Genomic DNA, 112,983 nt, shown 5'->3' on the forward strand with positions numbered 1-112,983 from the left:
GGCCGCGGCGCCGCTCGCATCGGCACCGGCGGCCGAAGCGCCGGCGGCCGAAGCGCCGGCTGCCGACGCGCCGGGCGCCGCAGCGCCGGCTGCCGCAGCGCCGGCTGCCGGCACACCCTCCGCTGAAGCTCCCGCTCCCGCAGCGCCGGCTGCCGCAGCCCCCCCTGCCCCTGCCCCGGCTGGCGGAACGGCCGCGGGCGAAACGTCGGCGAGCGCGCAGGCGCCGTCGTCCTCCGACGCCAACGTCGCGCCGGCCCCCACCGAACGCGGCGCGCCGCGGATGGCGGAAGTCGGCGAGGCCGCGCGCCGGTCGGAACAGTCCTTCAGCGGCGAGCCGCTGCCCGCCAGCGCCTTGCCGGCGGAGCGCGCCGCCGAAGGCGCGAAAGCGCAACTCGCTGCCAATCCCAGTCACACCGTAAAGCCGCCCGCCGGCCCGGACGCCACCTCGCGCATCGAGTACATCCGTGCGCTGTTGCGCAACAACCAGCGCAACAACGCGCTCGCGCAACTGCACTCGCTGCACGACGACGAGCCCGAGATCGAGTTGCCGCCGGATCTGGTCGCGCTGTTGCCCGCCGCCGAAACCGTGCCGGCGGCGCCGTCGCCCCTGCCGCCCCCACCCGCGCCGCAGCCCGCCGCGCAGCCTGACAGCGCCGCGCCAGGCACGACCTCTCCCGCCGCGACGCCGTCGCCGGACGGCACGACGCCGGCCGATCCGGGCACCGCCCCCCGACCCTCTCCCTGATCGCTCATGGACCTGCTGACCAACCATTTCAAACGCGCGCTGGCCGCCCGCCAGCCCCAGATCGGTTTGTGGGCCGGTCTCGCTCATCCGTACACCGCTGAAATCTGCGCCGGCGCGGGCTTCGACTGGCTCGTCATCGACGGCGAGCATTCGCCCAACACGCTGCAGACCATGTTGTCGCAGTTGCAGGCCGTGGCGCCCTACCCGGTCATGCCGGTCGTGCGTCCGGGCAGCAATGATCCCGTCGAACTCAAGCGCATCCTCGACATCGGCGCGCAGACCGTGCTGATTCCGATGGTGCAGTCCGCCGAAGAAGCGGCGCGCGCGGTGGCGGCGGTGCGCTATCCGCCTCAGGGTATCCGTGGCGTCGGCAGCGCGCTCGCACGCGCGGCCCGCTGGAATCGGGTGCCCGATTACCTGGCCCGCGCCAACGAGGAGATCTGCGTGCTGGTCCAGATCGAGACGCCGCAAGGACTGGAAGCGCTCGAGTCCATCGCGGCCGTCGAGGGCGTGGACGGTCTGTTCATCGGGCCGGCCGATCTGTCGGCCAGCATGGGTTATCTGAGCGAACCCGATCACCCCGAGATGCTTGCCACCCTGGACCGCACGATCGAACGCATCGTGGCCACGGGCCGGGCGGCCGGCATCCTGCACGGCGATCCGGCCCGCGCGCAGCATTTCCTGGATCTGGGCGCCACGTTCGTGGCCGTGGGCGCCGATGCTTCGCTGCTGGCGCGAGCCAGCGAGCAACTGGTGCAACGGTTCAAGCCGGGCGCCGCGGCAACCGCCCGCACGCAGGGACCCTACTGAGCCACACGGGCCGAGGCCGTCGCCTGACGCCCGCGCCCGCCAAGCACAAAAAACAAGGCCGCCGGATCGCTCCAGCGGCCTTGTTGCATCGGAAAGAAATGCGACTCAGCGTCCGCCCAGCGCGCCGCCGCCGTCCACGCCGATGACCTGGCCGGTGATGTAGCCCGCGTCGTCGGACAGGAGGAATGCGATGGCGGCCGCGACATCCGCGGGCGAACCCAGACGCTTCATCGGGATCGAGGCCAGCGCGCGCTTTTCGGCATCGCTGCCGGCCGGGTGGTTGGCGCGGAACAGCTCGGTCTCGATCGGGCCCGGCGCCACGGCGTTGGCCGTGATGCCGTATTCGGCGAGCTCGAGCGCCCAGGTGCGGGTGCAGCCCACCAGCGCGCTCTTGGCCGCGGAGTAGGCGGTCCGGTGCAGCGAGCCCTGGACGGCACGGCTGCAGACGTTGACGATCCGGCCCGCGCGGCGCGCCTTCATGGATTCGATGAAGGCCTGCGTGACCTGCACCGCGACGCGCACGTTCAGGTCGAGCACGGTGTAAAGCGTGGCGAGGTCGATCTCGCCCAAGGCCTGCGGCGACACCACGCCGACGTTGTTGACGACGGCGTCGACCGGGAATTTTTCACGGATCTCGCGCAGCACCTCTTCGGTGCGGCCGGCGTCGGAAAGATCACAGGCGTAGAGATAACCGGGGAAGTCCACATCGGTGGTATTGCGCGCGATTCCGACCACGTGACAGCCCAGGTCCGTCAACCGCTGCGACAGCGCCCAGCCGATGCCCTTGGTTGCGCCCGTCACGAGCACACATTTGTCCTTCATGGATCGAAACCTCGCTAAATTATTGCCGTGGCTGCCCACGCTGCCACGGTTCGTTCGGCCGCCCCGTGAGGGCGGATTCGCCTAGTAGACACCAAGCCGGGGCGCGCTGTCTTGTAACTTGCGTTGCCGTCCGCCGCTATCCGGGTGTCCACGTACGGGACACGGCCGCGTCAGCCCCGACGGCCGGCAAAAGCCAGGACTGAAACCGCAGGCTCGCAATGGCGGACTCGAAACGCGCCGGTCAGACCACGAAACGCGGCACCCGCGGCGCGACGGCGCACAGCAGCTCGTAGCCGATGGTGCCGGCATGCGTGGCGACCTCGTCGACGCTCGGGCCGCCCTCGCCCCACAGCACGACAGGCGTGCCGAAGGCGGCGCCCGGCACCGGATCGAGATCGACCATCAGCATGTCCATCGACACGCGGCCGACCAGACGCGTGGTCACGCCGCCGACCGTGACCGGCGTGCCGGTGCCGGCATGGCGGGGATAGCCGTCGGCATAGCCGCACGCCACCACCCCGATGCGCATCGGCGCGGGCGCGGTGAACGTGGCGCCATAGCCCACGGCGGCGCCGGCGGGAATCTCCTGCACGGACAGCAGCTCGGAACGCAGCGTCATGGCCGGGCGCAGGCCGAAGCTCGCGGCGTCGGCATCCGCGAACGGCGAGGCGCCGTACAGGCAGATGCCCGGGCGCACCCAGTGGGTGGTCTGCGCGTCGCCCACCGCGATCTCCGCGTAGCGCAGCGTGGCGGCCGAGTTGCAGACGCTGACCGGCCCCGCCGCCAGGCCCTGCGTGTTGGCGTTGAAGACGTTCATCTGCGCGGCGACGCCCTGCTCGCCGTCGGCGCAGGCAAAGTGCGTCATTTTGCCGACGGTGCCGAGCTGGCCGCGCTCTTGAAGCTGCAGCGCGCGGGCGTGCGCGGGGCCGTACGAATGGGCGCTGAAGCCCAGCCGGTTCATGCCGGTGTTGAGCTTGAGCATGATGTCGACCCGCCGCGACAGCTTCGCATGCGCGAGCATGTCGAGCTGCTCGCGATTGTGCACGGAAGTGGTGAGGTGGTAGCGGTCGACGATATCGAGGTCGTCGGGCTCGAAAAAGCCCTCGAGCAGCAGGATCGGACCGCCCCAGCCGGCCTCGCGGCAGCGCACGGCCTCCTGCAGATCGAGCATGGCCAGACCCTGCGCATCGGAAAAGCCGGACACTGCCTGCTCGATGCCGTGGCCGTAGGCGTTGGCCTTGATCACGGCCCAGATCGAGGCGGGCGTGCCGCCCGCGCGCTCCGCCGTGCGATCGAGGTGCTCGCGCACCACGGACAGGTTATGCCGCAGGGCGGCAGGAGCTATCGAGACGGAGATCGGACGCGGCATGAGGATTTTCCTTCAAGCCGCCTAGTCTAACTGATCGCTGACATCCGGACACCCGCCGCGCCCCGGGCAGCCACTAAAATACGGGGCCTGCGCGGGATGGGCCCGCGCACCGCCGCTACACAAGGTATATGGCCGTCGACCACTACGAGAACTTTCCCGTGGCCTCGCTGCTGCTGCCGCGCCGCTTGCGGCCGGCCGTGCGCGACATCTACCGCTACGCCCGCCATGCCGACGACCTGGCCGACGAGGGCGACGCCGCGCCCGACGAGCGTCTGCGCGCCCTGCAGGCCTATCGGGCCGAACTGCATCGCATCGGCGCCGAACCGGCCACCCGGGTGCCCGGGGACCCCGCGCTGGCGCCCATCTTCGATCCACTGGCGGCCACCATCGCGCGCCATCAGTTGCCGATCACGCCGTTCTTCGACCTGCTGTCGGCCTTCGAGCAGGACGTGACCACCACGCGCTACGCCGATTACGCCACCCTCCTCGACTACTGCAGCCGGTCGGCCAACCCGGTGGGCAGACTGATGCTGCATCTCTATGGCGCGGCCGACCAGGCCAACCTGCGCGACGCCGACGCCATCTGCACCGGGCTGCAACTGGTCAACTTCTGGCAGGATGTACGGGTCGACTGGCGCAAGGCGCGCGTCTACCTGCCCCAGGAAGACCTGGACCGTTTCGGCGTGAGCGACGAAGACATCGCGGTCTGCCGTCTCACGCCCGCGTGGCGCCAGCTGATGGCCTTCCAGGTCGAGCGCACGCGCGCACTGCTACACTCTGGCGCTGCGCTGCCGCGCCGGCTGCCCGGGCGCATCGGCCTCGAACTGAGGCTGGTGGTTCAGGGCGGATTGCGCATCCTGCAACGCATCGAACACGCCAACTACGACGTATTCATGAATCGCCCCGTACTGGGCGCCAAAGATTGGGCCCTCATGCTGTGGCGCTCCCTGACTTGATATGACCCCTGACGAATACTGCCAGGACAAGGCCGCCAAAAGCGGCTCGAGTTTCTACTACGCCTTCCTGTTCCTGCCCGTGCCCCGGCGCCGCGCGATCACGGCGCTGTACGCGTTCTGCCGCGAGGTCGACGACGTGGTCGACGAATGCACCGACCCGTCGCTGGCCCGCGTCAAGCTGGCGTGGTGGCGCACGCAGATCGACGCGATGTTCGACGGCAAGCCCGAACATCCGGTCACGCGCGCGCTGGCACCGCATCTGCCCGACTACGGCATCACGCGCGAGCGCCTGCTGGCCGTGATCGACGGCATGGAAATGGACCTGGACCAGACGCGCTATCTCGACTGGCCCGGCCTGCGCAAATACTGTTGGCACGTGGCCGGGGTCGTCGGCGAGATGTCGGCCGGCATCTTCGGCTACACCGATCCGCGCACGCTCGAATACGCCTCCAAGCTGGGGCTCGCATTCCAGATGACCAACATCGTGCGCGATGTCGGTGACGACGCGCGCCGTGGCCGCATCTATCTGCCGGTCAACGAGCTGCAGCAGTTCGAGGTCAAGGCGAGCGACATTCTGAACGGCGTGTATTCCGAACGCTTTTCCGCGCTGATGGCCTTCCAGGCCCAGCGCACCCGCGAGCTCTACCGCGAAGCCATGCAGGCGCTGCCGGATGCCGACATCCGCGCGCAGCGCCCCGGACTGATGATGGCGGCGATCTACCATGCCCTGCTCGAAGAGATCGAGCGCGACGACTGGCAGGTGCTGCATCAGCGCATTTCGCTCACGCCGCTGCGCAAGCTCTGGCTCGCCTGGAAGACCTGGGTGAGTGGCGGGCGCGGTCTCGTGCGCCGTCTCGGCCGTCCCGGCGCGGGCCAATGAAGGCAGCGGTCATCGGCGCCGGCTGGGCCGGGCTGGCGGCCTGCGCCACGCTGCGCGCCGCCGATGCACAGGTCACGGTGTTCGAAGCGGGCCGCACGCCCGGTGGCCGCGCGCGCCGCGTCGTACATCCCGGCTTCGCCGCCGACCTCGACAATGGCCAGCACATCCTGCTGGGCGCCTACCGCGAAACCCTCGCGCTGATGCGCCGCCTCGGGCGCAATCCCGACGCGCTGCTGATGCGCCGGCCGTTGCGCCTCGCGAGCCTGGATGGCCGTTTCCGGCTGTCGGCCCCGCCGCTGCCCGCGCCCTGGCATGCGGCCGCCGCGCTCATCACCGCGCGTGGCCTGTCGTGGCGCGAGCGCTTCGCCGCCATCCGGCTGATGCGGGGCCTGGAACAACGCGCCTGGCAACCGCCACGCGACTGGACCGTGACGACGCTGCTGGCGCAGTACGAGCAGCCCGACGGACTGGTGCGCAACCTCTGGGAACCGCTCTGTCTGGCCGCGCTCAACACGCCGCTGGCCACCGCGAGCGCCAGCCTGTTCGCGCATGTGCTGCGCGACTCGCTCACGGGCGACCGGCGCAACAGCGACATGCTGCTGCCCTGCGTGGACCTGTCGGCGCTCTGGCCCGACCTCGTCGCGCTGCGCGCCACGATGCGCTACGGCAGCACCGTGCGCCAGATGACGCCGACCGATCAAGGCGTGGAGATCCACGGCGAGCAATTCGATTGCGCCGTGCTGGCCGTGCCGCCCTCGGCGGCCGCCCGCCTGCTGGGGCCGGCGCTGCGCGGTGCCGGCTCGCAAGGCCTGCTGCGCGCGCTGCAGGCCTTTCAGTACGAACCCATCGCCACGCTCAACCTGCGCCTCGCCGCGCCGTGGTCGCTGCCCGAGCCCATGATGCTGCTGCGCGAAGACGCGGCCCGCGGCCATCACGGCCAATGGCTGTTCGACCGCGCCCGCCTCACCGGCCACAGCCAGCGCGGCGAACTCGCCATCGTGGCCAGCGCCGCGCGCGCGCTGGTCGACGCCGACCGCGACACCGCCATCGCCGCGCTGATCGAACAGGTCACGCAGCAGGCCGCGCACCACCCTGCCCGCCTGCAGCCGCTGCCCGCGATCGAGCGCGCCGAGTTGTTTGTCGAAAAGCGCGCCACCTTCGCGGCGGTGCCCGGCCTGGCACGCCCGCTCAACACCACGCCCTGGCGCTCGCTGGCGCTGGCGGGTGACTGGACCGACACGGGCTATCCCGGCGTGCTCGAAGGCGCCGTGCGCAGCGGCCTAGCCGCGGCCCGCGTGCTGCTCGGCCGCTGAAGCGCGTCAGCGTAAGGCGTGCGCGGTCGCGAGACCGGCGGCGGTGAGCAGCAGCGAGCCGCACAGGCTCAGGGCGATGGCGCCGCGCCATTGGCCGCGGCCTCGATGAGCGCGCATGTCGACAACACTTGATCGAAAGCGGGCGCCCCCTCGGGCAGCAGGCCTGCATCGAGCATACGAAGGTAGTCGTCGTGTAGCGCGCCAAGCGCAGCGCCCTGGGGCACAAGCACGAGCGCTCCCCGCACGGCCTGCCAGTAATCGATTCGATTGCCGCCGGCATCGTTATGCTTGAAGAACCACGACTTATGCGCGGCGACCATGTCGGCAACATTCCGATCCCTGATCATCGACGTACCATTGACGCTTCCGAACATGGCGGCCAGGTCATACCAGTGTCGCGCGAAGCGCTCCGCACGCAATCGTTGCTGCATGCAGTACACATGGGCCGCCGTTGCCTTTTCCCAGAAAGTTCGGCTCAGACCCATGACGACTGGCGTTGCATGCGGCAGCGCGAACGCGTCGGAGAGTGCAGAGACACTGGCGATGTCGCTGCTTACCGGCATGGGCCCATGAGGTTCGCCCGTTGCACGGGCACCAAACTCGAACAAGACCGTGGGCCGAACATAGGACCTCTCGGCGGTGTCCAGCGCGCTCGAGTAGTGCAGTTCCACCTGATCCGGAGCCGCATGGTTCAGGCGAGCGGCCAATCCCTGCGCGACCAGTGCTGCGGATACTCCCGGAACGAAGGTGTTTGCGATCCAGTCAGGCAGCCGAACGTCGATCAGCCCGCGCCATCTTTTCTCCTGGGCGGCCGATGAAGGAAGGCCGGACTCTGCCGCGTGCTCCGGAAGCATCCTGCGTATGTCGCAAGTGAGGTCCAGATCCTCGGAGAATCGGTCGATGATTTGGTAGGCCTTGGACAGCGAAGTTCCCCCCTTGAAGGTCAGGCCGCCGGCCAATGGCCCGGAGTAAATGACCTCGAGCGCCCACACCACCCAGAGGTCTTTTTCGAGCAGATCCGGGAGGCGGCCAAGCTGTTCGCTGGCATATAGCAGGGCTTCTCGCCTGGTGTGGACAGGCTGCCCGAGAAAGGAATCAGCCAACGTGCATTTCCTGCCCGATGGCTTCAGCCATCCAGGCAGGCAACCGTCGGCGTGCTCGAGTCAATGCCTGCCACGCCTGCGGGGCCAACTGTCGATGCAGCTTGCGCAGGGCCTGCGCCGCGACCGCCGGGCCCAACCATGCGAGCGCGCGTGCCGCCGCGGCTTCTTCCGTGCGGCCCAGCAGAAAGCTGGCGGGTGCGATGTGCTCGATTTGCACCGGATTTTTGCCGAACAGCAGCCGACGAGGGGGCCCGGAGGACAAGAACACCCTGCGTACGGGCATCTGCGAGGTGAGCCCCAGACGATTGGCCTCGGCCGCACCGTGAGCAACGATGGCTTCGCCCGTGGTTTCCTCGAGGGCGCGAATGACCTTTTCGGCTGCGGGAGCCCGCTTGCCAAAGGGCGAGGCCACCGGCGCCGCATACACCCCGCGCCCCAGACGCAACAGCACGCCAGAACGCGTGAGGCGGGAGAAAGCCTGGTCCACGGCGGCACGAGAGCCCAGATGTAGAAAATCGCGGGGCGTGACAGTTCCGCCCTCAGGGAGAGACTGTGCGGATTGCAGAATCGCTTGGGGTAAAGATGTCATGAGGGCCACCGCAAACCAGATTGATGTCAGCTTATACATCTTAAATCTGACATCATGGCCGTGGGCGCGGCGACCCGCGAGCGTGCCGGACTTCACAACGATGGATAAACCCTAGCGTAAGGCGTGCGCGGTCGCGAGACCGGCGGCGGTGAGCAGCAGCGAGCCGCACAGGCTCAGGGCGGCGTAGCCCAGCGCGGTGGCGTAGGCGCCGCGTTCGATCATGTCGACCGTTTCGGCCGAGAAGGTCGAGAAGGTGGTGAGGCCGCCCAGAAAACCCGTGACGGCCGCGAGGCGCACCCAGGCAGGCCATTCGGGATGCGCGGCGATCAGGCCCAGCACGAGGCCGATCAGATAGCCGCCGCCGAGATTGGCGGCCAGCGTGCCCCAAGGCCAGCCCGCGGCATTCAGGCGCAGGCCCAGCATCCAGCGCAGCCAGGCACCCAGCGTGGCGCCGCAGCCCACGGCAAGAAAATTGACCGCTGTCAGCATGGCGCGCGTCATCCTCGAGAACGGCCGGGCCGACTGCCGGCCCGGCTTGCAGCGTGCATCTTATGCCGCCCGCCCTCACAGCGCCATGAACGGCCTTATTGCAGCTTGATCCCCGCCTTGTCGATCACCCCCTTCCAGCGGTCTCGTTCGGTTTCGATCTGACGGGCGAACTCCTGCGGCGTATTGCCGAGCGGGAAGGCGCCCGTCTCTTCCATCTTGGCCGCGGTGGCGGGGTCGCGCACCGCCTGCGCGAAGGCGGCCGCCAGCTTGTCGCGCACCGCGTCGGGCACGCCGGCCGGCGCCACCACGCCGTACCAGGCGGTCACGTCGTAGTCTTTGTAGCCCTGCTCCGCGAAGGTCGGCAGCTCCGGCAGGCGGGCGTTGCGCGCCGTGCCGGTGATCGCCAGGGCACGCAGGTGGCCGCTCTTCACGTACGGCAGCGTCGACGGAAAGTTGTCGAAGATGACCGGCACCACGCCGGCCACCGTGTCGGTGAGCGCCGGCGCCGAACCGCGATACGAGATGCTGTTCATCTTGCCGTCGATCAGCTGCAGGAACCAGATCATGCCCAGGTCGTTGACACCGCCGGCGCCGGCATTTGCGTAACCCTCCTTGCCCGGATTGGCGCGCACGTGGGCGACGAACCCGGCGAGGTCGCGCGCGGGATGCGAGGGGTTCACGGCGAGGATGTTGGGGCTGGTGACCAGATTGCTGATGGGCGTGAAGTCGCGCACCGGGTCGTAAGCCAGCTTGGGAAACAGGTGCGGCGCGGTGCCGTGGGTGCTCACGGTGGCCAGGCCGATGGTGTAGCCATCGGGCTTGGCGCGCGCCGTGGCGGCCATGCCGATCGTGCCGGAAGCCCCGGTGCGGTTTTCCACCACCACCTGCTGGCCCAGGATCTCGCCGGCCTTGGCGGCGGCGACGCGGCCCACGATGTCGGTCGGGCCACCCGCCGGGAACGGCACGATCAGCGTGATCGGGCGGTCCGGAAAATCGGCTTGGGCCGCGGCCCAGGGGCCACAGAGGGCCAGGCCCAGGGCAATCGCGTTGAACGCTTTCATGTCGGTCTCTCTCCTGTTGAATGCCGGTCAGTGAGCGCCGGCTTGGGGGTCGCGCCGCAACACGCGGCCGGGCCGGTCGCCGCTCGCGCCGGCCGGAAATACCTGGGCGCCGTTGACGAGCACGGCGTCGATGCCGATCGAGGCCAACGTGGGCTGATCCCAGGTGGCCTCGTCGATCACGGTGGCGGGATCGAACACCACCACGTCGGCCAGCGCGCCCACGCGCAACTCGCCCCGGTCACGCAGGCCGAAGACGCGGGCCGGCAACGACGTCATCTTGGCGATGGTCGCTTCCAGCGACATCAGCTCGGCCTCGCGCACGAACCGGCCCAGCACCCGCGTGAACGATCCCCACAGACGCGGATGGGGCCGCGCGTCGTTGGGCAGCCCATCGGAGCCGACCATGCAGCAGGGGTGCTGGAAGATGCGCCGCACCTCGCTCTCGTCCATCGCAAAATAGATCGCGCCCGCCGGCAGCAGGCGCCGCGCGGCGCTGACCTTGTCGCAGCCCCACTCGCGCGCGATGTCGGCCAGGTCGCGGCCATTGCATTCGGGGTGCGGGGTGGACCACGTGATGCGGATCTCGTCGATCGTGTCCGCGCGCTCGGGGATGAGGATGGTGGAGCTGCCGGGGTAGGGATACATGTCGAGCGCGACGTCCACGCCCGCCGCGCGGGCGCGGTCGATGTTGGCGAGCGTCGCGGCGCTCTTGCCCCAGTTGGCCGGCATCATGCATTTGTGATGCGAGAGCACGGTGGCGCAGCCGGTGTCGCGCCCGATCGCCAGCACCTCTTCGACCGCCTCTTCGACGCGATCCGCCTCATTGCGGATGTGACTGGTGTGCAGGCGGTTCAGTTCGGCGGCGACGCGCGCCAGCCCCCGCAGCTCCTGCTCGCCGGCCTGCCCACCCGGATCGTAGGCCAGGCCGGTGCTGAAGCCCACGGCGCCCGCCTCGAGCGACTCGCGCAGCAGGGCCTCCATGCGCGCCTGCTCGGCCGCCGTCGGCTGGGCCCGCGCATCGTCCATGACGGCCAGACGCAGGTTGGCATGGCCCACGAGCGCGGCCACATTGATCATCGGGCGCTGGCGCGCCAGCTCGGCCAGGTAAGCGGCCATGTCGTCGAAGAGCGGCGTCTCGCCCAGCAGCGCGAGCGCGGCGGCGGTGTTGCCCGGCCGGGGCGCGGGCGCGCCGCTCACCCCGCAGTTGCCGACCACCACCGTGGTGATGCCCTGGCTGGTTTTCCATTCGAGACCCGGCTTCTCGACGAACATCAGGTCGTCGTGGCCATGCGTGTCGATGAAGCCCGGCGCCACCACCCGGCCGGCGGCGTCCAGCGTCCGGCGCGCGGCGCGTTGCGACAGATCGCCCACCGCCACGATGCGGTCGGCCACGATGCCGACATCGGCCCGCACGCGCGGCGCGCCCGAGCCATCGATCACCCAGCCACCCTCGATCTTGAGGTCGAGCACTTCGGAGTCGGCAAACGTATCGGTCATGGCGCAAAGCACGGCGAGTCAGTGATCCGCCTAGTATCCACGCCAGGATCCATCTGCAAAAATTGTTTTACTTAATCCATCGATCGCATTTTGAAATGGCTCGCCTTCCCAAGCACGTCACGCTCAAACACCTGAACGCCTTCGTGGCGGTGGCCCAGGAGAGCAGCTTCACGCACGCGGCAAGCCGCCTGTTCCAGACGCAATCGTCGGTCACCACCCTGATCCGTCAGCTGGAGACGGCGCTCGGCGCCAATCTGTTCTCGCGCACCAGCCGCCGTGTGCTGCTCACTCCGCTCGGGCAGGAATTTCTGCCGCGCGTGATGCGGCTGCTGGCCGACGTGGACGGCGCGATCGACGACGCGGTGCGTTATGGCGCCCTGCAGCGCGGCCGCGTCGGCGTGGCGGCCGCGCCGTCCGCCATCACCGAGCTCATCGCGCCGGCGGCGGCGGGCTTCTGCGCCAGTCACCCCGGTATCCGGCTGTACCTGCGCGACGACAACTCCGCGCGCATCCAGCGCCAGGTGGCCGCCGGCGAGGTGGACTTCGGCCTGACCAGCCGCTGGGCCGACGCGCCGGGGCTCGTGTTCGAACCGCTGCTAGAAGACCGTTTCGGCGTGCTCTACCGTAGCGACGACACGCAATTGGCGCCGGGCCAGGACGGCACGGTGCGCTGGTCGGCGCTGGCCGACCGCAAGCTGGTGGGGGTGGTCGACGAGACCGGCATCATGGCGCTGCTGCGCGCGCGTGCCGATCTGCCGATCGAGGCGGCCTCGCCCTTCTACGAAGCGTCCAGTACCACCTCGCAGGCGGCGCTGGTGCTGGCCGGACTCGGGGTCGCCCTGCTGCCCGCGCTGGCCGTGCAGCGCGTTCTGCAGCCGGGGCTGTCGTATGCCCTGCTGGCGCGGCCGACCCTGGTGCGCACGCTCTGCCTGATCCATCCCGAAGAGCGCGAGCTCAGCCCAGCGGCGCAGGCATTCATGACGACGCTGCGCGGCCACGTGCGACAGCGTACGTGGCCCGCGGGCTGCAAGGTCGTGGGACGAACGGCTTAGCGCAGGCGCTCGGCCATCGCGCGGATGCCGGTGGCGAACACGTTCTCGCCCACGGCCTGCGCCACGCCGGCCAGGTCAGCGCCCTCGGCCACGTTGAAATCGGCCCACCACGTGAACAGCGTGGCCTGATCGAGCGTGATCGGGGCAAGGCGCACGCCCGCCACGTAGTTGCGCATCGGCAGGCTGGTTTCGATGATGCTGTAGCGCAGCGTGAACCCCGGGTCGTCGAGCGCCAGCAGGCGTTCGCGCACGAAGCCGCCGCCGTTCAGGTCGAGATACCGCACGCTGCCCAGCGCGTCGCCCCGGCCCTCGTCTTCGAGGCGCGAGGCCGCGATGCCCGGATGCCACTGCGAGAGCGCATTGAAATCGCGCAACAGCGACCAGACCTGGTCGATCGGGGCGGGCACCACGCCGCTGACGAACACGGTGTGCTTCTGATGATCCTGCATGCTGAACTCCTGGCGGACGGGCTTGGGCCACGCGCGGCAGCAACGTGGCGGATCAGAACGAGAGTGACTTGAATGCCTGGGTGGCGGCCGTGAGCGCGGTCTCGGTCGGCAGCCGCTCCATCGAGCTGGCGCCATAGAAACCATGGCAGTGACGGCACTCGCGCAGCACGCGCGTCGCGTCGGCCGGCGTGGCGATCGGCCCCCCGTGGCACAGCACGATAACATCGTCGCGCACCGCCAGCGCGGCCTCGGCGATCGCGTCGATGCGGGCGATGCAATCGTCGAGCGTGAGCGCGGTCGACGCCCCGATATTGCCGCCGGTGGTCAGCCCCATGTGCGCGACGATGATGTCGGCCCCGGCCTCGGTCATGGCGCGCGCCTCGTCTTCGTTGAACACATACGGGGTGGTGAGCAGGCCCTTGTCGTGCGCCAGCCGGATCAACTCGACCTCCAGCGCATAACCCATGCCGGTTTCTTCGAGATTGGCGCGGAAGTTGCCATCGATCAGCCCCACCGTGGGGAAGTTCTGCACGCCCGAAAAGCCGGCGCGAATCAGCTCATCGAGAAACACGTCGAAGTTGCAGAACGGATCGGTGCCATTGACGCCGGCCAGCACCGGCGTGTGGCGCACCACGGGCAGCACCTCGCGCGCCATGTCCATCACGATCTCGTTCGCGTTGCCGTAGGCCAGCAGGCCCGCGAGCGAGCCGCGTCCGGCCATGCGGTAGCGGCCCGAGTTGTAGATCACGATCAGATCGATGCCGCCGGCTTCTTCGCACTTCGCCGACAGTCCGGTGCCGGCGCCACCGCCGACGATGGGACGGCGCTCGCGCACCATGGACTGGAACTTCTGCAGCAAGGCAGTGCGTTCGAAACGGGGCATGACGGAAACTCCTCAGTCGGGCGCGATCGCCCGGAAATGCTCGACCGCGATGCTGGCGAAGCGCGGATCGTTGATGTGGTGCGGCACCCGGATCAGGCGCCGCCGTTCTGTCTGGATGAAGTCGCGCTCGATGGCCTCGAACAGCGCGGCATCGGCGGCCGGGTCCCAGAAGGCCTGGCCCGGCGCGTCCAGCGCCGACACGCCGCCCTCGGGCAACAGAAAGCGCACCTCGCCGTCGCACTGGTTCAGCCGCTCGGCGATCCAGGCGCCCTGGCGCGCGTTCTCTTCGGCCGTGGTGCGCATCAGCGTGACCTGCGCGTTATGCGGATAGAACAGGCGGCCGCGGTAGCGTTCGGGCACGGTCGCGGGTTCGCCGAAATTCACCATATCCAGTGCGCCGCACGATCCCACGTAAGGCGCGCGCGTCCGCGCCACCGCGCCGAAGCGATCGGGCGTGCAGGCGAGTACGCCGCCGAACAGCATGTCGCAGACCTCGGTGGTCGTCAGGTCGAGCACGCCGGTCAGCAGATGGCTGTCGAGCAGCTTTTCCATCGAGCGCCCGCCCGTGCCCGTGGCATGGAACACCAGCGTGTCGTAGTGCGATTGCAGCAACGCGCTGACCTCCCGCACACACGGCGTGGTCACGCCGAACATCGTGATGCCGACCGCGGCCCTGCCGCCTGCATCCTGCGGCTCCAGGGCCGCGCGATAGGCGCCCGCGATGGCGCCCGCCGCGTTGGCAAGCACGCGCCGCGAGATGCGGTTCAGCCCGGCCACGTCGGTCACGGAATACATCATGGCGATGTCGACGGGGCCGACGTAAGGGGCGACGTTGCCCGATGCCATGGTCGAGACCATCAGCTTGGGCAGGCCCACCGGCATGGCCCGCATGGCGGGCGCGATCAGCGCCGTGCCACCGGAGCCGCCGACGCCCAGCACCGCGCCCACGTCGCGGCGGGCGACCAGAAAGCGCTCGAACGCGAGCGTCATGGCCGCGATCGCACTGGCGCGATCGCCGGTGAAGACCGCGGCACGGCCCTCGGGATGGTGATCGGCGACCTCGGCGGCCGATACGATCGCGCCGGACGCTGCCTCGGCGCCGGTCGACAAGTCCACCGTGATCACCGGGACATCCGCGGCCGCGAGCCGCGCCGCCAGGAAGGCGGCCTCGTCGGCCTTGGTGTCGAATGTGGCGGCGACATAGACGCGCCGTAGATCAGTTGCCATGACTCCTCCGCGAGCGCGTTACACTGACAGGTGCGCGCGCCTCTGTATATCCTGGGTCGCGAGCGCCCGCAACACTACTGCCGCTGCCGGCGATGCGACTGCAATGAGACGAACGAATCATAATGAGACACCTGTCTCAGGTCAACCGGAAGGCGTCCGCCCTGCCGCCGCCTCTCCCATGAAAAACCCCCAGATCGGCCCCGCCAGCCGCCAGGCCGCTCAGAGCGGCGAACCGCCGCACGGCCCGCGCGCGCGCATGCGCCGCACGCTGCTCGACACCGCGCAGCGGATGATGGCCGCGGGCATCACTCCGTCGGTCGCCGAGCTTGCCGAAGCCGCCGAGGTATCGCGTGCCACGGCGTACCGCTATTTTCCGAGCCAGAGCGCGTTGATCGCCGCCGTGGTCGACCAGAGCCTGGGCCCCCTGCTCGACTGGCAGGCCCGCGCGGGCGACGCCGGCGCGCGCGTCGACGAGTTGCTCACCTACGCCTATCCCCGCCTCGAAGAGCACGAAGCGCCGCTGCGCGCGGCGCTGATGGTGTCGCTGCAGCAGCAGGCGGCCGCGCGGGCGGGCGATCAGGCCACGCCACTGCTGGTGCGCGGACACCGTGTCGATACGCTGCGTCATGTGCTGGCGCCGCTCGCCGACCGGCTCGAGCCGGCCGCGCTGCAACGCGTGGCGCAGGCACTCTCGCTGCTGTATGGCACCGAGGTGTTCCTGGTGCTCAAAGACATCTGGAAGCTCGATCTCGAGGGCATTACCGATGTGGTGCGCTGGACCGCCCAGGCCATCATCGCCCAGGCCGAGCGCGATGCCTCCGGCGCGGCCGGAGGCCAGACATGAGCGATGGTCAGGCAAAAAAATACGGCGCCCGAGGGCGCCGTATTTCATTTCAGGCCGGCATTCACTGCAGCGTGCGCGTGAACACGAACTTGCCGTCCTGCCAATCCACCGGCACGACGTCGCGCGGTCCGAACTTGCCTTCGAGAATGAGCCGCGCGACCGGGTTCTCGACCTGCTGCTGGATCGCGCGCTTGAGCGGCCGCGCGCCGAACACCGGGTCGAAGCCCGCACGCGCGATCTCCGCGAGCGCCGCATCGGTCACCTCCAGCCGCATCTCCTGCTTCTCGAGCCGGTCGGCCAGCCGCTTGAGCTGGATGCGCGCGATCGATTCGATGTGCTGCGCGTCGAGCCCGTGGAACACCACGACTTCGTCGATCCGGTTGAGGAACTCGGGGCGGAACGACTGCTTGAGCTCGTCCCACACGACCTCCTTGATGACTTCGTAGGGCTTGCCCGCCATGGTCTGGATATGCTGCGAGCCCAGGTTGGACGTCATCACGATCACGGTGTTGCGGAAGTCGACGGTGCGACCCTGGCCATCGGTGAGGCGGCCGTCGTCGAGCACCTGCAGCAGCACGTTGAACACGTCCGGGTGCGCCTTCTCGACCTCGTCGAGCAGGACCACGCTGTAGGGCTTGCGCCGCACGGCTTCGGTCAGGTAGCCCCCTTCTTCGTAACCCACATAGCCCGGGGGCGCGCCGATCAGGCGGGCCACCGAATGCTTCTCCATGAACTCGCTCATGTCGATGCGGATCAGGTGCTCTTCGGAGTCGAACAGGAACTCGGCCAGCGCGCGCGTGAGCTCGGTCTTGCCCACGCCGGTGGGGCCCAGGAACAGGAACGAGCCATACGGACGCGACGGATCGGCGAGGCCGGCGCGCGAGCGGCGGATCGCGTCGGCGACCAGGCGCACGGCTTCGTCCTGCCCCACCACGCGGCGATGCAGGAACTCCTCCATCTTGAGCAGCTTGTCGCGCTCGCCCTGCATCATCTTGGATACTGGAATGCCGGTGGCGCGTGACACCACCTCGGCGATTTCTTCGGCGCCGACCTCGGTGCGCAGCAGGCGCGGCTTGCCGCTGTCGGTGTCCTGCTTCTCGGCGGCCTGCTCGGCGCTATCGGCGGCCGACAGGCGCGCCTCGAGCTCGGGCAGCTTGCCGTATTGCAGCTCGGCGAGCTTGTCGAACTGACCCTTGCGCTGCAGCTCGGCCATCTCGGCACGAACCTTGTCGATCTCTTCCTTGATGGCCTGCGCGCCCTGCACCGCGGCCTTCTCGGCTTTCCAGATCTCTTCGTAGTCGTTGTACTCGCGCTGCAGCTTCTCGAGCTCTTCCTCGATCACGGCCAGACGCCGGCGCGATGCATCGTCGGTTTCTTTCTTGACGGCTTCGCGCTCGATCTTGAGCTGGATGATGCGGCGGTCGAGCCGGTCCATCACCTCGGGCTTGGAATCGATTTCCATGCGGATGCGCGCGGCCGCCTCGTCGATCAGGTCGATGGCCTTGTCGGGCAGGAAGCGGTCGGTGATGTAGCGATTGGACAGCTCGGCCGCGGCCACGATGGCCGGGTCGGTGATGTCCACGCCGTGGTGAAGCTCGTAGCGCTCCTGGAGGCCGCGCAGAATCGCGATCGTCGACTCGACGTCGGGCTCGCCCACCAGCACCTTCTGGAAGCGGCGTTCGAGCGCGGCGTCTTTTTCGATGTACTTGCGGTATTCGTCGAGCGTGGTCGCGCCGATGCAATGCAGCTCGCCGCGCGCCAGCGCGGGCTTGAGCATGTTGCCGGCGTCCATGGCGCCCTCGGCCTTGCCGGCGCCGACCATGGTGTGCAACTCATCGATGAACACGATGTTCTGGCCGTCGTCCTGTGCGAGCTCCTTGAGCACGGCCTTCAGGCGCTCTTCGAACTCGCCGCGGAACTTGGCACCGGCCAGCAGTGCGGCCAGGTCGAGCGACAGCACGCGCTTGCCCCGCAGGGACTCGGGCACCTCGTCGTTGACGATACGCTGCGCCAGCCCTTCGACGATGGCGGTCTTGCCCACGCCGGGTTCGCCGATCAGCACCGGGTTGTTTTTGGTGCGGCGCTGCAGAATCTGAATGGTGCGGCGGATCTCGTCGTCGCGGCCGATCACCGGATCGAGCTTGCCTTCGCGGGCACGCTCGGTGAGATCGAGCGTGTATTTGGACAGCGCTTCGCGGTTGGACTCGCCTTCGGCGGCGTTGACGTTCTGACCGCCACGCACCGCGTCGATGGCCGCTTCGAGGGCCTTCTTCTGCAGGCCGGCTTCGCGCAGGATGCGGCCGGCGTCGCTCTTGTCGTCGGCGAGCGCCAGCAGGAACAGCTCGCTGGCGATGTAGGTATCGCCGCGGCGGGCCGCCTCTTTATCGGTACGCGTGAACACGCCCTGCAGGTCGCGGCCGACCTGGACGTTATCGCTGCCCTGCACCTGCGGCAGGTTCTTGAGGGCCTGGTCGAGCGCGGGCTGCAGCCGGTTGACGGCCACGCCGGCACGCGCCAGCAGACTGGTCGCGCCGCTGTCGGCGTCGCCCAGCAGGGCCGCCAGCACGTGCAGCGGCTCGATATAGGGATGGTCGTTACGGGCGGCCAGGCTTTGCGCGTCGGCCAGGGCTTGCTGGAACTTGGTCGTAAGTTTGTCGAATCGCATGATGGTCGTTGGCTATGAAGAGAGCCACGCCGAAGATGGATCAGCCGGCTCGATGACCTGAATATGCGGACGCGAGTGGGCTTTTCAAGACCCACTGCCCTATTTGCGCGGGGGCGTCCAGCGCCGAACTACGACTTGCACCCGGCATACACTACACGCGAGACGCGTCTCGGCACAACCCACGGCCTCGCGCGTGCGACGTCGCGCGCGGACCACCCCGCGTCGCGCCGCGCCCGGCCTTGCGACCAAAGGGTCGCTACACATAATCCGGGCGCGTCATCACACCGCTGACACCCGGAGTCGCTACGATGGCGCCAGCGGGACTACAATGTAACGACGCTATACACATTTGGTACGCACACTCGCGTGCGCGCCAGACGTAACACCAACCGGCGGGCCTAGCTCAAAGCCGGTGTTCAAGCCTCGAGGTCACTATGCAAAAACGGGTTGCCATTTCGCCGGATGCCGCACATTGTTCGAGCTGCATGCTCGGTCACGTCTGCATTCCCGTCGGCATGGCCGCGAGCGAAGTCGAAAAGCTCGACGACCTGGTCAAGGAACGCGTGCGTGTCGAAAAGGGCAAGCCGCTGTACGAGCTCGACGCCCCGCTCGACGCGGTCTATGGCGTGCGCTTCGGCTCGCTCAAGACCCAGCTCGAAGACGCGTCGGGACAACTGCAGATCACCGGCTTTCACCTGCCGGGCGAGATCGTGGGTTTCGACGGCATGATCGAAGGCCGCCATGTCTCCAACGCCGTCGCGCTCGAAGACTCCGAGGTCTGCGTCATCCGCCTGCCCGAGATCGATCGCGTGGCCACCCATCTGCCGAGCCTGCAGCAGCAGTTCCGGCGCCTGATGAGCCGCGAGATCTCGCGCTCGCATCAGATGCTCGCCACGCTGGGCTCGATGCGCTCCGAGCAGCGCGTGGCCGCCTTCCTGCTCAACCTGTCGCAACGCTACGCCGCCCTGGGCTACTCCTCGAGCGAATTCGTGCTGCGCATGAGCCGCGAAGAGATCGGCAACTACCTGGGCCTCACGCTCGAGACCGTCTCGCGCCTGCTGTCGCGCTTTGCGCGCGAGGGCCTGATCCGCATCAACCAGCGCGAAGTGCGCATCCTCGATCACGCGGCCCTGCTCGAGCTGCTGGGCCAGGAACATTGCTGAACGCGCCGCGCACGTGCTGGCCCGCCACGGCCGCGCTGGCCGCGCTCTGCTGCGCGTGGCCTGCGCACGCCCAGCTCGCCGGCCAGCCCGCCGAAGGCCATGATCCCTACGCCGCCCCGGTCGTGCCCGCGCCGGTCACCACGCCGCCCTGGCGCCCGATTGAGCTGGGCAAACCCGGCCGACGCTATGCGTTTCCGGTCTACACCAGCAAGAATCTCCAGGAAGACGATCTGCGCGGCATCCGCCGTGTCGTGATCGTGGTCCATGGCGTCACGCGCGACGCCAATCGCGCCTTCGAATCGGTCGCGCAGCTCTATCACGCCAACCCGGAACGCGCCGATGACACTCTCATCGTGGCGCCCAAGTTCGCCAGCGCGATCGATGCCGGCTTCGGCCGCATGCCGGCATGGCGTCGCGCCAGCTGGGAAGACGGCGCGGCCAGCATGACCCTGAAGGACCGGCCACCCGCCGTGACTTCGATCCAGGTGCTCGACGATCTGGCGCGCGAGCTCACGGCGCAGGGCCGGCTGCCCGCCCTGCGCGAGCTGGTCATCGCCGGCCACTCCGCCGGCGCTCAGCTGGTGCATCGCTACGCCGTGCTCAACGATGCCGACGAATCCTTGCGCAAGACGGGCCTGATCCTGCGCTACGTCGTGGCCAACCCGTCGTCGTATCTGTACCTCACGCCGGAGCGGCCGCGCGCCGATGGCCGCGGTTTCGCCCCCTATGAGCGCGGTATTTGTCCCACTTACACCCAGTACAAGTATGGGCCGGACCAGATGCCGCCGTACTCGTCGGTCACCGATCCGCTCAAACTCGCCGCGCGATATCTGCAGCGCAACGTGACCTATCTGCTGGGCAGCGCCGACAACAATCCCGAACACCAGTATCTCGACAAGACCTGCGGCGCCGAGGCCCAGGGTGCCACGCGCTGGGCGCGCGGCACCGGCTATTGGCGCTACGAGGCCTGGCTGGCGCAGCGGCACACCGACTGGCCCGCCACGCGGCATCAGGCGCAGCAGGTCGTGGGCGTGGGACACAGTTCGACGGCCATGTTCGGCTCGACGTGCGGCGCGCGGGCCTTGCTCGGCGACACCACGTCACCGTTGCCCAAAGGCGCGCCGTGCCTGCCGATCGAGCCCTGAAACCGCGGATCTTCAGCGCTGCGCGCCGGTGAGGCGCTGGCGCGGCGCGGGCGAAGCAGGCTCGATACGCACCGCGTCGGGCACCTCGAGCACCACATCGCTTTGCGCGTGCGCCACACAGGGCAGCATCCAGCCCTCTTCGCGCTCCTCGCGCGTCACGCCGGGCCATTCGATCTCATAACGCACCTCGCCGCTGACCAGCATGCAAATGCAGGCGCGGCAGGTGCCGTTGCGGCAGGAGCTCGGCAGCCTGATGCCGACCGCGCGCGCGGCCCGCATCAGGGACTGGCCCTGCGGTGCGTCGTACTGCCAGCCCGACGGCTGCAGCGTGACGCGATGGCTCGGAGCCGCCGGATCGGCGCCCCCTTGCGCCGGCGGCGTCAGGCCGCTTGCCACGGCAGGGACCACGCGCCGCTCAGCGCGTTCTGCAGCCAGAGGGTGCATGTGAGCGTCTTGGCGTCGGTCACTTCACCGCGCTGACAGGCGGCGAGAAACTCGTCGACCGAGGCGCTGCGCACGTCGAGGAATTCGTCGTCGTCGAGCTGGCGTTCGCCGGCACGCAGGCCGCGGGCGAAATAGATGTGGATGATCTCGGTGGAGTAGGCGATGGCCAGGTGCAGGATGCCCGCCTTGGCCCATTCGCCCGCGGTGTAGCCGGTCTCTTCGAAGAGCTCGCGCTTGGCGCAGGCCAGCGGGTCTTCGCCCGGATCGAGCTTGCCGGCCGGAAACTCCGTCATCACCTGGCCCACCGGGTAGCGGAACTGGCGCTCCAGCAGAATGCGGCCGTCGTCGAGCAGGGGAATGATCACGACCGCGCCCGGATGCACCACGTATTCGCGCGAGGCGACGTTGCCGTTGGGCAGCCGCACCATGTCGTTCTTGATGTGCAGGAAACGGCCGCGATAGACGGACTCGCTGGATTCCAGGGTTTCGGTGAGGTGGCCCTCGGGGGCCTGACTGAGGTCGGGATGCGAATCGGACATGGAAAGCCTGACAGGGAGATGCGAGCCGTCATCTTATTGCACGGCCCGACCGCGCGACAAAAAAAGCGGGGTATCGAGGTCCGCAAGCGGAACGCGATACCCCATGCCGATGCACCTCGCTGCGTGTTCGCCGTCGGCCAGCAGCCTTCAGCCTGCGAACAGGAGGTGTCCCCCCAGCAAAAACAAAGCGACGAAGAAGCCGCGCTTGAACGCCTTTTCGCTGACGCGCTGGCGCAGCCAGCCACCGAGCGCCATGCCGGCGAGCGCCGGCAGCACGGCGAGCACCGAGGCGCTGGCCTCGCCCGTGCCCAGCGCGCCGCTGTAGATCAGGCCGCCCGCCATCGCGAGCGTGGACACCATGAAGGAAATGCCCATCGCCTGCACGAGCGCGTTGCGGTCGAGGCCGAGCGCCTGCAGGTAAGGCACCACCGGCACCACGAAGACGCCGGTGGCCGCCGTGACGAGGCCGGTGGCGCCGCCCACGAGTGGGCCCAGCCAGGGCTCGGCCCGAGGCGGCACCTGCATCCGCACAGCCGCCAGCCCCAGCGCCGCGTACAGCAGCAGCGCACAGCCCAGCAGGCTGGACGCCCCCTCGACCGCGGTGCCGGCGAGCCAATAGGCGCCCAGGGCGTTGCCCACGCAGATCGCGATCAGCATGGGCCCGAGCCGGCGCAGCAGCATCCAGAACTGGCCGCCCACCAGGCATTGCCAGACGTTGGTGACCAGCGAGGGCACGATCAGCAGCGCGGCAGCCTGCGGCGCGGGCATAGCCAGACTCAACAGTCCGATCGCGACGGTGGGCAGACCCAGGCCGATGCAACCCTTGACGGTGCCGGCCAGCAGGAACGCGCCCAGCACCATCGCGGAGAGGGCCGGGCCGGCGTTTTCATAGAATTCGGTGAGTGCATGCATGGCCGCATCTTGCGCCCCGCGCCACGGTTTGAAAATGCGCAATAAACTGAGTCTGCCTTCGGCTTTTCCGTAGGCAGCACCTTCAGAGACCGCCATGCATTTCGACCTGACCGATCTGCGCCTGTTCCTGCACATCGTCGATGCCGGCAGCATCACCGCCGGCGCGGCGCTGTCCCACCTGGCGCTGCCGTCGGCCAGCGCGCGGCTGCGTGCCCTCGAGACCTCGGTCGGCACCGCGCTGGTCACGCGCGAGCGCCGCGGCGTCACGCCCACGCCGGCCGGCGTCGCGCTCGCCCACCATGCGCGCGGCCTGCTGCAACAGGTCAACCGGATGGAAGAGGATCTGGGCGAGTACGCGCTCGGCTTCAAGGGTCAGGTGCGGTTGTGGTGCAACACCGCCGTCATGTCGGAATTCCTGCCGGATCCGCTGGCCGACTTCCTGCGCGCCTATCCGAACGTGGACGTGGAGCTGCAGGAGCAGCCCAGCTATCGCATCGTGCCCGCGGTCTCGCAGGGCGTGGCCGATGTGGGCATCCTGTCGAACGCCGTCGACCTGAGCGGCCTGGACGTGCTGCCGTTTCGCGATGACCGCCTGGTGCTGCTGGTGCCGCCCGACCATGAACTGGCCCGGCGCGACGCCCCCGTGCGCTTCGTGGAAACGCTGCGCCACGACTACGTGGGCCTGGAGACCGCCAGCGCGCTGTCGGCCCACCTCGACGACCAGGCCGCGCGCGCCGGCCAGCGCCTGCGAGCGCGGGTGCGGCTGCGCACGTTCTCGGCGGTGCTGCGCATGGTGGAGCGCGGCGTGGGGGTGGCGGTCTTGCCGAACTCGTCGGCCCAGCGGCTGCGCCGCACGGCGCGGGTCAGGCGGCTCGAACTGGCCGATCCCTGGGCCAACCGGCAACTGGTGCTGTGCGTGCGGGGGCTGGCGCAGTCGCCGGGGTATGTGCAGGCGCTGGTCGACACCTTGCGCCGGCCGGCGTAAGCGGCTGGTCGAACCCGGACCGTGCCCGGGCGCGGTGGCGCGGCCTCAGGCGGGTGGCCCCGCCGGCTTACCGCCCTCGCGCAGGGGGTCGAGCAGAGGCCGCAGATTGTTGTGGTCGAGCTCGTACATGAGCGCGAGCAGGCGGCCGATCTCACCCTTGGGAAATCCATTGCGCGCGAACCAGCCGAGATAGTGGCCGGGCAGATCGGCGATCAGGCGGCCTTCGTACTTGCCATAAGGCATCTGGCGGCGCACCAGCAGGTTGAGCAGTTCGGGATCCATGGACACGGCCACTGAAGAAAGCGCGATTATGCCGCGAGGGCCGAAGCGCTCGATGCCGCCCTGCTGCCGATCGTGCCGGCGGCCGCCCGCCCGCGCGCTGCCGGCTTACTGCCCCGCCTGGCGGCGCAATTGCAGCTCTTTCAGGCACTGCGCCACGCCGTCCTGACGCTGCTGATTGGTGACCGCGGCGCGGTCGGACACGGTCCGGCAACGCTCGTACTCGCGCACGCTTTGCGGGGTATCGCGGATCGGGGGCGGCGGCGCGGCGACGGTGCCGCCGCTTTCCGTGATCCGCAGCGTCGACGGCGGCGAGAGGTTGCCTTGCTGCGTGTTCGGAAAGCTGTATTCCTGCACGGCCTGGGCGTGTGCAACGGAACCGGCCGCGAGCGCGGCGATCGCGCAAAGGGTGAGCAGTCTTTGTTTCATCGGTTTCTCCTGACTGAACGGACGGACAGGGCGCCATGCGCCTGCCGCCGGGCGTTTCGATCGTATTCCCTGCCAGGGACGATCGGGCGTTACGCCGCCGAGACATTGGTGCCAAAGCGAAACAACGCCGCCCGCCGGGAAACCCCGCATGGGGACGTGCCGGCCCGGCAGCCGATAATGCCCGGCGCACGCAACCACGGAGCACGGAATGATCCTGCTGGACAAGACGTTTCCTCGCACCCTCGACAACTGGGTCCGGACCTATGCCACGCCGGCCTGGCGTGGCGCCATGCTCGAAGGGTGGCTGTTCGAGGATGCGCCGGCCCGGCGGGCCGCCGAAGCGCGGCTTGCCCAGGCCGGCGTGCAGGCGCGGCTGCGCAGCGCCTACAAGCCGCTGCTGCATTATTTTCTGGAAGAGGTCGAGCGCGAGGATCTGGTCGACGCTCACATCACGTATCCGATCCATCCCGACGCCGCGCCGAACCGCTACACGCTCGAGGCCTACCCGCTGGTGGCGTTGCTCGCGCCGGCCACGGTGCGCTTCGCGCCCGCCGGCCAGGTGTCCGGCGACGTGCCGGGGTACGAGGTGGTCCTCACGTACCGCGACGGCAGCCAGCGCACGGCGCGGGTGAGCGCGCCGCAAACGCGTTCGCCCGCCGCGGACGGGCTGACACAGCTCTCGCCCACGGGCTGGCTGTGCGTGACGCACGCTCACGGAGAGAACGCGCACGATGGCCCCGTCCGCACCGAGTACCAGGCCGTGTACGACGCGATGATGCAGGCGATCACGCAGCATGCCTGGGGGACATCGGAACCGTACTTCGAACGCCTGTCGATTCGTGCCGACATCCCGGGCATCGAGTACGCGCTGCCGGTGGACGAAGACCTCGTCAGCACCTGCGAAGGCCTGCACGAAGACGCTTACTTCTCATTGCTGGAGTTTTTCCAGCGCCACGCCGACCGGCCGATGGGCGATCGCGGCCTGCAACCCGGCCAGATCGCGCCGGACATCCGCTTGACCGACGGGCCGGCGCGCCTGCGCATCGCGCTCGAGGCCTTCGAGGCGCCCGAGCCGTATACGATGCAGCCGCCCGACGGCGCGCTGTCGGCGCGCACCACGCCACTGTCCGCGGGCGAGATCGCCGCGCTGGTACAGGACTGCGGCGGCACGCCCATCGTGGCCCCCACCCGGCAGCGGCGCGAGGTGAGCGGCACCTACGTGCACGGCCCCGGACCGGCCGTGCTGATCTCCGGCGCGCAGCACGCCAACGAAACCTCCGGCGTCGTGGGCGCCCTGCGGGCCGCCAGGCGTCTCATCGACAGCGGCGACGCCCACTTCGCGCTCATCGCCTGCGAAAACCCCGATGGCTATGCGATGTTCGAGCAGTTGCGCGGCGTGCATCCGCGCCACATGCACCATGCGGCGCGCTACAGCGCGCTGGGCGACGACATCGCCTATCGCGAACGCGAGCCGCTGTTCGAACTGGCCGCCCGCCGCGAAGCGCTCGCGCGCAGCGGCGCCCGTCTTCATATCAATCTGCACGGCTATCCGGCGCACGAATGGACCCGGCCCTTGTCGGGCTACCTCCCGCGCAATTTCGAACGCTGGACCTTGCCCAAGGGCTTCTTTCTGCTGTTGCGCCATCATCCCGGCCTGGAAGCGGAGGCCGAGGCACTCGTCGACGCGGTGGCGATTCGGGTGGCGCGCGCCGTGCCGGATCTGGCGGCCTTCAACGCGCGGCAGCTCGCCCTGGCCGAGGCGCACGCGCTGGAGCCCGGGTTCGACCTGAGGCACGGCATTCCGGTGCAGGTATCGGCCAGCGATCGCGAAACCGCGCCACTTACGCTGATCTCCGAGTTTCCCGACGAAACCGTCTACGGCGAGCGCTATCGCTTCGCGCACACGGTACAGATGGAGACCGTGCTGGCGGCCGTGGCGGCCTATCGCGCCGCGCAGGGCGGCGAACGCTTTCCGTAAAATGCAGGCTTCGCATCCATCGATATCCTGAGCTTATCAATCGAGGCGCCTCATGACTTCCTCTCTCGACGCATCGCCGCTGCTGGACCGCTTGCGCATGCGGCAGGTGGCCCTGCTGCTCGCGATCGAGGAGCACACCACGCTGCGCAGCGCCGCCGAGGCGCTGGGCATGACCCAGCCGGCAGCGAGCAAGATGCTGCAGGAACTCGAGAACGCGCTCGGCCAGCGCCTGTTCGACCGGGTCGGACGTGGCCTTGCCCTGACGCCCTCGGGTGCCTGTGTGCTCAGTTATTTTCGCGGCATGCGCGGCACCCTGGCTGCGCTGGCGCGCGAGCTGGACGATATCCCGCTGGGTGGCGGCGGCAAGCTGTCGATCGGCAGCATCATGGCCGCCTCGCCCGGCCCGCTCACGGATGCCCTGGTGCAACTCAAGCGCGAGTACCCGCTGCTCGCCGTCGAGATCCTCACCGGCACGAGCGACATGCTGATCGGCCGCCTGCACGAGGGCGAGCTCGATGTGGTGCTGGGCCGCATGCTCAGCCTGCCGGCGCACGATTACGCCTTCCGGCCCATCGAAGACGAGGCACTTTCGGTGATCGCCGCGGTCGACCATCCGCTCGCGGCCCTGTCGGACGTGAGCTTCGAGGCCTTGCGGGCCTTTTGCTGGATTCTGCAACCGCACGGCAGCCCGGTGCGCGAAGTGGTCGAACAGGAGTTTCGGGCCAATGACTGTGCCGTGCCGCGCGGGGCCATCGAAACGATGTCCATCCTGACCACCACCAATCTGGTGGCGAAGACCGACATGATCGGCGTGATTCCCGAATCGGTGGCCGGCCGCTACGAACGCCATGGCCTCGTGCGCATTCTGCCGTACCGGATCCGCCACTCGCTGTCCGCCTACGGCACGATCGTGCGACGTGACCGTCCGCGCAGCGCCTGCGCCGCGCGCTTTCTGGCGCTGCTGCACGGCGCGGCGCAGGCGCCTCTGCCCATCACCGGTGGCGATCCCACGCTCGCGCCGCTGACCACCTCCGACGCGGGCTTCATGCCGCCGCCCCCACCGGGCGCGGCACACAATCCGTAACCGCGCCGACGTGCAGGACGCCGGGATTCAGGTACGTTGAACGTCTCCCTCATGCCATTAAGGAGATCGACATGAAACCCGTGCTCCCTGCACTTGCGTTCGCGGTGATCCTGGCGGGCTGCGGCGGCCCCGAGGAAATTCGCACCAATCCGCCGCCCCCGCCGCCGCCGCCCGCGGCGCCGATGAACGGGGCGCCCGTCACGCCCCTGGGCGACACCTCCCGCACCTCGCTCGACTGGCCGGGGCTGTACGAAGGCATGCTCCCCTGCGCCGACTGCCCGGGCATCCGCACCCGGCTGACCCTGCAGCAGGACAATACCTATCAGTTGCAGAGCCAGTATCAGGATCGTCAGGCCGCGCCCCAGACCGCGCAGGGGCGTTTCACGTGGCTGCCGGACGGCGTGACCATCCAGCTCGACGCCGCGGGCGCCAACCAACGCTATCTGGTGGGCGAGAACCGGTTGACCATGCTGTACCAGGACGGCTCGCGCCCCACGGGCCCGATGGCGCAGAAGTACGTGCTGGTCCGCACGTCCGCGCGCCGCTAGCCGCGCGCCACTGGCCGTGCGCCGCTAGCCGCACCCCGCTAGCCGCACGCCGCTAGCCATGCGCGCCTAACCGCCCGATCGTGCACCACTAGCCGTGCGCCACTAGCCGTGCGCCAGTGGCCACGCGCCGCCGAGCCGCTCACTCGCCGTGTTGGCGCGCCTCCCAGGCCTGCAGCGCGACGAGGTAGCGCTCGCGCGCCTCCTCGTACAGATCGTAGACGCAGGGGATGCACCCGCTCTGACAGCAATCACCCGGCAACGGGGGCTCGGGCGGGAGCGGACGCGGGTCGGTAACGCGCCCTGGCGTGCCCGCGGGGAACGCCTCTGCCGCGGAGGGCTCTGACTCAGAGCCACTGACCGCCGGCGAATTAACTGGGGACGCATCCACGGCCGACGCGTCGCGGCTCGTCGGTCCGCTCGGGACCGGCGGGCGCGCAGCGGCCGGGCGGTGGACAGTGGGGGAGGCTCGCTTCATGCCGCCCAGTATGCCAAACGCCCCCCTCGCTGTAACCGGAACGCGTCATTGGCATGTAACAGCCTCGTCCGGTCGACGCCGGTCAAACGGCGTTGGCCGCCGGAAGTCGAAACATTGCGATACTCAACGCTCGTAGGGTGCAAATTTCTTTGACATAATGCTCCCAGCGTCGAGACCCGCATTAGCAACTGGTCTTTCCTCCGCCGAGGCTAACCTTGGCAAAAAAGCACCAGATGACCCCATACCCGCCCAGTGCGCCCGCTGTAACGCTGGCCAATTGCGATAAAGAGCCCATCCATATCCCCGGGGCCATCCAGCCCCAGGGCGCGCTCATCGCCATCGACCGGAAAGGGGTTCTGCGTTACGTCAGCACCAATGCCTCGGCCACGCTAGGCACGACCATGGTGCTGGGTCAGCCGGTCACGCCACAAGGGCTGCCCCGGCCGCTCGACCGCCATCTCGCCGAATGGCTGCGCACCCCCGCGGATGAAGAACCGGTCTTCGACCCGTTCGACATGGTCGCGGGCGCGGAGCGTTATGACGTCGTCGCCCATCTCAACATCGACGGCCTGATCATTATCGAGTTCGAGCGCAGTCCGCCCGAACTCGGCTTTCAGGCCGGATCGCTCCACCGCTCGTATCGCAGCATCGAGCAACTGCGCCGCCAGCGCTCGATCGAAAGCCTGCTCGAACAAGCGGTGCGCGAGGTGCGCCGCCTGACCGGCTTCGACCGCGTGATGGCCTATCGATTTCATCCCGACGACAGCGGCGAAATCGTGCGCGAAGACCGCCGCGCCGATCTGGACGACTGGCAAGGGCGGCGCTATCCGGCCGAGGACATCCCGGCCCAGGCACGCCGCCTGTATCTCACCAATACCCTGCGGCTGATCGCCGACGCGCAGTACTACCCGGTGCGCATCCTGCCCGATCGGCACGATTCGCCGCCGCTGGACCTGAGCCTGAGCGTACTGCGCAGCGTCTCGCCGATTCACATCGAGTACATGACGAACATGGGCGTGCGCGCGTCCATGAGCATCTCGCTGGTGGTCGCCGGACGGCTCTGGGGCATGATCGCCTGCCATCACTTCAACCCGCGCCACGTGCCGTACAGCGTGCGCATGGCGTGCGAAGTCCTGGCCCAGGTCCTGTCGGCCGCCGTCGCCACCTTCGAGGGCGCCGCGCAACTCGAGCGGGCGCGCCGGACGAGCGCGCTGGTGAGCAACCTGACCGAACGCGCCTCGAGCCAGGAAGACGTGCACAATGCGCTCGCGAGCGGCGAACAGACGCCGGGCGATCTCGTGCCGTGCGACGCGTCCCTGTGCCTGTGGGGCAACAGCGTTACCGTCTTCAACGGCATCGCCCCGCGCGGCGAGCTCACCGGCATCCTCAACGCGCTGGACCAGACCGGCCAGCGCGTGGTCAAGTCGACCAACATCGGCCGCGACTTCCCCGACCTGCAGACCGATCTGGTGCCCTACGCCGGCCTGCTGGCCGTCAAGTTCGACCCGATGGCCAACGGCTGGCTGGTGTGGTTGCGGCGCGAGCAGATCGAAACACTGGTGTGGGGCGGCAAGCCCGAGAAGCAATACGCCGTCGGCAATCAGGGCCCGCGCCTCACGCCGCGTGGCTCGTTCGAAGCCTGGCGCGAGATCGTGCGCCAGACCAGCCTGCCCTGGCTCGCGCACGAAGTCGACGCCGCCGATGACCTGCGCGACGAGCTCTCGCACATCGCCACCAGCCGCGCCGCCGATGTCGACCGTGCCCGCATCGCGCTGCTGGCCATGCTGGGCCACGATCTGCGCGATCCGTTGCAATCGATCTCGATGGCCGCCACGCTGCTGTCGCGCACCGATACCGGCGCGAAGATGGGCGAGCGCATCCGCTATTCGAGCGGCCGCATGCAGCGCCTGATCTCGCAGGTGCTCGACCTGTCGCGCCTGCAGGGCGGCATCGGCCTGGGCCTGCAACATGAGCTCTGCGACCTGTCGCAACTGCTCGACAACCTGATCGCCGAGAAGCGCCACGCCTTTCCCGGCCTGACCCTGCTGCCGCAGATCGAGCCCGAACTGATCCTGTGGGCCGACCCCGACCGCATCGTCCAGGTGCTCGCCAATCTGCTCAGCAACGCCCGGCAGCATGGCGCCCAGCGCCAGCCGATCCGGGTGCATGCGCGCCGGGTGGGCACGGATGTGGTGCTGGACGTCATCAATCACGGCGCGCCGATCCCGGATGAGGTGCGTCCGCACCTATTTTCGCCGTTCAAGCCCGAATCGCTGGGTCAGAATCGCAACCGTTCTGGGTTAGGATTGGGCCTGTATATCGCCGACCAGGTCGTGCGCGCCCACGAAGGCACGCTGACCCTGGCCTGCCAGGATGGCCTGGTCACCTTCACCGTGACGCTCCCCGCCGCCCAGGGCCTGGAATCGGCCAACCCCGAACATCCCATGCCCTCCGGAGGACAATCTTGAGCAACACGGCCGCCCCGCGCATTGTGCTGGTGGACGACAACGAGATGGCGGCCGAGCTGCTATCCGAGTTTCTGGTGCTATCGGGGCTCGACGTACGCGTCGCCTACGACGGCGCGCAGGCGCTTGCCGCCTGCGAAGCGTTCCAACCCCATACGGTGGTCCTCGATATCCTGCTGCCGGATATCGACGGCTACGAACTGGCCAGCCGGCTGCGTCAACAGCACCGGCCGGCGCCCCGTCTGATCGCCCTGAGCGGCCTCGCGCGCATGCGCGGCGACGGCCGGGGCGATGTCTTCGATGATTGGATCGAGAAGCCCGCCGACCCCGACGCACTGTTGGCGCTGCTCTCGCAACCCTAAGGTAATTTCATGGTCACGCTCGACTGGCAAAACGATCTTCAGGCCCAGGGAGTCCGGTTCAAGGTACTGGCTCATGTGTTTTCGGTCCTGCGGCACGATGTCATCGGGCCGATCTCCAACGCGGCGCTGGCCGCCGCGATGCTGCACCAGGTGCCCGAAGACGCCACCAACGTCGTTGCGCAGGCGCGCCACGAGCGTCTCGTGGGCGACATGGAAAGCCTGCTCGACGAAGGCGTGGCGTCGCTGCGCGGCCTCGATGACTGGCTCATCGACCGCCAGCGCACCGTGGCGAGCGGCAAGCTGCTGGCCGAATGCCGGCGTCTGGTGTTCACGCGCCTGATGGCGACCGGCAAACAAATCCATCTGCCCGAGACTGAAGAAGGTCCCGACCTGCCCGAGTTCAGCGCCCGCTACGTCATGATCGCGTGGCTGCTCGCCCTGGTCGACACCCTGCCCGAAGGCCAGGCGGTCACGATCGAATCGGTCGGACCCGGCTTCTGGACGGCGCAACCCGGCCGGGCAGAGCCGCCGCAGCCCTGGGACGGTCAGCCCGAGCCCGTGCGCGCCAACGAAATGCAATGGCTCGCCAATGCCGGCGGCTGGATCGCGGAGTGCGGCGACACGCTCTGGACCCTGCGTTGCCCGCCGGGCGCAGCCTCGGCCGCGTGAGCGCGGAGGCCGACGCGCCGCGCCCCAGCGCCGGTGCCGCCCGCTTCTGGCGCGACCCCGCCCTGCCCTTCGCCGAAAGCCGCATCGCCCAGAACAGCCGCGCCTGTTACCAGGCGCATGCGCACGACACGCTGTCGGTCGGCATGGTCGAACGCGGCGCGAGCCGGTTCAGCAGCCAGGACCGCGTCCACGATCTGGCGCCTGCTTCCGTCGTCATGGTGCCCGCCGGCGTCGTGCATGCCTGCAATCCCCTGCCCGATGCCGCCTGGAGCTACCGCATGCTGCATCTCGATGCCGACTGGTGCGATGCGCTGTGGCGCGAGAGCGGGGAGCGCGTCGCCAGCAGCACCGCCGTGACGCGGCGGGGCGCGGCCTCTGCGCTGCGCGCCCTCACCGACCTGCTGCATGGTGCGGGCGGCGTCGCCGCCAAAGAAACGGCGCTGATCGAGTATGTGGGCGGCTTGCGCTGGATCGTCCCTGCCGCGCATGCGACGGGCACGGCAAGCGACGACACGATCGCCTCGCACCCCGGTGGGCGGGGTGCGGCTACCTGCTCTACCTCGGGCAACTGTTCTGGCGGCACGCTCAAACGGTCGGGATGCCGCCCGGCGCGGACGCCACGCCCGTCCGCACGCCATCTCGCCATGCAGGCCTCGCGGCCTTCGCCACCGGGCTGGGCTGCGGCCTGATCAATCCGAAGAACGCGCTGTTCTATGCCAGCCTGTTCGCCCTGCTCACCGAACGCGCCACGGCCGCCACGCAGGCACTGTATGGCGCCTGGATGGTGGCCGTGGTGTTCGTGTGGGACGCCCTGGTGGCCGCGGCGTTGCGCCACCCCGCCATGGTGCGGCGCTATGCCCGCCACCATGTGCGGATCGGCCGCATCACCGCCGTGGTCCTGGCCCTGATCGGATTGGCCGGCGCGGCGGCGCTGCTGCGGCAATGAGCCTCGCACGGCGCCGCCCCGCGCGCGTCGGGCCTCAGTTGGCCTTGAAGCCCGTGGCCTTCACCACCTCCGACCAGCGGCGCGACTCCTGCTCGAGCAGCTGACGCATCGCGGCCCGGTCACCGCCGACGACGACGAAGCCGGCTTCGCTGAGCGTGCGGGCGGCTGCCGGCTCGCGCAACGCGGCCGCGCTGTCGGCCTGCAGCTTGTCGAGCACGGCGTCCGGCGTGCCGGCCGGCGCGAACAGCGCGAACCAGGCGCCGAAGTCGACGGCCGACAGGCCCCGTTCGGTAAAGGTGGGGACATCCGGCAACGCGGGCGAACGCTGCTTGCCGGTGGTGGCCAGCGCGCGCATCTTGCCGCCCTGCACCTGCGGCACGGCCAGCGCGGTGGTCACGAACGCGGCCTGCACACTGCCCGAGGCCAGCGCCGTGATGGCGTCGCCGGTCGAGCGGTAGTGCACGGGCTCGATGCGCAGGCCGGCCTCGCGTGCGAAGAGCTCCGCGCCGAAGTGGCCGGGCGTGCCGGCGCCGAAGGTGGCGAAGTTGATCCGGTCGGACGCGCCCTTGGCGCTTTGCACGAAGGCCGCGAGATCCTTCTCCGTGGCGGTTGCGGGCACAACCAACACGAAGTCGGCGCGCACCACCTCCGAGATCGGCGCGAAATCGCGCGCGGGATCGTAGTTCAGATTGGAATACGTGGCGGGCGCGATGCTGATCGACCCGACCTCGCCGAGCAGAATGTTCTGGCCATCGGGCGCGGCGCGCGCCACCGTCTGGGCGGCGATCTGTCCGCCCGCGCCGACCTTGTTCTCGACGACCACGCTTTCGCCCAGGCGCGGCCCGAGATACTGGCCGAGCGTGCGGGCGACGATGTCGGGGCCGGTGCCGGGCGGAAAGCCCACGTTCAGGCGCACCGGGCCTTGCGGAAAGGAAGCCGCCTGGACCGGCAGCGCGGCCAGCGTCAGGCACAACGATCGAATCAGGCCGCCCAGCAGGCGGCGCAGCGTCATGGACATGTCTTGTCTCCTCGAGCTTGTTTTTTTATGCACGATCGAATGCAGCCCGAGCAGGCGCTGCGGTCCCACTTCAGCCCAGGCGGAAAAAGTTCAACTCCACCCGGTCCGGATAACGCGCCCCCGTCCCGACGAACAGGCTGTCGTTGAGCCACGCGAGACTGGGCTCGGCGGTCTCGAAACGGGGAAAACTGCGGAAATAGATGCGGGCGGGGTCCACCGGCTCGCCCCGCGCGAGCCGGGCGATGTCCTCCGCCGAGCCGGTACGGATGCCCGTGTTCTCCACATAGACACGCTGCCCCGCTTCGGTCTCGATCACATAGCGGGCGTGAATGTCGGTGAACGTGGGGCTGCGGATGAGCTGAAAATCGGCCCCGCCCGGCAGCACCCGGCCGTTCAAACGTGCGCCGCGCACCGTGCCTCCCGTGATCGGGATCACCCGCCGCCGGCCCTGGGGTGTATCGCCCACTTCCTGTGGCGGATCGACCTGCACCACCACCGTCGCCAGATGTTCGAGCGCCGGCAACGCGCCGTCAAAGACGAAGTCGCTCATGCCCGCTGCTCCCGGCTCGCGCGCAATGCCGCCGGATCGAAGCCGGCCAGGCGCTTGTAGCGCGACGACACCGCCTGCAGTTCGTCGGCGCGGATCACGTCGTGCACGTCGGCGAAGCCACCGGGTGCGCGCTCCTCGGCCATCTGCATCACCTGCTCCGGCCCGTTGAGCCGGTTGCGCAGCACGATGCCGGCGGTGGGCGGCAGCCGCAGCGCCTCGTACTCCAGCAGCGCCGTCTCGGTCGAGCGCAGGGTGCCCGCGCCGGCCTGCACGAGGCAATCGGCCAGGCAACGCGCATCGAGAATCGCCTGCGCCGAGCCGTTGGAGCCGATCGGATACATCGGATGCGCCGCATCGCCCAGCAGGGTAAGACGGCCGCGGGTCCAGCGCGGCAGCGGATCACGATCGACCAGCGGAAATTCGTAGATGGCCTCGGCCCCGGCGATGATCGCCGGAATGTCGATCCAGTCCCAGCGCCAGTCGGCGAAGCGCTCGGCGAAGACCGATTTGTCGACGCGGCGATTCCAGTCGGTGGCGGGCAGCTCGCCGTCGCCCACCGCCAGTTCGGCGATCCAATTGATGCGTGACCGCCCCGCGCGGCGCAGCGGCTCGGAAATCGGATAGCAGACGAACTTCTGATCCTGATGGCCCGCCATGAACATCGTGCGGCCATCGAGATAGGGCGCGCCGTCGGTCACCGCGCGCCACAGCATGCGGCCGGAAAAGCGCGGCTCGTCGCCCTGCGGATAGAACTGCCGGCGCAGAGCCGAATGAATTCCGTCGGCCCCCACCACGACATCGGCGGCCACATCGATCAGCGCGCCGTCGGCGCGGCGGCGCAGGCTCGCCACGGCCTGCCCGGTTTCGGTGCGGGCGGACTCCAGCACGACGCCGGTGGTGATCGCATCGGGGCCGAGGCGCTCACGCACGGCCTGAGCCAGCAGCATCTGGAATTCGCCACGATGCACCGAATACTGGGGCACGGGATAACCGGCAGCCACGCCACGTGGCTCCTGCCAGATCGGCTGCCCGTGCTTGTTGTAGTAATGCAGCGCCGCCGTCTCGACGGCCAGCTCGCGCAACGGCGCCGCCAGTCCGATCTGGTCGAGCTCGTCCACCGCATGGGGCAGCAGATTGATCCCCACGCCCAGCGGACGCAATTCCTGGGCGCTTTCGTAGATGCGGCTCGCGATGCCGCGCTGATGCAGCATCAACGCGAGCGCGAGCCCGCCGATGCCGGCGCCGGCGATGGCAATTTGCATGTCTCCTCCAGATCCGCAGCGCGGTCGAGTTCGTTTAATTGTTATGTACCATAACAAAATACCCGACTTCGGCCTGCCGGGGTTTTCCCGCAATCCGCTGGCGCATAACGCCGTTGCACGCTAGGGTAGACCCCCAACTCGCCCCACACTCATGACACGAACTCCCGCCCTGCGCGCGCGCCGACCTGCGGCTCGCGGTGAACACTTCGAGCCGCACGTCGCCGGTCTGGATTACGGCGTGCTCGACGACCTCGTGGGTTATGCGATCCGGCGCGCCCAGATCACGATCTACGAGGATTTTCTCGCCGCCCTGACCGACTGGGACATCACGCCGCAACGCTTCTCGGCGCTGACGCTGATCGCGAACAACGACGGCATGAAGCTCACCGACCTCGCGCGCGCGCTCGGCATCGCGCGCTCCGGCGCGGTGCAGGTGGTGGACCAATTACAGGCGCTGGGTATGGTGGAACGACGCGAGACGCCCGCCGATCGCCGCGCCTATGCGCTGGCGGTCACGGCGTCGGGCCGGCGGGCGCTGCAGCAGATCACCGCTGCCGTGCAGTCGCATGACCAACGCATCAGCGCGCGCCTCGCACCCGCCCAACGCCGGCAATTGATCGAGCTGCTGGGCCTGCTCGGCTGAGTCCTGTCGGGCCGGCCGCGCCACGCTGGCCGCGCCACGCCGGCCGCGCCACGCCGGCCGCGCCACGCCGAAGTGCTAGCGCGCGTCCGCCATCTCGGCCTCGGGTTCGGCCTCGGCCACCCAATGGCCACTAACCAGCGGTCCCGCGCAGCGCGGCGCCCGCACGCGCGCGGCCACGGCCCAGGCATCCATGCGCACGCGCAGCCCCGCATACACGCCGTGACCTTCGCCCGGCACGATGTCGCCGCCCGCGTCGATGCCCTCGCCCGCGCGGATCGCCATGCCGGCCCGCACCGCACCGCCCGCGCGCATACCCCAGCCCGTCTCGAGATGATCGCCGGCCAGGATATCGCCACCCGCCTCGATGCCGCGGGCCACGAGCAGATCGCTGCCGGCCTGCACGTCGCCACCCGCCTTGATGCCATGGCCGACCTTCAGCAGGCCACCCGCCTGCACCGAGTCGCCCGCCCGCAGCATGGCACCCACGTTCAGGTCCCCGCCCGCGGAGACTTCCCATTGCGCGCGCAGCTCACCGGTACAATCGAGCGTGGTGCCGGCCTGTACGCCCCACGCGGCGCGCAGGTCGCCGCCACAGCGAATCGCGCCCGCGCTGATCACGCTGGCGCGGGCCTCGATGCGGCCTCCCGCCACCAGCGTGCCGGCGCGCAGGCCACCCGCGGTGACGATGCCGCCGCCCGCGCGCAACATGCCGTCGACCAGGCCGCCACGCCGCAGCCGGATCGTGCCGGCATGGATCAGCGCATGCGCGTCGAGCTCATCGAGCTCGAGCACGGTGTCGGTCGGGCCGAACTGGTCGAGCAGCCAGCAGGCGTCGTCGATGCGCCCGGCGGCGACCAGGGCATCGAGCACCGCCTGGTAGTCGCCGCTGCCCTGCTGATCGCGCAGGAACCATCGGTAGCCGGACGTGCAGGGGTTTTTCGCTTTGACGAAATTTTTGGTGAGTTGCATGAGTAAAGCTTGAGCGCGTGCCTCGCCGCGCCAGCCTCAGAAAGGCTGCGCGCGGCGCGACGTGGACAGGACGACGACCGCCCACGCGGCAGGCTGCCGCGGGCGGTCGGGTGGCTAGACGAAGGAAGCGGCGCTCAGCCTGGCTTGGCGCGCGCGTAGGCGCGCCGTTGTGCGAGCTCTTGGGTGCCCAGCAACGACACGGGCGCGTGCACGGGCCTGCAGGCGCCACGGCCGCTGATGCGCACGGCACCCGGATAAGGCCGCGCGCCGTGTCCCGCGCGCGCACCCGCGCGCGGCTGGCGCCGGGCGGGTTGGCAGGGAATCTGGGCGGGGTGCATACGCGGCGAATCAAAGAGATCGAACAGGCCGCGATACTAGCAAATCGGCGATTTGGGTCAAGCCGCGGGCGGCGCCACCGTGATCGTGACGCGCGTCGCCGCGCTCAGCGCGGCAGCGACGACCCGCCGCAGATCGCGATGTCCTGACCGGTAATGGCGGCCGCCGCCGGCGACAGCAAAAAGGCCACCAGCGCCGCGATCTCTTCGGGCTGGATGAGGCGGCCGATCGGCGGCAGTCGCGGTGCGCTGCCGGCCCGCGCGGGGTCGCTCAGCATGCCGGTCTGGGTGGCCGCGGGCGACACGACGTTCACCGTGACGCCCTCGCTCGCCAGCTCGGCGCCCCAGCTGCGCGCCAGCGCGACCAGCGCCGCCTTCGACGCGGCATAGAGGCTGCGGCCCGGCATGCCCTGCGCGACGCGGCTGCCGATCAGCACGACGCGCCCGCCCCCGGCCGCCGCCATGCGCGGCGTCAGCGCCTGCGCCAGCCGCACGCCCGCGTCCACATGCAGCTTCCACATGCGCTCGCCGTCTTCCGGGTCGAGCTGCGCGAGCGGCCCGACGCGCAGGATGCCCGCCGCGTGCACCAGCGCCCGCGCGTCCGCCAGATCGCCGAGGACGGCACGGGCCGCGGCGGCATCGCACAGATCCACCGCGATATGGCGGTAGGCGGCGTCCTGCAGCGCGGCCGGCCCGAGATCCACGCCCGCGACGGACCAGCCGTCCGCCAGCAGGCGCCGGGCGATGGCCAGGCCGATGCCCCCGGCCGCCCCGGTCACGACCGCCGTGCCGCGTGCGCCCTCAGTCGACACGGATCTTCCCCTCGTCGACGATCTTGCGCGAACGTGCCATGTCGGCCTTCTGGAACTCGGCGAACTCGGCCACCGAGCCGCCGCTGATGGTCACGCCGAGCTGCTCGTACTTCTCCTTGAGCCCGGCGCCCAATGCCTTGTTCATCTGCGCATTGAGCTGCGTGACGATGGCCGGCGGGGTGCCGGCCGGCGCCCACAGGCCATACCAGCTGTAGAACTGATAACCGGGCAGCGTTTCGCCCACCGTCGGCACCTCGGGCAGGTTGGGCAGACGCGTGTCGGACGTCACCGCGATGATCTTCAGCATGCCGCCCTTGTAGTACGAGATCGCGCCGAGCACCGGGTCGATGAAGCCCTCGATCCGGCCGCCCACGAGGTCCTGCAACGCGGGCGACGTGCCGCGGTACGGGATCACCATGTAATCCAGGCCGCCCTGGCGCTTGAGCAGTTCGGTGGCGAGGTGGCCGGCCGAGCCGATCGAGCCGACCGCGAAGCTGAGGCGCCCGGGGTTGGCCTTGGCATAGGCCAGCAGGCCCGGCAGATCATTCACGGGCAGATCTTTCTTGACCGACACCGACAGCGGCGCCTTGCCTGCCATCGCGACGGGCACGAAATCCTTCTCCACCGCATACGGGACCGACTTCATCGTCATGGGTGCCGTGGTGAACGTCGAGGCGTTGAACAGCAGCGTGTAGCCGTCGGCCGGCGACTTGGCCACCACGTCCGCGCCGATGATGCCGTTGCCGCCCGAGCGGTTTTCCACGATGAAGCTCTGGCCGGTCTGCTCGCTGAGCTTGGCCGCCACGTCGCGGCCCAGCATATCGAGCGTGCCGCCCGGCGGGAACGGAATCACGAAACGCACGGATTTCGACGGGTACTTGTCTTCGGCATGCACGACGCCGCTGCCCAGCGCCGCGCACAGCGCCAGACCAATGTGCCACAACATTTTCTTCTGCATGAGATGTCTCCTCGATTTATGTTTTTGTGCAGATGGCGTCGCGCCCGCGGGCGCGCCGTCGTCGTGTTTCAGCGCGCCAGCAGATCGGCCTGCGCCAGCGCGTCGCGCAACGCCTTCATTTCGGCCTCGTTCGGGGCCTCGGTGGGCGGGCGCACGGTGGCGCTCTCCAGCACGCCGGCCAGATACATGCCGGCCTTCATGCGGGCATGCGCCTCGCCGGTGGGCTCGCCGCCGCCGTACACCGCGTCCTTGAGCGGCGTAATCACGGCCTGCACCGCCTGCGCCCGCTTGAGATCGCCTGCCTTCACGGCGTCCCACAGGTCGGAGATGAGTTGCGGAATGAACGTCGCGAACCCGACCAGTGCCCCGTCGATGTCCTGCACCATCGAGGCCAGCAGGTATTCGTCGTGGCAGGTGAGGATGGCCTTCGAAGCGTCGGCCTCGCGCAGGGCCTGGATGTCGCGTGCGTACTTGTTCATGTCGCGCTGACCGACCTTGAACGCCTGCACATAGGGCAGGCGGGCCAGATCGGCCAACAGGCTCGACGAATACGATGCGCGCGTCCACGCCGGGTACACGTGGCACACCAGATCGAGATCGGGCGCCGCCTCGTGGATGGCCTTGAAGTAATCCAGCGCATGGCGCGGCGTGAAGCCGAAGCGCAGCCAGTGGTGCGGCGGCATGACGTCGAGCGCGGCGGCGCCGGCCGCACGCGCGGCGCGGGCATGTTCGGCGGCTTCGGCGAGGCCCTCGCAGACGATCGACGAAATCACGGGCAACTTGCCGCGCAGCTCGTCGGCCACGATGCGGGTGACTTCGGCGCGTTCGGCGGGCGTCAGGGAAAACACCTCCCCGGTATGCCCGTTGGTCATCACGGCCACCACGCGCTCATGCTCGGCCAGCCAGCTGGCGAGGCGGCGCAGCGCGGGCTCATCGATGCGGTGATCCTTGGTGAACGGGCACGAAATCGCCGGAATGATGCCGCGATAGTTCGAGATGGAAGCCATGCTGAGTCTCCTTTGTCGTGTGAGTCGTGATGGCCGTTATGATTGCGGCAGCGTATCTGGCCCGTCCAATACTCGAATTGCATAGAATTATCTTTGCTGCACCGCAGCGACCTCACCACACATGGGACTCAAGAACCGTCCGCTCGATACCAATTGGCTGGAGGACTTCTGCGCCCTGGCGGAGACCGGCAGCTTCTCGCGCGCCGCCGAGGCACGCGCCATCGCGCAGCCCGCCTTCAGCCGCCACATCCGCGCGCTCGAAGAATGGGTGGGCGCCGACCTGTTCGATCGCAGCACGCATCCCACCGAGCTCACCGCCGCCGGACACAAGTTCCTGCCGCTGCTTAAGCAGGTGATGGCCGATCTCGAGGCTGCCCGCATCAAGGCCCTCGCCGCGCACGCCCAGGACGCGGCCAGCCTGCGCTTCGCCGCCACCCATCTGCTGTCGCTGATGTTCTTTCCGCGCTGGCTCACCCGGCTCGAGGCCGAGCTCGGCGTGGGTGCGATTCAGATGATGTCCGACAGTTTCCAGGCCTGCGAAGACCTCATGGCGCAACGCCGCGTGCAGTTTTTGCTGTGCCACCGTCATCCCGACGTGGCGAGCCGGCTCGACGAAACGCCCTACCCCATGGTGCAGCTGGGCACCGATGTGCTCATGCCCGTGAGCGCGCCCGCGGCGGGCTCGACCGACGCACCGGCGCATGCCCTGGCCGGCAAGGGCGCGGTGCCGTTCCTGGCGTATGGGCCGGCGTCGGGGCTGGGCCGCATCGTGATGAGCCAGTTGCGGCAGAAGTCGGTACGCGATGGCCATGTGCAGGCCACCTTCGTGGGCCCGCACGCCACGCTGCTGCGTTCGATGGCGGTTCAGGGCCGCGGCGTCGCGTGGCTGCCGGCCATGCTGGTCCAGGATGACCTCGACGCGGGCCGCCTCGTCCGCGCGGGAGGCCCCGAGTGGGACATCCCGCTCGAAATCTGCCTCTATCGCCAACCCTTCGACATGGCCCAGGTCGCCGAGCGGCTGTGGGCGCTGGCGCAAGGCGCCCCCGCGCCGTAGTCCGACGCGTATCGAGCGACGCAGGAACTGGCTTGGCCTATACTGGTCCGATCAGAACACGGTCTCTTTCCGGTTCGTGGCTTCGGGCACGGAGGCACGGACGTTTTACCCCAGGAGGTCCTTATGTTCCCTGAGTATCGCGACTTGATATCGAAGCTCAACGGCGCCAATCCGCACTTCTCGCGGATGTACGACCGACACGGCGAGCTCGATCAGCAGATCCAGAAAATGGAGGCGGGCCGCGAGCAGGCCACCCTGCTGGATATCGAGAAGCTCAAGAAAGAAAAGCTGCACCTCAAGGATCAGCTCTACGCCATGCTGAAGGCCACCGGCTGACGCCAGGTCAGCCCAGGGCGTCGGCAAACTCCGGCGAACCGCCCGCGAAGGCGCTGCGCATTCCACCCTGCGCCTTCGCGCGGTACAAGGCCGTATCCGCGGCTTCCAGCACACGTTGCGCATCGGCATTGGTGGCATCGATCATCGCGATGCCGACCGATACGCCGACCTCGACCCGCGTCCCGGTTTCGAGCACGATGGGCTGCGACAGATCATGCATCAGATGCTCGGCCAGGCGCGTCGCCGCCGCCGGTTGAACGCCGGTCGCCAGCATCACGAACTCATCGCCACCGATGCGCGCCGCCACATCGCCCACGCGCAGCATCGACCGCATGCGCGCGGCCAGCGTGCGCAGCACATGGTCGCCCGCCCCATGGCCATGGCTGTCGTTCACGATCTTGAAATCATCGAGATCGAGATACAGCAGCGCGGCGCATTGCGTGTGCGCCCGCGCGGCGCCGCACACCCGCTCGAGGGCGGTGAGCAGTCCGGTCCGGTTGGCCAGCCCGGTGAGCGGATCTTCGCTCGCGCGCCGATCGTTCTCGCGTTCGGCCAGCATGGTGGCCACCAGGATGCGATTGAGACGATGCGACGCGATCGTCATGCTGATCAGATAGAACGGCACCTGGATGAACACGATCGCCATCACCCACTCGCCCGTGAACAACGCGCCGATACACATCGGTCCGAGGCTGAGCAGAATCATCGCGCCCACCAGGCGCGGCGCGCCGTAGTTGCGAAAGCAGATACCGCCCGCCATGGCCCCGCACGAGACACCCGCCAGCGTGGCCGCGAGCCAGTCGCCGTTCATGAACGTGATGAGCACGCCGTAGCCCACGCTGAAGGCCCACAGCAGTGCGAGAAAGAGATAGAGGTCGGTCTGGGTGCGCTCGCCGCGCCGCGCGGCGCGCAAGGAGTTGCGCAGCACCGTGACGCGGATCACGCCGAGCAGAATCTCGAGCGCGAGCCACGAGATGTAGAGGGGATTCGGATTGCGCCACACCACGACGCCCGAGATCATGATCGTGTTGATGACGCCGCCGGCAAAAATCGGCAATGTTCCGAAAAGACTCGCGATAAGGGCGACGCGAATCTCGGCGGGGGTGTCCACACCACTGTCCGTCAGCCACCGCGTCAAACGCCACGACGGCAGGCTGAATTTCAATCCCTTATCCACGCCCCTGCTTCCATTGCCATTTCGCTGGCGTACCTCAAGGCGCGATTTATAACAGGTCTATCCTGCGCCGCGATGATCTTTGTCAGATCTGCACGGAAAATCGTGCGAAATTCAGTGTTTACCCGCGATGTGCGCCGCATCTCGAGGCGATGATGCGCGCTCGATACGTTGCGCGTTCCAGCGTGCCGCCGCCGTGGCGCCCGCGACCGCGAGCGCCTGCGGCACCAGCATCTGCAGCGGCGCGTGGGTGAACTCCAGCATCAGCACGAGCGCCGTGAGCGGCATGTTCATCGAGACCGCCAGAAACGCCGTCGCGCCGATCAGGGCGAACGCGGCGGGATCGAGCCAGGGCGTCGCGCTCCAGGCATCCGCGCAGTGCGCCAGGACCAGCGCCAGCAGAGCGCCCACCGCGAGACCCGGCGTGAGCAAGCCGCCCTGTGCGCCCGACCGCAACGTACTCAGCGTGATGAGCACGCGCAGCCCGAGCAGCAGCACGGCCATGCCGAGCGGCAGGCTGGCGTCCAGACTGAGCTGCACCGGCCCTTTGCCATTGCCCAGCAGCGCGGGCAGCACGACGGCCAGACAGGCGATGCCCGCGAAGTTGAGCAGCGCCACGAACGGCAACGCGGCGCCTCGCGGCGCGGCCGCCCGCGCGGCGGACGTCGCGCGGGCGAACGCCTGCCCCGCCAGCCCGAAGAGGGGCCCGGCCACACAGGCGGCCATGGCGAGGGGCCAGTCCAGTGCGATGGGCCCGAGCGCGTACTGCTGCTGCACGCCCAGCCCCAGCCACGCGACGGCGGCCGCGATCGCCGAGCTCGCCAGTGCCATCACGGCAATGCCGCGATCGAAGGTGCCAAGCAGCACCTCCAGCACGAACAGCGCCCCCGCAAGTGGCACGTTGTAGACCGCGGCCAGCCCCGCTCCGGCGCCGCACGCCACGAGCGCACGGCATTGCGCCGCGGTCAGTCCCATCCAGCGCGCCACGCTGCCCGCCCACAACGCGCCGGCCTCGCGTGGTGCCACTTCACGGCCCAGCGGTGATCCCAGGCCTACCGTCACGATCTGAAGCAGCACGTGCACGATCGTGCTGCCCACGGGCATGGCCTGGCCGGGCGCCGCGGCCCCGACGGCGTCGCGCACGCTCACCAGCCGGCGGCCGTAACGCCGCAGCGCCCACCAACCCACGCCGGCGACCACACCGGCCATCAGCAGCGCGGCGACGCGGCGCCACGGCGGCGCGGCGCTGGCGCCCTGCAGGAAGCTCTCGTGGCCCAGCGCGCCGTAGCCGTAGGCCAGGTGCTGGACCGCGTGCAACAACAGCCCGAGCGCCATGCCCGCCAGACCCGCGCCGATGCCCACCAGCACCACGGCGGCGGCGAGCGCGAAGGGTCTGGTGCGAGAACGAAGTATCGAGGAGGCGGACGGCATGCGGAGGCGCGAGCGGAGCCGCCGGACGCGCCGGCGTGCGCTGCCCGCCACGCTGGCGGGCAGGACCATTATGCGCAGGGTCGCGTCAAGCGCGCGTTAACACCTGTGTATGGCGCGCGCGCCGCCCGTCTCAGGGGTGCGGCAAGGTCCCGCGCCAGAGGGCCAGGGTGACGAGCACGCCCGCCTCGCCCTCATCGTCGAGCTGCAACATATAGCTGTAGCCGTCGCGCTCGCCGCTCAGGACCACGCCGTGCGCGCCGCGCTGCAGCCGCGCGCCGCCGGCCCGACGCATGCTCTGCGTGCGAACCTCGTCGTAGGGCGCATAGCTGCGCCACGCGATCTCGAATGCGCGCGGCGGCCGTCCTTCCTGCTCGTCCCAGTCGTTTACCAGCGGCACGCCTTCGAGCGCGGGCGGGAAGGTGTAGGCGCCACCGCCGGCCGCCGTTTCGAGCGCCACGTGGCCCGGCGCCAGCGCGACGAATGCGAGCGGGAATCCTGGCGGCAACTGCGCCGCGCCCCAGGTCTGCGCACCCGCTTCCACCGGCACCAGCTCCACATGCGCGATGCGCTGCTGCGCCGGTGCGTCGTCCAGCAGCGGGGGCTCCGCGGCCCAGCGCTCGAAGGTCGAGAGAATCGCCGCGTCGCGCGTGGGCGCGCGCGTGACCGGAACGAATACCGACAACCACGCCTCGTCTTCCGCGCGGCAGTCCAGCAGCCCTTCGTCGCCCAGATGGCACTGGCCATTGACCAGCCCGACGGCCGCGAGCTGCCCCTGTGCGTTGTAGAGCAGGGCCGCACGGTCGCGGCCGCGCGTGGTTTCATCCAGCGAACTCAGCAGGTAGCGCCCGTCGTCCAGCGGGATACGACGGCGCGCCGCATCGGAATGCAGCGCCTGCAGCACCTGCGTCAGCACCAGCGCCTGCGGCATCGTATAGCTGCCGCGTGCGTAGCCCAGCACTTCCAGCAGATCCGCGCGCACGCGCGGCTCCTCGGCCAGGGACCGCACCTGGGCCGGTGCCTGGCCTTGCGCCTTGGTCTGCGACGACGCCGCCACGGCCGGGGTGACGCCCGACCCCGCGGCCAGGCATGCCGCCAGCACGGCACCATGCGCGCCAACGCGCAGCGCGCGCGCGAAGGCGCGCGCCAGCTCACAGGGGGATTGCATCGATTCGGTCATGTTTGCGGGTACTCCACGGACGCGGCGCGGCGCACGATACCACGAGCCCGCCCATGAAGAAGGCCGCCCGCAGGCGGCCTCGATCGTTGCGCGCGCACCCATGACGACCGCGCCGGCCGTCAACAGGCGACAGGTACTCAGGGACCCGCGCGGTCCAGACCAGCCTCGGCGCCCGCCTCGGCGCGCGCCTGCCGCGCGTTGCGCCAGCACAGCGTGCCCGCCACGCCGAGCGCCAGCACCAGGAACACGCCGGTGAGTTCGGCCACGCCGGTCCAGCCCGCGTGGGCCCAGCTCTTGCCCCCCACCGCGCCCAGCACGCTCGAGCCCAGGTAATACACCAGCAGATACAGGGCGGCGGCCTGCGCCTTGTAGCCGCGCGCCATCTGCCCCACCCAGCCGCTCGCCACGGCATGCGCCGCGAAGAAGCCGAAGGTGAACACCACGATGCCGGCGATCAACACGCCCAGATTGTCGGAGAGCGTGAGCAACAGGCCGGCCAACGCCAATGAAGCGCCCGCGACCAGCATCGGCCCGCGGCCGTGGCGATCGGCCAGCCGGCCGAACCAGGTCGAGGCGAAGATGCCGACCAGGTACACCACGAAGATCGCACCGATGAAGGTCTGCGACAGGGAAAACGGCGGCAGCAACAGGCGAAAGCCCACGTAGTTGTACACCGTGACGAAGGCGCCCATCAGCAGGCCACCCAGCACGAACAGGCTCACGAGCGGCCCATTGCGCAGGTGCACGGTCAGACCCGTGCGCGCCTCCTGCCAGCCATTGCCGCGGCGAGGCACGAAACGACGCGAGGGCGGGAGCAGCCACAGGAACAGCAGCGCCGCCACGAGGCCCAGCACGCCGAGCGCCCCGAGCGCGGCGCGCCATCCCATGTGATCGGACACGAAGCCCGTGACGATGCGCCCGGTCAGCCCGCCGAACGCGCTGCCACTGATATAGAGCCCCATGACGAAGCCCAGCGTGTCGGGCTCGACCTCTTCGGCGAGGTAGGCCATGGCCACCGCCGGCACGCCGCCCATGGCCAGCCCCTGCAACGCGCGCAGCACCAGCAGCGAATGCCAGTCGGGCGCCAGGGCCGCCAACAGCGACAATATCGCCGACGCGAACAGTGAAATCGCCATCACGCCCTTGCGCGACAGCGCCTGCGACCAGAGCCCCACGCCGAAGATGGCGAGCGCGAGCAGGCCGGTGGCGAGCGACAGCGAGAGGCTGCTCTGCGCCGGCGACACCGAGAAGGCCTGCGTGAAGAGCGGCATCAGCGGTTGCACGCAATACAGCAACGAAAACGTACTGAAGCCCGCGGCGAACAACGCCCATTGGGCACGATGCAGCTCGCGCGAGCCACGGCGCAGCCACGCATCGCCCGGCTCGCGCTGCGAACGGGTGGCGGTGACCGCGGGGGAAGACGGGGGGGACATGACGATCTCGGGAGACGCGCGGGCCACATGCCCGCACCGTCAAAGTAGACGTCGCCCTATCATTTGTCCAATATATGGCACTGTATCCCTCCATATTTTAAAAAAATGGAACTGCGCCACCTGCGTTATTTCGTCGCGGTCGCCGAAGAGCTGCACTTCACCCGTGCCGCGGCGCGGCTCGGCATCGGCCAGCCGCCGATGTCTCTGCAGATCCAGCAACTCGAGCGCGAGCTTGGCACGCCGCTGCTGCTGCGCCTGCCGCGTGGCGTGGCGCTCACCGAATCGGGCAGCCAGTTCCTGGATGACGCCCGCGCCATTCTGGCGGCGGCCGAGCGCGCGGCGGACACCGCGCGACGGCTGGGCCGCGGCGAGCGCGGGTCGGTCGCGGTGGGGTTCACGGCCTCCGCCGTGTTCCACCCTTATCTGCCCCAGGCGATCCGCGCTTATCGCGATCGCTATCCGGGCGTGCATATATCGTTGGAAGAAAGCAACACGCAGGCCCTGCTCCAGCACTTGCGGGAAGGCGGCGTCGACGTGGCCTTCGTGCGGCCGCCCTATCAGCTCGCCCCGGAGCACGCCTCCGAGCGGGTGCTGGACGAACCCATGCTTGTCGCGCTGCCGCCCGGCCATCCGCTGTGCCGCCGCCGCTCGGTGCCGATCGACGCCCTGGCGCAGGAGGCATTCGTGCTCTACCCCCGGCCGGTCGGCGCAGGCCTGTACGACGCCATCCAGGCAGCCTGCCAGCGTGCCGGCTTCACGCCGCGCGTGATCCAGGAAGCCCCGCAAATGGCGTCGATCATCAGCCTCGTCGCCGCGGGCGTGGGGATCTCGGTGGTGCCCGCCGCCATGCGGCACATGGGCGCCGAGGGCATCGAGTACCGTCCGATCAAGGGCGACGCGCCGCGCGCCCTGCTCGACATGGCCTATCGACGGCACGAGCGCTCGACCGCCGCGCGCAATGCAGTGCTGTTGCTGCGAGAGCTGGCCCACCCGGCGGGCTGACCGCTCCCCGGCCCACCGGAATAACCCTCTCGCCAGCCCAGCCTTACGAGCCGCAAGTAATCGCTACACGATAAGAAAATCGGCTACGCTTGCCGTCCTGTAAGGTGGCCCCACTCTGCGCGGTTCCAGACTGCTCCACCCGGCCGCCCCTCCCCCCACCTTTCTCCTTGCGTCCGCCAGGCTTCGGCCGGAGCGCGGCAGAGACTATCGATGCTTGTTGGAAACTACGACGCCACCCTGGTGCTGGTATCACTGCTTGTCGCGATCCTGGCCGCCTACACGGCGCTCGGCATGGCCAGCCGCGTCGCAGCGGCCCAGGGCGTGGCCTCGCGCTTCTGGCTCGTCGGCGGCGCCAGCGCGATGGGCCTGGGCATCTGGTCGATGCACTTCGTCGGCATGCTGGCCTTCAGCCTGCCGATTCCGCTGGGTTACGACGTCGGCCTGACGGTGCTGTCGCTGGCGCTCGCCATCGGCTGCTCGGCGTTCGCGCTGTGGGTCGTGACCCAGCCCGCGCTACCGCGCCGCCGGCTCGCGGGTGCGGCCCTGCTCATGGGTGCGGGCATTGCCGCCATGCATTACGTCGGGATGGCCGCGATGCGCATGTACCCGGCGATCGAATACTCCCCGCCGCTGTTCGCGCTGTCGGTGCTGATCGCGATCACGGCCTCCGGCGCCGCGCTCTGGATCACGCACGTGCTGCGGCATAACCGCCCCGGCGCGCCGGCCTACCGCGTCTGCGCCGCCATCGTGATGGGCGTGGCCATCGTGGGCATGCACTACACGGGCATGGCCGCCGCGCGCTTCGCGCCGGGCAGCGTGTGCCTGGCGGCCGGCGACGGCATGAGCGCCGGCTGGCTGGCCGTGTCGGTCACCGCGGTGACACTGAGCGTGCTGGCGATCGCGCTGGTGGTCGCCGTGCTGGACACCCGGCTCGAAGCCCGCACCTCGGCGCTCTCGTCGTCATTGGCCGAGGCCAACCAGGAGCTCGTGCAGATGGCTTTGCACGACGCGCTCACCAAGCTGCCCAACCGCGCGCTGCTCGAAGAACGCATGAAGCAGGCCATCGAACGCGCCCGCGACACGCGTGGCCACTTCGCGGTGCTGTTTCTCGATCTGGATGGCTTCAAGGCCGTGAACGATGCCTTCGGCCATCAGGCCGGCGATCTGCTGTTGCAGACCATGGCCGACCGCATCAAGGAAGGCCTGCGCGCGCAGGACTGCGTGGCGCGCCTGGGCGGCGACGAGTTCGTGGTGCTGGCCGATGTGGTCGAGCCCACCGACGCGGCCAATCTGGCGGAACGCCTGATCGACATCCTGGGCCAGCCCGCCGAAGTGCTGGGCCAGGAGGTGGCCGTGGCCGCCAGCGTTGGCATCTCCATCTATCCCAACGACGCACGTGATCAGCATGTGCTGCTCACCAACGCCGACGCCGCCATGTATCACGCCAAACGGCTGGGTGGCAGCCGGCGCTACAGCTTCTTCGAGCCCTCGATGAACGAGGACGCGCGCGAGCAGCTGCAGATGCTGCAGGACCTGCGCCAGGCCCGGGCCCGCGGCGAATTCGAGCTGTACTACCAGCCCAAGTTCGTGGCGCCCTCCGGCCCCATCGTGGGTGCCGAGGCCCTGCTGCGCTGGAACCACCCGGAACGCGGCATGATCGCGCCCGGCGTGTTCATCCCGATCGCCGAGCGCACCGGGCTGATCTTTTCGATCGGCGAATGGGTGCTCGACGAGGCCTGCCGCCAGATGCGCGAGTGGCGCCTGCAGGGCCACGACGACTGGACCGTCGCGGTAAACCTCTCCGCGATGCAGTTCTCGCAGGTGAACCTGGTGGAGAGCATCCGCGCCACGCTCGCGCAATACGAGCTGCCGCCGTCGTGCCTGGCCATCGAGATCACCGAGACCACCGCCATGCGCGATGCCGAAGCCAGCCTCGCCGTGCTGCGCGAGCTCGCGGCCCTGGGGGTGTCGATCTCGATCGACGACTTCGGCACCGGTTACTCGAGCCTGCTGTATCTCAAACGCCTGCCGGCCTCCGAGCTCAAGATCGACCGCGGCTTCATCAGCCAGCTCGAACACGACCAGGAGGATGCGGCGATCGTCTCCGCCATCATCGCGCTGGGCCAGAAGCTCAACCTGAAAATCGTGGCCGAAGGGGTGGAAACCGCGGCGCAGCAGCGCTTCCTGACCGAGCTGGGCTGCGACTCGCTGCAGGGCTTCCTGCTCGGCAAGCCCATGCCCGCCAAACAGTTCACCGACACCGTGGGCGCCGCGGCCACCTGAGCGCCAGCCGCGCCCGGCATCCGGGCATACGGGCCGGGCTGGAGCGGTGGCCCACCAGGCAAAACGGCCCGCCAGGTGACTGGCGGGCCGTTTGCATTCGTCGAGCGGCGGCGCGGTGGCGTCAGCTCTTCAGGCGATAGCCCGTCTTGAAGATCCAGCGCACGGTCAGCATGCAGGCCACCAGGAACAGCAGCGTCATGCCGATGCTCACCAGCACGTTCACGTCCGACACCCCGTAGAAACTCCAGCGGAAACCGCTGACGAGATAGACCACCGGGTTGGCCAGCGTGACCTTCTGCCAGAACGGCGGCAACATCTGGATCGAGTAGAACGTCCCGCCCAGGAAGGTGAGCGGCGTGATGATCATGAGCGGGATGATCTGCAGCTTCTCGAAGCCGTCGGCCCAGACGCCGATGATGAAGCCGAACAGACTGAACGTGACGGCAGTGAGCACCAGGAACGCCAGCATGAAGATCGGATGCTCGATGCTGAAGTCGACGAAGAGCCGCGCGGTGGCGAGCATGATGAGGCCGAGCACGATGCTCTTGGTCGCCGCGGCCCCCACATATCCCGCCACGATCTCGATGTACGAGATCGGCGCCGAATGGATCTCGTAGATCGTGCCGGAAAACCTTGGCATATAGATGCCGAACGAGGCGTTGGCCACGCTCTGCGTCAGCAGCGACAGCATGATCATGCCCGGCACGATGAAGGCGCCGTAGCTGACGCCTTCGATCTGCACCATGTGGGCGCCGATCGCGGAGCCGAACACGACGAAGTAAAGCGAGGTGGAGATTACCGGCGAGGCCACACTCTGCATGAGCGTGCGCCAGGCGCGGGCCATTTCGAAGCCATAGATGGCGCGTATACCGTACCAGTTCATGTTTGCTCGTGTACCAGGCTGACGAAGATGTCTTCGAGCGAACTCTCCGACGAAGACAGATCGGAATAGGCGATCCCCAGACGGTCGATCTGACGCAGCAGACGCATCAGCGCCTCGGAATCGCGCTGGGTGTCGTAGGTGTAGATCAACTCGGCGCCGCCGTTGCCCAGCTCGAGCGAGAAGTCGGCCAGCGCTTGCGGCACCTCCTGGAGCGGCGCGGCCAGCGTGATGCGCAGCTGCTTTTTGCCCAGCTTCTGCATCAGCGTGCGCGTCTCTTCGACCAGGATGATCTCGCCCTTGCGAATCACGCCCACCCGGTCGGCCATCTCCTGCGCCTCTTCGATGTAGTGCGTGGTCAGGATGATCGTGACGCCCTGCTCGCGCAGACGCCGCACCATCTCCCACATGCCGCGCCGCAGTTCCACGTCGACGCCCGCGGTGGGTTCGTCGAGGAACAGGATGCGAGGCTCGTGCGAAAGCGCCTTGGCGATCATGACGCGCCGCTTCATCCCGCCCGACAGGGCCAGAATGCGGCTGTCCTTCTTGTCCCACAGCGACAGGTCGCGCAGCACGCGCTCGATATGGGCGGGATTGGCGCGCTTGCCGAACAGCCCGCGCGAGAACGACACCGTGTTCCAGACGGTCTCGAACACATCGGTGTTGATTTCCTGCGGCACCAGGCCGATGGCGGCGCGCGCCTCGCGATAGGCGGTGACGTTGTCGTGACCGTCGGCGAGCACCCGGCCGGCCGTGGCGTTGACGATGCCGCAGATGATGCTGATGAGCGTGGTCTTGCCCGCGCCGTTCGGGCCGAGCAGCGCGAAGATCTCGCCCCGGCGGATGTCCAGGTCGATCTTCTTGAGCGCCTGGTGGCCGGAAGCATAGGTCTTGGTCAGGCCCTGCACGGAAATGACGATATCAGTCTGCACGCAGACCCCTTATGGACGAATCGAGTGCAGATTTTAACGAAACGACCCGCCCGGATTGTTCACTCTGAGCGAACTATCCGTTGCAAATCCGCCCGCCAATCCCCGCGTCACACATGACCCGCTAGAATGCCGGTGCGGCCACTTCCGCTGCCGCGCAAACTCCCATCCCATGACCGACTTACGCTTCGAGGAACTGAACGCCACCGACATCGACGCCCTGGTGGCGCTGTGCCGTGCGGTGGACTGGCGCTTTTCCGCCGCCGATTTCGCCACGCAACTGGCGGCCGGCCGACTGTTCGGCCTGCGTGGCCAATCGCCCGACCAGCCCGCCCTGATCGCGGCGGGCGGCACCTTCGACTTCGGCAGTCATGGCGCGATCGGCGCCGTGATGATTCAGCCCGAATGGCAGCGCCGCGGTATCGGGCGCGCGCTGATGCAGCACCTGCAAGACACGCTGCCGGCGGGCCGTGCCATCAGTCTCATCGCCACCGATGCCGGCGTGCCGCTCTACGAACGCCTGGGCTACCGCGCGGGCGGACGCATCACCCGGATGAGCGCGCCGCTCACGGCGCTCGACTGGTACGCCGGTGCCCCGGCGGCCCCCGCCGACCGCATCCTGCCCGCCCGTCCCGAAGACATCGTCACGCTCGAGGCCCTCGACGTCGCCGCCACCGGCGCTCGCCGCGCCGCGCTGGTGCTGGCCCGCCGCGCGCAGGCGCACAGCGCCTTCCTGGCCCTGGACTCGGGCGGCGCGCCGAGCGGCTATGCGCTCGGCGTCCCGCAAGGCCCGCTCACGCTGATCGGCCCGGTCATCGCCCGCAACGACGAAGACGCGTTGGCGCTGATCGAATCCGTGGCCCGCGCGGCCGCGCGTCAGGCCGGCTGCGTGTCCCTGCGCCTGGACCTGGCGCCGGCGCAGGACACGCTGGCCGAGGCACTGCAGGCCCGTGGCTTCGCCATCGACGACAGGCCGGTCATCATGACGCTCGGCGCCGAGCCCGACACCCAGCCCGGTTATGGCCCGTTCGTGCGCGCCGTGGCCGCGCAGACCTACGGTTAGGCCGGCTCGCCAGACGGCATACGAGCGAAGGCCCCGGCGGCGCGAGCATCTGCTCGCCCTGCCGGGGCCTTTTTACTGATGCATCGAGACGCGAGGCGGCGGGCGCATGCCCGTCGCCCGCGCGCGATCACACCAGGGTGAGGGTCACGTCGATGTTGCCACGCGTGGCGTTCGAGTACGGGCACACGATGTGGGCCTTTTCGATCAGCGACTCGGCAACGTCACGCTCCAGGCCGGGCAGCGAGATCTTGAGCTCGACCTCGATGCCGAAGCCGGTCGGGATGGCGCCGATACCCACCGCGCCTTCGATGGACACGTCGTTGCCCAGCGCGATCTTCTCGCGGCCGGCCACGAACTTCAGCGCGCCCAGGAAGCATGCGGAATAGCCCGCGGCGAACAGTTGTTCGGGGTTGGTGCCTTCACCGCCGGCGCCGCCGAGTTCGCGCGGGGTGGTCAGGCGCACGTCCAGCACGTTGTCCGAGGACGTGGCGCGGCCGTCGCGGCCACCGGTGGCTTTGGCATGGGCGGTGTAGAGGACTTTTTCGATCGACATGGTGAAACTCCTGTAGAGGTAGACAAGCAGTGAAGGGGCAGACTGAAACAAAAATCAAAACAGCATTCAAACAAATACTATTGCAAACGATTAAATAGCGCACTACTTATTTGTGGAAAAAAAAGCGGGTGCTCATTCCACATAGCCCGCCATCCGCTCGCGCAGCGCCTCGAGCTGTTGCTTGAGCTGCGCCAGCTCTTCGACCGGACAGGCCAGCGCGCAACCGACTTCGGCCGGCACCTCGGTGGCCTTGGCGCGCAAGGCCCGGCCCGCCGCGGTCAGGGTGATGACGATATGGCGCTCGTCATCCGCGGCACGCACACGCTTGAGCAAGCCTGCGGTTTCCATGCGCTTGAGCAGCGGCGTGAGCGTGGCCGAATCCAGAAACAGGCGCTTGCCGATGTCCGACAAGCTCACGCCATCGCGTTCCCAGAGCACCATCATAACCAGGTACTGCGGATAGGTCAGGTCCAGATGCGCCAGCAGCTTGCGGTACAGCTTGTTCATGGCCAGCACCGTCGAGTGCAGGGCAAAGCACAGCTGATTGTCGAGCAGCAGCGATTCGGGTCCTGCGGCAGGCTGAGCACTGCGCTTGCCGCGGGTCGAGGAGGAAGTGGCCTTGGCGTTCATGATGGAATCAGTTTACATAGCGCGCTATTTAATCGCAAGTTATTTTTGTGGGCGGTGTGGCCGGCGCGCCTCCCCTTCCCCGCTTCGGACCCTCGCCCTGTGCGCTTCGGACGCGTGCCCTGCCCTTCACAGGTCTTCGTCATCCTCCTGGTGCGCCGGAAGCAGCCACGCCGTCAGCGCGCAGGCACCGGCGGTGATGAGCCATTGCAGCAGGAAGAAGACGGAGTAAAAGCCCACGCGCCCGGTCACGGCGTGGCCGAACACCGTGATGTCGAGCGGGTCGACCAGCGCGAACACGAGGCCGCTGCCCACCGCCGCCGCCACGAAGGCGGGCCAGAGAATCCACATCAGCTCACGAGGGCGCAGACGCATGTGCGGCCCCTCAGCGCCGTGGCGCGCTGTCCGGCGCCGGCGCGGCGATCGGCGCGCCGGCGGGCGCCACGTCGGCATGACGCTCGACCACCAGGCCCCGGCGCACGCCGCCATCGATGATGGGCGCGTCGGGGTGATAGGTGTAAGCCAGATAGATCGTCGCGAAGCATCCGATCAGCGCGGCGGCCGGCCCGGCCATCAGGATCCAGGGCCAGGGCTCGCGATACCACGGACGGACGATCTCGATTGCGGAATGGGTCATGGTCGGCTCCTTGCTGGCCGCATCACTGCGGCAGATAAAAACTCGCGGCTTCGTGCAGATCGAGCTGCGCGCCGGATTGGCCGGGCGCGCTGCGCAGCACGAACTGGATGGGATGTGAACCGGGCGTGCCGGCGTCGGTCGGCGCACGCACCACCACCGGCACGAGCAGATTGCTCGAGGGCGGCACACGCACTTCCTGGCGGTCTTCGGGCACCGTGCGCACGCTCAGGCCCGGCAGGCCATCGGCCGCCAGCTGCAGCGTGAGCGGCTCGTTGGATGTGTTGATGAACTGCAGGCGGTAGATGTTTTCGATCAGGCCGCCGGCGACTTCGCGCGCCAGCACATTGCGGTCGCGCACCACGTCGACCCGCAGCGGGCTGCGCAGCGCAAGACTGACGACGAAACCCACGGCCAGCAATCCGATGGCAGCCCCGTAGACCAGCACGCGCGGACGCCACAGACGCCGGCGCGTGGCGCGCGCGTCCAGGCCATCGGCAATGGCGCGGTCCGAGGTATATCGGATCAGGCCCTTGGGGTACTGCATCTTGTCCATCACCTGCGCACAGGCATCGATACACGCCCCACAGCCGATGCACATGTACTGCAGGCCGTCGCGGATGTCGATGCCGGTGGGGCACACCTGCACGCACAGGCTGCAATCGACGCAATCGCCCATGCCCGCGCCCCGGTGATCGACCTTGCGCGAGCGGCCGCCACGCGGCTCGCCGCGCTTGTGATCGTAGGTGACCACGAAGGTGTCGCGATCCACCATCACGCTCTGAAAGCGGGCATAGGGGCACATGTACTTGCACACCGACTCGCGCATGAAACCGGCGTTGCCCCAGGTGGCGAAGCCGTAGAACAGCATCCAGAACCATTGCCACGGCCCCAGCTGCAGCGTGAAGAGTTGCTCGCCCAGGTCGCGGATCGGCGCGAAGTAGCCGATGAAGGTCGAACCGGTCCACCACGCCAGCAGAATCCACAGCGCGTGCTTGCTCAGCTTGAGCCGGATCTTGCGCGCGTTCCAGGGGGCCTCGTCGAGCCGGATCCGCGCCAGGCGATCACCTTCGATGCGGCGCTCGATCCACATGAAGATTTCGGTGTAGACGGTCTGGGGACAGGCGTAGCCGCAGAAGAGCCGCCCCGCCACGGCGGTGAACAGGAACAGCGCCAGCGCGCTGATCACCAGCAGCACCGCGAGATAGACCACGTCCTGAGGCCACAACACCAGGCCGAAGAGATAGAACTTGCGCGCGGCCAGATCGAACAGCACGGCCTGCCGCCCCTCCCATTGCACCCACGGAAGCCCGTAGAACACCAGCTGGGTGAGCACCACGAATACGATGCGCCAGTGCGCGAACGTCCCGCTGACCGACCGAGGATGCAGCTTGACCCGAACCTCGGCGATGCGGCTTTCGACCGAGCCGGGCGCGGGCGGCGCGGGGCGCCATAGCGGGGCGGCGTCGCCCTCGTCGGCACCTGGCGGCGTGTCGCCCTGCGGTGCGTGAGAAGAAGCGGATTCGGATACAGCGAGTCGTGTCATGGTTTGGCCATCAAGGCTGAGGCGGTGCGCTCGGCCGGCGGATCACCGCGCGTGGCGATGCGCGGACCGCGTCCGGCCGGCCGCGCGCGCGGCGCGTGCGCCACGGCACATGCCTTGCGCTCGTGGCCGGCCAGGACGGCGTGCGAGGTCATTGCGTGGCGACGGCCGGCGCGGCGGCGGGGGCCGTCGCAGTGGCCGCGGTCGCGGTCGGGGTCGCCGCGACGCCGGCCGGCGCGGCGCTGGCCGGCGCGGCGGGGGCCGCTGCAGCGGCCGTGGACCGATTCGACAAGCCCCAGACCCACGCGGTCAGCAGACGGATCTGCTCGGGCGTGAGGATCTCCTTGTGCGCAGGCATACGGTTGTCGCGGCCTTCGCGGATCGTGCGCACGATGCTGGCTTCTGAACTTCCGTAGAGCCAGACATCGTCCGTGAGATTGGGCGCGCCGAGCGCGGTATTGCCCTTGCCGTCGACACCGTGACAGGCCACGCAGAAGTTGCCGAACTCGCGCTTGCCGCGGAACACCCGCACCGGGTCCGAGGCCAGGCCGGACATCGATCGCACGTAGTGGGCGATGTCGGTCGCCATGCGGGCGTCGACCACGCTGCCCCAGGGCGGCATGATGCCGTGGCGGCCTTCCGTGATGCTGGTCTCGATGTTCTCGGGCAGGCCGCCATGCAGCCAGTCGTTGTCCGCCAGGTTGGGAAAGCCGGGGGCGCCACGGGCGTCCGAGCCATGGCATTGCGCGCAGGTGCTGAGGAACAGCCGCTGCCCGGCCTCGCGGGCCGCCGTGTCACCGGCCAGCTGCGGCACGCTCATGCCCTCGAAGCGCGCGTACAGCGGCTTGACGGCCTCGCGCTGCTCGGCCTGCTTGTCGGCCACCTCACCGGCGGTCGTGTAGCCCAGCATGCCCTTGTACGCGCCCAGGCCCGGGAACAGCACGAGATACACGAGCGCGAATACACAGAACAGCAGGTACATCCAGGTCCACCAGCGCGGCACCGGGTTGTTGAGCTCGGTGAGGTCGCCGTCCCAGACGTGGCCGGTGTCTTCGACCGGCCCCGCCGTGGGCTGATCGCCCAGCCAGCGGCGCTGCGTGTACAGCAGCCACACGCACCACACGATGCCACCCACGGCGATGATGCCGATGAAGTAGCCCCAGAATCCGTTGACGAAATCGCTCATGGTTTCCCCGTCGTTTCGGAGTGGACGGGCGCGTTCTCGGCGCCTTCGTCCGGCAGGGCGAACGGCAGCAGGGCCGACGCCGCGTTATCAGGTTGGCGGTGGCGGGACCAGGCCCACCACACGATGCCGCAGAACGTCGCCATCGAAATGGCGGTAATCACGCTGGAGAGCATCAACATCGCATCACTCCTTGGGGGCGGGCGCCGCGCTCGTGGCCGGCGTGACGGGCGAGCCCGCCGCCGGCGCGGCAGGCGCCCCGGCCTGGGCCTGACGCCGCGCGGCCACGCCGAGCACCTGCAGGTACGCGATCAGCGCGTCTTCTTCGGTCTTGCCGGCGAGGGCCTCGGGCGCCGCGGCGATCGCGGCGTCGTCGTAAGGCACGCCGAGCCTGCGCAGCGCACGCATGCGGTCCTGTACATCGGCATCGGCGACGCTGCCGTGCTGCAGCCACGGGTAGGCCGGCATGTTCGACTCGGGCACCACGGCGCGCGGATCGCGCAGGTGAATGCGATGCCATTCGTCGGTGTAGCGCTCGCCCACGCGGGCCAGGTCGGGCCCCGTGCGCTTGGAGCCCCACAGGAACGGATGATCGAACACCGACTCCGAAGCGAGCGAGTAAGCGCCGTAGCGCTGCACCTCGGACTGCAGCATGCGCACCTGCTGCGAGTGACAGCCCACGCAACCCTCACGGATATAGATGTCGCGGCCGATCAGCGTGAGCGCGTCGTACGGCTTGACCCCCGGCGCGGCCTGGGTGGTGGAGTGCTGAAAGAACAGCGGTACGATCTGCACCAGCCCCGCGAACGAGACCACGAGAATGCTGGCGATGATCATCAGCCCGATGTTCTTTTCGAGCGTCTGGTGCGAGAAGAAGCGCGGCTTGGCGTTGTTCTGGCTCATGTCGTCTCTCCTCAGGCAACGGCCGGTGCGGTGACGCGCGGGGCGGCGGGCGTGGCGCCCGGCAGCGGCACCGCCGGATTCACGGCTTGCGCGCCGCGCACGGTGTGCCAGACGTTCCAGGCCATCACGCACACGCCACTCAGGTACAGCGTGCCGCCCAGCAGACGGATCAGGTAGTACGGCACCCGGGTCTTGAGCTCTTCGACGAAGCTGTACACCGGCAGACCGTCGGCGCCCATATCGCGCCACATCAGGCCCTGCTGCACGCCGGCGATCCACATCGCCGCGATGTACAGCACCACGCCGATGGTGGCCACCCAGAAATGCAGCTCGATGGCGCGGATGCTGTACATGCGCTCACGGCCATACAGACGCGGAATCAGGTAATACAGCGCGCCGAAGGTGATCATCGCCACCCAGCCCAGCGCGCCGGAATGGACGTGGCCGATGGTCCAGTCGGTGTAGTGCGAGAGGGAGTTGACCGTACGGATCGACATCATCGAGCCCTCGAAGGTCGACATGCCGTAGAACGACAGCGCCGTGACGAGGAACTTGAGGATCGGGTCCGTGCGCAGTTTGTGCCAGGCGCCCTGCAGCGTCATGATGCCGTTGATCATGCCGCCCCACGACGGCGCCAGCAGCACCAGCGAGAAGGTCATGCCGAGCGACTGGGTCCAGTCGGGCAGCGAGGTGTAGAGCAGATGGTGCGGGCCGGCCCACATGTACGTGAACGCGAGCGCCCAGAAGTGCACGATCGAGAGCCGGTACGAGTAGATCGGGCGGCCGGCCTGCTTGGGCACGAAGTAATACATCATGCCCAGGAAGCTGGTGGTCAGGAAAAAGCCCACCGCGTTATGGCCGTACCACCATTGCACCATGGCATCCTGCACGCCCGAGTACGCCGAGTACGACTTCCACAGCGACACCGGCATTTCGATGTTGTTGAAGATGTGGAGAATGGCGATGGTCAGGATGTACGAACCGAAAAACCAGTTCGCCACGTAGATGTGCTTGACCCGGCGCTTCACGATGGTGCCGAAGAACACCACCGCGTAGGCCACCCACACGGCCGTGATCAGGATGTCGATCGGCCATTCGAGCTCGGCGTATTCCTTGCTCGAGGTGATGCCGAGCGGCAGCGTGATGGCCGCGGCGACGATCACCAGCTGCCAGCCCCAGAACGTGAAGGCGGCCAGCGGCGCACAGAACAGGCGCACCTGACAGGTGCGCTGCACGACGTAGTACGACGTGGCGAAGAGCGCGCTGCCGCCGAACGCGAAGATCACCGCGTTGGTGTGCAGCGGGCGCAGCCGGCCATAGCTCAGCCAGGCGGTGTCGAAATTCAGTTGTGGCCAAATCAGCTGGGCCGCGATCAGCACGCCGACGGCCATGCCGACGATGCCCCAGACCACCGTCACGAGGGCGAACTGCCTCACCACGGTGTAGTTGAACTGCTCCGGCGGCGCCGGGACGGTGCCATCGCTCATCAGACTTCCCCTAAAGAAACCGCAACACCACAAACGATTTGTTTCGTTTTGAATGATGCGCGCGGGTCCTGTTTCGGGGCTTGATTTGCGTCAAGCGCTTGCAAGGCAGCGGGGAACTCAGCCGTCGCTGTCGCGCAGGATGGACACGGCCTCCTGCTCGGTGTCGTCGAACTGGCCGTTGAATACGGCCCACCACAGCGCCACGCCGATCGCGAGCACGAACGCGAGCGACAGCGGCAGCAGCAGATACATGATGGTCATGCCGCCTCCAGCGTCACGGCGGCGTCGGCGGCGGGCCGGGCACGGGCCAGGCGCCAGGCGTTCAGCGCCACGGCGACCGTGGACAGCAGCATGGCGAGCGCGGCCAGCCAGGGCGTCATCCAGCCGGTCAGGGCGGGCGGCACCATCAGCAGGTGCCAGGCGAGCGAGCCATACAGGCTCTGCCGGGCGATGCGACGCATGCGCGCCATCACGTGCCGCGCGTGCAGCGCCGCATCGGACGGCGCGACGCCATCCGGTTGCGGCTGCAACAAAGCCGACTGGGCGGCCGCCACCGTGGCGGGCACCGCCATGGCCATGGCGCACGGACAGCTCATGACCAACAGCGCCACCATCACCGACACCGAGCGCGCGGGTTCGATCCAGAGCCAGGCCGCGCCGGCGGCCAGCGCCAGCAGCACCTGCGCCGTGACAAAGCGTGCCGCCACCCGATCGGCCTGCGCGCCCAGCTCGGCGGCCAGCGGCGCCAGCGCGCCGGGCACGGCGATGCCGCCCACCCGTTGCCGTGCACAGAGCTCGAGATAGCGCGCCGCCAGCAGGAACGCCACGAACATCGTGACCGAGTCGAAATAGACTTCGCCGTGTTGCTGCCAGGTGGCCCAGACGCTGGGCAGGAAGGCGCCCACGATGCCGAGCGCGACGGGCACGTCCATGCCGGCGCGCGCCTGACGCAGGCTGCGCCACGCGCCGCGCCACAGCGGCCAGGCGCAATACATGACGACGGGGACCGTCAGCACCAGGCTGGCCCAGTTCATCAACACGATCGCGCGGTCCAGCGTGAAGGCCGCGTCTTCGGGCATCGATTGCCCGCTGAGGTAGCCGGGCCAGGCCAGCATCATCACCTGCATCATGACCAGCCAGGACACCCCCAGGCGCGCGAGCGCGTGGCGCCGCAATTGACGCTCCGCCGTTCCGAGGACGGACGGCATGGCGAAGATCGACGGGGCGAGCGGACGACGCGCGGCGAGGCCGGCGGGATCACAATCGGACGAAGGATGGCTCATGCTGCCGATCGTAGGCCGCCGCCGCCAGGTGCCCCTTGATCTGGATCAAGGGCGCAACCGGCACGGGGCAAAAAAAGCGGGGTGCCCCTCCGACAAGGCACCCCGAACCCACTCTACAACAGGAACGTCCGGATGCGGACGGGGCGGCCGGCCCGGCCCCCCAACCCGCTTTACTCGAGCTTCAGGGACTCAGGCGGCGCGCACCGCCGGCTCGGCGTGGCCATGTTCGAACTGCGCTTCCTCGGTCGAGCCGGTCAGGGCCGTGGTCGAGGAGCGGCCGCCTTCGATGGTCTGCGTGACCGCGTCGAAGTAGCCGGTGCCCACTTCGCGCTGGTGCTTCACGGCGGTGAAGCCGAGATCGGCGGCGGCGAACTCCTTCTGCTGCAGTTCCACGAACGCGCTCATCTGGCGGCGGGCGTAGCCGTGCGCCAGCTCGAACATGCCGTAGTTCAGCGAATGGAAGCCGGCCAGGGTGATGAACTGGAACTTGTAGCCCATGGCGCCGAGCTCGCGCTGGAACTTGGCGATCGTGTCGTCGTCGAGGTTCTTCTTCCAGTTGAACGACGGCGAGCAGTTGTAGGCCAGCAGCTTGCCCGGGAACTGGCGATGCACGGCCTCGGCGAACTTGCGCGCGTATTCGAGATTGGGCGTCGAGGTCTCGCACCAGATCAGATCGGCGTAGGGGGCATAGGCGAGACCGCGCGAGATGGCCTGATCGATGCCGGCGCGGGTGCGGAAGAAGCCCTCGACCGTGCGCTCACCGGTGATGAACGGGCGGTCGTTTTCGTCGACGTCGCTGGTCACCAGATCGGCCGCATCGGCATCGGTGCGCGCCAGCAGCAGCGTGGGCGTGCCGCACACGTCGGCGGCCAGACGGGCCGACACGAGCTTGGCCACGGCCTCGCGGGTGGGCACCAGCACCTTGCCGCCCATGTGACCGCACTTTTTCACCGAGGCGAGCTGGTCTTCGAAGTGCACGCCGGCGGCGCCCGCCTCGATCATGCCCTTCATCAGCTCGAAGGCATTCAGCACGCCGCCGAAGCCCGCCTCGGCGTCGGCCACGATCGGCGCGAAGAAGTCGATATAGCCCTCGTCGCCCGGGTTCTTGCCTTCCATCCACTGGATCTGGTCGCAACGGGCCAGGGCATTGTTGATCCGGCGCACCACCTGCGGCACGGAGTTGGCGGGGTACAGCGATTGATCGGGGTACATCTCGCCGGCCAGGTTGGCGTCGCCGGCGACCTGCCAGCCCGACAGATAGATGGCCTTCAGCCCGGCCTTGACCTGCTGCATGGCCTGATTGCCCGTCAGCGCACCCAGCGAATTGACGAAGGGCTCGGAATGCAGGGATTGCCAGAGTCGCTCGGCGCCACGGCGGGCCAGCGAATGCTCGACGGCCACCGAACCGCGCAGACGAATCACGTCCTCGGCGCTATAGCCACGCTTGATGCCTTGCCAGCGAGCCTGCTCGGCCCAGTCTTTTTGCAGATTGCGGATTTCGGTTTCGCGCTTGCTCATGATGTGCTCCAGAAGGTGAAAAAGAAGACTGCGGGAACGGGAAACTGTGAAGGCATCCCCATCGGGGTCGGGGTGCCGGACCGATCGCCGGATCGCGGTGCGCGGGTGCTGCCCTTGGAAAACAGTCTATGCCTCTGCTGCAAAGCAATGCGCGTCTGACTCTTATATAAGATGAAAAATATATTCCTTTAAAATCAACAAATTAAAAGAACCATTTCGCATAGCGAAAGGATTTTCGGTACCGTGAAATGAGCCTACGTTGCCGCGCAACATGCGTTTTCGCATGCCGCGATGAGCGTTTCACGGTATGAAAAATGCGCGCTTCCGGCAGCGCCTACAATGCCGTCTGGCTTCTCTAGACCCTCATCACGAATGTCGCTGTCCAACGCCCCGCTGGGCCACTCTGTCGCCTACCCCTCCGCCTACGATCCGTCGCTGCTGTTTCCCATTCCGCGCGCCGCCAATCGCGAGGCGCTCGCCCTGGACGAACTCCCGGGCGCGCAAGCCGGCACGCTGCCGTTCCGCGGCGCGGATCTCTGGAATGCGTACGAGCTCTCCTGGCTCGATGCGAAGGGCAAGCCGCGCGTGGCGATGGCCACGTTCACCGTGCCGGCCGACAGCCCCAACATCATCGAATCGAAGTCGTTCAAGCTCTATCTGAATTCGTTCAACCAGACGCGCCTGGCCAATGCGCAGATGCTGCGCGATCACCTCGAGCGCGATCTGAGCCTGGCGGCCGGCGCGCCGGTCGGGCTGGATTTCATCCTGCCGCAGCGTTTCGGTGATCTGGCGATGGGCGAGCTGCGGGGCGACTACCTCGACAAGCTCGACGTGGAGATCGACACCTATGAGCCGGCGCCGCAACTGCTGAAAGTGACGGGCGACGAGATCGTCGAAGAGACGCTGGCGTCGCGCCTGCTGAAATCGAATTGCCCCGTGACCGGCCAGCCCGACTGGGCCAGCGTGCAGATCCACTATCGGGGCCGTCCGCTGGATCGCGCGGCGCTGCTGAAGTACATCGTGTCGTTCCGCCAGCACGCGGAGTTTCACGAGCACTGCGTCGAACGCATCTTTACGGACGTGATGCGCGCCTGCCAGCCCGAATGGCTGACCGTGTATGCGCGCTACACGCGCCGCGGCGGCCTGGATATCAATCCCTGGCGCAGCAACGCGCCGGGCGCGGCGCTGCCCGCCGATGTGCGGATGGTGCGTCAATAAGACAGGCCGAGGCGGGCCGGCGCGCGGCACGCCGAGGCGTGGGCGCCTGGCTTTGCGTGAGCCGATAGACGAAGGGCGGCCAGGGCCGCCCTTCGCATTGCCGCATCAGGCGGCGCGGCGCGCCTGGATCGCGATCCACTGGGCGAGCACCGCGCCCAGGGCGAAGGCGATGCCCGCCCCCACCCACGGCCCATGCGAGAGGCCGGCGTCCAGCAGCAGACCGAAGGCCAGCGGCCCGAAGGCCGAGCCGACGTCCATGCCCGAATAGACCAGGCCATAGACGGAGCCGGTGGCGCCCTTGGGCGTCACGCGGCGGATCAGCATGTCGCGCGAAGGCGCGGCCACGCCGGCGCAAAAACCGGCCACGGCCACGACGCCCGCCGCGAGACTGGCCGGCACCCAGCCCATCGCGAGCACCACCAACGTGAGACCGGCCATCAACAGCGCCGCGGTCACGGTGCGCTCGGTCCGCGGCGTTGCCGAGACCAGGAAACCGCCCGCGGCCATGCCGACGGCGGACGCCACCATATAGCCGGACAGCGCGCCGCTCGCCACGACCTTGGACAGGTCATAGAGCTGCTGCAGCAGCGGGATCGTGTAGTTCTGCACCGACGACAGCGCCACCGAGGTGCAGGCGAAAAAGAGGAACGCGCCCCACAGCGCGGGGCGGGCCAGCAGATCCTGCAGGGTCTGCCAGGCGGACGCGGACGGCGCGGCGGGCCGGGCAGGCGCGGCAGCGGCAGCCCCGGCCGCAGTGGCTTCCCTAGCGACGCCCGGCGTGGCGACGCCCGGCGTGGCAATGCCCGGCGTCGCGATGCCCGCGGTCGCGCTGGTGCCGCCCGACGCAGCGGCGCCCGACGCAGCGGCGCCCGACGCAGCGACGCCCGACGCAGCGGCGCCCGACACCTCATCGGCATCGTCCTCGTCGGCCAGCAGACGCCGGCCCAGGATGGTCAGAAGCAGCACCACCGCCACCAGCGCGGCCGCCGAGAACGCGGCCACGCGCCAGTTGGCGAGCAGCGTGATGCTGGTGATGAACACCGGTGTCAGCGCCCACCCGAGGTTGCCGGTCAGGCCATGCAGCGAAAAGGCATGTCCCAGGCGGGCCGGCGAAACGCGGTGGTTGATGAGCGAGTAATCCGCCGGATGGAAGATCGAATTGCCGATCCCGCCGATTACCGCCGCCAGCATCAGCATGGCGTAGCCGTTGGCCGCGCCGATCAGGGAAGCGGACAGCACGAAGGCGGCCAGCCCGAACCACAGGACGGGACGCGCCCCGATGCGGTCGACCACGAAGCCCGACGAAGCCTGGCCCACGCCCGACACCACGTAGAACACCGACACCAGCAAACCGAGCCGGGCGAAATCGAGACCGAACTCCTGCCCCAGCGACACGTACAGCGAGGGCAGCAGCAGCTGGAAAAAGTGCGAACTGGCGTGCGCCACGCCGATCAGCATGATGGTCTGCCAATCGCGCCGGCGCAGGTCCGGGGAGTCCAGGGGAGCGGTATCGACTGCGGTATTCATGAAACGGCCTTGCCCGCGGGTGGGGCTGCATGGTGCGCGGCGCGGCGGCGCCGGGGTTGTCTCCGAAACCGGCCAGCACGGCCGGCCCGCCAGCCCTCGCCGGCGGTGCTGGAGCGCGGTCGGCCAGGCTCGCCGCGCTCTCGATGGGATAGAGGTAAAGCAAAGGGGCTGCCCCGCGCAGCCCCCTCAATGATACGGCCTCGGCCTCAGCCCGCTTTTTCGCGGATCGCCGGCCAGGCGCGTTGCAGGTAATACAGCATCGACCACACGGTGAGCACGGCGGCGACCAGGATCAGCCACGTACCGACCACGCGCAGATCGACACCGCCGAGCGGCTGATCGTACAGCAGGCACGGGATCGCGATCATCTGCGCGGCGGTCTTGAATTTGCCGAGCCAGTGCACGGCCACACTGCCGCTGGCGCCGATCTTGGCCATCCACTCGCGCAGGGCCGAAATGGTGATCTCGCGCCCGATGATGATGAGCGAGATGAAGGCATCGACGCGGCTGAGGTCGAGCAGCACGATGAGCGCGGCGCACACCATGAGCTTGTCGGCCACGGGATCAAGGAAGGCGCCGAAGGCGGAGGTCTGGTTCCAGCGGCGGGCGAGCCAGCCGTCGAACCAGTCGGTGAGCGCCGCCACGATGAAAGCCAGCGCGGCCAGGGTGTCGCGCACGGGCGTGGACATCCAGCTCTCGGGCACATAAAACAACCCGACCACCAGCGGAATCATGGCGATCCGCAACCAGGTCAGGAAAATGGGTACGTTTATCGGCATAGTGCTCGTATGCTACCTCAGGTCGGCCTCAGCGGGCGGTCATCAGTGCAGGGCGTCGTAGATCCGCCCGGCCAATTCGTCGGAGATGCCATCGACCGACGCCAGGTCTTCGACACTGGCGGCGATCACCCCCGACAGACCGCCGAAGCGGGCCAGCAGGCGTTGCCGCCGGCGTGCGCCCACCCCTTCGATCTCTTCGAGGCGCGACACGGTGCGCGCCTTGGCGCGCTTGGCCCGCATCCCGGTGATGGCGAACCGGTGCGCCTCGTCGCGCACCTGGGCGATCAGCATCAGCGCGGCCGACTCCTTGCCGAGCGCGACCGGCACGCGGCCGTCGGCGAACACCAGCGTTTCGAGGCCGACTTTGCGGTTCTCGCCTTTGGCCACGCCGACCAGCGCCGCGATATCCAGCCCCAGCTCCACGAAGACCTGGCGCGCCACTTCGACCTGGCCCTTGCCCCCGTCGATCAGCACCAGGCCCGGCATCTCGGCCTCGCCGTCGGCCACCTTGCCGAAACGCCGGGTCAGCACCTGGCGCATGGCGGCGTAATCGTCGCCGGGCGTGATGCCCACGATGTTGTAGCGGCGATAAAGCGAGGGTTGCATGTCGTGGTGCAGGAACACGACGCACGACGCCTGCGTCGCCTCGCCCGCGGTGTGGCTGATGTCGAAACACTCGATGCGCAGCGCGTCCAGCGCGGCTTCGTCGGTGTCCAGGTCCAGCGTTTCGGCCAGCGTACGGGTACGGGCGGCCTTGGCGCCCGACTCGGTGAGCGCCCGCGCCAACGCCATTTCGGCGTTTTTCTCGGCTTGTTCCAGCCAGGAACGGCGCACGCCCTGCGGGCGGGTCAGCACGCGCGCCCGCGTGCCGGTCTGCTCGGCCAGCAGGGCCAGCAGCTCGGGATCGGGCAAGGCGTGCGTACAGACCAGGATGGGCGGCAGCGGACTGTCGGTGTAGTGCTGCGCGACGAAGGCTTCCAGCACGTTGGCCGCCTCCTCGCCTTCGGCGTGCGCCGGGAAGAACGGCTTGTCGCCCAGGTGGCGTCCGCCGCGCACCATGGCGAGATTGACGCAGACCTTGCCGCCCGCGCTCGCCACCGCGATCACGTCGGTATCGTCGCCACCGGCGTTTTCCATGGTCTGCTGATGCAGCACGCGCGACAGCGATCCCATCTGGTCACGCAAGGCGGCGGCTTCTTCGAAGCGCAGGGATTCGGATGCCTGAAGCATGCGCGCCTCGATCTCGCCCATGACCTCCTGCGCTTCGCCATTCAGAAAGCGCACGGCGCGATGCACGTCGCGTTCGTACTCGTCGGGCTCGATCGCTTTGACACAGGGCGCCGAGCAGCGCCCGATCTGATGCAGCAGACAGGGCCGCGACCGGTTGGAAAACACCGTGTCTTCGCAGGTGCGCAGCCGGAATACCTTCTGCAGGATCTGGATCGTTTCGCGCACCGCCCATGCGTTGGGATAGGGCCCGAAAAACTGCCCGCGCTTGTTGGTCGCGCCACGGTAGTAGGCGATGCGCGGCCAGGCATGGCCGGTGATCCACAGATACGGATAGGACTTGTCGTCGCGAAACAGGATGTTGTATCGCGGGCGCAGGCTCTTGATGAGGTTGTTTTCGAGGATCAGCGCCTCGGCCTCGGAGCGCGTGACCGTGACCTCGACGGTCGCGACCCTGGCCACCATCTGCGCGATGCGCGGGCTGGCGAGGTTCTTCTGGAAATAGGACGAGACGCGCTTCTTCAGGTCGCGCGCCTTGCCCACATACATCACCTGGCCGTCGGCATCGAGATGCCGGTACACGCCCGGCAGATGCGGCAGATCAGCGAGAAACGATTTGAGATTGAATGCGTCGGGCATGCTGGTAACGGGTCTGGGCCTGCAGCGCATCCCAGGTGGGCGCGGCAAACGCGGGCATCAGGCGGCGGATGCGTTCGATCGAGACGGGGTCGTGCACGACCTTCAGACGTGCAAGCAGCTCATCGGCCAGATCGGGGCGGTTGCACACCAGCACCATGTCGCAGCCGGCGGACAGCGCGGCCTCGGCACGCGCCAGGATGTCGCCCGCGACCGAGGCGCCTTCCATGGTGAGGTCGTCGGAAAACACCACGCCATCGTAGCCCAGGCGCTCGCGCAGGATCTCGGTGACCCAGCGGCGCGAGAACCCCGCGGGTTGCGCGTCGACCTTGGGATAGATCACGTGCGCCGGCATCACGGAGGGAATGACGCCGTCGCCCAACCAGGCGTAGGGCGCGCCGTCTTCCTTGAGGATGCGTTCGAGCGGACGCGGATCGACCGGAATTTCGTGATGCGAGTCGGCGCTGACGAAACCATGACCCGGGAAATGCTTGCCGCACGCCGTCATGCCGGCCAGCGCCAGGCCCTGCGCCAGCGCACGCGCCAGCATCGCCACCACGCGCGCGTCGCGGTGGAAGGCGCGGTCGCCGATCACCTTGCTGACGCCGTAGTCGAGGTCGAGCACGGGCGTGAAGCTCATGTCGACGCCGCACGCGCGCAGCTCGGCGGCCAGCACGTAGCCGGCTTCGGTGGCGGCGCGCATGGCCTCGAGCGGATCGCGATCCCACAGAAGGCCCAGCGCGGCCATCGGCGGCAGCGCCGTGAAACCGTCTTCGCGAAAGCGCTGCACGCGGCCGCCTTCGTGGTCGACCGCGATCAGCAGCGGCTCGCCGCGCGCGTCATGGATGCGGCGGGTGAGCTCGGTGAGCTGCGCACGATTCTCGAAATTGCGCGCGAACAGAATCACGCCGCCCACGAGCGGATTGCGCAGGCGGGCTTTTTCTTCGTCGGTGAGGCGCGTGCCGGCCACGTCGACCATCACGGGACCGGGCGGGAGGTGCTTGTGGGCCTTGCCCTTGGAATCTTTCTTGGATTTCTTGCCAGCCATGGCGCGGCGTCCTTGTGGAGGTAGAGGAATGATCGCGTGCTTCAGCGCGGCCGGCTCTCGACGATGACATAGGCGGCCGCCATGTCGATCTCGTCGGTCAGCGACACGTGCGCGGCGCCGAAGCGGGCGTCATACCAGGTCTTGAGTTCGGGGGCGATGACCAGCACCGGCCGCCCGCCCGGGGCATTGAGCGTCTGCACGCGCGTCCAGGTCATGGGCATGCGCATGCCCAATCCCACGGCCTTGGAGAAGGCCTCCTTGACCGCGAAACGCGTGGCCAGGAAACGCACGCCCCGCATCGGGTCGCGGGCGCGTCGGGCATGGAATTTCTGCAATTCCTGCTCGCCCAGGATTTTTTCGGCGAAACGATCGCCATGGCGCGCGAGCGCGCGCTCGATGCGGTCGATGCGGATCAGGTCCAGACCGATGCCGGCGATCGCGCCCATGGGCAGAGGCGCGGAGACCGGCGCGGCATCGGCGGCGGACGGGAGGGTCGGCTCGGAAACGGAATCGGTCATGGCAAGGTCGGGCAGTACGCGGCGGGCGATCGTGACGGGCGCATCACGGCGCGCATGCGCCGCGGCCCGAGGCACGGTGGAGGTCCATCGGATCACCCATCATACGCGAGCGGGTAAGGCGCCGGCGTGACCGGTGGCGAGCCCGCGTAACCGCGCAACACGGCGCGGCTCAGCGTCCGCGCGCGGCCTCGACCATCAGCGCCTTCATGTCGCGCACGGCCTTGTCCCAGCCGTCGAACACGGCCTGCGCCACGATGGCGTGGCCGATATTGAGCTCGGACAGTCCGGGCAGCGCGGCCACGGGCTTGACGTTGCCGTAATGCAGGCCGTGGCCCGCATTGACGCGCAGCCCGAGGCGCACGCCCACCGCCACGGCGGCACGAATGCGTTCGAGCTCGGCCTCGGCCTGTGCGCCCTCGGCCTCGGCGTAGGCGCCGGTGTGCAGCTCGATCACGGGCGCGCCCACGCGGGCGGCCGCCTCGATCTGGCTCGCTTCGGGATCGATGAAGAGCGACACGCGAATGCCCGCGGCCTGCAGCTGCGCCACGGCCGCGGCGACCGCGGCCTCGGCGCCGATGACATCGAGCCCGCCTTCGGTGGTGAGCTCGGTGCGCTTTTCGGGCACCAGGCAGACGTCGTCGGGCTTGACCTCGCAGGCGATGGCCAGCATCTCGGGCGTGATCGCGCACTCGAGATTCATGCGGGTGCGCAGGAGCGGCCGGATGGCGTGCACGTCGGCATCCTGGATGTGGCGGCGGTCTTCGCGCAGGTGCAGCGTGATGAGGTCGGCGCCGGCCTCTTCCGCGCGTACGGCGGCGGCGACCGGGTCGGGGTACTGGGTGTGGCGCTGCTGCCGCAGGGTGGCCACGTGATCGATGTTGACGCCGAGTTCTATCATGGTGTTGCGCCGCGGCTAGGGCCGCGAGTTCTGCTGAGTAGGTTGGGAAGCTTGCTGGTCAGCAGGGATTGTATGTTCCTGCCAGCCTCCGCCCAAGGCCTTGTACAGCTCGACCCGGTTGGTGAGGGACGCCAGGCCCGCCTGCACCAGGGCGATCTGCGCATTGAAATAGTCGACCTGGGCCGTCTGCACCTGCAGGAAGCTGTCGATCCCGCCCGAGTAGCGCAGGTTCGACAGTTCGAGCGTGCGCGCCGACGAGGTCTGCAGACCGCGCAGGGCATCGAGCTGGGCGCTGTAGGTGGCTTCGCCGGCCAGCGCGTCCGACACTTCGCGGAACGCCTGCTGGATGGTCTGCTCGTACTGCGCCACGCTGATGTTCTGGCGCGCGCGGGCGAGGTTCAGGCCCTCGACGATGCTGCCGCCCGAAAACAAGGGCATGGTCAGCTGCGGCGAGAAGCTCCAGTAGCCCTGCCCGCCCCGGAACAGCCGGTCGAGGTCGGGGCTGGCCACGCCCAGCAGGCCCGTCAGCGAGATCGTCGGGAAGAAAGCCGCGCGGGCCGCGCCGATGTTGGCGTTGGCCGAGCGCAGCTGATTCTCGGCCGCCAGAATGTCGGGACGGCGCTCGAGAATATCGGACGGCAGGCCCGCCGGCACGGTGGCCAGGATCTGGTCGCGGCCGAACTCGGCCGGCGCCGGCAGATCGTCGGGCAATGCCGGCACGCCGACCACCACGAGCAGCGCATTGATCGCCTGCGCACGCGTGCGCGCCAGGCTGGCGAGATCCGCCGAGGCCTGATCGAGCAGCGCCTTGGACTGGTTGAAGTCGAGCTCGGAGGCCACGCCGCCTTCGAAGCGGGTCTTGGCGAGCCGGAACGACTCTTCGCGCGAGGCCAGCGTCTTCTGGGTCAGCTCGAGCTGGACATCGGCCGCACGCAGGTTGAAATACGACTGCGCCACCGAGCCGACCAGCGTGATGTGCACGGAGCGCTGCGCCTGCTCGGTCGAGAGGTACTGCTGGTAGGCCGCTTCGGACAGATTGCGCAAGCGGCCGAACAGATCGATCTCGAACGTGGTGAGGCCGATGCCGGCCTGCCAGGAGCTCGAGATCGAGGTGGAATCGGGACCGCCCACGCGCATGTCGCGCGGCAGACGCTGACGCTGGCCCTGCACGCCCACGCCGATGGCGGGCCACTGCGAGCCGCGTTGCACGCCATACTGAGCCCGCGCCTCTTCGACGCGTTGCACGGCGACACGCAGATCGCGGTTGTTGACCAGCGCGAGCTCGATGAGCTTCTGCAGGCGCGGATCATGGAAGAACTCGCGCCAGCCGATTTCGGCCGCCGGCACCGCGCCCGCCGGCGCGACGTTCGCGGCGGGCTGGGTGCCCAGGTCGGTGGCACGGTCGTAGGCGCCATAGCGCACGCTGGGTTGTTCGGGCCAGTTGGACTGCACCGGCGACTCGGGACGCTCGTACTTGGGCGCCAGCGAGCAGCCGGCCAGGGCCGCCACGGTCAGCGCCAGGGCGCTACGCTTGAACATCAGGGCCGTCATTCTTTTTTCTCCTGGCCGCCTTGCGTCGAATCCGGCGCGGGCAGTGCGGGCAGTGCGGGCTTGGGCGCGTCGGCGGTTTCGCCGGTCTGCGCACGCTGGGCCGCCTGTTCTTCTTCGTAGGCCTTGGCTTCGGCGCCGAGCAGGCGCGGCTTGGTCTTGAAGAGGCTCATGACCACGACGAAGAACGTCGGCACGAAAATCACCGCGAACGGCGTGGCGGCCAGCATGCCGCCCAGCACGCCGATACCGACGGCGCGCTGGCTGGCGGCGCTGGCGCCGGTGGCGATGGCCAGCGGAACCACGCCCAGGATGAAGGCGAGCGAGGTCATCAGGATGGGCCGGAAGCGCAGCCGCGCCGCCTCCACCGCCGATTCGTAGAGCCCCGCGCCGCGCGCGTACTGGTCTTTGGCGAACTCGATGATCAGGATGGCGTTCTTGGCCGACAGGCCGATCACGGTCACCATGCCCACCTGGAAGTACACGTCGTTGGACATGCCCATCGCCGACACCAGCCCGACCGCGCCCAGCATGCCCAGTGGCACGACGAGCAGCGCCGACAGCGGGATCGCCCAGCTTTCGTACAGCGCGGCCAGCACCATGAACACCACCAGCAGCGCCAGACCCATCAGGATGGGGGCCTGGCTGCCGGCCAGACGTTCCTGGTACGACAGACCGTTCCATTCGTAGCCGAAGCCCGCCGGCAGCTTGGACATGAAGCCTTCCATGGCGGACATGGCTTCGCCCGAGCTGTAGCCCGGCGCGGCGTCGCCGCTGATCCGGACCGACTCATAGCTGTTGTAGCGCACCACCTGGGTCGGGCCCTGGGTCCACTTGGCCGTCACGAAGGCCGACAGGGGCACCATGCCGCCGTCGGCATTGCGCGCGTTCAGCGCCAGCACGTCTTCCATCTGCATGCGGTACTTGGCGTCGGCCTGTACCCAGATGTTCTGCATGCGACCCATGTTCGGGAACTTGTTCAGGTAGGCCGAGCCGATCGCGGTCGAGATCAGCGTGGCCGCCTCGCCGAAGTCCACACCCAGCGCGGCCGCCTTGTCGCGGTCGATGTTGAGCGAGAGCTGCGCGCCCGGCCCGAGACCGGTGATCCGCACCTGCGACAGGACCGGGCTGTCCATGGCCATGCCCATCAGCTGGCCGGTGGCCGCGGCCAACGCATCGGTCCCGGCGCCCGCGCGATCCTGCAGCCGGAAGTCGAAGCCGGTGGCGTTACCCAGCGCGGAGATCGCCGGCGGCACCACGGTGAACACCATGGCGTCCTTGATGCCCATGAACAGACTCTGGAAGGCCCCGCCCGCCACCGCCATCGCGGAGTTCTCGGCGCCCTTGCGCTCGGAGAAGTCCTTGAGCGTGGTGAACACGAGCGCCGCGTTCAGACCGTTGCCGTTGAAGCTGAAGCCCTGCACGGCCACCACGTTTTCGGTACCCGGCTGCTTGCGGAAGTATTCCTCGACCTGCTCGATGACCTCGATCGTGCGATTGGCCGACGAGCCCGACGGCAGCTCGACGTTGCTGATCACGTAGCCCTGATCTTCCTCGGGCAGGAACGACGACGGCATGCGCAGATAGAGCCAGCCCAGCAGGATCACCAGCAGCATGAAGACGAACATCATGCGCCCACCCTTGTGCAGGATGCGCGAGACCCAGTTCTGGTAGCCGTGCGTGGTCGCGTCGAACTTGCGGTTGAACCAGCCGAAGAAACCCTTCTTCTCTTCGTGATGGCCCTTGGGCACGGGCTTCAGGATGGTGGCGCACAGCGCCGGCGTGAAGCTCAGCGCCAGGAAGGCCGAGAAGAAGATGGACACAGCCATGGCCACGGCGAACTGGCGATAGATCACGCCCACCGAGCCGCTCATGAAGGCCAGCGGCAGGAACACCGTGACCAGCACCAGCGTGATACCGACGATGGCGCCGCTGATCTGCGGCATGGCCTTGCGTGTGGCCTCCTTGGGTGGCAGCCCCTCGGTCACCATGATCCGCTCGACGTTCTCCACCACCACGATGGCGTCGTCCACCAGGATCCCGATGGCGAGCACCATGGCGAACATGGTGAGCACGTTGATCGAGAAGCCCAGCGCCAGCATCACCGCGAAGGCGCCCATCATGGCGACCGGCACGACCAGCGCCGGAATCAGGGTGTAGCGGACGTTCTGCAGGAACAGATACATCACCAGGAACACCAGCACCATGGCCTCGAGCAGGGTGTGCACCACCTTCTCGATCGAGACCTTCACGTACGGCGCGGTGTCGTAGGGAATCTCGTACTTGATGTTGTCCGGGAAGAACTGCGCCAGATTGGCCATTTCATTGCGGATGCCGTCGGCGGTCGCCAGCGCGTTGGCGTTGGGCGACAGCACCACGGCGAACGCGGCGGTCGGCTGGCCGTTCAGGCGGGCGCCGAACTGGTAGTTGTCGGCCCCCACCTCGATGCGGGCGACGTCGCGCAACAGCACCTTCGAGCCGTCGGTATTGGCGCGCAGCACGATGCTGCCGAAGCCCTCGACCGTGCTGAACTGGCCGTTGGCGGTCACGGTGGCCGTGACGCGCTGGCTTTCGGGGTTGGGCGGCGCGCCGATCTGGCCGCCGGACACGAGAATGTTCTGCTGACTGATGGCCTGGTTGACCTGGGCCATGCTCAGATTCAGACCGACCAGCTTGGCCGGGTCGATCCAGATACGCATGGCGCGCGGCGCGGCAAACAACTGGAACTGCCCCACGCCGGGCACGCGCGAGATCGGGTTCTTGATGTTGCGCGTGATGTAGTCGGCGAGCGCGGCCTGATCCAGCGTGCCGTCGGTGGACGACACCGTGACGAACAGCAGGAAGCCCGCGCTGGTCTGGTCATATTGCAGACCCTGCTGCGTGACCGCCTGCGGCAACTGCGCCGACACGTTGGACACGCGGTTCTGCACGTCCACCTGCGCGAGGTCGGGGTCGGTGCCCGGACGGAACGTGGCGGTGATCTGCGACTGGCCGTTCGAATCGCTCACGGATTCGTAATACAGCAGGCCCTTGGCACCGTTGAGTTCGTCTTCGATGATACTGGTCACCGTCTCGGCGACTTCCTTGGCGGAAGCACCCGGATAGGTGGCGGTGATCTGAATCGCGGGCGGGGCGACGTCCGGATACTGCGCGACCGGCATATTGGGCAAGGCCAATATCCCCGCGAGCAGGATGAACAGGGCGACGACCCAGGCGAAGATCGGTCTTTCGATAAAAAATTGCGGCATGTGGGCTGACTCTGAAAGCGATGCTCACGAGAAGAGGTACGCGGCGCCCGGCAGGCGCCGCGCGCCGCTTAAGACTTCTGGCCGGCCTGCTCGGCGGGCTGTTTGGCGGGCTCCTGGGCGGCGGGCTTGCCATCGGCGGGCTTGCCGTCGGCGGGCTGACCCGCGGCAGGCTGACCCGCGGCAGGCTTGCCCTCGCCCGGCTTGCCCGGCGTCCAGGGCGTGGGCCGCACCGGCGCGCCCGGACGGATCTTCTGGAAGCCCGCCACCACCACGACGTCACCGGCGCTCAGGCCGCTGGTGATCGTCCACTGGTTATCGATGACGGACCCCGTGGTCACGGGCACCTGCTGCACCTTGCCATCTTTCACGAGCATCAGGCTCTGCAGCCCGTCGGACGTGCGTTGCAACGCCTGTTGCGGCACCAGCAGCGCCTTTTCGTTCACGCCCTCGTCCAGGCGCACACGCAGGTACATGCCCGGGAGCAACACGTGATCGGGGTTGGGCACTTCCGCGCGCAGGTTGACCTGGCCGGTCGAGGGATCGACCGTGATGCCGGTAAAGAGCAGCTTGCCGGGATGCGGATAGACGCTGCCGTCTTCCTGCACCACCGACACGCGCGCGGCGTCCGGACCCAGCTGCTGCAACTGGCCCTTGGCGAAGGCCTGGCGCAGGCGCGCCAGTTCGGTCGTCGATTGCGTGAAGTCGACATAGACCGGGTCGAGCTGCTGCACCAGGGCCATCTGCGTGGCCGAGGTGGACTCGACCAGCGCGCCTTCGGTCACCAGCGCCTTGCCGATGCGCCCGCTGATGGGCGAGGTCACGTCGGTGTAGCCGAGGTTGATCTTGGCGGCGGTTTGAGCCGCGCGTGCCGCGGCCACGGCGGCTTCGGCCTGGCGATAGGCCGCGACGGCGTTGTCGTTTTCCTGCTTGCTGACGGCGTTGGCCTTGACCAGCGGCGCGTAGCGTTCGGCGAGCACCTTGGCCGAATACAGGTCGGCCTGGGTCTGCTTGAGCTGCGCGGTCGCCTGGTCGTAGCTGGCCTGGTATTGGGCCGGGTCGATCTTGAACAGGACCTGGCCTTCCTTGACGTCGCTGCCCTGCTGGAACTGGATCTTCTGGACGATGCCGGTCACGCGGGCGCGGATCTGGGCGTCGCGCACGGCGTCGACGCGGCCGGGCAGGTCGGAGATCGTGGAGGCCCGCTGCGGTTGAATGGTGATGACGCTGACTTCCGGCGGGGGAGGTGCGGGCTGTTCCTTCTCGCCACATCCCGCGAGGGCCAAGGACACGGTTGCAACAATACCCAGGGCCGAAACACGCTTACGCGAAAAACGCATGGATCCCTCACGGAGTGAAAAATCGCGCCATCCCCCGCTCGCCCCCCAGGGGCGATTGTTATGCGATTGTCAGGGGGGGCGTGGAACCCGTTACTGTAGCTCATTTTTTTTAGATTTTTTTAAGAAAGCTAGACGCCACGGGCCTCTCCGGCGTATGGTCCTTGCCCGCCCGCCGGCCGCCAAACCCGGCCTGAAACGGTCGCGCAGGCGCATTTACGGCATGCCGTGGCGACAATCCGCCGCCCGGCGCTCGATTGTTGCGCCCGCAACGCCCCCACGCCTCATCCCTGCCATCCTCAGCCGGGTTCGCGCGCCCTGCCGCGGGCCCGGTGCACGTCGTGCGTGACCACGCTTTGGTCCGGATCGGGACGGTCCAGCACATGGGGCTGGGACAGCGTGGCGCGGATGTCGGTCAGGCCCGATCGCCAGTGCTCCTCGACCGCCGCCGTGCTGAACTCATAGTCCTTGGACTGACGCTCGTATTGCTTGGCCTCGTAAATCAGGTTCACGATATTGACCGCCGGCGTGCAGGCCTGCTCGAGCAGCTCGGCCATCTCGGGGCAGTCGCGCGCATCGGGCGGCAGGCGCTCCAGCACGCGCTGCAGGCTGCGGCGCAGCTTGAGCACCCGGGCGAACGAGTCCGTCACCACCCGGGTCCGGCTCGAATACTGGATGTCTTTCTGGCGCTCGGCCACTTCAGCCAGCGTGGTGGGCAGCGGGCCGCGCGCCGGCCAGAGATCCACCTGGAACGCCAGAGTGTCGCGCATCGGATGCACGCTGAGGATCTGCGACAGCGGCGTGTTCGACACCAGCCCGCCGTCCCAATAGAACTCGCCGTCCACCTCGACGGCCGGAAATCCGGGCGGCAGCGCCCCGGAGGCCATGATGTGCTCCACGCCGAGCCGGGTGGTGGTGCTGTCGAAGTATGCGAAGTTGCCGGTGCGCACATTGACGGCGCCGAAGCTGGCCCGAATGTCGCCCTGATTCAGCAGGTCGAAATCCACGTGCTGGCGCAGCGTCGCGGCCAGCGGGGTGGTGTCATAGAAACTCGTGGACGCCGCGCCCGCCCCCTGCAGCAGATACGGCGGCGGAAAGCGGGGCGTGAAGAAACCCGGCTGCCCCTGCACCAGCGCGTGCGCCGCGGCAAGATGCCCGTTGAACGTGGGCAACGCGGACGCGAACGGGGCGTCCGCCAGCAGTGAGGTCCATGCCTCGCCCCAGGGCAGCGCGGCCAGGCCCGCCGGCCGGCTCACCGCCGTCCAGAAGCTGCGCAGCCGCGCCACGCGCTCGTCGGGAGGCGAACCGGCGATGATGGCCGCGTTGATCGAACCGATCGAAATGCCCGCGATCCAGTCCGGCGCGATGCCGGCCTCGTGCAGGCCTTCGTATACGCCTGCCTGGTAGGCGCCCAGCGCGCCTCCGCCCTGCAGGACGAGCGCCACGGTGTCGTAGGCCGAGGCGCCGGCCGCGCTCGGGGCGCGGCGGGATTTGCGCGTCATGCGTATTTGCTCCCTGCTGCATGCGAGGCCGTGGGCCACGCGCAAAGACGCGGGCCGAGGCCCGCGAGGTGAAGCGGCGCCTGGCCGCCGCTCAAGGTTTCTTGGGGGCCGTTTGCACCGCGCCGCTGCCGGCTCGGAACGGATAGTTGCTGAATATCTGCGCCACGGTCTTGTCCACCGTCTCGGGCGCCGCCGCCTGCTGCGGATCGCGCACCTCGCCCGTGGCCACGCCCTCCCACACCAACTGCTTGCGGCGCGCGTCGATCAGGTCGATGTTGAGTGTGCCTTCGGTGTACTGAATGACGTCGTCGCCCCAGCCGTACCCCGGCCAGGCACCGTAGAAACCGGCGCGGTAGCCGTAATAGCCCATATAGGGCGCGGGGGGCGGCGCGGCCGGCACCACCTCGGTCTGCTTCTGCAGCTTGCTCGCGAAGTTGACCAGGAGATCGGGCGACTCGGCGCGGTAGGTATAACCGCGCATCTCCATCTGCGCCGTGGTGGCGGCCTTGAGCCGCTGAGTGAGCAGGCCCGCGTAGCCCGCCCGGTCGGTGCCCAGCGGCTGCATGTAGCCAAAGGTGCGATACTGCGCGAAATCGGCCTGGTGATCGTAGTCGCTGCGGACCACGGGCCCGCTGGCGCAGCCGGCCAGCATCGCGCTCAACAGCAGCGCCACCGCGCCCATCGGCCGGCCCGCTCGCGTCCACACTCGGTCAGTTCCTTGCATGATCCCGCCCTCCGGTCATCGTGTCAGTGCCAGGATCAGGATGGCCTCGGTCCGCGACCGCGGCCTGCCCGAGCTGGCGAGTCCGGCCTGCCGAGCTGGCGGCCGATCCGTCCTTTTTAATGCAGAGTATTCTCCGCGACAATGCCCACGCCCCCTGCCCCCGCCGACGCGCCCCCTCCGCCCCTCGCCCTGACCGGTTCGATCTGGTTGCGCGCGGGGGACCAGAACTGGGGCGGCGCCCAGCGCATCGACCTGCTCGTGCAGATCGATCTCACGGGCTCGATCACGGCCGCGGCCAAGGCCGCCGGGCTCAGCTACAAGGGGGCCTGGGACGCCATCGACACCATGAACAACCTGGCCGGCGAGCCGCTCGTGCTGCGCGCGACCGGCGGCAAGGGCGGCGGCGGGGCCCGCCTGACCGACCGCGCGCGCCAGCTCATCACCACCTTCCGCGCGCTGGCCGATGCCCATCAGCGCTTCATGCAACACCTGTCCGAACAGGGCGTGTCGCCCGCGGGCGACATCGATCTGGTGAAACGGCTCATGTTCAAAACCAGCGCACGCAACCGCCTGTTGGGCACCGTGGCCCAGGTCCGCACGGGCAAGGTCAACGACGAAATCGAATTGCGCATCGCGGGCGGGCACCGCGTGGTGGCCACCATCACGCGCGCCAGCACCGAAGAGCTCGGGCTCGCCCCGGGCCGGCCCGTCATCGCGCTGATCAAGGCGCCAGCGGTGATGCTGGCGCTGCCGCAGCCCGGGCTGCGCCTGTCGGCCGAGAATCAGATCGAGGGGTCGATCGCCGCGGTGCGTCCCGGCGCGGTCAACGACGAGATCGTGATCGACGTGCCGGGCGGCGCGACGCTGGTCGCCGTGGTGACGAGCGAGAGCACGCGCGCCATGGCATTGGAAGAAGGCGTCACGGTGCTGGCCTGCTTCAGCGCCTCGGCCGTGATCCTGGGCGTGGTGGACTGAGAGGCAGGTGCGGCCGGCGAGGTGCGGCCGGCTAGGTGCGGCTGGCGAGGTGCGGCCGGCTAGGTGCGGCCGGCTAGGTGCGGCCGGCCAGGTGCGGCTGGCGAGGTGCGGCCGGCTAGGTGCGGCCGGCGAGGTGCGGACCCGACCGTCTCAGAGCGCGGCCGGCTCGCGCTCGGCCACCACCCGGCCGTCGCGCAGCTCGAACACCGCCAGCCCCAACGCCTGCACATCCGCCGGGTCGTGCGTGATGAGCATCATCGGCACATCCAGCGTCTCCTGCAGCTCGCGCAACTCCGTGCGCATGCGCTGCCGCAGCTCCGCGTCCAGCGCCGAGAAAGGCTCGTCGAGCAGCAGCAGGCCGGGGCGCGCCACCAGCGCACGGGCCAATGCCACGCGCTGCTTCTGTCCGCCCGAGATCTCGCTCGGATAGCTGTGCAGCACCGGCGCGAGTTCGAAGGCGTCGACCCAGCGCGACGCCTCCGGCGGCAGCTCGCGGCGGCGCGGATTGAGCCAGCCCGGCTTGAGCCCGAACACGATGTTCTGCGCCACCGTGAGATGCGGGAACAGCGCGTAATCCTGAAACAGATAAGCCACCCGGCGGGCCTGCGGCGCGACCCAGACGTTCGCGGCGCTGTCATAGAGCGTGCGCCCGCCCACCTCGATGCGGCCCGCGTCCGGCCGCATCAGCCCGGCCACGGCGCGCAGCGTCTGGCTCTTGCCGGCGCCCGACGGGCCGAACAGCACGATGCGCCGTGCGTCGGTACGCAGGTTCACGGCGAGTTCGAAACGCCGGTCGCCCGACACCAGCGTCTTGCGTACGTCGATCGCGATGCTCATGCGTCGCTCCGGGCGTTGCGGCGGCCAGGCCCGGGAAACAGCCGCCCGGCCAGCAGCAGCGCCGCCACGCAGACCGCCGACGTGATCAGCACCAGCAGATTGGCCGTGCGGTCATCGCCCGCCTGGACCGCCTCGTAGATGGCGATCGACAGCGTCTGGGTGCGGCCCGGCAGATTGCCCGCGATCATCAGCGTGGCGCCGAACTCGCCCAGCGCCCGGGCGAACGCCAGCAGCACGCCGGCCCCGATGCCGCGGGCCGCCAGGCGCAGCGTCACACGCAGGAAAATCCCCATCTCGCTCACGCCCAGCACGCGCGCGGCCGCCGGCAGCTGCGGGTCCACATCCTCGAACGCGGCGCGTGCCGACTTGAGCACCAGCGGAAACGCGACCACGGCCGCGGCGATCACCGCGCCCTGCCAGGTAAAGACCAGTTCGATGCCCCACCCGGCCAAGGTCTCGCCCAGCACGCCGCGGCGTCCGAGCAGCACCAGCAGGTAGTAGCCCAGCACGGTGGGCGGCAGCACGAGCGGCAGCGTGAGGATGGAATCGACCAGATCGCGCAGCGGCGAGCGCCAGCGCGCCAGGCCATAGGCCGCCGCCACGCCGGCGATCGCCGCGATCACGGTGGCCCACAGCGCCACCTTGAGCGACAGCAACAGCGGCACCCAGATCGGATCCGTCACGCCGGGCTCCCGGTCGGGCGGGCGCAGCGCAAAGCGAGGGCGTACAGCAAAGACATCGCAACCTTTGGCGGGCGTCGGGCGGGTGAATCAGCGTGCTTCGGCGTCAGGGCTTGGAGAAGCCGAACTTCGCCAGAATAGCCTGCCCCTTGTCGGATCGCACATAGTCGATGAACGACTGCGCCTCCTTGGCCGACGCCTCGCGCGTCGTGCGGGCGATCGGATACGTAATGGCCTGCGGCGTGGGCACCTCTGCCACCACGCGCACCTTGTCGGGCATCACGGCGGCGTCGGTCGCGAAGACGAAGCCCGCATCCACTTCACCGCGCGCCACGTAGTCGAGGCTCTGGCGCACGTTCTGCGCCGGCACACCCTTGGCGGCCACCGCATCCCAGAGATTCTGCTGCTTCAGCGCGCCTTCGGTATAGCGGCCCACCGGCACCGAGGCCGGATTGCCGTAGGCGACCCGCTTGACGGCCTCGCCGGCGAGGTCCTGCGTGCTGGTCACCGTGGCGGCCACGCCCACCGGCGTGATCAACACGAGCTTGTTGGCGGCGAAATCGACGCGCGTGGCGGGCAGCACGGCCTTCTGGGCCACGGCCCGATCCATGGCGGTCTGGTCGGCGGACGCGAACACGTCGGCCGGCGCCCCCTGTTCGATCTGGCGCAGCAGCACGTCGGAGGCGGCGAAATTGAACGTCAGCTTGGTGCCCGGATGCGCCGCCTCGTAGGCCTGGCCGACCTCGCGAAACGCGTTGGTGAGCGATGCCGCGGCGGACACCACCAGATCGGCCGCCATCGCGGGGCTCGCCCACACGCCGGCCAGCACGGCCGCGATCACTGCTTTGTCGCGCAAGGTCATTCGAATCTCCGGTTTGCCGCGCGCGTCAGGGAAACGGGCAGCGATGCAAGCGAAATATACCGAGCTATATAACGCGCGTCAAAATTGGTGACCCGGTGTTTGCGCAGTATCAAATACGCGCGGGCGCCAAGCGGCGCCGATGAAAAACGCCGCCCTGGCGGGGGCGGCGTGAGTGGGTGCCGACGCAGGGACCGGCGTCTCAGCTCAGCAGCAGCGCGTCGTCGGCGAGCTTTTCGCCGCGCACGCGCTCGAACATGGCGAGCAGGTCCGGCACGTCCATGCCGCGCCGCTCGTCGCCCGAGACATCGAGCACGACCTGGCCCTGGTGCAGCATCACCGTGCGCTCGCCCACGTCCAGCGCCTGCCGCATGCTGTGGGTGACCATCATCGTCGTGAGCTTGTTCTCGGACACGATGCGCGCCGTGAGCTGCAGCACGAAATCGGCCGTGCGCGGATCGAGCGCCGCCGTGTGCTCGTCGAGCAGCAGGATGCGCGACGGTTGCAGCGCCGCCATCAGCAGGCTGACGGCCTGGCGCTGACCGCCGGACAGCAGGCCGATCCGGTCGGTGAGGCGGTTCTCGAGGCCCAGGCCCAGCGTGGCCAGACGCTCGCGAAAGCCTTCGCGCATCGAGGCCTTGACCGCGCGGGACAAGCCGCGGCGCGCGCCGCGCAGCTGGGCCAGCGCCATGTTCTCTTCGATGGTGAGGTCTTCGCAGGTGCCGGCCATGGGATCCTGGAACACCCGCGCCACCCGGCCGGCCCGCGCCCACACGGGCTGGCGGGTCACGTCGGCGTCGTCCACCAGGATCTGGCCCGAATCCACGGGCAGGTCACCGGACACGGCGTTGAGGAACGTGGACTTGCCGGCTCCGTTGGAGCCGATCACGGTGACGAACTGGCCGCTGGGAATGTCGAGCGACAGACCGCGCAGCGCGCGCGTCTCGATCGGCGTGCCGGCATTGAACGTAATGAACAGATCGCGTGCGCACAACATATCAGCGCCCCTTCTTGCCGAACAGACGGCGCTTGAGCATGGGAATGACCAGCGCGATCGTCACCAGGACGGCGGTCACGAGATTCAGGTCCTGGGCCTTCAGGCCGATGAAGTCGCTGTTGAGCGCCAGGGCGATGAAGAATCGATACACGATGGCGCCGATGATGACGGCGAGCGTGGCCATCACCAGCTTGCGCGACGGCAGGATGCTTTCGCCGACGATCACCGCGGCCAGGCCGATCACGATGGTGCCGATGCCCATCGAGATGTCGGCGCCGCCCTGCGTCTGCGCGAACAGCGCGCCGGCAAGCGCCACTAGCGCGTTCGACAGGGCCATGCCGCCAAGGATCATCGCGCCGGTGTTGACGCCCTGCGCCCGGGCCATGCGACCGTTGGAGCCGGTGGCGCGCATCGCAAGGCCGCTCTGCGTGGCGAAGTACCAGTCGAGCACGATCTTGGCCACGATCACCACGAGCAGCAGCAGCAACGGCCGCGCTTCGTAATCGCTGAGCCACGACGGCTGCAGGATCGTGAAAATCGTGGGCTCCGTGATGAGCGGCACGTTGGGCTTGCCCATGATGCGCAGATTGATCGAATACAGCGCGATCATCATCAGGATGCTGGCGAGCAGGTCCATGATCTTCAGGCGCACATTGAGCCAGCCCGTCACCAGTCCGGCGAGCGCGCCGGCACAGGTGGCGATGATCGTGGACGTGAACGGGTCCATGCCCGAGGCGATCAGCGTGGCCGCAACCGCGCCGCCCAGCGGAAAGCTGCCGTCGACCGTGAGGTCGGGGAACCGCAACAGGCGAAACGAAATCAGCACGCCCAGCGCCACCAGACTGAAGATCAGGCCGATCTCCAAAGCGCCCAACAGTGAAAACAGAGACATCAAATCCATCCGGTCAGGGAGCAGGAACGGGCATGCTACCTAAAGCACACGCCGCAATTCTTGCGTTCGAGCATCGGTAATACCCGAGGTTTCGAAACGAATATTTCAAAATGGAAGGGAGAGGGGGAGCCCCCACGCTGCGCCTTCGGCTTGCTGCCCCCCGAGGGGGCGCTTTTGCCTTGGGGCGGCCCGGCGGCAAAAGGTGCCCCCACGCTGCGCCTTCGGCTTGCTGCCCCCCGAGGGGGCGCTTTTGCCTTGGGGCGGCCCGGCGGCAAAAGGTGCCCCCACGCTGCGCCTTCGGCTTGCTGCCCAGTAAACAAAATGCCCCGCGCCAGGTGTTGTTGCCTGGGGCGGGGCATCGGCGAAACCGTGATTATTTCACGATCTGCGCGGCCTGCTTGACCAGCGCGTCCGACAGCGTGACACCCTGCTTTTCGGCGGCGCCCGGGTTCACGAAGAGCTCGAGCTTGGAGCTGGTTTCGGAGGGGATCGCGCCGGGCTGCTCGCCCTTCAGGATGCGGCCGACCATCTTGCCGGTCTGCACGCCGAGGTCGCGGTAGTTGATGCCGAGCGCCGCGATCGCGCCGCGCTTGACGCTGTCGGTATCGGACGCGATGAGCGGCAGCTTGGCGTCGTTGCCGACCTTGACCAGCGCCTCGTAGGCCGACACCACGTTGTTGTCGGTGTTGGTGTAGATCACGTCGACCTTGCCGATCAGGCTGCGCGCGGCCGAGGCCACGTCGACGGTGCGCGGCGCGGCGGCCTCCACCAGCGTCATGCCTGCCTTGGGCAGCAGCTCCTGCAGTTGCTTGACCACCACGACCGAATTGGCTTCGCCGGGGTTATAGACCATGCCCACGCGCTTGGCTTCGGGCACGACCTTCTTGATCAGCTCGATCTGCTTGTCGAGCGCGAGCAGGTCGGAAACACCGGTGACGTTGGTGCCGGAGGCCTGCATGCCCGGCACGAGCTGCGCCGCCACGGGATCGGTCACGGCGGAGTACACCACCGGCACGGTCTTGGTGGAGGCCACGACGGCCTGGGCCGAGGGCGTGGCGATCGCCACGATGGCGTCGGGCTTGTCGCCCACGAACTTGCGTGCGATCTGCGCGGCGGTGCCGGTGTTGCCCTGCGCGCTCTGGTACTGCCACTTGAGGTTCTTGCCTTCGTCGAAGCCGGATTGCTTCAGGCCTTCCTTGACGCCATCACGCACGGCGTCGAGGGCCGGATGTTCGACGATGGCGGTCACGGCGACCGACTTCTGTTGCGCCAGGGCCGGCGCGGCCTGTACGGCCATCGCCAGCGCCATCGCGCCGACCGTCAGAAAATGTTTTTTTCCGATCAGCATAGGTAAGCTCCTTACACCCGTTGTTTATGGTTCGTCGCAACCAGGTCGGTCGCGAGAGCGCGTAGTCTAACGTGGGCAAACGCCGGAAGCGGCGCGGGATATCCCTCATCGCCCGGCTGCGCTATCGCCCGAAAGGTGTAGTCTAACGTCAGCGCCCCGCTGCACCGCAGCATCGGCCCGCCTCCCTTTCTTTCCGGCCCGACCTGTCGGGCCCGATCACCAGGACACCCATCATGCAGACTCGCCCGCTCGGCCGTTCCGGTTTGTCGATTCCGCCCATCGCCTTCGGCGGCAATGTGTTCGGCTGGACCGCCGACGCCGCCACCACGTTCTCGCTGCTCGACGCCATGGTCGACGCCGGCCTGAACTTCATCGATACCGCCGACGTGTACTCGCGCTGGGTCGAAGGTCATTCGGGCGGCGAGTCCGAAACCCTGATCGGCCAGTGGCTCAAGAAAACCGGCAAGCGCGACCGCGTGCTGATCGCGACCAAGGTCGGCATGGACATGGGAGACGGCAGAGTCGGACTCAAGCCGGCCTACATCCGCCAGGCGGTCGAGGATTCGCTCGCGCGCCTGCAGACCGACCACATCGATCTCTACCAGGCTCACAAAGACGATCCCGACACACCGCTCGCCGACACGCTCGAAGCCTTCGCCGAGCTGATCGCCGCCGGCAAGGTGCGCGCGATCGGCGCGTCCAACTACTCCACCGCCCGGCTCAACGAAGCGCTCATCACCAGCGAACGCCTGGGCCTGCCGCGCTACGAAAGCATCCAGCCCGAATACAACCTGTACACCCGCGAGCCGTACGAGAATGGCTTGCAGGAGCTGGTCCTGAGCCAGGAGCTCGGCACGATCAACTACTTCGCGCTGGCGAGCGGCTTTCTGTCGGGCAAGTACCGCAGTGCGGCCGATGCCGGGCTCAGCGTGCGCGGTCAGAAGATCGTCGAAAAATACCTCGACGCGCGGGGACTGCGCATTCTCAAGGCGCTCGACGAGGTCGCGGAGAACAGCGGCGCGCGCCCCGCGCAGGTGGCGCTGGCCTGGCAGCTGGCCCAGCCCGGCATCACCGCGCCGATCGCCAGCGCCACCTCGATCGCGCAGCTCGACGAGCTCGTCGGCGCCGCCCATCTCAAGCTGTCGCGCGACGATCTCGTGCGCCTGAGCGCGGCCAGCGCCTGGTGCTGACGCCCCGCTAGGCGGCCACTGCCACCTCGTAGCGCACGGCGTGCGCCTCGGTCGGCAAAGGCAGCTCCCAGCGGTGCAGCATGCCGAGCAGCGCCTTATTGCTGAGCGTGGTGTCGCGCCGGTTATTACGCCGCAGCAACTCCGCGCGCGGCTGCTCGAGATACACGATCTCGACCTCGGCGCCGTAGGCGTAGCAGAGGTCGAGCGCGCGCGAACGCATCTGCTCGCTCAAGTGCGTGGCGTTCCACACGAAAGCCTGGTGCTCGCGCAACAGGGCACGCGCCCGGTCCAGCGCGTAGTGCGCGGCGCGGCCGTCGTTCTGGCCGTGCCGCAAACCCAGTGCTTCGCGCGCGTCGTCATACGACACCACCGGCAGCCCCGCGCGCTGCTCGCGCACCCAGCTATCCTTGCCCGCGGCGGGCAGCCCGCACATCAGCGTGACACGCGCGCCCGGCTCCTGAAACAGCGGGTAGTCGGGATGCACGTCCGCGCCGCGAAAATAGCTCACGCGCGTGTGCGCATCGGCGAAAGCACGCGGCTGGCCGTAGCAGCCCTCCTCGCGCGCCAGCTCGCGGAACAGCTCGATGCTGTCGAGCACCCGCGCCTGGTCCGCGCAGATCCGCCCGCGCATGTCGGCCTCGGCCAGCGCCGCCAGCAGACGGATATCCAGCTGCCACGACAGCGCCCGCACCGTATGCACCGGCGGCACGGGCCGGCGCGTGTCTTCCAGGCAATAAAAAGGCACCTGATGCACGGCGATCAGACGGCAGACCGCCTCGCGCTGGTCGAACGGCATGCCGGCCTCCCAGAGCAACACACGCGCGTCGATCGCGCCTTTGCGCGAATGGCCGGGCTGCCCGATCCGGCCCGTCACCGGGTCGATCACCGTCGTGCGGTACTTCGCCACGTCGTGCAGCAGCGCCGCGAAAAACAGCACGGCCCGCTCGTGCGGCGTGGCGAGCGCATAGTCCTGCGACGCGATCAACGCCTCGACGACCATGCAGGTGTGGGTCCAGACGTCGCCCTCGCCGTGATAGGCCGGCTCCTGCGGCGTGGTGCGCGCCTGCTCCAGCACCGGAAAGGCGGCCAGGCATTGCGCCGCGTCGAAGGCCTGACGGGCTTCGGGCACCAGGCGGCTCAGTTGATTCCAATTCATGTCGATACTCCTTGTTCTGTTCGCGTCAGCTCAGCGCGCGCGGCGGCGCTTGCCCGTCGGGACCGCGGCGTTCAGTTCGTCCAGGCCCTGCAGCGTGCGCAGGCCCAGCGATTCCCAGGTGAGCGCGAGCCGCGGCGCATACAGATCCACGCCTTCGGCCAGGCCGTTGGGCAGGATCGGGCGGCGCTGGTGATGCGAACCGCTGTCGAGAATGGTCTGCACGAAGTCCGGCCGCACGAGTTTGTAGCGGGCCAGCACGCGTTGATCGTCCTCGACCTTGATGTACAGCCCTTCGGCCTGATCCGAGGGGTCGGTCTGCTGCCGGCACAGGTCCAGCGGCAGGCCTTCACGCGCGACCGTGTCCGCGAACCGCTCGCGCCACGTCGTGCTCTTGGCCAGCGAGGGCCGCACCAGTTGCCACAGCAGCGCGGGCCGCGCCGGCATGGGCCCCGCGTACAACACGGGCACCGGCAGCACCGGCGCGCCAGCCAGCAAGGCATGGCGGCGCGGCGTGGACAGAAAGCAGTCCGCGCGGTGGTCGTAGATGTCGAACTCGTGGAAGTGGTGCGGCAGGCGGTCGTAAAAGACCGAATGCTTGCTGAACGTCCATTCGCCATACATCACGTAGCGGTCTTCGAGCAGCGCGAGCAGCCGCGCCTCGTGCGCCACCGCCCACTGCTTGAACAAATTGAACTGGCGTTCGCGCGCACCGCCGGCCAGGTAATGACCGCGCGACTGCAGCCGCAATTCGCCCGCCGCGCTGAACGACACGCCGGTGTTCGCGCCATCGAGTTTTTCTTCGATGACGACACGACGGCCGGCCAGCGCCTGCAGCGCGACCTGATCGCTGGCGTCATCGCCCACCTGCAGCCGCGACCCTTCGAGGTGCGGCGTGCGGGGGTACTTCAAGAGAGATTGAGAGGAAATAAGCATGTTCGTCGCCCGCCGCGTTATTGGCGCGAGCGGACCAGGGACCAGACAATGGAACCGACGAACAGGCGAATCCGGGCGCATGCGTGGCGATGCACGCAAGGGCGGGAGCAAGAGCGGATCGGGCGCGAGAAGACGCGGTCCTGCCAGGCGTCACGGGAGACGTCGGGGACCTGCGTTGCGATGCGAGGAGGCGGGAGCTTCGTGCCGCGGCAGCCTCATGGCAGGCTGACGGGGAACGGAACCAGTACCGCAGCCAACACTGGCGCAGACTGCGCCGGATCGAGGCTGCTTGCGGCAGTCGTCGGCGATTAGCGGATGACGAACAGACGGGGCACTTGAGGCTCCAGAATGAAGAGGTGTTTGAAACAGAGCGCGATTCTAACGCGCCCCGGGCGCGGCTTTCAAGTATCGATGCGCGCGCAATCATTTCAGGCCGGGCAGCCGGCGCGGAAGCAGCGGCGAAAGAACGCGGCGGAACGGCGGCGCGGAACCGCGGCCGAAAAACCCCGGTCGAGAAACGCGGCCGAGAAACGAAAGAGGACGCCGTGGCGCCCTCCTCCTGCCAGCTGCGGCGTACTTACTTCACGACACCGCAGACGATGCGCGCACCGCCACCGCCGAGCTTCTCGGGATGATCGCTGTGGTTATCGCCACCGGCGTGCACCATGAGCGAATGGCCCTTGAAATCGGCGGCCTTCAGGCGCGGCGCCAGCACGGGATACGTAGCCTTGCCGTCGGCCGTCACGTAGAGCGCCGGCAGGTCGCCCTTATGGCCGCTGTCGTCGTAGGGGCCCTTGTGCGCGTTGGTCTTGTCCGGATCCCAATGGCCGCCCGCACCGCCACCCGGCACCGGCTTGCCGTCGGCCGTGGTGGTGTCGCAGGAGGGCTTTTCGTGCAGATGGAAGCCGTGCACGCCGGGCGGAAGGCCTTTCAGATCGGGCGTGAGTGCCGCACCGTATTTGCTGTCTTCGATCTTCACGGTGCCCGCGGCGCCTTCGACGCCCTTGGCGCTGACGAATGACAGGTCGACGGTCTGCGCTTGCGCCAGGCCGGCGGCGCCGGCCAGCACCGCGGTCAATATCACACGCTTCATGAGAGCTCCTTCGGATCGGTGGGGCGCGGACGCGCCCCCGGTCCCAACCAGTCTAGCGAAGGGCCGGAGGGCCAGCAACGCCGCACCGGCCCCGGTGTGTCACCGATTGCTTCAGATGGCCGGGCGATGCGGCGTTTGACATGCGGCTGGCGAGACGCGACCGGCAGGCGCACCTCGCAGCCGCGCCTAGCCCGGCCGCACCTGGCCGGCCGCACCTAGCCGGCCGCACCTCGCCGGCCGCACCTAGCCGGCCGCACCTCGCCGACTCCGTCAGTCCAGCGTGACGCCGGAATCCTTCACCACCTTGGCCCAGCGCGAGATCTCGCTGTTGACGAACTCGCCGAACTGCTTGCCCGTGAGCGTGGGGATCGTCGAGCCGTTGCCGGCCCAGGTTTCCTTGATCTTGGGCTGGTTCAGCGCCTTCGTCACGGCCTCCGTCATGCCGGCGACGGCGTCGGGCGGCGTGCCGGCCGGGGCCCACAACGCGTACCACGTCGACACCTCGTAAGTGGGCAGGCCGGCCTCGGCGGCCGTCGGCACATTCGGGAACGACGGCGAACGCTCCTTGGCGGCCACGGCCAGCGGCTGAATCGTGCCCGAGCGGATATGCCCGGCCGACGAGCCGAGGCCGTCGAACGCCATGTCGACCTGCCCGCCGATCAGGGCCGACAACATGGGGCCGGCGCCCTGATACGGCACGTCGACGAGTTTGATGCCGGTCTGCATGGCGAACAGCTCACCCGCCAGATGGTGCGTGCTGCCCTTGCCGGCCGTGCCGAAATTGATTTCGCCCGGATGCTTCTTGGCGTAGGCGATCAGCTCGGCCACGTTCTTCACGGGCAGCTTGCTGCTGTTGATCACGACCACCTGCGGCGGTTGCGCCAGCAGCGCGACCGGCACGAAATCCTTCTGGATGTCGTAGCTCAGGCTCTTGTACAGCGAGGGGGCGAGCGCGTGGTGCGCGCCGCCCATGAAGAAGGTGTAGCCGTCGGGCTTGGCCTTGGCGGCCACGCCCGCGCCGACGGTACCGCCCGCCCCGCCCTTGTTGTCGATCACGACGGGCTGGCCGATCTGGGTGCCCAGCTGCTGGGCCAGGGGCCGCGCAAAGGTATCGGTGCCACCTCCGGCCGGGAACGGCACGATGATCGTCACCGGGCGGTCCGGCCAGGCGGCCACCGCGGGCAAACCGGCCGTGCAGGCCACCAGGGCCGCGATCGCGGTCAATGCTTGTCTCATGAAGCTCCTCCTTGGTCATGCGCAGGATGAACGTGCCGCCGCTTATCCGGTCGTGCGACGTCCTTGTGTTATGTGTCGTGGCGCCCGCTCGCTGTCGGAGGGTGCGCCCGCCTGTGCTTCTGCTGCATACACTACAAGTACTGCCGGGATGTTTGAGTCGAACCTCCTTGCCCATCAATGGCGCGCCCGCGAAACGCTGCCGGCGCCGTCGTCAAAGAAAAATGGCCCGGACACTCGCCCCGGCCATGCGATCACGCCGCGCGATAGGTGTCGCGCAATACGTTCTTCTGCACCTTGCCCATGGTGTTGCGCGGCAGCTCGGCCGCCACATGGATCTGCTTGGGCACCTTGAAGTTGGCGATGCGCTGCTTCAGCTCGGCCTGCATGGCCTGCGCGTCGAGCTTGGCGCCGGCCTTCGGAATGACCACCGCGACCACCGCCTCGCCGAAGTCCGGATGCGGCACGCCGATCACGGCCGACTCCGCCACGCCATCCATCTCGTCGATCAGCGTCTCGATTTCCTTGGGGTAGACGTTGAAGCCGCCGGAAATGATCAGGTCCTTGCTGCGGCCCACGATCGACAGGTAATCGTCGGGGACCGCGCGGCCGGCGGCCTCGCCGCCCCAACGCCCGACGTCACCGGTCTTGAACCAGCCATCGGCGGTGAACTCTTCCGCCGTCTTTTCGGGCATGCGCCAGTAACCCGAAAACACGTTCGGGCCCCGCACCTGCACATTGCCGATTTCGTTGGCCGGCAGGGCTTTGCCCGCATCGTCGACCACGCGCACCTGCACCTCGGGCAATGCCTTGCCGACCGTGCCGCCCAGCCGGGCGCCTTCGCCCGCTTCGTAAGGGTTGGAGGTCAGCATGACGGTCTCGCTCATGCCATAACGCTCGAGGATGGTGTGCCCGGTACGCTCGTGAAACTCGTTGAACGTTTCGGTGAGCAGCGGCGCCGAGCCCGAAATGAAGAGCCGCATGTTGGCGACCACGGCCTTGTCGAAACGCTTCTCGGCCAGCAGGCGCACGTAGTACGTCGGCACGCCCATCATGACCGTGCTGCGCGGCAGGTAGCGCAGCGCCTGTTCGATATCGAGCTTGGGCAGCCAGATCATGCGGGCGCCGGCGAGCAGCGCGCCGTGCGAGGCCACGAACAGGCCGTGCACGTGGAAGATCGGCAGCATGTGCAGCAGCACGTCGTCGGCGCGCCAGCCCCAGTAGCGATGCAGCGTGCGCGCGTTGGCCGCGAGGTTGCCATGCGACAGCATCGCGCCCTTGCTGCGGCCGGTGGTGCCCGAGGTGTACAGGATGGCCGCGAGGTCATCGTCCTTGCGCACCGCGGTACGGAACGTCTGCGGCAACCCGGCGGCGGCCGTCAGCAGCGTGCCGGTGCGGTCTTCGTCCAGCGTGTACACATGGCGCGTGCCGGCCGCCTTCGCGACCTTCTCGATCCAGCCGAGGTTCTTGCTCGAGCACACCACCACGTCGGGTTCGGCGTTGCCCAGGAAATACTCGATTTCGGATTCGCGATAGGCGGTGTTCAACGGCAGGTACACGTAGCCCGCGCGCAGCGTGGCGAGGTACAGCAGCAGTGCTTCGGGCGACTTCTCGACCTGCACCGCCACCCGGGCGCCCTTCGGCAGCTTGAGCGAGGCCAGCAGATTGGCCATGCAGGCCGTGGCGCGCTCGATATCGTCGTAGCTGTATTCCAGGTCGGGCGTTTCGATGGCGATTTTCGTGCGATCGGCGGGGAAGCCGCCGGCAAGGACCGCGTACAGATTGGCGTTGCTCACCGTTTCAGTCTCCGGTAAAGGTCGGTGTCGTGCCGGCCAGAAACGCACGCACACCTTCGTGGTGGTCCCGGCTCTCGGCATATTGGAAGAATTCTTTGTACTCGGCGTCGCTCAGCGGGGTGGCATCGGTCAGCCGCCGAGCATAGCGCTTGTTGAGTCGCGCCGCAGCCGGCGCGCCGGCCACGATCCGCGCCACGGCCGCCTGGGTCTGGGCATCGAGGTCGGCCGGGTCGACCACCCGTGTGAGCAGGCCCATGCGCAGCGCCTCGGCCGCATCGAACACGCGCCCCTCGAGCAGCAGCGCGACCGTGGCCGCACGACCGATCAGGTCGATCATGCCGCGCATCTCGTCGGGCGCCAGCGGAAAGCCGAGCCGGTTGATCGGCACGCCGAAGCGCGAATCGGCCGCCGCGATGCGCAGATCGCACTGGCTCGCGAGTTCGAGGCCACCGCCCACGCATACGCCGGCGATGCTGGCGATCACGGGATGCGGGCACGCCGCGACGGCATGCAGCGCGGGCGCCAGCACCTGGCGGTGGTAGTGCACCACGCTGGCGAAGTCGGCGCGCGCGGCCGGAAATTCCCGGATATCGGCGCCGGCCGCGAAGTTGCCGCCGTCGCCCTGCAGCACGATGCAGCGCACGCTGTCATCCTGGTTCAGCGCCGCGAAGCGCTCGGCGAGCTGATGCCACATAGCGATGCTGATCGCGTTGAGCCGGCCCGGCAGGGACAGCGTGACCCACGCGACCGCGCCCTGCCGTTCCAGCTTCACTTCGCCCGGCTGCGCCGGGTCATTGACTTGTGTCACGCGTCTCCTCCTGCCGCCGTCGCCGGCCGCGCTAGCCCACGCGGGCGATCGAACGGCTGATCACGGGCTTGCCATCCTGCAGGCGCGCGAGGTTGTCGTCCAGGTCGGCCAGCACGTAGGCGTAGTTGACCATCATGCCGCAGGACTGGCTCAGCCCCTTGGCGGACAGGTCGGCGGCCCAGTTCAGGCGCTCGATGCGGGCGCCGTTGCCCAAATGGAAACGGGCCACCGGGTCGAGCGGCATGTCGTTTTTCATCTCTTGCAGATAGTGCGCGGCCAGCTTGAAACCGGCGCGCTGCACCACCTCGGAGGGCTTGCCCTGAGCAGCCCGGCGCAGCCGTTCCACCCAACGCGCGCCGTCCGGCGCACCGGCACGCACCTTCTTGGTGTCGCGCACGATCGCTTCAACCTCGGCGGCCGGCAGCTTGGCCAGCCAGTCGGCGAAGCCGGGGATCGGCGAGAGCGTGGCATACGACTTCAGCTGCGGCAGCTCGTCGACGAGCGACTCGATCACGCGCTTGAGCAGGAAGTTGCCGAAGCTGATGCCGCGCAGGCCCGCCTGGGTGTTCGAGATCGAATAGAAGATCGCCCAGCGCGCCTTGGCCAGATCCTGGGCGGGCGCGGCCATGTCGAGCAGGACCTGCACGTTGTCGGCCATCTGCGGCGCGAACGCCACCTCCACGAAGATGAGAGGCACGTCCGGCATCTGCGGGTGGAAATAGGCATAGCAACGGCGGTCGGCCGCGACACGATGCTTGAGGTCGTCCCACGAGCGGATTTCGTGCACGGCCTCGTAGATGATGAGCTTCTCGAGCAGCGAGGCCGGCGAATCCCAGGTGAGCGGGCGCAGCGTGAGCAGGCCCACGTCGAACCAGGCCGACAGCAGCGCTTCGAGCTCCTTGTCGAGCGCCTGCAGGCCGGCCACCTGCTTGCGCCAGCGCAGCATGTCGGCCCGCAGCGACACCAGAAAGCGCAGGCCATCGGGCAAGGCATTGAAACGCTTGAACAGACGCACCGCGGACTCGGCGGGCTGCTTCTGCGCGCCGTGTCCCTGGACCAGCCCGCTCAGCAGTGCGCGTTGGCGCTTCGCGTCGCCCTCGTGATAGGCCGCGCACCAGGCACGCGCCAGCTTGTTGGCGCGCACGTCGGTCAGACGCGCGGTGAAGAGCGCCTCGATGTCGGCGGCGGGCGGCAGCGGGTTGCGTTCCCAGAGGCGGCCCAGCCGCGCCATCAGGCCGGCCTGTTCACCCGCCTCGGGGCGGTCGAGGTCCGCCTCAGGCGTTGGCGCGACGCGTGCGGGAACGAGCGAGTCGTGTACTGGCATGGGACGGGTCCTCCTGGATGATGTCGGTCGGCGTGCGCGAGCCGGCGCGCGCCAGAGTGCGTAGCGCGTCGAGCTGGCGCAACAGATGCTTGCGCGCCAACGCTTCGGCCCCCTCGGGGTCGCGCGCCTTGAGCGCGGCGTAGATGGCGAGATGCTCGGCGCAGGATTCCTGAATGCGGCCGGGCAGGGAAAGGCTTTTGTGGCGGAACAGGCTCAGGACCTTGCGCAGCCCGTCGACCATGTCGGAAAGCCAGCGGTTGTCGGCCAGGGCCTGTGTCGCCACGTGAATCTGGTAATTGGTTTCGTAGTAGGCGTCGATGCGGCCGGCGCTGGCATGCGCCTGCAGGGCCTCGTGCAACGGCGCCAGCGCGGCAAGCTGCGCGTCCGTCGCCCGCAGGGCCGCTTCGTGGGCGCACCGCCCTTCCAGCATGGCCATCAGCGGGAAAATCTGCTCGAGATCCTGCACCGAGACTTCGTTGACGAAGCAGCCGCGGCGCGGCTCCAGACGGACCAGGCCTTCGTTGGCCAGCACCTTGAGCGCTTCGCGCAACGGCGTACGCGAGATGCCCAGTTCGCCGGTGAGGCGGACCTCGTCGATCCACTGGCCACTCTCCAGCGCCTGGGTCCGAATCATGTCGCGCAGGCGATCGGCCACCTCCAGGTACAGAGCCTGCCGAACGATCGGAGCGGGGGCGATATCCATGGCGCGTAATTCATAATTATGAATACAACCATCGTACGCCCCCCTCCCGCAGGCGGCTAGTCCTGGCGAGATCAGGACAAACCCTTAGAACAAAAAAAAGGGCGTGGGCCTTCCGGCGCACGCCCTCCGCTGAATGTAAGACCCGCCTCAGAGATGCAGCACGCCGTCCGACGCGTGACGGACCAGGGCACGGGCCCAGCGCCGTGCCGGCAGCCCATATTGCGACTCGACGACCTCGGCGCGCGCCAGCAGATCGGCCGGCGTGACGGCCAGCGGCGGCCCGGTGAAGGCAAGCACGATCCGGTTGCCCGCGTCGACCTCGGGCAGCGGCATGATGCGGCCGTCGAAGGCTTCCATCAGATTGTCGATGTTGCGGTCGAAGCTGTCGTGCTGGCCGAACAGATTCACGGTGAGCACGCCCACCTCGCCCAGCACGCGACGGCAGTCGCGGTAAAAGGCCACGCTGTCGCGCACGGGCCCCCGGGCGGCCGCATCGTAGAGATCGACCATCAGCACCGAGCAGCGCCCGGCATTGAGCGGATCCGCCACCCACAGGGCGGCGTCGTCATGGTGGACCGCCAGCCGCTTGGGCGTGGGCAGGCGGAAAAACATCTGGCAGACCGCCGTGACCTGCGGGTTCCATTCCACGACATCGAGTTCGCTGCGCGTGTGCTTGAGGCAGAAGCGGGTCAGCGACCCGGCGCCCAGACCGAGCAGCCCGATCGACTGCTCGCGGGACGGTTCGAGGAACAGCAGCCAGCCCATCATCTGGGCGGTGTATTCGAGCACCAGTTCGTGGGGATCCTTGATGCGCATCGCGCCCTGGATCCATTCGGTGCCGAAATGCAGATAGCGCACGCCATCCGCTTCGGAAAGCGAAGGTTGATCGTGCTCGGAAGGTTTGTTGTGCTTGGCCATCGGGCGATTGTAGCGAGCGCCGGTGGCGCGGGTGGCGCACGCATCCGCTGCGCGACGCGCGTCTGCTGCGCAAGTCCGCTGAGCGCCCGCAATACGCGCACGGGAAAAGCGCTTGGTCCATAATGGCCGCTCCGTCCCGGCGACGTTTCGAGCGAAGGAGTACCGCGGTGTCCGACAATTTCTCGTCCTCGCAAACCATACGCAAAACTGTGCTGCGCACCCACGGCGGCGTGGTGGCCTCGCAGCACCGCAAGGCCGCCGAAGCGGGCGCGGCGGTGCTGGCCGCCGGTGGCGACGCGGTCGATGCCGCCGTGGCCACCTCGTTCGCGGCGGGGGTGGTCGAGCCCTGGATGAGCGGCCCGATGGGGGGCGGCGCCATGGTGATCTACCGCGCCGACGAAGACCGGGCGCGCGTCGTGCACTTCGGCATGCGCTCTCCGGCCGCGCTCGATCCCGCCGCGTACCCGCTGGCGGGCGGCGGCCAGGTGTCGGCCGACCTCTTCCCCTGGCCCGCCGTGGTCGACGACATGAACTGCCGCGGCGCCAAGGCCGTGGCCGTGCCCGGCGTGGTGGCGGGCATGAGCGAAGCCCACGCCGCCTATGGCCGGCTGTCGTGGGGCGAAGTGCTGCAGCCTGCCGTGACCCTGGCCGAAGCCGGGCTGGCGCTCGACTGGTACACGACCCTCATGATCACCGGCTCGGCGCGCTGGCTGTCGCGCGACCCCGATGCCGCGCGCATGTTTCTCGATGAGGGCCAATGGCCCAAGGCCGGCAACTGGGCCACGGCCGAAAACAACCGCATCGCCCTCACCCAGCAGGCGCTCACCCTCGCCCAGCTTGCCGAAGAAGGCGCAGGCGCGTTCTATGGCGGCGACATCGGCGCCACGCTGGTGAACGACGTCCAGCGCAAAGGCGGCTTCCTGGCCCTGCGCGACCTGCTCGACTACCGCGCCCAATGGCTCGAACCGCAACGTGTCGCCTACCGCGGCGGCGTGATCCATGTCACGCCCGAAATGACGGCCGGCCCCAGCCTGGCGCGTTGCCTCGGCCGTCTCGAAACGCTGATCGAACCGCACGGCCATCCCGACGCCGACACCTATCTGGCCTACGCCAAGGTGCTGCGCGACGAATACGAATGGCGGCTCGGCAACATGGGCGACAACGAAGACCCGCGCGCGCCGGCCTGCACCACGCACTTCAGCGTCGTCGACCGCCACGGCAACATGTGCGCGGTCACGCAGACGCTGCTTTCGGCCTTCGGCTCGCACGTGGTGTCGCCCGGCACCGGCATGCTGCTGAACAACGGCATCATGTGGTTCGATCCCGAACCGGGCAAACCCAACTCCCTCGGGCCCGGCAAGCGCTGCCTGATGAACATCTGCCCGGTGGTGGGCCAGCACAACGGCCGCGCCTTCGCGCTCGGCGCCTCGGGCGGTCGCAAGATCCTGCCCGCGGTGATGCAGCTGGTGTCGTTCCTGGTCGACTACGGCCTGTCGCTCGAAGACGCGTTCCACCACGCCCGTATCGACGCCAGCACCGAGACCATCATGATCGATCCGGCGCTGCCGCCCGCGGTGCAGGCCGCCATCGCCGAACGCTTTCCGCACGCACTCGCCAAGCGCACCTGCTATCCCTATGCGTTTGCCTGCCCCGCCGGCGTGCTGCGCGACGGCGAAGGCAACCAGGGCTGCACCGAGATCATGTCGCCCTGGGGCGACACGGCGTTCGAGGAACACGCCACCTGGCCTTCCGCCTGATTCGCGGAAGCCGTCCCGGCATGCGATTCCACGATCTGGTGTTCGATCCCAACTGGCTCGCCGCTCACGGCGATGACGGCAGCGTGATCCGTTTTTCGCGCAAGGAGCGCGCGCTGCTCGAGCAGCTCATCGGCCAGGCGCCGCGTCTGCTCAGCCGCGCCGCGCTGGCCGACGCGCTGGCGAGCGACGGCAACGAATCGGCGGATCGCAACGTCGACTTCGTCGTCAATCGCCTGCGCACCAAGCTGCGCGACTCGGCCCGCACGCCGCGCTTCATCGCCACCCAGTATGGCGAGGGCTACTACTGGATCGCCCGCCCGGCGCTCCCGGCCCAGGCCGCGGCGGCGCGCCCGCCGTTTCTGGTGGTGGGGCCCAACCACGGCGGCAACGCCGAGTTGGCCGCACAGCTGGCCCGGGCGCTGCAGCGCGCCAGCCATGCGGATACGCAGGTCCATTGCGCCCATCCCGATCTGCCGGGCCCGGCCCAGGAAGCCCTGCTCGAGACCGCCCGCTATACGCTGGAGACCAGCGTGCACACGGCGTTCGATCAGCCTCAGGCGCACCTCGCGCTGGTGCTGCGCCATGTCGCCACGCGCCAGATCGTGCGCACCTTCCGCGCCACACTGTCCGCGTCCGACACTCGCGACGCGCTCGCGGCCCTGGCGCAGCAGGTCCTGCATGCCCTGTGGCAGCACGGCGCGCTGAACGCCACGCAGGCCACGCCGACCGACCGCCCGCTGGACCTGCTGCTGCACGAAAGCGCACTCATGCTGACCGACTCGCCGCAGACGTGGAGCGCGAACGAAGCGCGTATCGCCCGCGAGCGTGCCGAGCATCCCGATGATCCGCGGCTTGCCGTGATGCAGGCCCTGGCACTGCTGAGCCGGATGGTGCTGGGCGGCGGCGCCGACGCGCCCGGCGACGCGTCATGGGAGGCAATGGAAGCCGAGATCGAGGCGCTGGTGCTGGGCGCACTGCCCCGCGTGCAGGACGATCCGCTGCTGGTCCTGAGCGTGGCGCGCGCACTCTACTTCGTCAATCGCGGCCACGATGCGCTGGCCGAGCGCCTGGCGCGCCAGACCTTCGAACGCAGCACGGCCTTCGCGGCCGCATTCGCCACCCTGGCCCCGATGCACATGCATGCCGGGCGCATCGACGAGGCCGAAAGCCTGTTCGACCAGGGGATCGCGCTATCGGAGCCGGGGTCGGAATTTCGGGTCAGCCTGATGGTGCAGAAATGCATCGCGCTGCTGGCCTGCGATGCGCGCGACCGGCTCGACAGTGCCTGCGCGACGCTGTATCAGGTCAAGCCGCTGACCCGGATGCAGCTGGGGCTCTTCGTGGCACCGGCCGCCCCCGCCGTGCTCGCCCCCGATCTGCAGGGGGTGATGGCCACGTTCGACACAGCGGGCGCCGCGCGGCTGCTGCAATACGCCTATACGGTGCACGCCCGCCACTTCCGCGATCCGGCGCACCGGCGCAATGTGCTCTACGGAGCCAACAGCCATTTCGAACGGCATTTCGGCAAGGCGGTGGCCAGCGCCGACGTGATCGCGGCGCTCGGCCGCTAGCGGCCGGCGGTCCCGCGGCGGGCGATCCCGGGGCGGGCCGCCCGGCTTTCCGCCGGACCGTGGCCGCCGCCTTCAGACCCGCTCGAAGATCGCCGCGATGCCCTGCCCGCCGCCGATGCACATCGTGACGAGCGCGTAGCGGCCCTGCACGCGCTGCAGTTCGTAGAGCGCCTTGACCGTGATGATGGCGCCCGTAGCGCCGATCGGATGGCCCAGGCTGATGCCGCTGCCGTTCGGGTTGACCTTGGCCGGATCCAGCTTGAGCTCGCGCGACACCGCGCAGGCCTGGGCCGCGAACGCCTCGTTGGCCTCGATCACGTCCAGATCCTGCACCGTCAGGCCCGCGCGCTTGAGCACGGCCTGCGTCGCCGGCACCGGGCCGATGCCCATGATTTCGGGGTCCACACCCGCATGGGCGTAGGCCACCAGCCGCGCCAGCGGCCTGGCGCCGCGGCGCGCCGCTTCTTCGGCGTGCATCAGCACCACCGCGCCCGCGCCGTCGTTCAGTCCCGAGGCATTGCCGGCGGTGACCGTGCCGTTCTCTTTCTGGAACACGGTCTTGAGCGTGGCCAGGCCCTCGGCGGTGACATCGCCGCGCACGTGTTCGTCGCGGTCGAACACGACCTCGCCCTTGCGCGTCTTGATCTTGACCGGCACGATCTGCTCGCGGAAATGGCCCGCCTCGATGGCGGCATGCGCGCGGCGATGCGACTCGACGGCAAGCGCGTCCTGGTCGGCGCGGCTGATGCCGAAGCGCGCGGCCACATTCTCGGCGGTCACGCCCATGTGCATGCGGCCGAACGGATCGGAGAGCGCGCCCGTCATCATGTCGATCATGGTGCTGTCGCCCATGCGCGCCCCCCAGCGTTGTGCCGGCGCGATATACGGCGCGCGGCTCATGCTCTCGGCTCCTGCGGCGACCGCGATGCGCGCGTCGCCCAGCAGGATCGTCTGCGCGGCCGACACGATGGCCTGCAGGCCCGAACCGCACAGGCGATTCACGTTGAAGGCGGGCGTTTCCTTGGCGATGCCGGCGTTCATCGCCGCCACGCGCGACAGGTACATGTCGCGCGGCTCGGTATTGATCACATGCCCCACCGCCACGTGGCCGACCTCGTCGCCGCCGACCTGCGCGCGCTCGAGCACTTCGCGGATGACCAGGGCGCCCAGGTCGACAGGTGCCACGTCTTTCAGTGCGCCGCCAAAATCGCCGATCGCGGTGCGTGCGCCCGCCACTACGACTACGTCATTCATGGTCTTGCCTCCTTGGTCATCCGGGGTGGTTTGCTGCGTCGATCATACTCGCCGGGGCCCCGCGCCCGCGCGCCGGGCCGGCGCGGATGTGCACGCCACGGACGTCCCAGGACCGCGCGGATACCGGGTATGACCCAGGCTTGCGGCGGCGCGTTCTATCGTATTCTGTCCCTCGTGCCCCAGTCCGATTCTGGTGCCGCACGATCGCGTGCCCGACGCTCGCTCGACGCCCCCGGGTACGCCATGCCCCGGAAGATATAAGAGCGGAGGAGCAAGACATGAAATGCTATTGCGTGGTCGACTTCCACCAACCGTTGCAGCGGCTCGAGCAGGACACGCCGAAACCGGAAGGCGCACAGGTGCTGCTGCAGGTACGCGCCGCCGGCGTGTGCCACAGCGATGTGCATCTCTGGGAAGGCGGCTATGACCTGGGTCAGGGCAAGCGTCTGTCGATCCAGGAGCGCGGCGTCGTGCTTCCGCTCACGCTGGGCCACGAAACGGCCGGCACCGTCAGCGCCGTCGGCCCGGACGCCAGCCATATCCACATCGGGCGCAACTATCTGGTCTATCCCTGGATCGGCTGCGGCGCCTGCCCCGCCTGCCAGGGCGGCCAGGAAAACCACTGCTCCGCGCCGCGCTACCTGGGCGTCTACCGGCCGGGCGGCTATGCCGACTACCTGCTGGTGCCCGACGCGCGTTACCTGATCGACATCGGCACCCTCGATCCCGCCACCGCGGCGCCCTACGCCTGCTCCGGCCTCACCACCTACTCCGCCCTGCGCAAGATCGGCGAAGACATCTACCGCAACCACCCCATCGTCATCTTCGGCGCGGGCGGCCTCGGCCTGATGGCCGTGGAGATCCTGCGGGCGCTCGGCGGTCAGGGCGCGATCGTGGTCGACATCGATCCCGCCAAGCGCGACGCCGCGCTCGCGGCCGGTGCCCTGGCCGCCATCGACGGCGCGGCGCCCGACGCGGCCCGGCAGATCATCGCGGCGGCCGGCGGCAAGCCGCTGCAGGCCGCGCTGGACCTGGTCGGCGCCCCGGCGACCACCGGCACGGCCTTCGACACCTTGATCAAGGGCGGCAAGCTGGTCATCGTGGGTCTGTTCGGCGGCGGCGCGACCTGGCCGCTCGCGCTGATTCCGATGCGCGCGATTTCCATCATCGGCAGCTACGTCGGCAGCCTGCAGGAACTGCGCGAGCTGATGGTGCTGGTCAGCGACGGACGCATCAAGCCGATTCCGGTGCACCGCCACCCCCTGGATCAGGCCGATCAGGTGCTCGCCGCGCTCGTGGCGGGACGGGTGGTGGGCCGCGCGGTGCTGACGGCCTGAGCACCCGGCCGGCGCCCCTGCCCGGCCCGGCAGGCACGACCGGGCCGGGCCAGGCACGCGAGGTGCTGCCCTACGGTTCCTGACGCATTTCTGAACGGCGCGCTCCGGTCCGGAGCCGCGCCCGCGTCAGCCTGTTCACCCCCGCCCGTGCATGCGCGCCGGGCGGCCGGCACCGGAGGCAGCGCATGTCCGATCAGAAATGGCACCACCCCACCGATCAACCCACGGGAGGCTGGGGTTCCGTGAAGTCGCTCGTCAAGCACGCGACCCGGCAACGCGCCGTGCACAGCGTGCCGGGCCTCGTCGCGGCCCACAATAAAACGGGCGGCTACATGTGCACCAGTTGCGCCTGGGCCAAGCCGGGCAAGCCGCACACGGCGGAATTCTGCGAAAACGGCGCCAAGGCCACCTTCTGGGACCTGACCACCCGCCGCGCGCCCCCGTCCTTCTTCGCCCGTCACACGGTCAGCGAGCTGCTGCGCTGGTCGGACCACGATCTTGAGCACGAAGGCCGCCTCACCCACCCGCTGCGCTACGACGCCACGCAGGACCGCTATGTCGAGGTCACCTGGGACGAGGCCTACGCCGACATCGGCGCCAAGCTCAAGGGCTACGATCCCGCGCGCGTGGTGTTTTACGCCTCGGGCCGGGCCTCGCTCGAGACCTCCTACATGTATCAACTGCTGGCGCGGATGTACGGCAACAACAACCTGCCCGACAGCTCGAACATGTGCCACGAGACCACCTCGGTGGCGCTGGCGGAGAGCCTGGGCACGCCGGTGGGCACCGTGCTGCTGGAGGATTTCCACCACACGGACTGCATCCTGTCGTTCGGCCAGAATGTCGGCACCAACTCGCCGCGCCTGCTGCACGACCTGCAGCAGGCGCGCGAGCGCGACGTGCCCATCATCGTGTTCAACCCCCTGCGCGAGCGCGGCTGGGAGGCCTTCGTCAATCCGCAGGACCCCGGCCAGATGCTGAGCAACAAGGCCACGCAGATCGCCACGCAGTATCACCAGGTGCGGGCGGGCGGCGACATCGCGGCGCTGATGGGCATGGCGAAGCTGCTGCTCGACTGGCACCAGGCGGCACGCGCGCGCGGCGAACCCGGCGTCATCGACGAGTCCTTCATCGCCGAACACACCACCGGCTTCGAAGCCTTTGCCGCCCATCTGCGTGCCACCTCCTGGGATGACATCGAACGCGAATCCGGCCTGCCGCGCGCCGCGCTCGAGCCGGCCGCGCGCACCTATGCCGGCGCACGCGCCGTGATCGCCATCTACGGCATGGGTCTCACCCAGCACCGCTACGGCGTCGAAAACGTGCAGATGCTCGTCAATCTTCTGCTGATGCGCGGCCACATCGGCCGCCGGGGCGCGGGCATCTGCCCGGTGCGGGGCCATTCGAATGTGCAGGGCCAGCGCACGGTCGGCATCGCGGAGCGCACGGCGCTGGTGCCGCTCGACCGTCTGGCGCGGCAATACCGCTTCGAACCGCCACGCGAGGACGGCCTGAACACGGTACAGGCATGCGAAGCCGTTGTAAGCGGCGAGCTGCAGGCGTTCATCGGCCTGGGCGGCAACTTCGTACGCGCCGTGCCCGAGCGCGAACTGATGGAACGCAAATGGCGCGACCTCGACCTGTCGGTGCAGATCGCGACCAAGCTCAACCGCACGCACCTGATCACGGCGCGCACGACGTATCTGCTACCGACGCTGGTGCGGTCCGAGATCGACATGCAGGCCAGCGGCCCGCAGATCGTCACGATGGAAGACTCGACGACGTGCATCCACGCCTCGCGCGGCCGGCATCCACCCGCGAGCGCGCATCTCATGTCCGAGACCCGCATCGTGGCGCGCCTGGCCAAGGCCTGCCTGCCCGATGCGGACAAGGCCCCGTGGGACATCTGGGCGGCGGATTACGGGCAGGTGCGCGAGGCCATCGAGGCCACGTTTCCGGAAGACTTCCGCGATTTCAATGCGCGGCTGGACCAGCCTGGCGGCTTTCCGCGGCCTGTCGCCGCCCGTGAGCGGCGCTGGCTGACCGACGCGGGCAAGGCCTGTTTCAAGGTGCCCGGGATGCTGAACGCCAGCTTCGACGATGGCGCGGATCCGGACGTGCTGCGACTCGTGACGCTGCGCTCGAACGATCAGTTCAACACCACCGTGTACGGCAACGACGATCGCCTGCGCGGCATACGCGGCACGCGCATGATCGTGATGATGAATCGCCAGGATCGCGAACGCCTCGGCATCGCGCGGCACGCCAAGGTGCGCCTGACGACCGCGGTCGATGACGGCGTCGCGCGCAGCATGGGCGGCTTCGACGTCATCGACTACGATCTGCCGCCCGGCACCTGCGCCGCCTACTACCCGGAGTGCAATGCCCTGATTCCGCTTTGGCAGTACGCCCGCGAGAGCATGACCCCGGCGGCGAAGTCGGTGCCGGTGAGGATCGCCGCCGATTAACGGCCGGCGGCCTTGGCGCTGACGCCGTTGGCCACGCCCATATTGATCTTCGGCACGTCGGTGAGCACCACCCGCACATCGGCGCCCGAGATGCCGATGCTGTCGCAGACGGCGCGATTGAGTGCGCCGATCAGGGCTTCTTTCAGCGCTTCGGTGCGGCCTTTGATGAGGGCCACTTCGACCAGCGCCATCGGCTTGCCGAGCTCGCCCGCCACGATCACGTGCGCGGGATCGACCTCTTCGAGCACCACTCGCACGCTGGACAGCGGCGCGGCGATGCTCTCGCACACGGCCTGCGTCGTGGCCTGGAGCAGCGCGGTTTTTTGTTGGGCCGAGTGGCCTTGCACGATCTGAACGTTGAGAATGGGCATGACGATGAGCGGATGAAAGTTGAACGAAACGTCGGGTCCCGGGAGGCGGCCCTCGGGCGAGGCCCATCATATCCGCTTGCCCGCCGTGCTGCCCATCGGCGACCGGCGAGAAAAAGCCGGCGCGGGGCCGGCTTTCTCTTGAGGCGGACAATAACGCGCTGACGGTCAGGCGGCCTTGCCCTGCTCGGTCTGCGCCGCGGCGCCGGCAGAAGCCGCTCCGGCAGGGGCCGCCCCGGCGTGGGCCTGCCCGTCCACCGCGTTGGCGGCCACCGCGCCGGCGGCCGTCGGCGGCTCGCCCGCGGCGGCGTTGGCTTCGCCCTCGACCAGCACGGGCGTGACCAGCTCGACCACCTTCTTGCGCGACAGCATGCCGATGAACTCGTCATCGTCGTTGTGCACCGCCACCGGCTGGTCGCTGTGCACGAGCTGCGCCAGCACCTCGCCCAGACCGGCCGATGCCGGCACGGACGCCAGATCGTCGATATAGCCCGACACGTCCCGCACGCCGGCCTCGATGGCTTCGCGCGCACGCGCCTCCGTCAGAATCCCGGCCAGGCGCTTGCCATCCAGCACCGGGGCGTACTCGTAGTTGAGCGCCTGCATCCGGTCCAGCGAGTGAGCCGGCCGCGAACGCATCGTGAGCGTAAGGCGCGAAGGATTCACCGCGTGGGCCGCGTTGAGCACCTTGGTCCGGTTCACGTCCTGCAGGAACGACTGCACGTAGTCGTTGGCCGGATTGAGCAGAATGTCTTCGGGCGTGCCTTCCTGCACCAGCTCGCCGTCCTTCAGGATGGCGATGCGGTTGCCCAGGCGCAGCGCTTCGTCGAGATCGTGCGTGATGAACACGATGGTCTTGTTGAGCTTGGCCTGCAGCGCCAGCAGGTGATCCTGCATCTCGCGCCGGATCAGCGGATCGAGCGCCGAGAAGGCCTCGTCCATGAGCAGGATCTCGGCATCGGTGGCGAGCGCCCGGGCCAGGCCCACGCGCTGTTGCATGCCGCCCGAGAGCTGATGCGGGTACTGCATTTCGAAGCCCGCCAGCCCGACCTGCTCCAGCCAATGGCGGGCACGCTGCTCGCGCTCGGTCTTGTTCACGCCCTGCACGGTCAGGCCGTAGGCCGCGTTATCCAGCACCGTGCGGTGCGGAAACAGCCCGAAGCGCTGGAACACCATGCTCATTTTCTTCTGGCGGAAATTCTCGAGCTCGCGCTTGCTCAGGCTCACCACGTCCACGCCGTCGACCAGGATGTGGCCCGCGCTGGGCTCGATCAGCCGGTTGAAGTGGCGGATCAACGTGGACTTGCCCGAGCCCGACAGGCCCATGATCACGTAGATGCTGCCTTCTTCGATCGACAGGCTGATGTCACGCAGGCCCAGCGTGTGGCCGCTCTTGGCCAGCAGGTCTTCCTTGCTGATACCGCTCTGCGCGGCTTCCAGCCACTTGCCCGGGTTCGGACCAAAAATCTTGTAGATGTTCTTGACTTCGATCTTGCTCATCGTTGGCCTCCGGTACGTACGCGTTGCCCATACGATTGGGTGATGCGGTCAAACAGAATGGCGAGGACGACGATGCCCAGGCCGGCCAGCAGGCCACGGCCCACTTCGAGACGGTTGATGCCGAGCAGCACTTCGTAGCCCAGCCCGCGTGCGCCGATCATCGAGGCGATCACCACCATCGACAGGGCCATCATGGTCGTCTGGTTGATGCCGGCCATGATATTCGGCATGGCCAGCGGCAGTTGCACGCCGAACAGCTGCTGGCGCGAATTGGCGCCGAAGGCGCGCGAGGCCTCGAGCACTTCGCGGTCGACCAGGCGGATGCCCAGGTCGGTCAGGCGAATGAGCGGCGGCACCGCGTAGATCACCGTGGCGATGATGGCGGGGATCTTGCCCAGCCCGAACAGCATCACGACCGGGATCAGATACACGAAGCTCGGCATCGTCTGCATCACGTCGAGGATCGGCGTCATGATGGCGCGCAGCCAGTTCACGCGGGCCATCAGAATGCCCACCGGAATGCCGATCAACACCGACAGGCCGGCGGCCATGATCATCAGGGCCAGCGTCTGCATGCCGGCGTCCCACAGACCCAGCAGACCGATCGCGCACAGGAGCGCCCCCATGGCAATGCTCAGGCCGATACGTCGGCTGACCAGCCATGCGATCGCCACCGTGACCGCGACCACGGCCCACCACGGAGATTGACGCAGCAATTGCTCAAGCCACACCAGTGCCTTGAGCACCGGGCTCGCCATGGTTTCGAGCGTGTCGGCATAGTTCGCCACCAGATGGTCGACGAAATTATCAATAGCCCCGCGCACCGCGCGCGCGGGAATCAGTTCAGGAAACATCGGACGACTCCTTATCAGGAAGTGCCGGCAGGCGTGAGCGCGCCGACTCCGGACACGCACTCAGACAACACACACACACTTCAGCAATGCCCCGGGGATGCGGCCGGGAGCGGCCGCCCCGGTGTCCGCGCGGCGCGCATCGTTGGAACGGGATGCGGCGGGGACGGGGCAATGACAGCGCTGGCATGGCCAGCGCCGTGGTTCGGACATAAACGGCACGGCGTCCGCAAGAACGCCGTGCCGGGGGTGCGGGCCTTAAAGGGCGGCCTGCACGCGCTTGGCGACGTCGGCCGGGACCCACTTGGTCCAGACGTCGGCCTTGTTCTTCAGGAACCACTGCGCCACGTCGGCGGAGTCGTCACCCGACTCTTCCATGTGGGCCAGCGTTTCGTTCACCTGGTCCAGCGGCAGCGACACCTTGGACAGGAACTCGGTCAGCTGCGGCGCATCCTGAGAGAACTTGGTATTCACGGCCGTGAACACGGGGTTTTCGGGGTAGGCGCTGGGCTGCGGGTTCTCGCACTTGGTCGCCGTCAGGCACTTGTGCTTTTCTGCATCGTAGGGCGGCATGTCGAGCTTGACCAGATCGAGCGCGCCCACCAGCGGCGTGGGGTACCAGTAATAGAACACCACGTTTTGCTTGCGCTTGTAGGCCGACGTGAGCGCCGCCTTTTGCGCGGCGCCGGTGCCCGGCGAATACAGGGTGTAGCTGTCGTCCAGCTTCAGCGCATGGAACAGGTTGTTGCTCGTGACTTCGCAGCCCCAGCCTGCCGGGCAGCCATAGAAACGGCCCTTCGAGGGTTCTTCGGGATCCTTGAACTCGTCCTTGAACTTCGGCAGGTCCGCCGCGGACTTCAGCTCGGGCAGGCGCTCGGCCGTGTAGCGGGGGATGAACCAGGCTTCGCCGCCCATGAACACATCGCCCACGCGCTTGACCTTGCCGGTCTTCTCGGCGCGTTCCCAGGGATCGGCCACGCTATTGAGCCAGATTTCCGAGTTCACATCGAGGTCGCCGCGCTCGAGGGCGGCCAGGGCCGGCAGGGTTTCGGTCGGCAGGACTTCCGTCTTGCAGCCGTAGCCCTTTTCCATGATGAAGCGCTCGACGTCGGTGATGACGAGATTGGATTCCCAGTTCATGCCACCAAACTTGATGGGACGATCGAGTTCGCATTTGGCGTCGGCGGCCTGAGCGGCGCCGGCGAAAGCAAACATCATGGCCGTAGCGGCCAGGGTCTTGACGGGGGTGAAACGCATTGGCTTTTGCCTCCATAGGTTCAAGGACACAGGGCTGGCGTGCGCCGCCGGCCTATGCCGTGTAGCTAAGGGGGGTGTGCGGAAGACGGGCAGAGCCGCCAATACAGACCGACACTTACAGCAGGTACCGGTATCGTGGACACCGTTGACCTGATAGACAGCGCACAACAGGGCGGCGCGAGGCCGGCATGTTAAGCGCAGGAAATTGAAAGAAACTCAACGAAGAAGACTGCATGTTAGCCGATTTTGCTCAACAGCCCAACCCTGGCACCCACACAACCCGTTACATGCGCCCATTTTTCGGACCGGGTTAACACCGATTCTTACTGAAGAATCGGGGCCATTTCCCTGCTATTGCGCTGCAACATGGCATGGATACATTCAGTTTCTTCAAGTTTCGATTTCAGCGAATTCCGGGTCGGTTTTGGCTGCCGAAACGACCCGAAACGGCAAGATCAGCGATACATGTAACCGCGCTGCCAGGGATAAGACAGGTCGAGCGGCATGTCCAGCTCGTCGCTGCGCCCGGTGGCCAGGGTGCTGGCCAGGACCTGATGCAGCGCCACCCAGCCCTGCTCGAACGCCATCGCGCAGCCCGCCAGATACAGCCGATACGCCCGCAGCACCCGCTCGCCCCGGCCGTCTCCCAGAATCGCCGCGGCCTGCGGCAGGCGCGCCTCGAGCGCGTCGCTCCAGGCCCACAGGGTGCGCGCGTAATGCGGGCGCAGGTTCTCCAACATCCAGCGTTTCGAGCCGGCCTCCCGTCACGGCGGCGAGCACGTGCGAGATATGCGTGAGCTCGCCGCCCGGGAAGATATAGGTCTCGATGAACTGGCCCAGGCCGCGTCCGAGCTCAGCGTTGTGCACGCCGGCGGCCGTGATGCCGTGGTTCAGAATCAGTCCGCCCGGGCGCAGCAGGCCGCGCAGGGTGGCGAAATACGCGTCCAGGCGGGCCCGCCCCACGTGCTCGAACATCCCCACCGACGCGATCTTGTCGAACGGCGGATCGGCCTCGAGCTCGCGGTAGTCCTGCAACGCGATGCGCACCTGCCCGGTCAGCCCCTGCGCATCGATCTCGCGCTGCACGTGCGCCTGCTGGTTGCGCGACAGCGTGATGCCGGTGGCCTGCACGGCGTAATGCCGCGCGGCCCACAACAGCAAACCGCCCCAGCCCGCCCCCACGTCGAGAAAGCGCTCGCCGCGCGCAAGCCGCAGCTTGCGGCAGATGAGGTCGAGCTTGGCCTCCTGGGCGCGTGCCAGCGTGCAGCCGGTTTCGTTGAAATACGCGCACGAATAGACCCGCCGCGGATCCAGCCACAGGGCGTAGAAATCGTCAGAGAGGTCATAGTGAAAGGCGATCTGGCGCGCGTCCCGGCCGGGCGCGTGGCGCAACAGCGAACGCAGCCTGCGCAGCAGGTTCACCGGCCATCCGGGAGGCCGCGGATCCACGGGATCTTCGGGCAACAGCGCGGCCGCCACCGCCATCAGGTCGCGCATGCTGCCGTCGATGTCGATCCGGCCTTCGACGTAATCACGTGCCAGCCAGCCGATGTCGCCGCGCGCCAGCGGCGCCAGCGCGCGCCGCTCGTGCACCACGAAGCGCAGGCGCGCCGGCCCGCGCCCCGCGACCTGGCCGTCGGGCATCTGCAGTTGCACCGGCAGAGGCAGCGCCTCCAGTTTGCGTTCGACAAGCGACAGCAGCGGGTTCATGCGTGCCTCCGGTTTGGATGAGCCGGGCCGGCGACCCCGGCCCCGCGCTCGAATCTACCGTCCGGATGTTGCAATTCAAACGTAAGGTGGCCCGTGATACATTGGGTCGCTTGGCGCGCGCCGTGCAACAAAGCCGCGCCATCCTCCACAACGCCTGTGCACGTTTGCGCGCAGGTCGGCTCTGCCCTCCCCCCTCTCCATGTCTTCTGAATCACTCTCCCGCAGCCTGCCCGGCTGGCTGATCCTCATGGGCGCGCTCACCGCGATCGGCCCGTTCTCCATCGATATGTATCTGCCGGCGTTCCCGTCGATCGCCACCAGCCTGGGCGTGCCGCGCGGCGATGTCGAGCGCACGCTGGCGGCCTATCTGATCGGGCTGGCGATGGCGCAGGTGTTCTACGGCCCGCTTGCCGACCGTTTCGGCCGCAAGCTGCCGATGCTGGGCGGCCTGGTGTTGTACATGGTGGCGTCGCTGGGCTGCGCGCTTGCGCCGGACATCGAATCCCTCACGCTCTGGCGCGTGGTACAGGCGCTGGGCGGCGCGGCCGGCGTGGTGATTCCGCGCGCCGTCATCCGTGACCACTACGAAACCCAGGACGCGGCACGCGCCATGTCCCTGCTCATGCTGATCATGGGACTGGCCCCGATCCTGGCCCCGCTGGTCGGCGGCCAATTGCTCGCCTTCGTCGGCTGGCGCAGCATGTTCTGGTTCATGCTCGGCGCGGGCCTGACGCTGTTCGTCGCCACGCTGCTCACCATGAAAGAAACGCTGGCACCGGAGCGCGTGGTGCCGCTGCGGCCGGGCATCATCGCCAGCAACTACTGGGCGCTGCTGCGCCATCGCGGCTTCATCTTCCACAGCTTTGCAGGCGGCCTCGGGCAGGCGGGCATGTTCGCCTACATCATCGGCTCGCCGCGCGTGTTCATCGAGCTCTACGGCGTGCCGCCTCAATACTATGGGCTGCTGTTCGGGACCAACGCGGCCGCGCTGATCGTGGGCTCGCAGATCAGCGCACGGCTGCTGCGCCGCCTGGCGCCCCCGGTGTTGCAACGGCGCGCCCAGACCGCGCTGGCGATCGCCAGCCTGGCCGCGGTGGTGCTCACGCTCGCCGGCCTGATGAGCCTGCCCGTGCTGATGGCCTGCCTGATCGCCTATATGTTCAGCCAGGGTTTCGTGAATCCCAACTCCGCCGCGCTCGCCCTGGCCGAACAGGGCAAGCGGCTGGGTGCCGCGTCCGCGATGCTGGGCACGCTGCAGTTGTCGTGCGGCGCGCTGGCCGGCGTGGTGGTGAGCCTGTGGCAGACCGAAAGCGCGCTGCCGCTCACGATGGTGCTCGCCACCTGCGCCTGCCTGTCCTGGGCCGCCGGCCGCATCGCACGCCGGGCCGCCCGCGCTGCCTGACGCGGCGTGGTGGCGGCCGCGGGCGTCGGACCCGCGCGCACGGCGCGCCGAGGCATCGGCGCGACACGCTGCCGGCTCGCAACGCAGCGCTTGACTCACCCGCCCATCTCCATATAGAATCGCTGGCTAATCAGTAATTTCCCGTGCGCGGCTACTATGCTTTGTGGTCAGCACTACTTTTCCCCGAGCCGGAACTGATCGTTTCAGGCAAGGTGGGCAAAGCGGGGTATAAGCACAGGACGGCAGCGTCCGGTGTGCGCCCTTCGCGACAACCGACGCTATCGGAGGTCTCGCGAAGCCGGCATTCAGCACCGAAACGCGCCCTCCCCATCCAC

Annotated in this window: 103 protein-coding genes and 3 pseudogenes; 32 read left to right on the plus strand and 74 right to left on the minus strand. The window is 68.4% G+C overall.

All coding sequences use genetic code 11. The features are described 5' to 3' along the window. Together CEK29_RS24015 and hpaI are read left to right on the plus strand one after the other, a co-directional pair. A pseudogene (locus CEK29_RS24015) lies at positions 1 to 745 on the plus strand (hypothetical protein); the annotation flags it as partial. 6 nt (positions 746 to 751) lie between these two features. Next, positions 752 to 1,555, plus strand: coding sequence for a 4-hydroxy-2-oxoheptanedioate aldolase (gene hpaI, locus CEK29_RS12925; RefSeq protein WP_094800582.1), 804 nt, complete (start codon positions 752 to 754; stop codon positions 1,553 to 1,555). A 105-nt stretch (positions 1,556 to 1,660) separates the two neighbouring features. On the opposite strand, the gene CEK29_RS12930 is transcribed toward hpaI, so the two are convergent. Both CEK29_RS12930 and alr read right to left on the minus strand, forming a co-directional pair. Next, on the minus strand, positions 1,661 to 2,377 hold the full coding sequence (locus CEK29_RS12930) for an SDR family oxidoreductase (RefSeq protein WP_094800584.1): 717 nt from the start codon (positions 2,375 to 2,377) through the stop codon (positions 1,661 to 1,663). Positions 2,378 to 2,618: 241 nt separating this feature from the next. Next, the gene (alr, locus tag CEK29_RS12935; RefSeq protein WP_094800586.1) at positions 2,619 to 3,746 is read right to left on the minus strand and encodes an alanine racemase; all 1,128 of its coding nucleotides are present in this window, start codon (positions 3,744 to 3,746) and stop codon (positions 2,619 to 2,621) included. Positions 3,747 to 3,874: 128 nt separating this feature from the next. Here alr and hpnC point away from each other — a divergent pair, with 128 nt between their 5' ends. Genes hpnC through hpnE form a run of 3 tightly spaced genes read left to right on the plus strand, consistent with a single transcriptional unit; the run spans position 3,875 to position 6,895 of the window. Next, positions 3,875 to 4,702, plus strand: coding sequence for a squalene synthase HpnC (gene hpnC / locus CEK29_RS12940; RefSeq protein WP_094858373.1), 828 nt, complete (start codon positions 3,875 to 3,877; stop codon positions 4,700 to 4,702). A gap of 1 nt (position 4,703) precedes the next feature. After that, positions 4,704 to 5,582, plus strand: a complete 879-nt coding sequence (gene hpnD / locus CEK29_RS12945) for a presqualene diphosphate synthase HpnD (RefSeq protein ID WP_094800590.1) — start codon at positions 4,704 to 4,706, stop codon at positions 5,580 to 5,582. Next, on the plus strand, positions 5,579 to 6,895 hold the full coding sequence (hpnE, locus tag CEK29_RS12950) for a hydroxysqualene dehydroxylase HpnE (RefSeq protein ID WP_094858374.1): 1,317 nt from the start codon (positions 5,579 to 5,581) through the stop codon (positions 6,893 to 6,895). The genes hpnD and hpnE overlap by 4 nt, the downstream gene beginning before the upstream one ends. A 68-nt stretch (positions 6,896 to 6,963) precedes the next feature. On the opposite strand, the gene CEK29_RS12955 is transcribed toward hpnE, so the two are convergent. From CEK29_RS12955 to CEK29_RS12975, 5 genes are all read right to left on the minus strand, one after another. Continuing rightward, positions 6,964 to 7,998, minus strand: a complete 1,035-nt coding sequence (locus CEK29_RS12955; RefSeq protein ID WP_094858375.1) for a nucleotidyl transferase AbiEii/AbiGii toxin family protein — start codon at positions 7,996 to 7,998, stop codon at positions 6,964 to 6,966. Continuing rightward, complete coding sequence (locus CEK29_RS12960; protein WP_369597737.1) at positions 7,991 to 8,626, minus strand: DUF6088 family protein; 636 nt, start codon at positions 8,624 to 8,626, stop codon at positions 7,991 to 7,993. The genes CEK29_RS12955 and CEK29_RS12960 overlap by 8 nt, the downstream gene beginning before the upstream one ends. 72 nt (positions 8,627 to 8,698) lie before the next feature. Beyond that, positions 8,699 to 9,076 (minus strand): fluoride efflux transporter CrcB, encoded by a 378-nt coding sequence (crcB, locus tag CEK29_RS12965; RefSeq protein ID WP_094800798.1) that lies wholly within the window; start codon positions 9,074 to 9,076, stop codon positions 8,699 to 8,701. 95 nt (positions 9,077 to 9,171) lie between these two features. Beyond that, positions 9,172 to 10,137, minus strand: a complete 966-nt coding sequence (locus CEK29_RS12970; RefSeq protein ID WP_094858376.1) for a tripartite tricarboxylate transporter substrate binding protein BugE — start codon at positions 10,135 to 10,137, stop codon at positions 9,172 to 9,174. A 27-nt stretch (positions 10,138 to 10,164) separates the two neighbouring features. Beyond that, positions 10,165 to 11,634, minus strand: coding sequence for an N-acyl-D-amino-acid deacylase family protein (locus tag CEK29_RS12975; protein WP_094858377.1), 1,470 nt, complete (start codon positions 11,632 to 11,634; stop codon positions 10,165 to 10,167). Between the two features lie 95 nt (positions 11,635 to 11,729). On the opposite strand from CEK29_RS12975, the gene CEK29_RS12980 reads away from it, so the two are divergent. Next, positions 11,730 to 12,686, plus strand: coding sequence for a LysR family transcriptional regulator (locus tag CEK29_RS12980; protein ID WP_094858378.1), 957 nt, complete (start codon positions 11,730 to 11,732; stop codon positions 12,684 to 12,686). On the opposite strand, the gene CEK29_RS12985 is transcribed toward CEK29_RS12980, so the two are convergent. The 3 genes from CEK29_RS12985 to CEK29_RS12995 are packed head-to-tail and all read right to left on the minus strand — an operon-like array spanning position 12,683 to position 15,245. Continuing rightward, the gene (locus tag CEK29_RS12985; protein WP_094858379.1) at positions 12,683 to 13,135 is read right to left on the minus strand and encodes an SRPBCC family protein; all 453 of its coding nucleotides are present in this window, start codon (positions 13,133 to 13,135) and stop codon (positions 12,683 to 12,685) included. The genes CEK29_RS12980 and CEK29_RS12985 overlap by 4 nt on opposite strands. Before the next feature lie 52 nt (positions 13,136 to 13,187). Next, entirely contained in the window at positions 13,188 to 14,018 is an 831-nt protein-coding gene (locus tag CEK29_RS12990) for a phosphoenolpyruvate hydrolase family protein (protein WP_094858380.1), read from the minus strand. A gap of 12 nt (positions 14,019 to 14,030) precedes the next feature. Continuing rightward, entirely contained in the window at positions 14,031 to 15,245 is a 1,215-nt protein-coding gene (locus CEK29_RS12995) for a Tm-1-like ATP-binding domain-containing protein (RefSeq protein ID WP_094858381.1), read from the minus strand. Positions 15,246 to 15,423: 178 nt separating this feature from the next. Between CEK29_RS12995 and CEK29_RS13000 the strand changes: the two genes are divergently transcribed. Continuing rightward, positions 15,424 to 16,089 carry a TetR/AcrR family transcriptional regulator gene (locus tag CEK29_RS13000; protein WP_255176152.1) on the plus strand — a complete coding sequence of 222 codons (666 nt, stop codon included), beginning with the start codon at positions 15,424 to 15,426 and terminating at the stop codon, positions 16,087 to 16,089. A 61-nt stretch (positions 16,090 to 16,150) separates the two neighbouring features. On the opposite strand, the gene clpB is transcribed toward CEK29_RS13000, so the two are convergent. After that, entirely contained in the window at positions 16,151 to 18,754 is a 2,604-nt protein-coding gene (gene clpB, locus CEK29_RS13005; protein ID WP_094800609.1) for an ATP-dependent chaperone ClpB, read from the minus strand. Between the two features lie 434 nt (positions 18,755 to 19,188). On the opposite strand from clpB, the gene fnr reads away from it, so the two are divergent. Next, positions 19,189 to 19,917, plus strand: coding sequence for a fumarate/nitrate reduction transcriptional regulator Fnr (fnr, locus tag CEK29_RS13010; protein ID WP_094800611.1), 729 nt, complete (start codon positions 19,189 to 19,191; stop codon positions 19,915 to 19,917). A 35-nt stretch (positions 19,918 to 19,952) separates the two neighbouring features. Further along, complete coding sequence (locus CEK29_RS13015; RefSeq protein ID WP_249279071.1) at positions 19,953 to 21,062, plus strand: hypothetical protein; 1,110 nt, start codon at positions 19,953 to 19,955, stop codon at positions 21,060 to 21,062. A gap of 12 nt (positions 21,063 to 21,074) precedes the next feature. On the opposite strand, the gene CEK29_RS13020 is transcribed toward CEK29_RS13015, so the two are convergent. The 3 genes from CEK29_RS13020 to CEK29_RS13030 form a co-directional block, all read right to left on the minus strand. Beyond that, on the minus strand, positions 21,075 to 21,458 hold the full coding sequence (locus CEK29_RS13020; RefSeq protein ID WP_255176153.1) for a 2Fe-2S iron-sulfur cluster-binding protein: 384 nt from the start codon (positions 21,456 to 21,458) through the stop codon (positions 21,075 to 21,077). After that, positions 21,443 to 22,045: an NUDIX domain-containing protein gene (locus tag CEK29_RS13025; protein WP_094858383.1), complete on the minus strand. Its 603-nt coding sequence runs from the start codon at positions 22,043 to 22,045 to the stop codon at positions 21,443 to 21,445. The genes CEK29_RS13020 and CEK29_RS13025 overlap by 16 nt, the downstream gene beginning before the upstream one ends. Before the next feature lie 147 nt (positions 22,046 to 22,192). Continuing rightward, positions 22,193 to 22,957: a sulfite exporter TauE/SafE family protein gene (locus tag CEK29_RS13030; RefSeq protein ID WP_094858536.1), complete on the minus strand. Its 765-nt coding sequence runs from the start codon at positions 22,955 to 22,957 to the stop codon at positions 22,193 to 22,195. Positions 22,958 to 23,051: 94 nt separating this feature from the next. Here CEK29_RS13030 and CEK29_RS13035 point away from each other — a divergent pair, with 94 nt between their 5' ends. Further along, entirely contained in the window at positions 23,052 to 23,942 is an 891-nt protein-coding gene (locus CEK29_RS13035; protein ID WP_094858384.1) for a LysR family transcriptional regulator, read from the plus strand. Between the two features lie 45 nt (positions 23,943 to 23,987). Here the strand turns inward: CEK29_RS13035 and CEK29_RS13040 are convergent, their stop codons facing one another. Together CEK29_RS13040 and CEK29_RS13045 are read right to left on the minus strand one after the other, a co-directional pair. Continuing rightward, complete coding sequence (locus tag CEK29_RS13040) at positions 23,988 to 24,224, minus strand: DUF3820 family protein (protein WP_094800618.1); 237 nt, start codon at positions 24,222 to 24,224, stop codon at positions 23,988 to 23,990. A 105-nt stretch (positions 24,225 to 24,329) separates the two neighbouring features. After that, positions 24,330 to 24,650: a hypothetical protein gene (locus CEK29_RS13045; RefSeq protein WP_094800620.1), complete on the minus strand. Its 321-nt coding sequence runs from the start codon at positions 24,648 to 24,650 to the stop codon at positions 24,330 to 24,332. A 208-nt stretch (positions 24,651 to 24,858) separates the two neighbouring features. Between CEK29_RS13045 and CEK29_RS13050 the strand changes: the two genes are divergently transcribed. The 3 genes from CEK29_RS13050 to CEK29_RS13060 all read left to right on the plus strand — a co-directional run bounded on the left by CEK29_RS13050 (position 24,859) and on the right by CEK29_RS13060 (position 28,260). Further along, positions 24,859 to 26,628 (plus strand): peptidase M14, encoded by a 1,770-nt coding sequence (locus CEK29_RS13050; protein ID WP_094858385.1) that lies wholly within the window; start codon positions 24,859 to 24,861, stop codon positions 26,626 to 26,628. A gap of 52 nt (positions 26,629 to 26,680) precedes the next feature. Next, positions 26,681 to 27,712, plus strand: a complete 1,032-nt coding sequence (locus CEK29_RS13055) for a LysR family transcriptional regulator (protein ID WP_094858386.1) — start codon at positions 26,681 to 26,683, stop codon at positions 27,710 to 27,712. Between the two features lie 71 nt (positions 27,713 to 27,783). Continuing rightward, positions 27,784 to 28,260: a copper resistance protein NlpE gene (locus CEK29_RS13060; RefSeq protein ID WP_094800626.1), complete on the plus strand. Its 477-nt coding sequence runs from the start codon at positions 27,784 to 27,786 to the stop codon at positions 28,258 to 28,260. 139 nt (positions 28,261 to 28,399) lie between these two features. Here the strand turns inward: CEK29_RS13060 and CEK29_RS13065 are convergent, their stop codons facing one another. Beyond that, on the minus strand, positions 28,400 to 28,648 hold the full coding sequence (locus tag CEK29_RS13065) for an oxidoreductase-like domain-containing protein (protein WP_094858537.1): 249 nt from the start codon (positions 28,646 to 28,648) through the stop codon (positions 28,400 to 28,402). A 320-nt stretch (positions 28,649 to 28,968) separates the two neighbouring features. On the opposite strand from CEK29_RS13065, the gene CEK29_RS13070 reads away from it, so the two are divergent. The 5 genes and pseudogenes from CEK29_RS13070 to CEK29_RS13090 all read left to right on the plus strand — a co-directional run bounded on the left by CEK29_RS13070 (position 28,969) and on the right by CEK29_RS13090 (position 33,177). Beyond that, positions 28,969 to 31,203: an ATP-binding protein gene (locus tag CEK29_RS13070; RefSeq protein WP_094858387.1), complete on the plus strand. Its 2,235-nt coding sequence runs from the start codon at positions 28,969 to 28,971 to the stop codon at positions 31,201 to 31,203. Further along, the gene (locus CEK29_RS13075; RefSeq protein WP_094800630.1) at positions 31,200 to 31,562 is read left to right on the plus strand and encodes a response regulator; all 363 of its coding nucleotides are present in this window, start codon (positions 31,200 to 31,202) and stop codon (positions 31,560 to 31,562) included. Before CEK29_RS13070 ends, CEK29_RS13075 begins: the two co-directional genes overlap by 4 nt. Positions 31,563 to 31,571: 9 nt before the next feature. Then, a complete protein-coding gene (locus CEK29_RS13080; protein WP_094800632.1) occupies positions 31,572 to 32,231 on the plus strand; it encodes a hypothetical protein in 660 nt (219 codons plus the stop codon). Beyond that, positions 32,141 to 32,665: pseudogene (locus tag CEK29_RS24110) on the plus strand (AraC family ligand binding domain-containing protein); the annotation flags it as partial. The gene CEK29_RS13080 and the pseudogene CEK29_RS24110, both read left to right, overlap by 91 nt. Before the next feature lie 134 nt (positions 32,666 to 32,799). Next, the gene (locus tag CEK29_RS13090; protein WP_440588326.1) at positions 32,800 to 33,177 is read left to right on the plus strand and encodes a LysE family translocator; all 378 of its coding nucleotides are present in this window, start codon (positions 32,800 to 32,802) and stop codon (positions 33,175 to 33,177) included. A gap of 34 nt (positions 33,178 to 33,211) precedes the next feature. On the opposite strand, the gene CEK29_RS13095 is transcribed toward CEK29_RS13090, so the two are convergent. The 3 genes from CEK29_RS13095 to CEK29_RS13105 all read right to left on the minus strand — a co-directional run bounded on the left by CEK29_RS13095 (position 33,212) and on the right by CEK29_RS13105 (position 36,007). Then, the gene (locus CEK29_RS13095) at positions 33,212 to 34,195 is read right to left on the minus strand and encodes a Bug family tripartite tricarboxylate transporter substrate binding protein (RefSeq protein WP_094858388.1); all 984 of its coding nucleotides are present in this window, start codon (positions 34,193 to 34,195) and stop codon (positions 33,212 to 33,214) included. Between the two features lie 70 nt (positions 34,196 to 34,265). Then, positions 34,266 to 34,745 carry a DUF3237 domain-containing protein gene (locus CEK29_RS13100; protein WP_094800640.1) on the minus strand — a complete coding sequence of 160 codons (480 nt, stop codon included), beginning with the start codon at positions 34,743 to 34,745 and terminating at the stop codon, positions 34,266 to 34,268. Continuing rightward, entirely contained in the window at positions 34,742 to 36,007 is a 1,266-nt protein-coding gene (locus CEK29_RS13105; RefSeq protein ID WP_094858389.1) for a flavin-dependent oxidoreductase, read from the minus strand. Before CEK29_RS13105 ends, CEK29_RS13100 begins: the two co-directional genes overlap by 4 nt. A 151-nt stretch (positions 36,008 to 36,158) precedes the next feature. Here CEK29_RS13105 and CEK29_RS13110 point away from each other — a divergent pair, with 151 nt between their 5' ends. Then, positions 36,159 to 36,650, plus strand: coding sequence for a MarR family winged helix-turn-helix transcriptional regulator (locus CEK29_RS13110; RefSeq protein ID WP_094800644.1), 492 nt, complete (start codon positions 36,159 to 36,161; stop codon positions 36,648 to 36,650). A gap of 75 nt (positions 36,651 to 36,725) precedes the next feature. Here CEK29_RS13110 and CEK29_RS13115 read toward each other — a convergent pair whose 3' ends face one another. The 4 genes from CEK29_RS13115 to CEK29_RS13135 all read right to left on the minus strand — a co-directional run bounded on the left by CEK29_RS13115 (position 36,726) and on the right by CEK29_RS13135 (position 40,731). After that, the gene (locus CEK29_RS13115) at positions 36,726 to 37,619 is read right to left on the minus strand and encodes a hypothetical protein (RefSeq protein ID WP_094858390.1); all 894 of its coding nucleotides are present in this window, start codon (positions 37,617 to 37,619) and stop codon (positions 36,726 to 36,728) included. Positions 37,620 to 38,061: 442 nt separating this feature from the next. Next, entirely contained in the window at positions 38,062 to 38,766 is a 705-nt protein-coding gene (locus CEK29_RS13125) for an SDR family NAD(P)-dependent oxidoreductase (protein WP_094800650.1), read from the minus strand. Next, positions 38,756 to 39,724 carry a Bug family tripartite tricarboxylate transporter substrate binding protein gene (locus CEK29_RS13130; RefSeq protein ID WP_094800652.1) on the minus strand — a complete coding sequence of 323 codons (969 nt, stop codon included), beginning with the start codon at positions 39,722 to 39,724 and terminating at the stop codon, positions 38,756 to 38,758. Before CEK29_RS13130 ends, CEK29_RS13125 begins: the two co-directional genes overlap by 11 nt. Before the next feature lie 68 nt (positions 39,725 to 39,792). Next, the gene (locus tag CEK29_RS13135; RefSeq protein WP_094858391.1) at positions 39,793 to 40,731 is read right to left on the minus strand and encodes a dihydrodipicolinate synthase family protein; all 939 of its coding nucleotides are present in this window, start codon (positions 40,729 to 40,731) and stop codon (positions 39,793 to 39,795) included. 121 nt (positions 40,732 to 40,852) lie between these two features. On the opposite strand from CEK29_RS13135, the gene CEK29_RS13140 reads away from it, so the two are divergent. Both CEK29_RS13140 and CEK29_RS13145 read left to right on the plus strand, forming a co-directional pair. Then, the gene (locus tag CEK29_RS13140; RefSeq protein WP_094858392.1) at positions 40,853 to 41,785 is read left to right on the plus strand and encodes a LysR family transcriptional regulator; all 933 of its coding nucleotides are present in this window, start codon (positions 40,853 to 40,855) and stop codon (positions 41,783 to 41,785) included. 123 nt (positions 41,786 to 41,908) lie between these two features. Continuing rightward, complete coding sequence (locus CEK29_RS13145) at positions 41,909 to 42,121, plus strand: YdcH family protein (protein ID WP_094800658.1); 213 nt, start codon at positions 41,909 to 41,911, stop codon at positions 42,119 to 42,121. A gap of 7 nt (positions 42,122 to 42,128) precedes the next feature. Here the strand turns inward: CEK29_RS13145 and CEK29_RS13150 are convergent, their stop codons facing one another. From CEK29_RS13150 to CEK29_RS13165, 4 genes are all read right to left on the minus strand, one after another. Next, complete coding sequence (locus tag CEK29_RS13150) at positions 42,129 to 43,298, minus strand: GGDEF domain-containing protein (protein WP_094858393.1); 1,170 nt, start codon at positions 43,296 to 43,298, stop codon at positions 42,129 to 42,131. Between the two features lie 111 nt (positions 43,299 to 43,409). Continuing rightward, positions 43,410 to 44,726, minus strand: coding sequence for a chloride channel protein (locus tag CEK29_RS13155; protein WP_094858539.1), 1,317 nt, complete (start codon positions 44,724 to 44,726; stop codon positions 43,410 to 43,412). Positions 44,727 to 44,856: 130 nt separating this feature from the next. After that, positions 44,857 to 45,903: a hypothetical protein gene (locus CEK29_RS13160; RefSeq protein WP_094858394.1), complete on the minus strand. Its 1,047-nt coding sequence runs from the start codon at positions 45,901 to 45,903 to the stop codon at positions 44,857 to 44,859. Positions 45,904 to 46,040: 137 nt separating this feature from the next. Beyond that, a complete protein-coding gene (locus CEK29_RS13165; RefSeq protein WP_094858395.1) occupies positions 46,041 to 47,336 on the minus strand; it encodes an MFS transporter in 1,296 nt (431 codons plus the stop codon). Positions 47,337 to 47,441: 105 nt separating this feature from the next. Between CEK29_RS13165 and CEK29_RS13170 the strand changes: the two genes are divergently transcribed. Together CEK29_RS13170 and CEK29_RS13175 are read left to right on the plus strand one after the other, a co-directional pair. Next, positions 47,442 to 48,338, plus strand: coding sequence for a LysR family transcriptional regulator (locus CEK29_RS13170; protein WP_094858396.1), 897 nt, complete (start codon positions 47,442 to 47,444; stop codon positions 48,336 to 48,338). Positions 48,339 to 48,548: 210 nt separating this feature from the next. Next, entirely contained in the window at positions 48,549 to 50,621 is a 2,073-nt protein-coding gene (locus tag CEK29_RS13175) for a putative bifunctional diguanylate cyclase/phosphodiesterase (protein WP_094858397.1), read from the plus strand. Positions 50,622 to 50,742: 121 nt separating this feature from the next. Here CEK29_RS13175 and CEK29_RS13180 read toward each other — a convergent pair whose 3' ends face one another. Then, entirely contained in the window at positions 50,743 to 51,504 is a 762-nt protein-coding gene (locus CEK29_RS13180; protein ID WP_094800670.1) for an ABC transporter permease, read from the minus strand. Further along, a complete protein-coding gene (locus tag CEK29_RS13185) occupies positions 51,501 to 52,433 on the minus strand; it encodes an ABC transporter ATP-binding protein (protein WP_255176155.1) in 933 nt (310 codons plus the stop codon). Before CEK29_RS13185 ends, CEK29_RS13180 begins: the two co-directional genes overlap by 4 nt. A gap of 169 nt (positions 52,434 to 52,602) precedes the next feature. Here CEK29_RS13185 and CEK29_RS13190 point away from each other — a divergent pair, with 169 nt between their 5' ends. After that, on the plus strand, positions 52,603 to 53,493 hold the full coding sequence (locus tag CEK29_RS13190; protein WP_094858398.1) for a GNAT family N-acetyltransferase: 891 nt from the start codon (positions 52,603 to 52,605) through the stop codon (positions 53,491 to 53,493). Between the two features lie 127 nt (positions 53,494 to 53,620). Here the strand turns inward: CEK29_RS13190 and CEK29_RS13195 are convergent, their stop codons facing one another. The 12 genes from CEK29_RS13195 to aceA form a co-directional block, all read right to left on the minus strand. After that, positions 53,621 to 54,046: an organic hydroperoxide resistance protein gene (locus CEK29_RS13195; protein ID WP_094800676.1), complete on the minus strand. Its 426-nt coding sequence runs from the start codon at positions 54,044 to 54,046 to the stop codon at positions 53,621 to 53,623. 132 nt (positions 54,047 to 54,178) lie between these two features. Then, the gene (locus CEK29_RS13200; RefSeq protein WP_094800678.1) at positions 54,179 to 54,676 is read right to left on the minus strand and encodes a MarR family winged helix-turn-helix transcriptional regulator; all 498 of its coding nucleotides are present in this window, start codon (positions 54,674 to 54,676) and stop codon (positions 54,179 to 54,181) included. A gap of 126 nt (positions 54,677 to 54,802) precedes the next feature. Further along, a complete protein-coding gene (locus CEK29_RS13205) occupies positions 54,803 to 55,042 on the minus strand; it encodes a hypothetical protein (protein WP_094800808.1) in 240 nt (79 codons plus the stop codon). A gap of 16 nt (positions 55,043 to 55,058) precedes the next feature. Continuing rightward, the gene (locus CEK29_RS13210) at positions 55,059 to 55,310 is read right to left on the minus strand and encodes a nitrogen fixation protein FixH (RefSeq protein WP_094858399.1); all 252 of its coding nucleotides are present in this window, start codon (positions 55,308 to 55,310) and stop codon (positions 55,059 to 55,061) included. Between the two features lie 22 nt (positions 55,311 to 55,332). Continuing rightward, complete coding sequence (gene ccoG, locus CEK29_RS13215; protein ID WP_094800682.1) at positions 55,333 to 56,853, minus strand: cytochrome c oxidase accessory protein CcoG; 1,521 nt, start codon at positions 56,851 to 56,853, stop codon at positions 55,333 to 55,335. A 148-nt stretch (positions 56,854 to 57,001) separates the two neighbouring features. Beyond that, positions 57,002 to 58,036, minus strand: a complete 1,035-nt coding sequence (gene ccoP, locus CEK29_RS13220) for a cytochrome-c oxidase, cbb3-type subunit III (RefSeq protein WP_094858400.1) — start codon at positions 58,034 to 58,036, stop codon at positions 57,002 to 57,004. After that, a complete protein-coding gene (locus tag CEK29_RS13225) occupies positions 58,033 to 58,215 on the minus strand; it encodes a cbb3-type cytochrome oxidase subunit 3 (protein ID WP_094800686.1) in 183 nt (60 codons plus the stop codon). The genes ccoP and CEK29_RS13225 overlap by 4 nt, the downstream gene beginning before the upstream one ends. 4 nt (positions 58,216 to 58,219) lie before the next feature. After that, positions 58,220 to 58,936: a cytochrome-c oxidase, cbb3-type subunit II gene (gene ccoO / locus CEK29_RS13230; protein WP_094800688.1), complete on the minus strand. Its 717-nt coding sequence runs from the start codon at positions 58,934 to 58,936 to the stop codon at positions 58,220 to 58,222. Positions 58,937 to 58,947: 11 nt separating this feature from the next. Continuing rightward, a complete protein-coding gene (gene ccoN, locus CEK29_RS13235; protein ID WP_094858401.1) occupies positions 58,948 to 60,423 on the minus strand; it encodes a cytochrome-c oxidase, cbb3-type subunit I in 1,476 nt (491 codons plus the stop codon). A 117-nt stretch (positions 60,424 to 60,540) separates the two neighbouring features. After that, positions 60,541 to 60,684 carry a cbb3-type cytochrome oxidase assembly protein CcoS gene (gene ccoS / locus CEK29_RS13240; protein ID WP_094800692.1) on the minus strand — a complete coding sequence of 48 codons (144 nt, stop codon included), beginning with the start codon at positions 60,682 to 60,684 and terminating at the stop codon, positions 60,541 to 60,543. Continuing rightward, positions 60,681 to 61,631, minus strand: coding sequence for a P-type ATPase (locus CEK29_RS13245; protein WP_094800810.1), 951 nt, complete (start codon positions 61,629 to 61,631; stop codon positions 60,681 to 60,683). The genes ccoS and CEK29_RS13245 overlap by 4 nt, the downstream gene beginning before the upstream one ends. Before the next feature lie 264 nt (positions 61,632 to 61,895). Beyond that, entirely contained in the window at positions 61,896 to 63,224 is a 1,329-nt protein-coding gene (gene aceA, locus CEK29_RS13250) for an isocitrate lyase (RefSeq protein ID WP_094800694.1), read from the minus strand. Between the two features lie 372 nt (positions 63,225 to 63,596). Here aceA and queF point away from each other — a divergent pair, with 372 nt between their 5' ends. After that, positions 63,597 to 64,442, plus strand: a complete 846-nt coding sequence (gene queF, locus CEK29_RS13255) for an NADPH-dependent 7-cyano-7-deazaguanine reductase QueF (RefSeq protein ID WP_094800696.1) — start codon at positions 63,597 to 63,599, stop codon at positions 64,440 to 64,442. Positions 64,443 to 64,547: 105 nt separating this feature from the next. On the opposite strand, the gene CEK29_RS13260 is transcribed toward queF, so the two are convergent. From CEK29_RS13260 to CEK29_RS13310, 11 genes are all read right to left on the minus strand, one after another. Next, positions 64,548 to 65,969: an MFS transporter gene (locus tag CEK29_RS13260; RefSeq protein WP_094858402.1), complete on the minus strand. Its 1,422-nt coding sequence runs from the start codon at positions 65,967 to 65,969 to the stop codon at positions 64,548 to 64,550. A 206-nt stretch (positions 65,970 to 66,175) separates the two neighbouring features. After that, positions 66,176 to 66,748, minus strand: a complete 573-nt coding sequence (gene pgsA / locus CEK29_RS13265) for a CDP-diacylglycerol--glycerol-3-phosphate 3-phosphatidyltransferase (RefSeq protein ID WP_094800700.1) — start codon at positions 66,746 to 66,748, stop codon at positions 66,176 to 66,178. Between the two features lie 42 nt (positions 66,749 to 66,790). Further along, a complete protein-coding gene (gene uvrC, locus CEK29_RS13270) occupies positions 66,791 to 68,614 on the minus strand; it encodes an excinuclease ABC subunit UvrC (RefSeq protein ID WP_094858403.1) in 1,824 nt (607 codons plus the stop codon). Further along, positions 68,577 to 69,659, minus strand: coding sequence for a beta-N-acetylhexosaminidase (gene nagZ, locus CEK29_RS13275; protein ID WP_094858404.1), 1,083 nt, complete (start codon positions 69,657 to 69,659; stop codon positions 68,577 to 68,579). The genes uvrC and nagZ overlap by 38 nt, the downstream gene beginning before the upstream one ends. Positions 69,660 to 69,700: 41 nt before the next feature. Continuing rightward, on the minus strand, positions 69,701 to 70,105 hold the full coding sequence (gene acpS, locus CEK29_RS13280; protein WP_094800812.1) for a holo-ACP synthase: 405 nt from the start codon (positions 70,103 to 70,105) through the stop codon (positions 69,701 to 69,703). A 241-nt stretch (positions 70,106 to 70,346) separates the two neighbouring features. After that, entirely contained in the window at positions 70,347 to 71,075 is a 729-nt protein-coding gene (locus CEK29_RS13285; protein WP_094800704.1) for a pyridoxine 5'-phosphate synthase, read from the minus strand. A gap of 15 nt (positions 71,076 to 71,090) precedes the next feature. Further along, positions 71,091 to 72,626: an efflux transporter outer membrane subunit gene (locus CEK29_RS13290; RefSeq protein ID WP_094800705.1), complete on the minus strand. Its 1,536-nt coding sequence runs from the start codon at positions 72,624 to 72,626 to the stop codon at positions 71,091 to 71,093. Next, positions 72,623 to 75,871: an efflux RND transporter permease subunit gene (locus CEK29_RS13295; protein WP_094858405.1), complete on the minus strand. Its 3,249-nt coding sequence runs from the start codon at positions 75,869 to 75,871 to the stop codon at positions 72,623 to 72,625. The genes CEK29_RS13290 and CEK29_RS13295 overlap by 4 nt, the downstream gene beginning before the upstream one ends. A 68-nt stretch (positions 75,872 to 75,939) precedes the next feature. Further along, entirely contained in the window at positions 75,940 to 77,208 is a 1,269-nt protein-coding gene (locus CEK29_RS13300; RefSeq protein WP_094858406.1) for an efflux RND transporter periplasmic adaptor subunit, read from the minus strand. Positions 77,209 to 77,504: 296 nt separating this feature from the next. After that, positions 77,505 to 78,707 (minus strand): DUF3734 domain-containing protein, encoded by a 1,203-nt coding sequence (locus CEK29_RS13305; protein WP_094800708.1) that lies wholly within the window; start codon positions 78,705 to 78,707, stop codon positions 77,505 to 77,507. A 91-nt stretch (positions 78,708 to 78,798) separates the two neighbouring features. Then, positions 78,799 to 79,389 (minus strand): DUF4136 domain-containing protein, encoded by a 591-nt coding sequence (locus CEK29_RS13310; RefSeq protein ID WP_094800709.1) that lies wholly within the window; start codon positions 79,387 to 79,389, stop codon positions 78,799 to 78,801. A 183-nt stretch (positions 79,390 to 79,572) separates the two neighbouring features. On the opposite strand from CEK29_RS13310, the gene CEK29_RS13315 reads away from it, so the two are divergent. After that, positions 79,573 to 80,406 carry a TOBE domain-containing protein gene (locus tag CEK29_RS13315; RefSeq protein WP_094858407.1) on the plus strand — a complete coding sequence of 278 codons (834 nt, stop codon included), beginning with the start codon at positions 79,573 to 79,575 and terminating at the stop codon, positions 80,404 to 80,406. A 150-nt stretch (positions 80,407 to 80,556) separates the two neighbouring features. Here CEK29_RS13315 and CEK29_RS13320 read toward each other — a convergent pair whose 3' ends face one another. From CEK29_RS13320 to CEK29_RS13345, 6 genes are all read right to left on the minus strand, one after another. Further along, the gene (locus CEK29_RS13320; RefSeq protein ID WP_094858408.1) at positions 80,557 to 81,243 is read right to left on the minus strand and encodes an ATP-binding cassette domain-containing protein; all 687 of its coding nucleotides are present in this window, start codon (positions 81,241 to 81,243) and stop codon (positions 80,557 to 80,559) included. Next, positions 81,240 to 81,926 (minus strand): molybdate ABC transporter permease subunit, encoded by a 687-nt coding sequence (modB, locus tag CEK29_RS13325; protein ID WP_094858409.1) that lies wholly within the window; start codon positions 81,924 to 81,926, stop codon positions 81,240 to 81,242. The genes CEK29_RS13320 and modB overlap by 4 nt, the downstream gene beginning before the upstream one ends. Positions 81,927 to 82,029: 103 nt before the next feature. After that, positions 82,030 to 82,785 carry a molybdate ABC transporter substrate-binding protein gene (gene modA / locus CEK29_RS13330; RefSeq protein WP_094800713.1) on the minus strand — a complete coding sequence of 252 codons (756 nt, stop codon included), beginning with the start codon at positions 82,783 to 82,785 and terminating at the stop codon, positions 82,030 to 82,032. Positions 82,786 to 82,984: 199 nt separating this feature from the next. Further along, a complete protein-coding gene (locus CEK29_RS13335; protein ID WP_094800714.1) occupies positions 82,985 to 83,779 on the minus strand; it encodes an ABC transporter ATP-binding protein in 795 nt (264 codons plus the stop codon). A 1-nt stretch (position 83,780) separates the two neighbouring features. Continuing rightward, positions 83,781 to 84,671 carry an ABC transporter permease gene (locus CEK29_RS13340; protein ID WP_094800715.1) on the minus strand — a complete coding sequence of 297 codons (891 nt, stop codon included), beginning with the start codon at positions 84,669 to 84,671 and terminating at the stop codon, positions 83,781 to 83,783. 373 nt (positions 84,672 to 85,044) lie between these two features. Further along, positions 85,045 to 86,019 carry an ABC transporter substrate-binding protein gene (locus CEK29_RS13345; RefSeq protein ID WP_094800716.1) on the minus strand — a complete coding sequence of 325 codons (975 nt, stop codon included), beginning with the start codon at positions 86,017 to 86,019 and terminating at the stop codon, positions 85,045 to 85,047. A gap of 233 nt (positions 86,020 to 86,252) precedes the next feature. Between CEK29_RS13345 and CEK29_RS13350 the strand changes: the two genes are divergently transcribed. Next, on the plus strand, positions 86,253 to 87,209 hold the full coding sequence (locus CEK29_RS13350) for an aldo/keto reductase (protein ID WP_094858410.1): 957 nt from the start codon (positions 86,253 to 86,255) through the stop codon (positions 87,207 to 87,209). 7 nt (positions 87,210 to 87,216) lie between these two features. On the opposite strand, the gene CEK29_RS13355 is transcribed toward CEK29_RS13350, so the two are convergent. The 9 genes from CEK29_RS13355 to CEK29_RS13395 all read right to left on the minus strand — a co-directional run bounded on the left by CEK29_RS13355 (position 87,217) and on the right by CEK29_RS13395 (position 97,173). Next, the gene (locus tag CEK29_RS13355; protein WP_094858411.1) at positions 87,217 to 88,365 is read right to left on the minus strand and encodes an AAA family ATPase; all 1,149 of its coding nucleotides are present in this window, start codon (positions 88,363 to 88,365) and stop codon (positions 87,217 to 87,219) included. Positions 88,366 to 88,395: 30 nt separating this feature from the next. Then, positions 88,396 to 89,298, minus strand: coding sequence for an RNA ligase family protein (locus CEK29_RS13360; RefSeq protein ID WP_094858412.1), 903 nt, complete (start codon positions 89,296 to 89,298; stop codon positions 88,396 to 88,398). Between the two features lie 577 nt (positions 89,299 to 89,875). After that, positions 89,876 to 90,391 (minus strand): superoxide dismutase family protein, encoded by a 516-nt coding sequence (gene sodC, locus CEK29_RS13365; RefSeq protein WP_094858413.1) that lies wholly within the window; start codon positions 90,389 to 90,391, stop codon positions 89,876 to 89,878. 270 nt (positions 90,392 to 90,661) lie between these two features. Further along, positions 90,662 to 91,627, minus strand: coding sequence for a Bug family tripartite tricarboxylate transporter substrate binding protein (locus CEK29_RS13370; RefSeq protein WP_094800721.1), 966 nt, complete (start codon positions 91,625 to 91,627; stop codon positions 90,662 to 90,664). Between the two features lie 251 nt (positions 91,628 to 91,878). Further along, positions 91,879 to 93,420, minus strand: a complete 1,542-nt coding sequence (locus tag CEK29_RS13375) for a malonate--CoA ligase (RefSeq protein WP_094858414.1) — start codon at positions 93,418 to 93,420, stop codon at positions 91,879 to 91,881. Positions 93,421 to 93,424: 4 nt separating this feature from the next. Beyond that, complete coding sequence (locus CEK29_RS13380) at positions 93,425 to 94,228, minus strand: enoyl-CoA hydratase/isomerase family protein (RefSeq protein ID WP_094858415.1); 804 nt, start codon at positions 94,226 to 94,228, stop codon at positions 93,425 to 93,427. Between the two features lie 31 nt (positions 94,229 to 94,259). Continuing rightward, positions 94,260 to 95,552: a malonyl-CoA decarboxylase domain-containing protein gene (locus tag CEK29_RS13385; protein WP_094800724.1), complete on the minus strand. Its 1,293-nt coding sequence runs from the start codon at positions 95,550 to 95,552 to the stop codon at positions 94,260 to 94,262. Then, on the minus strand, positions 95,503 to 96,255 hold the full coding sequence (locus tag CEK29_RS13390) for a GntR family transcriptional regulator (protein ID WP_094858416.1): 753 nt from the start codon (positions 96,253 to 96,255) through the stop codon (positions 95,503 to 95,505). Before CEK29_RS13390 ends, CEK29_RS13385 begins: the two co-directional genes overlap by 50 nt. A gap of 147 nt (positions 96,256 to 96,402) precedes the next feature. Then, positions 96,403 to 97,173, minus strand: coding sequence for a spermidine synthase (locus CEK29_RS13395; protein WP_094858417.1), 771 nt, complete (start codon positions 97,171 to 97,173; stop codon positions 96,403 to 96,405). Positions 97,174 to 97,340: 167 nt separating this feature from the next. On the opposite strand from CEK29_RS13395, the gene CEK29_RS13400 reads away from it, so the two are divergent. Then, entirely contained in the window at positions 97,341 to 98,930 is a 1,590-nt protein-coding gene (locus tag CEK29_RS13400; RefSeq protein WP_094858418.1) for a gamma-glutamyltransferase, read from the plus strand. Between the two features lie 20 nt (positions 98,931 to 98,950). Continuing rightward, a complete protein-coding gene (locus tag CEK29_RS13405) occupies positions 98,951 to 100,501 on the plus strand; it encodes a winged helix-turn-helix domain-containing protein (protein ID WP_094858419.1) in 1,551 nt (516 codons plus the stop codon). Between the two features lie 72 nt (positions 100,502 to 100,573). Here CEK29_RS13405 and bktB read toward each other — a convergent pair whose 3' ends face one another. After that, entirely contained in the window at positions 100,574 to 101,755 is a 1,182-nt protein-coding gene (gene bktB, locus CEK29_RS13410) for a beta-ketothiolase BktB (RefSeq protein WP_094800729.1), read from the minus strand. Between the two features lie 278 nt (positions 101,756 to 102,033). Here bktB and CEK29_RS13415 point away from each other — a divergent pair, with 278 nt between their 5' ends. After that, the gene (locus tag CEK29_RS13415) at positions 102,034 to 103,092 is read left to right on the plus strand and encodes an alcohol dehydrogenase (RefSeq protein ID WP_094858420.1); all 1,059 of its coding nucleotides are present in this window, start codon (positions 102,034 to 102,036) and stop codon (positions 103,090 to 103,092) included. A 185-nt stretch (positions 103,093 to 103,277) separates the two neighbouring features. After that, positions 103,278 to 105,560, plus strand: coding sequence for an FdhF/YdeP family oxidoreductase (locus CEK29_RS13420; RefSeq protein WP_094858421.1), 2,283 nt, complete (start codon positions 103,278 to 103,280; stop codon positions 105,558 to 105,560). Here CEK29_RS13420 and CEK29_RS13425 read toward each other — a convergent pair. The 5 genes and pseudogenes from CEK29_RS13425 to CEK29_RS13445 all read right to left on the minus strand — a co-directional run bounded on the left by CEK29_RS13425 (position 105,557) and on the right by CEK29_RS13445 (position 111,246). Then, positions 105,557 to 105,931 (minus strand): tautomerase family protein, encoded by a 375-nt coding sequence (locus CEK29_RS13425; RefSeq protein WP_094858422.1) that lies wholly within the window; start codon positions 105,929 to 105,931, stop codon positions 105,557 to 105,559. The two genes, CEK29_RS13420 and CEK29_RS13425, sit on opposite strands and share 4 nt — an antisense overlap. A gap of 165 nt (positions 105,932 to 106,096) precedes the next feature. After that, positions 106,097 to 107,428: a quaternary amine ABC transporter ATP-binding protein gene (locus CEK29_RS13430; RefSeq protein ID WP_141218349.1), complete on the minus strand. Its 1,332-nt coding sequence runs from the start codon at positions 107,426 to 107,428 to the stop codon at positions 106,097 to 106,099. Next, positions 107,425 to 108,282 carry an ABC transporter permease gene (locus CEK29_RS13435; RefSeq protein WP_094858423.1) on the minus strand — a complete coding sequence of 286 codons (858 nt, stop codon included), beginning with the start codon at positions 108,280 to 108,282 and terminating at the stop codon, positions 107,425 to 107,427. Before CEK29_RS13435 ends, CEK29_RS13430 begins: the two co-directional genes overlap by 4 nt. Positions 108,283 to 108,537: 255 nt before the next feature. Next, complete coding sequence (locus tag CEK29_RS13440) at positions 108,538 to 109,536, minus strand: ABC transporter substrate-binding protein (protein WP_094800739.1); 999 nt, start codon at positions 109,534 to 109,536, stop codon at positions 108,538 to 108,540. Between the two features lie 455 nt (positions 109,537 to 109,991). After that, positions 109,992 to 111,246: pseudogene (locus CEK29_RS13445) on the minus strand (class I SAM-dependent methyltransferase). 199 nt (positions 111,247 to 111,445) lie between these two features. Between CEK29_RS13445 and CEK29_RS13450 the strand changes: the two are divergent. Then, positions 111,446 to 112,648: a Bcr/CflA family multidrug efflux MFS transporter gene (locus tag CEK29_RS13450; protein ID WP_094800743.1), complete on the plus strand. Its 1,203-nt coding sequence runs from the start codon at positions 111,446 to 111,448 to the stop codon at positions 112,646 to 112,648. Positions 112,649 to 112,983: the final 335 nt, after the last annotated feature.

The sequence above is a fragment of the Bordetella genomosp. 5 genome (assembly GCF_002261475.1).
Taxonomy (GTDB): domain Bacteria; phylum Pseudomonadota; class Gammaproteobacteria; order Burkholderiales; family Burkholderiaceae_B; genus Bordetella.

Bases quoted from the DNA above. Each gene is read 5' to 3' on its own strand.
- hpaI (WP_094800582.1), top strand. From the start codon at position 752: ATGGACCTGCTGACCAACCATTTCAAACGCGCGCTGGCCGCCCGCCAG.
- CEK29_RS12930 (WP_094800584.1), bottom strand. From the start codon at position 2,377: ATGAAGGACAAATGTGTGCTCGTGACGGGCGCAACCAAGGGCATCGGC.
- alr (WP_094800586.1), bottom strand. From the start codon at position 3,746: ATGCCGCGTCCGATCTCCGTCTCGATAGCTCCTGCCGCCCTGCGGCAT.
- hpnC (WP_094858373.1), top strand. From the start codon at position 3,875: ATGGCCGTCGACCACTACGAGAACTTTCCCGTGGCCTCGCTGCTGCTG.
- hpnD (WP_094800590.1), top strand. From the start codon at position 4,704: ATGACCCCTGACGAATACTGCCAGGACAAGGCCGCCAAAAGCGGCTCG.
- hpnE (WP_094858374.1), top strand. From the start codon at position 5,579: ATGAAGGCAGCGGTCATCGGCGCCGGCTGGGCCGGGCTGGCGGCCTGC.
- CEK29_RS12960 (WP_369597737.1), bottom strand. From the start codon at position 8,626: ATGTATAAGCTGACATCAATCTGGTTTGCGGTGGCCCTCATGACATCT.
- crcB (WP_094800798.1), bottom strand. From the start codon at position 9,076: ATGCTGACAGCGGTCAATTTTCTTGCCGTGGGCTGCGGCGCCACGCTG.
- CEK29_RS12970 (WP_094858376.1), bottom strand. From the start codon at position 10,137: ATGAAAGCGTTCAACGCGATTGCCCTGGGCCTGGCCCTCTGTGGCCCC.
- CEK29_RS12975 (WP_094858377.1), bottom strand. From the start codon at position 11,634: ATGACCGATACGTTTGCCGACTCCGAAGTGCTCGACCTCAAGATCGAG.
- CEK29_RS12980 (WP_094858378.1), top strand. From the start codon at position 11,730: ATGGCTCGCCTTCCCAAGCACGTCACGCTCAAACACCTGAACGCCTTC.
- CEK29_RS12985 (WP_094858379.1), bottom strand. From the start codon at position 13,135: ATGCAGGATCATCAGAAGCACACCGTGTTCGTCAGCGGCGTGGTGCCC.
- CEK29_RS12990 (WP_094858380.1), bottom strand. From the start codon at position 14,018: ATGCCCCGTTTCGAACGCACTGCCTTGCTGCAGAAGTTCCAGTCCATG.
- CEK29_RS12995 (WP_094858381.1), bottom strand. From the start codon at position 15,245: ATGGCAACTGATCTACGGCGCGTCTATGTCGCCGCCACATTCGACACC.
- CEK29_RS13000 (WP_255176152.1), top strand. From the start codon at position 15,424: ATGAAAAACCCCCAGATCGGCCCCGCCAGCCGCCAGGCCGCTCAGAGC.
- clpB (WP_094800609.1), bottom strand. From the start codon at position 18,754: ATGCGATTCGACAAACTTACGACCAAGTTCCAGCAAGCCCTGGCCGAC.
- fnr (WP_094800611.1), top strand. From the start codon at position 19,189: ATGCAAAAACGGGTTGCCATTTCGCCGGATGCCGCACATTGTTCGAGC.
- CEK29_RS13025 (WP_094858383.1), bottom strand. From the start codon at position 22,045: ATGTCCGATTCGCATCCCGACCTCAGTCAGGCCCCCGAGGGCCACCTC.
- CEK29_RS13030 (WP_094858536.1), bottom strand. From the start codon at position 22,957: ATGCATGCACTCACCGAATTCTATGAAAACGCCGGCCCGGCCCTCTCC.
- CEK29_RS13035 (WP_094858384.1), top strand. From the start codon at position 23,052: ATGCATTTCGACCTGACCGATCTGCGCCTGTTCCTGCACATCGTCGAT.
- CEK29_RS13040 (WP_094800618.1), bottom strand. From the start codon at position 24,224: ATGGATCCCGAACTGCTCAACCTGCTGGTGCGCCGCCAGATGCCTTAT.
- CEK29_RS13045 (WP_094800620.1), bottom strand. From the start codon at position 24,650: ATGAAACAAAGACTGCTCACCCTTTGCGCGATCGCCGCGCTCGCGGCC.
- CEK29_RS13050 (WP_094858385.1), top strand. From the start codon at position 24,859: ATGATCCTGCTGGACAAGACGTTTCCTCGCACCCTCGACAACTGGGTC.
- CEK29_RS13055 (WP_094858386.1), top strand. From the start codon at position 26,681: ATGACTTCCTCTCTCGACGCATCGCCGCTGCTGGACCGCTTGCGCATG.
- CEK29_RS13060 (WP_094800626.1), top strand. From the start codon at position 27,784: ATGAAACCCGTGCTCCCTGCACTTGCGTTCGCGGTGATCCTGGCGGGC.
- CEK29_RS13070 (WP_094858387.1), top strand. From the start codon at position 28,969: ATGACCCCATACCCGCCCAGTGCGCCCGCTGTAACGCTGGCCAATTGC.
- CEK29_RS13080 (WP_094800632.1), top strand. From the start codon at position 31,572: ATGGTCACGCTCGACTGGCAAAACGATCTTCAGGCCCAGGGAGTCCGG.
- CEK29_RS13095 (WP_094858388.1), bottom strand. From the start codon at position 34,195: ATGTCCATGACGCTGCGCCGCCTGCTGGGCGGCCTGATTCGATCGTTG.
- CEK29_RS13100 (WP_094800640.1), bottom strand. From the start codon at position 34,745: ATGAGCGACTTCGTCTTTGACGGCGCGTTGCCGGCGCTCGAACATCTG.
- CEK29_RS13105 (WP_094858389.1), bottom strand. From the start codon at position 36,007: ATGCAAATTGCCATCGCCGGCGCCGGCATCGGCGGGCTCGCGCTCGCG.
- CEK29_RS13110 (WP_094800644.1), top strand. From the start codon at position 36,159: ATGACACGAACTCCCGCCCTGCGCGCGCGCCGACCTGCGGCTCGCGGT.
- CEK29_RS13115 (WP_094858390.1), bottom strand. From the start codon at position 37,619: ATGCAACTCACCAAAAATTTCGTCAAAGCGAAAAACCCCTGCACGTCC.
- CEK29_RS13130 (WP_094800652.1), bottom strand. From the start codon at position 39,724: ATGCAGAAGAAAATGTTGTGGCACATTGGTCTGGCGCTGTGCGCGGCG.
- CEK29_RS13135 (WP_094858391.1), bottom strand. From the start codon at position 40,731: ATGGCTTCCATCTCGAACTATCGCGGCATCATTCCGGCGATTTCGTGC.
- CEK29_RS13140 (WP_094858392.1), top strand. From the start codon at position 40,853: ATGGGACTCAAGAACCGTCCGCTCGATACCAATTGGCTGGAGGACTTC.
- CEK29_RS13145 (WP_094800658.1), top strand. From the start codon at position 41,909: ATGTTCCCTGAGTATCGCGACTTGATATCGAAGCTCAACGGCGCCAAT.
- CEK29_RS13155 (WP_094858539.1), bottom strand. From the start codon at position 44,726: ATGCCGTCCGCCTCCTCGATACTTCGTTCTCGCACCAGACCCTTCGCG.
- CEK29_RS13160 (WP_094858394.1), bottom strand. From the start codon at position 45,903: ATGACCGAATCGATGCAATCCCCCTGTGAGCTGGCGCGCGCCTTCGCG.
- CEK29_RS13165 (WP_094858395.1), bottom strand. From the start codon at position 47,336: ATGTCCCCCCCGTCTTCCCCCGCGGTCACCGCCACCCGTTCGCAGCGC.
- CEK29_RS13170 (WP_094858396.1), top strand. From the start codon at position 47,442: ATGGAACTGCGCCACCTGCGTTATTTCGTCGCGGTCGCCGAAGAGCTG.
- CEK29_RS13175 (WP_094858397.1), top strand. From the start codon at position 48,549: ATGCTTGTTGGAAACTACGACGCCACCCTGGTGCTGGTATCACTGCTT.
- CEK29_RS13180 (WP_094800670.1), bottom strand. From the start codon at position 51,504: ATGAACTGGTACGGTATACGCGCCATCTATGGCTTCGAAATGGCCCGC.
- CEK29_RS13190 (WP_094858398.1), top strand. From the start codon at position 52,603: ATGACCGACTTACGCTTCGAGGAACTGAACGCCACCGACATCGACGCC.
- CEK29_RS13195 (WP_094800676.1), bottom strand. From the start codon at position 54,046: ATGTCGATCGAAAAAGTCCTCTACACCGCCCATGCCAAAGCCACCGGT.
- CEK29_RS13200 (WP_094800678.1), bottom strand. From the start codon at position 54,676: ATGAACGCCAAGGCCACTTCCTCCTCGACCCGCGGCAAGCGCAGTGCT.
- CEK29_RS13210 (WP_094858399.1), bottom strand. From the start codon at position 55,310: ATGACCCATTCCGCAATCGAGATCGTCCGTCCGTGGTATCGCGAGCCC.
- ccoG (WP_094800682.1), bottom strand. From the start codon at position 56,853: ATGACACGACTCGCTGTATCCGAATCCGCTTCTTCTCACGCACCGCAG.
- ccoP (WP_094858400.1), bottom strand. From the start codon at position 58,036: ATGAGCGATTTCGTCAACGGATTCTGGGGCTACTTCATCGGCATCATC.
- CEK29_RS13225 (WP_094800686.1), bottom strand. From the start codon at position 58,215: ATGTTGATGCTCTCCAGCGTGATTACCGCCATTTCGATGGCGACGTTC.
- ccoO (WP_094800688.1), bottom strand. From the start codon at position 58,936: ATGAGCCAGAACAACGCCAAGCCGCGCTTCTTCTCGCACCAGACGCTC.
- ccoN (WP_094858401.1), bottom strand. From the start codon at position 60,423: ATGAGCGATGGCACCGTCCCGGCGCCGCCGGAGCAGTTCAACTACACC.
- ccoS (WP_094800692.1), bottom strand. From the start codon at position 60,684: ATGACCATCATGTATCTGCTGCTGCCGCTGTCGCTCGCGTTCGTGCTC.
- CEK29_RS13245 (WP_094800810.1), bottom strand. From the start codon at position 61,631: ATGCCGTCCGTCCTCGGAACGGCGGAGCGTCAATTGCGGCGCCACGCG.
- aceA (WP_094800694.1), bottom strand. From the start codon at position 63,224: ATGAGCAAGCGCGAAACCGAAATCCGCAATCTGCAAAAAGACTGGGCC.
- queF (WP_094800696.1), top strand. From the start codon at position 63,597: ATGTCGCTGTCCAACGCCCCGCTGGGCCACTCTGTCGCCTACCCCTCC.
- CEK29_RS13260 (WP_094858402.1), bottom strand. From the start codon at position 65,969: ATGAATACCGCAGTCGATACCGCTCCCCTGGACTCCCCGGACCTGCGC.
- pgsA (WP_094800700.1), bottom strand. From the start codon at position 66,748: ATGCCGATAAACGTACCCATTTTCCTGACCTGGTTGCGGATCGCCATG.
- uvrC (WP_094858403.1), bottom strand. From the start codon at position 68,614: ATGCCCGACGCATTCAATCTCAAATCGTTTCTCGCTGATCTGCCGCAT.
- nagZ (WP_094858404.1), bottom strand. From the start codon at position 69,659: ATGGCTGGCAAGAAATCCAAGAAAGATTCCAAGGGCAAGGCCCACAAG.
- acpS (WP_094800812.1), bottom strand. From the start codon at position 70,105: ATGGGCGCGATCGCCGGCATCGGTCTGGACCTGATCCGCATCGACCGC.
- CEK29_RS13285 (WP_094800704.1), bottom strand. From the start codon at position 71,075: ATGATAGAACTCGGCGTCAACATCGATCACGTGGCCACCCTGCGGCAG.
- CEK29_RS13290 (WP_094800705.1), bottom strand. From the start codon at position 72,626: ATGACGGCCCTGATGTTCAAGCGTAGCGCCCTGGCGCTGACCGTGGCG.
- CEK29_RS13295 (WP_094858405.1), bottom strand. From the start codon at position 75,871: ATGCCGCAATTTTTTATCGAAAGACCGATCTTCGCCTGGGTCGTCGCC.
- CEK29_RS13300 (WP_094858406.1), bottom strand. From the start codon at position 77,208: ATGCGTTTTTCGCGTAAGCGTGTTTCGGCCCTGGGTATTGTTGCAACC.
- CEK29_RS13305 (WP_094800708.1), bottom strand. From the start codon at position 78,707: ATGACGCGCAAATCCCGCCGCGCCCCGAGCGCGGCCGGCGCCTCGGCC.
- CEK29_RS13310 (WP_094800709.1), bottom strand. From the start codon at position 79,389: ATGGGCGCGGTGGCGCTGCTGTTGAGCGCGATGCTGGCCGGCTGCGCC.
- CEK29_RS13315 (WP_094858407.1), top strand. From the start codon at position 79,573: ATGCCCACGCCCCCTGCCCCCGCCGACGCGCCCCCTCCGCCCCTCGCC.
- CEK29_RS13320 (WP_094858408.1), bottom strand. From the start codon at position 81,243: ATGAGCATCGCGATCGACGTACGCAAGACGCTGGTGTCGGGCGACCGG.
- modA (WP_094800713.1), bottom strand. From the start codon at position 82,785: ATGACCTTGCGCGACAAAGCAGTGATCGCGGCCGTGCTGGCCGGCGTG.
- CEK29_RS13335 (WP_094800714.1), bottom strand. From the start codon at position 83,779: ATGTTGTGCGCACGCGATCTGTTCATTACGTTCAATGCCGGCACGCCG.
- CEK29_RS13340 (WP_094800715.1), bottom strand. From the start codon at position 84,671: ATGTCTCTGTTTTCACTGTTGGGCGCTTTGGAGATCGGCCTGATCTTC.
- CEK29_RS13345 (WP_094800716.1), bottom strand. From the start codon at position 86,019: ATGCTGATCGGAAAAAAACATTTTCTGACGGTCGGCGCGATGGCGCTG.
- CEK29_RS13350 (WP_094858410.1), top strand. From the start codon at position 86,253: ATGCAGACTCGCCCGCTCGGCCGTTCCGGTTTGTCGATTCCGCCCATC.
- CEK29_RS13355 (WP_094858411.1), bottom strand. From the start codon at position 88,365: ATGAATTGGAATCAACTGAGCCGCCTGGTGCCCGAAGCCCGTCAGGCC.
- CEK29_RS13360 (WP_094858412.1), bottom strand. From the start codon at position 89,298: ATGCTTATTTCCTCTCAATCTCTCTTGAAGTACCCCCGCACGCCGCAC.
- sodC (WP_094858413.1), bottom strand. From the start codon at position 90,391: ATGAAGCGTGTGATATTGACCGCGGTGCTGGCCGGCGCCGCCGGCCTG.
- CEK29_RS13370 (WP_094800721.1), bottom strand. From the start codon at position 91,627: ATGAGACAAGCATTGACCGCGATCGCGGCCCTGGTGGCCTGCACGGCC.
- CEK29_RS13385 (WP_094800724.1), bottom strand. From the start codon at position 95,552: ATGCCAGTACACGACTCGCTCGTTCCCGCACGCGTCGCGCCAACGCCT.
- CEK29_RS13390 (WP_094858416.1), bottom strand. From the start codon at position 96,255: ATGGATATCGCCCCCGCTCCGATCGTTCGGCAGGCTCTGTACCTGGAG.
- CEK29_RS13395 (WP_094858417.1), bottom strand. From the start codon at position 97,173: ATGGCCAAGCACAACAAACCTTCCGAGCACGATCAACCTTCGCTTTCC.
- CEK29_RS13405 (WP_094858419.1), top strand. From the start codon at position 98,951: ATGCGATTCCACGATCTGGTGTTCGATCCCAACTGGCTCGCCGCTCAC.
- bktB (WP_094800729.1), bottom strand. From the start codon at position 101,755: ATGAATGACGTAGTCGTAGTGGCGGGCGCACGCACCGCGATCGGCGAT.
- CEK29_RS13415 (WP_094858420.1), top strand. From the start codon at position 102,034: ATGAAATGCTATTGCGTGGTCGACTTCCACCAACCGTTGCAGCGGCTC.
- CEK29_RS13420 (WP_094858421.1), top strand. From the start codon at position 103,278: ATGTCCGATCAGAAATGGCACCACCCCACCGATCAACCCACGGGAGGC.
- CEK29_RS13425 (WP_094858422.1), bottom strand. From the start codon at position 105,931: ATGCCCATTCTCAACGTTCAGATCGTGCAAGGCCACTCGGCCCAACAA.
- CEK29_RS13430 (WP_141218349.1), bottom strand. From the start codon at position 107,428: ATGAGCAAGATCGAAGTCAAGAACATCTACAAGATTTTTGGTCCGAAC.
- CEK29_RS13435 (WP_094858423.1), bottom strand. From the start codon at position 108,282: ATGTTTCCTGAACTGATTCCCGCGCGCGCGGTGCGCGGGGCTATTGAT.
- CEK29_RS13440 (WP_094800739.1), bottom strand. From the start codon at position 109,536: ATGCGTTTCACCCCCGTCAAGACCCTGGCCGCTACGGCCATGATGTTT.
- CEK29_RS13450 (WP_094800743.1), top strand. From the start codon at position 111,446: ATGTCTTCTGAATCACTCTCCCGCAGCCTGCCCGGCTGGCTGATCCTC.